The 113,525-nt window shown below is 71.3% G+C and carries 104 protein-coding genes and 2 pseudogenes (1 of these 106 only partly in view); 33 read left to right on the forward strand and 73 right to left on the reverse strand.

Annotated features, from left to right (window positions below; genetic code table 11):
- Window positions 1-180: 180 nt before the first annotated feature.
- The 9 genes from VGC13_RS01360 to VGC13_RS01400 form a co-directional block, all read right to left on the reverse strand.
- Entirely contained in the window at window positions 181-1,131 is a 951-nt protein-coding gene (locus VGC13_RS01360) for a class I SAM-dependent methyltransferase (RefSeq protein ID WP_331123392.1), read from the reverse strand.
- On the reverse strand, window positions 1,128-2,675 hold the full coding sequence (locus VGC13_RS01365) for a hypothetical protein (RefSeq protein ID WP_331123393.1): 1,548 nt from the start codon (window positions 2,673-2,675) through the stop codon (window positions 1,128-1,130). Before VGC13_RS01365 ends, VGC13_RS01360 begins: the two co-directional genes overlap by 4 nt.
- Window positions 2,672-3,565 carry a glycosyltransferase family 2 protein gene (locus tag VGC13_RS01370; RefSeq protein WP_331123394.1) on the reverse strand — a complete coding sequence of 298 codons (894 nt, stop codon included), beginning with the start codon at window positions 3,563-3,565 and terminating at the stop codon, window positions 2,672-2,674. The genes VGC13_RS01365 and VGC13_RS01370 overlap by 4 nt, the downstream gene beginning before the upstream one ends.
- Window positions 3,566-4,010: 445 nt before the next feature.
- The gene (locus tag VGC13_RS01375) at window positions 4,011-4,967 is read right to left on the reverse strand and encodes a class I SAM-dependent methyltransferase (protein WP_331123395.1); all 957 of its coding nucleotides are present in this window, start codon (window positions 4,965-4,967) and stop codon (window positions 4,011-4,013) included.
- On the reverse strand, window positions 4,964-6,109 hold the full coding sequence (locus VGC13_RS01380; RefSeq protein WP_331123396.1) for a glycosyltransferase family 4 protein: 1,146 nt from the start codon (window positions 6,107-6,109) through the stop codon (window positions 4,964-4,966). Before VGC13_RS01380 ends, VGC13_RS01375 begins: the two co-directional genes overlap by 4 nt.
- Window positions 6,106-7,497, reverse strand: a complete 1,392-nt coding sequence (locus VGC13_RS01385) for a hypothetical protein (RefSeq protein WP_331123397.1) — start codon at window positions 7,495-7,497, stop codon at window positions 6,106-6,108. Before VGC13_RS01385 ends, VGC13_RS01380 begins: the two co-directional genes overlap by 4 nt.
- On the reverse strand, window positions 7,494-8,414 hold the full coding sequence (locus VGC13_RS01390; protein ID WP_331123398.1) for an FkbM family methyltransferase: 921 nt from the start codon (window positions 8,412-8,414) through the stop codon (window positions 7,494-7,496). The genes VGC13_RS01385 and VGC13_RS01390 overlap by 4 nt, the downstream gene beginning before the upstream one ends.
- Window positions 8,407-9,078, reverse strand: coding sequence for a class I SAM-dependent methyltransferase (locus VGC13_RS01395; RefSeq protein ID WP_331123399.1), 672 nt, complete (start codon window positions 9,076-9,078; stop codon window positions 8,407-8,409). Before VGC13_RS01395 ends, VGC13_RS01390 begins: the two co-directional genes overlap by 8 nt.
- Window positions 9,075-10,199: a glycosyltransferase family 4 protein gene (locus VGC13_RS01400; RefSeq protein WP_331123400.1), complete on the reverse strand. Its 1,125-nt coding sequence runs from the start codon at window positions 10,197-10,199 to the stop codon at window positions 9,075-9,077. The genes VGC13_RS01395 and VGC13_RS01400 overlap by 4 nt, the downstream gene beginning before the upstream one ends.
- A 236-nt stretch (window positions 10,200-10,435) precedes the next feature.
- Here VGC13_RS01400 and VGC13_RS01405 point away from each other — a divergent pair, with 236 nt between their 5' ends.
- Complete coding sequence (locus tag VGC13_RS01405; protein WP_331123401.1) at window positions 10,436-10,756, forward strand: type II toxin-antitoxin system PrlF family antitoxin; 321 nt, start codon at window positions 10,436-10,438, stop codon at window positions 10,754-10,756.
- Window positions 10,757-10,886: 130 nt separating this feature from the next.
- Window positions 10,887-11,150, forward strand: a pseudogene (locus tag VGC13_RS33595) (helix-turn-helix domain-containing protein); the annotation flags it as partial.
- A gap of 83 nt (window positions 11,151-11,233) precedes the next feature.
- Here the strand turns inward: VGC13_RS33595 and VGC13_RS01410 are convergent.
- From VGC13_RS01410 to VGC13_RS01420, 3 genes are all read right to left on the reverse strand, one after another.
- Window positions 11,234-12,511 (reverse strand): glycosyltransferase family 4 protein, encoded by a 1,278-nt coding sequence (locus tag VGC13_RS01410; protein WP_331123402.1) that lies wholly within the window; start codon window positions 12,509-12,511, stop codon window positions 11,234-11,236.
- Window positions 12,512-12,534: 23 nt separating this feature from the next.
- Window positions 12,535-14,049: an MraY family glycosyltransferase gene (locus tag VGC13_RS01415; protein WP_331123403.1), complete on the reverse strand. Its 1,515-nt coding sequence runs from the start codon at window positions 14,047-14,049 to the stop codon at window positions 12,535-12,537.
- 1,298 nt (window positions 14,050-15,347) lie between these two features.
- Complete coding sequence (locus VGC13_RS01420) at window positions 15,348-16,277, reverse strand: ribose-phosphate pyrophosphokinase (protein ID WP_331123404.1); 930 nt, start codon at window positions 16,275-16,277, stop codon at window positions 15,348-15,350.
- Between the two features lie 371 nt (window positions 16,278-16,648).
- Between VGC13_RS01420 and VGC13_RS01425 the strand changes: the two genes are divergently transcribed.
- The 8 genes from VGC13_RS01425 (at window position 16,649) to VGC13_RS01460 (ending at window position 25,239) form a co-directional block, all read left to right on the forward strand.
- The gene (locus tag VGC13_RS01425) at window positions 16,649-17,932 is read left to right on the forward strand and encodes a lanthionine synthetase LanC family protein (protein ID WP_331123405.1); all 1,284 of its coding nucleotides are present in this window, start codon (window positions 16,649-16,651) and stop codon (window positions 17,930-17,932) included.
- 9 nt (window positions 17,933-17,941) lie between these two features.
- On the forward strand, window positions 17,942-18,967 hold the full coding sequence (locus VGC13_RS01430) for a lantibiotic dehydratase C-terminal domain-containing protein (protein ID WP_331123406.1): 1,026 nt from the start codon (window positions 17,942-17,944) through the stop codon (window positions 18,965-18,967).
- A complete protein-coding gene (locus VGC13_RS01435) occupies window positions 18,960-21,749 on the forward strand; it encodes a lantibiotic dehydratase (RefSeq protein WP_331123407.1) in 2,790 nt (929 codons plus the stop codon). The genes VGC13_RS01430 and VGC13_RS01435 overlap by 8 nt, the downstream gene beginning before the upstream one ends.
- Before the next feature lie 30 nt (window positions 21,750-21,779).
- A complete protein-coding gene (locus VGC13_RS01440; protein WP_331123408.1) occupies window positions 21,780-21,944 on the forward strand; it encodes a hypothetical protein in 165 nt (54 codons plus the stop codon).
- Between the two features lie 67 nt (window positions 21,945-22,011).
- Window positions 22,012-22,176, forward strand: coding sequence for a hypothetical protein (locus VGC13_RS01445; protein ID WP_331123409.1), 165 nt, complete (start codon window positions 22,012-22,014; stop codon window positions 22,174-22,176).
- A gap of 64 nt (window positions 22,177-22,240) precedes the next feature.
- Complete coding sequence (locus VGC13_RS01450; RefSeq protein WP_331123410.1) at window positions 22,241-22,924, forward strand: hypothetical protein; 684 nt, start codon at window positions 22,241-22,243, stop codon at window positions 22,922-22,924.
- Window positions 22,925-23,296: 372 nt separating this feature from the next.
- Window positions 23,297-24,196, forward strand: a complete 900-nt coding sequence (locus VGC13_RS01455) for a lantibiotic dehydratase C-terminal domain-containing protein (RefSeq protein ID WP_331123411.1) — start codon at window positions 23,297-23,299, stop codon at window positions 24,194-24,196.
- Window positions 24,193-25,239, forward strand: coding sequence for a lantibiotic dehydratase C-terminal domain-containing protein (locus VGC13_RS01460; RefSeq protein WP_331123412.1), 1,047 nt, complete (start codon window positions 24,193-24,195; stop codon window positions 25,237-25,239). The genes VGC13_RS01455 and VGC13_RS01460 overlap by 4 nt, the downstream gene beginning before the upstream one ends.
- Before the next feature lie 234 nt (window positions 25,240-25,473).
- Here VGC13_RS01460 and VGC13_RS01465 read toward each other — a convergent pair whose 3' ends face one another.
- The 3 genes from VGC13_RS01465 to VGC13_RS01475 all read right to left on the reverse strand — a co-directional run bounded on the left by VGC13_RS01465 (window position 25,474) and on the right by VGC13_RS01475 (window position 27,213).
- On the reverse strand, window positions 25,474-25,638 hold the full coding sequence (locus tag VGC13_RS01465; protein ID WP_331123413.1) for a hypothetical protein: 165 nt from the start codon (window positions 25,636-25,638) through the stop codon (window positions 25,474-25,476).
- Between the two features lies 1 nt (window position 25,639).
- Window positions 25,640-25,927, reverse strand: a complete 288-nt coding sequence (locus tag VGC13_RS01470; RefSeq protein WP_331123414.1) for a hypothetical protein — start codon at window positions 25,925-25,927, stop codon at window positions 25,640-25,642.
- 182 nt (window positions 25,928-26,109) lie between these two features.
- Window positions 26,110-27,213 carry a hypothetical protein gene (locus VGC13_RS01475; protein WP_331123415.1) on the reverse strand — a complete coding sequence of 368 codons (1,104 nt, stop codon included), beginning with the start codon at window positions 27,211-27,213 and terminating at the stop codon, window positions 26,110-26,112.
- 307 nt (window positions 27,214-27,520) lie between these two features.
- Between VGC13_RS01475 and VGC13_RS01480 the strand changes: the two genes are divergently transcribed.
- Window positions 27,521-28,663, forward strand: coding sequence for a sigma 54-interacting transcriptional regulator (locus tag VGC13_RS01480; RefSeq protein WP_331123416.1), 1,143 nt, complete (start codon window positions 27,521-27,523; stop codon window positions 28,661-28,663).
- Between the two features lie 224 nt (window positions 28,664-28,887).
- Here the strand turns inward: VGC13_RS01480 and VGC13_RS01485 are convergent, their stop codons facing one another.
- The 8 genes from VGC13_RS01485 to VGC13_RS01520 all read right to left on the reverse strand — a co-directional run bounded on the left by VGC13_RS01485 (window position 28,888) and on the right by VGC13_RS01520 (window position 42,227).
- Window positions 28,888-30,345 (reverse strand): radical SAM/SPASM domain-containing protein, encoded by a 1,458-nt coding sequence (locus VGC13_RS01485; RefSeq protein ID WP_331123417.1) that lies wholly within the window; start codon window positions 30,343-30,345, stop codon window positions 28,888-28,890.
- 205 nt (window positions 30,346-30,550) lie between these two features.
- Window positions 30,551-31,750 (reverse strand): DUF7005 family protein, encoded by a 1,200-nt coding sequence (locus tag VGC13_RS01490; protein WP_331123418.1) that lies wholly within the window; start codon window positions 31,748-31,750, stop codon window positions 30,551-30,553.
- 110 nt (window positions 31,751-31,860) lie between these two features.
- The gene (locus tag VGC13_RS01495; protein ID WP_331123419.1) at window positions 31,861-32,010 is read right to left on the reverse strand and encodes a hypothetical protein; all 150 of its coding nucleotides are present in this window, start codon (window positions 32,008-32,010) and stop codon (window positions 31,861-31,863) included.
- Between the two features lie 184 nt (window positions 32,011-32,194).
- A complete protein-coding gene (locus VGC13_RS01500; RefSeq protein WP_331123420.1) occupies window positions 32,195-33,391 on the reverse strand; it encodes an ABC transporter substrate-binding protein in 1,197 nt (398 codons plus the stop codon).
- A gap of 821 nt (window positions 33,392-34,212) precedes the next feature.
- Entirely contained in the window at window positions 34,213-37,128 is a 2,916-nt protein-coding gene (locus VGC13_RS01505; protein ID WP_331123421.1) for an NHLP bacteriocin export ABC transporter permease/ATPase subunit, read from the reverse strand.
- A 4-nt stretch (window positions 37,129-37,132) separates the two neighbouring features.
- Window positions 37,133-39,361 (reverse strand): NHLP family bacteriocin export ABC transporter peptidase/permease/ATPase subunit, encoded by a 2,229-nt coding sequence (locus tag VGC13_RS01510; protein ID WP_331123422.1) that lies wholly within the window; start codon window positions 39,359-39,361, stop codon window positions 37,133-37,135.
- Complete coding sequence (locus VGC13_RS01515) at window positions 39,358-40,686, reverse strand: NHLP bacteriocin system secretion protein (protein ID WP_331123423.1); 1,329 nt, start codon at window positions 40,684-40,686, stop codon at window positions 39,358-39,360. The genes VGC13_RS01510 and VGC13_RS01515 overlap by 4 nt, the downstream gene beginning before the upstream one ends.
- A gap of 2 nt (window positions 40,687-40,688) precedes the next feature.
- A complete protein-coding gene (locus VGC13_RS01520) occupies window positions 40,689-42,227 on the reverse strand; it encodes a TolC family protein (protein WP_331123424.1) in 1,539 nt (512 codons plus the stop codon).
- Window positions 42,228-42,636: 409 nt separating this feature from the next.
- On the opposite strand from VGC13_RS01520, the gene VGC13_RS01525 reads away from it, so the two are divergent.
- The 4 genes and pseudogenes from VGC13_RS01525 to VGC13_RS01540 form a co-directional block, all read left to right on the forward strand.
- A complete protein-coding gene (locus tag VGC13_RS01525) occupies window positions 42,637-43,425 on the forward strand; it encodes an FRG domain-containing protein (RefSeq protein WP_331123425.1) in 789 nt (262 codons plus the stop codon).
- Window positions 43,422-43,946 carry an AAA family ATPase gene (locus tag VGC13_RS01530; RefSeq protein ID WP_331123426.1) on the forward strand — a complete coding sequence of 175 codons (525 nt, stop codon included), beginning with the start codon at window positions 43,422-43,424 and terminating at the stop codon, window positions 43,944-43,946. The genes VGC13_RS01525 and VGC13_RS01530 overlap by 4 nt, the downstream gene beginning before the upstream one ends.
- A gap of 72 nt (window positions 43,947-44,018) precedes the next feature.
- Window positions 44,019-44,294, forward strand: coding sequence for a hypothetical protein (locus VGC13_RS01535; RefSeq protein WP_331123427.1), 276 nt, complete (start codon window positions 44,019-44,021; stop codon window positions 44,292-44,294).
- A 111-nt stretch (window positions 44,295-44,405) separates the two neighbouring features.
- Window positions 44,406-45,029: pseudogene (locus VGC13_RS01540) on the forward strand (nucleotidyl transferase AbiEii/AbiGii toxin family protein); the annotation flags it as partial.
- Window positions 45,030-45,112: 83 nt separating this feature from the next.
- Here the strand turns inward: VGC13_RS01540 and VGC13_RS01545 are convergent.
- Together VGC13_RS01545 and VGC13_RS01550 are read right to left on the reverse strand one after the other, a co-directional pair.
- Window positions 45,113-45,742 (reverse strand): YkvA family protein, encoded by a 630-nt coding sequence (locus tag VGC13_RS01545; protein WP_331123428.1) that lies wholly within the window; start codon window positions 45,740-45,742, stop codon window positions 45,113-45,115.
- A 21-nt stretch (window positions 45,743-45,763) separates the two neighbouring features.
- Entirely contained in the window at window positions 45,764-46,153 is a 390-nt protein-coding gene (locus tag VGC13_RS01550) for a DUF2281 domain-containing protein (protein ID WP_331123429.1), read from the reverse strand.
- A gap of 260 nt (window positions 46,154-46,413) precedes the next feature.
- On the opposite strand from VGC13_RS01550, the gene VGC13_RS01555 reads away from it, so the two are divergent.
- The 4 genes from VGC13_RS01555 (at window position 46,414) to VGC13_RS01570 (ending at window position 49,820) form a co-directional block, all read left to right on the forward strand.
- On the forward strand, window positions 46,414-47,151 hold the full coding sequence (locus tag VGC13_RS01555; RefSeq protein WP_331123430.1) for a phosphatase PAP2 family protein: 738 nt from the start codon (window positions 46,414-46,416) through the stop codon (window positions 47,149-47,151).
- 22 nt (window positions 47,152-47,173) lie between these two features.
- Window positions 47,174-47,629: a GNAT family N-acetyltransferase gene (locus VGC13_RS01560; protein WP_331123431.1), complete on the forward strand. Its 456-nt coding sequence runs from the start codon at window positions 47,174-47,176 to the stop codon at window positions 47,627-47,629.
- A 204-nt stretch (window positions 47,630-47,833) separates the two neighbouring features.
- Window positions 47,834-48,694 carry an acyltransferase gene (locus VGC13_RS01565; RefSeq protein WP_331123432.1) on the forward strand — a complete coding sequence of 287 codons (861 nt, stop codon included), beginning with the start codon at window positions 47,834-47,836 and terminating at the stop codon, window positions 48,692-48,694.
- Window positions 48,695-48,812: 118 nt separating this feature from the next.
- Entirely contained in the window at window positions 48,813-49,820 is a 1,008-nt protein-coding gene (locus VGC13_RS01570; RefSeq protein WP_331123433.1) for a DUF5919 domain-containing protein, read from the forward strand.
- Between the two features lie 381 nt (window positions 49,821-50,201).
- On the opposite strand, the gene clpB is transcribed toward VGC13_RS01570, so the two are convergent.
- Window positions 50,202-52,871 (reverse strand): ATP-dependent chaperone ClpB, encoded by a 2,670-nt coding sequence (gene clpB, locus VGC13_RS01575; protein ID WP_349264168.1) that lies wholly within the window; start codon window positions 52,869-52,871, stop codon window positions 50,202-50,204.
- Window positions 52,872-53,198: 327 nt separating this feature from the next.
- On the opposite strand from clpB, the gene VGC13_RS01580 reads away from it, so the two are divergent.
- The 5 genes from VGC13_RS01580 (at window position 53,199) to VGC13_RS01600 (ending at window position 54,634) form a co-directional block, all read left to right on the forward strand.
- On the forward strand, window positions 53,199-53,384 hold the full coding sequence (locus VGC13_RS01580) for a hypothetical protein (RefSeq protein WP_331123435.1): 186 nt from the start codon (window positions 53,199-53,201) through the stop codon (window positions 53,382-53,384).
- Complete coding sequence (locus tag VGC13_RS01585; RefSeq protein WP_331123436.1) at window positions 53,381-53,749, forward strand: hypothetical protein; 369 nt, start codon at window positions 53,381-53,383, stop codon at window positions 53,747-53,749. The genes VGC13_RS01580 and VGC13_RS01585 overlap by 4 nt, the downstream gene beginning before the upstream one ends.
- Window positions 53,746-54,000: a hypothetical protein gene (locus VGC13_RS01590; protein ID WP_331123437.1), complete on the forward strand. Its 255-nt coding sequence runs from the start codon at window positions 53,746-53,748 to the stop codon at window positions 53,998-54,000. Before VGC13_RS01585 ends, VGC13_RS01590 begins: the two co-directional genes overlap by 4 nt.
- Window positions 54,001-54,127: 127 nt before the next feature.
- A complete protein-coding gene (locus VGC13_RS01595; RefSeq protein WP_331123438.1) occupies window positions 54,128-54,361 on the forward strand; it encodes a hypothetical protein in 234 nt (77 codons plus the stop codon).
- 36 nt (window positions 54,362-54,397) lie between these two features.
- Window positions 54,398-54,634 (forward strand): hypothetical protein, encoded by a 237-nt coding sequence (locus VGC13_RS01600; RefSeq protein WP_331123439.1) that lies wholly within the window; start codon window positions 54,398-54,400, stop codon window positions 54,632-54,634.
- Between the two features lie 993 nt (window positions 54,635-55,627).
- On the opposite strand, the gene VGC13_RS01605 is transcribed toward VGC13_RS01600, so the two are convergent.
- From VGC13_RS01605 to VGC13_RS01625, 5 genes are all read right to left on the reverse strand, one after another.
- On the reverse strand, window positions 55,628-56,188 hold the full coding sequence (locus VGC13_RS01605; protein ID WP_331123440.1) for a hypothetical protein: 561 nt from the start codon (window positions 56,186-56,188) through the stop codon (window positions 55,628-55,630).
- Window positions 56,178-56,558 carry a hypothetical protein gene (locus VGC13_RS01610; protein WP_331123441.1) on the reverse strand — a complete coding sequence of 127 codons (381 nt, stop codon included), beginning with the start codon at window positions 56,556-56,558 and terminating at the stop codon, window positions 56,178-56,180. The genes VGC13_RS01605 and VGC13_RS01610 overlap by 11 nt, the downstream gene beginning before the upstream one ends.
- Window positions 56,559-56,880: 322 nt before the next feature.
- Complete coding sequence (locus VGC13_RS01615; RefSeq protein WP_331123442.1) at window positions 56,881-57,906, reverse strand: glycerophosphodiester phosphodiesterase; 1,026 nt, start codon at window positions 57,904-57,906, stop codon at window positions 56,881-56,883.
- A 25-nt stretch (window positions 57,907-57,931) separates the two neighbouring features.
- Entirely contained in the window at window positions 57,932-58,414 is a 483-nt protein-coding gene (locus tag VGC13_RS01620; RefSeq protein WP_331123443.1) for a DUF5990 family protein, read from the reverse strand.
- The gene (locus tag VGC13_RS01625; RefSeq protein ID WP_331123444.1) at window positions 58,393-59,811 is read right to left on the reverse strand and encodes an MATE family efflux transporter; all 1,419 of its coding nucleotides are present in this window, start codon (window positions 59,809-59,811) and stop codon (window positions 58,393-58,395) included. Before VGC13_RS01625 ends, VGC13_RS01620 begins: the two co-directional genes overlap by 22 nt.
- Window positions 59,812-60,710: 899 nt before the next feature.
- Here VGC13_RS01625 and VGC13_RS01630 point away from each other — a divergent pair.
- Both VGC13_RS01630 and thrS read left to right on the forward strand, forming a co-directional pair.
- A complete protein-coding gene (locus VGC13_RS01630) occupies window positions 60,711-61,883 on the forward strand; it encodes a threonine ammonia-lyase (RefSeq protein ID WP_331123445.1) in 1,173 nt (390 codons plus the stop codon).
- Between the two features lie 68 nt (window positions 61,884-61,951).
- Window positions 61,952-63,931, forward strand: coding sequence for a threonine--tRNA ligase (gene thrS, locus VGC13_RS01635; RefSeq protein WP_331123446.1), 1,980 nt, complete (start codon window positions 61,952-61,954; stop codon window positions 63,929-63,931).
- Between the two features lie 110 nt (window positions 63,932-64,041).
- Here the strand turns inward: thrS and VGC13_RS01640 are convergent, their stop codons facing one another.
- Window positions 64,042-66,573: a M14 family metallopeptidase gene (locus VGC13_RS01640; RefSeq protein WP_331123447.1), complete on the reverse strand. Its 2,532-nt coding sequence runs from the start codon at window positions 66,571-66,573 to the stop codon at window positions 64,042-64,044.
- A 202-nt stretch (window positions 66,574-66,775) separates the two neighbouring features.
- Between VGC13_RS01640 and VGC13_RS01645 the strand changes: the two genes are divergently transcribed.
- The 3 genes from VGC13_RS01645 to VGC13_RS01655 all read left to right on the forward strand — a co-directional run bounded on the left by VGC13_RS01645 (window position 66,776) and on the right by VGC13_RS01655 (window position 69,320).
- Window positions 66,776-67,252, forward strand: a complete 477-nt coding sequence (locus VGC13_RS01645; RefSeq protein ID WP_331123448.1) for a hypothetical protein — start codon at window positions 66,776-66,778, stop codon at window positions 67,250-67,252.
- A gap of 217 nt (window positions 67,253-67,469) precedes the next feature.
- Window positions 67,470-68,546, forward strand: coding sequence for an NAD(P)-dependent alcohol dehydrogenase (locus VGC13_RS01650; RefSeq protein ID WP_331123449.1), 1,077 nt, complete (start codon window positions 67,470-67,472; stop codon window positions 68,544-68,546).
- A gap of 45 nt (window positions 68,547-68,591) precedes the next feature.
- Window positions 68,592-69,320, forward strand: a complete 729-nt coding sequence (locus VGC13_RS01655) for an endonuclease NucS domain-containing protein (protein ID WP_331123450.1) — start codon at window positions 68,592-68,594, stop codon at window positions 69,318-69,320.
- A gap of 45 nt (window positions 69,321-69,365) precedes the next feature.
- Here VGC13_RS01655 and VGC13_RS01660 read toward each other — a convergent pair whose 3' ends face one another.
- Window positions 69,366-70,391, reverse strand: coding sequence for an alpha/beta fold hydrolase (locus VGC13_RS01660; protein WP_331123451.1), 1,026 nt, complete (start codon window positions 70,389-70,391; stop codon window positions 69,366-69,368).
- Window positions 70,392-70,506: 115 nt separating this feature from the next.
- Window positions 70,507-71,397 carry a DUF3667 domain-containing protein gene (locus VGC13_RS01665; protein WP_331123452.1) on the reverse strand — a complete coding sequence of 297 codons (891 nt, stop codon included), beginning with the start codon at window positions 71,395-71,397 and terminating at the stop codon, window positions 70,507-70,509.
- 252 nt (window positions 71,398-71,649) lie between these two features.
- Between VGC13_RS01665 and VGC13_RS33385 the strand changes: the two genes are divergently transcribed.
- Window positions 71,650-71,895, forward strand: coding sequence for a nucleotidyltransferase domain-containing protein (locus VGC13_RS33385; protein WP_349264166.1), 246 nt, complete (start codon window positions 71,650-71,652; stop codon window positions 71,893-71,895).
- A 40-nt stretch (window positions 71,896-71,935) separates the two neighbouring features.
- Here the strand turns inward: VGC13_RS33385 and VGC13_RS01670 are convergent, their stop codons facing one another.
- Together VGC13_RS01670 and VGC13_RS01675 are read right to left on the reverse strand one after the other, a co-directional pair.
- Window positions 71,936-72,355 carry a GNAT family N-acetyltransferase gene (locus VGC13_RS01670; protein WP_331123453.1) on the reverse strand — a complete coding sequence of 140 codons (420 nt, stop codon included), beginning with the start codon at window positions 72,353-72,355 and terminating at the stop codon, window positions 71,936-71,938.
- A 29-nt stretch (window positions 72,356-72,384) separates the two neighbouring features.
- Window positions 72,385-73,227 (reverse strand): GNAT family N-acetyltransferase, encoded by an 843-nt coding sequence (locus tag VGC13_RS01675; protein ID WP_331123454.1) that lies wholly within the window; start codon window positions 73,225-73,227, stop codon window positions 72,385-72,387.
- 113 nt (window positions 73,228-73,340) lie between these two features.
- Between VGC13_RS01675 and VGC13_RS01680 the strand changes: the two genes are divergently transcribed.
- Window positions 73,341-73,565: a hypothetical protein gene (locus VGC13_RS01680; RefSeq protein WP_331123455.1), complete on the forward strand. Its 225-nt coding sequence runs from the start codon at window positions 73,341-73,343 to the stop codon at window positions 73,563-73,565.
- A 211-nt stretch (window positions 73,566-73,776) separates the two neighbouring features.
- Here the strand turns inward: VGC13_RS01680 and VGC13_RS01685 are convergent, their stop codons facing one another.
- From VGC13_RS01685 to VGC13_RS01695, 3 genes are all read right to left on the reverse strand, one after another.
- A complete protein-coding gene (locus VGC13_RS01685) occupies window positions 73,777-74,253 on the reverse strand; it encodes a DUF6194 family protein (RefSeq protein WP_331123456.1) in 477 nt (158 codons plus the stop codon).
- Between the two features lie 558 nt (window positions 74,254-74,811).
- A complete protein-coding gene (locus VGC13_RS01690) occupies window positions 74,812-75,288 on the reverse strand; it encodes a hypothetical protein (protein WP_331123457.1) in 477 nt (158 codons plus the stop codon).
- 296 nt (window positions 75,289-75,584) lie between these two features.
- Window positions 75,585-75,800 carry a hypothetical protein gene (locus VGC13_RS01695; RefSeq protein ID WP_331123458.1) on the reverse strand — a complete coding sequence of 72 codons (216 nt, stop codon included), beginning with the start codon at window positions 75,798-75,800 and terminating at the stop codon, window positions 75,585-75,587.
- A gap of 127 nt (window positions 75,801-75,927) precedes the next feature.
- Here VGC13_RS01695 and VGC13_RS01700 point away from each other — a divergent pair, with 127 nt between their 5' ends.
- Entirely contained in the window at window positions 75,928-76,194 is a 267-nt protein-coding gene (locus VGC13_RS01700; RefSeq protein WP_331123459.1) for a helix-turn-helix transcriptional regulator, read from the forward strand.
- A 307-nt stretch (window positions 76,195-76,501) separates the two neighbouring features.
- Here the strand turns inward: VGC13_RS01700 and VGC13_RS01705 are convergent, their stop codons facing one another.
- From VGC13_RS01705 to VGC13_RS01865, 33 genes are all read right to left on the reverse strand, one after another.
- Window positions 76,502-77,278, reverse strand: a complete 777-nt coding sequence (locus VGC13_RS01705) for a hypothetical protein (protein ID WP_331123460.1) — start codon at window positions 77,276-77,278, stop codon at window positions 76,502-76,504.
- 365 nt (window positions 77,279-77,643) lie between these two features.
- Window positions 77,644-77,892, reverse strand: coding sequence for a hypothetical protein (locus VGC13_RS01710; protein ID WP_331123461.1), 249 nt, complete (start codon window positions 77,890-77,892; stop codon window positions 77,644-77,646).
- Window positions 77,893-78,490: 598 nt separating this feature from the next.
- Window positions 78,491-79,375 carry an NAD(+)/NADH kinase gene (locus VGC13_RS01715; protein WP_331123462.1) on the reverse strand — a complete coding sequence of 295 codons (885 nt, stop codon included), beginning with the start codon at window positions 79,373-79,375 and terminating at the stop codon, window positions 78,491-78,493.
- Window positions 79,375-81,339, reverse strand: a complete 1,965-nt coding sequence (gene dxs / locus VGC13_RS01720) for a 1-deoxy-D-xylulose-5-phosphate synthase (protein ID WP_414682974.1) — start codon at window positions 81,337-81,339, stop codon at window positions 79,375-79,377. Before dxs ends, VGC13_RS01715 begins: the two co-directional genes overlap by 1 nt.
- 571 nt (window positions 81,340-81,910) lie before the next feature.
- Complete coding sequence (locus VGC13_RS01725; RefSeq protein ID WP_331123464.1) at window positions 81,911-82,372, reverse strand: divergent PAP2 family protein; 462 nt, start codon at window positions 82,370-82,372, stop codon at window positions 81,911-81,913.
- On the reverse strand, window positions 82,369-83,310 hold the full coding sequence (locus tag VGC13_RS01730; RefSeq protein ID WP_331123465.1) for a farnesyl diphosphate synthase: 942 nt from the start codon (window positions 83,308-83,310) through the stop codon (window positions 82,369-82,371). Before VGC13_RS01730 ends, VGC13_RS01725 begins: the two co-directional genes overlap by 4 nt.
- Entirely contained in the window at window positions 83,307-83,561 is a 255-nt protein-coding gene (gene xseB / locus VGC13_RS01735) for an exodeoxyribonuclease VII small subunit (protein ID WP_331123466.1), read from the reverse strand. The genes VGC13_RS01730 and xseB overlap by 4 nt, the downstream gene beginning before the upstream one ends.
- A 120-nt stretch (window positions 83,562-83,681) precedes the next feature.
- The gene (locus VGC13_RS01740; protein ID WP_331123467.1) at window positions 83,682-84,065 is read right to left on the reverse strand and encodes an endonuclease domain-containing protein; all 384 of its coding nucleotides are present in this window, start codon (window positions 84,063-84,065) and stop codon (window positions 83,682-83,684) included.
- A gap of 303 nt (window positions 84,066-84,368) precedes the next feature.
- Window positions 84,369-85,826: an exodeoxyribonuclease VII large subunit gene (xseA, locus tag VGC13_RS01745; RefSeq protein WP_331123468.1), complete on the reverse strand. Its 1,458-nt coding sequence runs from the start codon at window positions 85,824-85,826 to the stop codon at window positions 84,369-84,371.
- Window positions 85,823-86,734, reverse strand: a complete 912-nt coding sequence (locus VGC13_RS01750) for a bifunctional 5,10-methylenetetrahydrofolate dehydrogenase/5,10-methenyltetrahydrofolate cyclohydrolase (RefSeq protein WP_331123469.1) — start codon at window positions 86,732-86,734, stop codon at window positions 85,823-85,825. The genes xseA and VGC13_RS01750 overlap by 4 nt, the downstream gene beginning before the upstream one ends.
- Before the next feature lie 3 nt (window positions 86,735-86,737).
- A complete protein-coding gene (locus tag VGC13_RS01755) occupies window positions 86,738-87,550 on the reverse strand; it encodes a TIGR00282 family metallophosphoesterase (RefSeq protein WP_331123470.1) in 813 nt (270 codons plus the stop codon).
- 447 nt (window positions 87,551-87,997) lie between these two features.
- Complete coding sequence (rny, locus tag VGC13_RS01760; RefSeq protein ID WP_331123471.1) at window positions 87,998-89,572, reverse strand: ribonuclease Y; 1,575 nt, start codon at window positions 89,570-89,572, stop codon at window positions 87,998-88,000.
- Window positions 89,573-89,788: 216 nt separating this feature from the next.
- On the reverse strand, window positions 89,789-90,148 hold the full coding sequence (locus VGC13_RS01765; RefSeq protein ID WP_331123472.1) for a four helix bundle protein: 360 nt from the start codon (window positions 90,146-90,148) through the stop codon (window positions 89,789-89,791).
- Between the two features lie 45 nt (window positions 90,149-90,193).
- Complete coding sequence (locus tag VGC13_RS01770) at window positions 90,194-90,502, reverse strand: cell division protein ZapA (RefSeq protein WP_331123473.1); 309 nt, start codon at window positions 90,500-90,502, stop codon at window positions 90,194-90,196.
- Window positions 90,499-90,837, reverse strand: coding sequence for a hypothetical protein (locus tag VGC13_RS01775; RefSeq protein ID WP_331123474.1), 339 nt, complete (start codon window positions 90,835-90,837; stop codon window positions 90,499-90,501). The genes VGC13_RS01770 and VGC13_RS01775 overlap by 4 nt, the downstream gene beginning before the upstream one ends.
- Window positions 90,818-93,178 (reverse strand): phenylalanine--tRNA ligase subunit beta, encoded by a 2,361-nt coding sequence (gene pheT / locus VGC13_RS01780; protein ID WP_331123475.1) that lies wholly within the window; start codon window positions 93,176-93,178, stop codon window positions 90,818-90,820. The genes VGC13_RS01775 and pheT overlap by 20 nt, the downstream gene beginning before the upstream one ends.
- A 201-nt stretch (window positions 93,179-93,379) precedes the next feature.
- A complete protein-coding gene (gene pheS / locus VGC13_RS01785; RefSeq protein ID WP_414682975.1) occupies window positions 93,380-94,390 on the reverse strand; it encodes a phenylalanine--tRNA ligase subunit alpha in 1,011 nt (336 codons plus the stop codon).
- A gap of 224 nt (window positions 94,391-94,614) precedes the next feature.
- Window positions 94,615-94,974 (reverse strand): 50S ribosomal protein L20, encoded by a 360-nt coding sequence (gene rplT, locus VGC13_RS01790; RefSeq protein WP_331123477.1) that lies wholly within the window; start codon window positions 94,972-94,974, stop codon window positions 94,615-94,617.
- 42 nt (window positions 94,975-95,016) lie between these two features.
- Entirely contained in the window at window positions 95,017-95,211 is a 195-nt protein-coding gene (rpmI, locus tag VGC13_RS01795; RefSeq protein WP_170037397.1) for a 50S ribosomal protein L35, read from the reverse strand.
- Window positions 95,212-95,215: 4 nt separating this feature from the next.
- Entirely contained in the window at window positions 95,216-95,779 is a 564-nt protein-coding gene (gene infC / locus VGC13_RS01800; RefSeq protein ID WP_349264167.1) for a translation initiation factor IF-3, read from the reverse strand.
- A gap of 475 nt (window positions 95,780-96,254) precedes the next feature.
- Complete coding sequence (locus VGC13_RS01805; RefSeq protein ID WP_331123479.1) at window positions 96,255-96,449, reverse strand: hypothetical protein; 195 nt, start codon at window positions 96,447-96,449, stop codon at window positions 96,255-96,257.
- Between the two features lie 329 nt (window positions 96,450-96,778).
- A complete protein-coding gene (locus VGC13_RS01810) occupies window positions 96,779-97,468 on the reverse strand; it encodes a tetratricopeptide repeat protein (protein ID WP_331123480.1) in 690 nt (229 codons plus the stop codon).
- Entirely contained in the window at window positions 97,465-98,496 is a 1,032-nt protein-coding gene (locus VGC13_RS01815) for a vWA domain-containing protein (protein ID WP_331123481.1), read from the reverse strand. The genes VGC13_RS01810 and VGC13_RS01815 overlap by 4 nt, the downstream gene beginning before the upstream one ends.
- Window positions 98,493-99,479: a VWA domain-containing protein gene (locus VGC13_RS01820; RefSeq protein WP_331123482.1), complete on the reverse strand. Its 987-nt coding sequence runs from the start codon at window positions 99,477-99,479 to the stop codon at window positions 98,493-98,495. Before VGC13_RS01820 ends, VGC13_RS01815 begins: the two co-directional genes overlap by 4 nt.
- Window positions 99,476-100,375 (reverse strand): DUF4381 family protein, encoded by a 900-nt coding sequence (locus VGC13_RS01825; protein ID WP_331123483.1) that lies wholly within the window; start codon window positions 100,373-100,375, stop codon window positions 99,476-99,478. The genes VGC13_RS01820 and VGC13_RS01825 overlap by 4 nt, the downstream gene beginning before the upstream one ends.
- A 983-nt stretch (window positions 100,376-101,358) precedes the next feature.
- Window positions 101,359-102,234: a DUF58 domain-containing protein gene (locus VGC13_RS01830; RefSeq protein ID WP_331123618.1), complete on the reverse strand. Its 876-nt coding sequence runs from the start codon at window positions 102,232-102,234 to the stop codon at window positions 101,359-101,361.
- 164 nt (window positions 102,235-102,398) lie between these two features.
- A complete protein-coding gene (locus tag VGC13_RS01835) occupies window positions 102,399-103,388 on the reverse strand; it encodes an AAA family ATPase (RefSeq protein WP_331123484.1) in 990 nt (329 codons plus the stop codon).
- A 633-nt stretch (window positions 103,389-104,021) separates the two neighbouring features.
- Window positions 104,022-105,548, reverse strand: coding sequence for a HEAT repeat domain-containing protein (locus VGC13_RS01840; RefSeq protein WP_331123485.1), 1,527 nt, complete (start codon window positions 105,546-105,548; stop codon window positions 104,022-104,024).
- 15 nt (window positions 105,549-105,563) lie between these two features.
- Window positions 105,564-107,225 carry a hypothetical protein gene (locus VGC13_RS01845; RefSeq protein WP_331123486.1) on the reverse strand — a complete coding sequence of 554 codons (1,662 nt, stop codon included), beginning with the start codon at window positions 107,223-107,225 and terminating at the stop codon, window positions 105,564-105,566.
- Window positions 107,226-108,035: 810 nt separating this feature from the next.
- A complete protein-coding gene (locus VGC13_RS01850) occupies window positions 108,036-108,632 on the reverse strand; it encodes a hypothetical protein (protein ID WP_331123487.1) in 597 nt (198 codons plus the stop codon).
- Window positions 108,629-108,979, reverse strand: a complete 351-nt coding sequence (locus VGC13_RS01855; protein ID WP_331123488.1) for a hypothetical protein — start codon at window positions 108,977-108,979, stop codon at window positions 108,629-108,631. Before VGC13_RS01855 ends, VGC13_RS01850 begins: the two co-directional genes overlap by 4 nt.
- A gap of 315 nt (window positions 108,980-109,294) precedes the next feature.
- On the reverse strand, window positions 109,295-111,121 hold the full coding sequence (locus VGC13_RS01860) for an ABC transporter ATP-binding protein (RefSeq protein WP_331123489.1): 1,827 nt from the start codon (window positions 111,119-111,121) through the stop codon (window positions 109,295-109,297).
- Entirely contained in the window at window positions 111,118-112,350 is a 1,233-nt protein-coding gene (locus VGC13_RS01865) for a nucleotidyltransferase family protein (RefSeq protein ID WP_331123490.1), read from the reverse strand. Before VGC13_RS01865 ends, VGC13_RS01860 begins: the two co-directional genes overlap by 4 nt.
- Before the next feature lie 199 nt (window positions 112,351-112,549).
- Between VGC13_RS01865 and VGC13_RS01870 the strand changes: the two genes are divergently transcribed.
- Window positions 112,550-112,693: a hypothetical protein gene (locus VGC13_RS01870; protein WP_331123491.1), complete on the forward strand. Its 144-nt coding sequence runs from the start codon at window positions 112,550-112,552 to the stop codon at window positions 112,691-112,693.
- A 52-nt stretch (window positions 112,694-112,745) separates the two neighbouring features.
- Here the strand turns inward: VGC13_RS01870 and VGC13_RS01875 are convergent, their stop codons facing one another.
- Window positions 112,746-113,525: the 3' portion of a 50S ribosomal protein L11 methyltransferase gene (locus tag VGC13_RS01875; protein WP_331123492.1), read on the reverse strand. It continues 369 nt past the right edge of the window; the window shows 780 of its 1,149 coding nt (coding positions 370-1,149); its start codon lies off the right edge, out of view; the stop codon is at window positions 112,746-112,748.

A 113,525-nucleotide genomic window follows, 5' to 3' on the forward strand; every position in this document is an offset into this window, starting at 1 on the left:
ACACTGCTTCGTCCGTCTGCACCCAACCCGCAACGTGGCAGGCACGTGCCCCTGCCCCGGAGCCGCCAGTCCGCGAAGGCGGCCTTCGTGTGGTTGTTGCAGCGAATTCATTCGCCCTTGCGGCCGCGGTGCGATGCCGGTCCAGCCATCCCGGATGATTCTGATGGACCATCATCGCCATCATCCCCCCTCTCGCCGGGCGGTGACGAGCAGGCGGATGCCGGTCATTCGATGACGCACGCGCGCGGCGAGCAGGCGCGCGAGCCAGGCGGCGGTGGCCACCCGGCGGCGGACGGGGCGCGCGTACCATCCACCGAACTTCCCGTCCACGCCCACCAGGTGCGCCGCGGCGCCGACGGGGTGGAACGGCTCGTACTCGGAAATCTCCATGCGCCAGCCGTGGCGACCCAGGAAGATGCGGAGCGCGTCGGGGTTCCAGCGGAGCACGTGCTGCGGCGGATAGTCCCAGAAGTCGCCGCGGCCGATGCGGTCGGCGTGGTGCACGCGGCGGGTGTAGCGCAGGTCCGCCGGGCAGCCCACCAGCAGCCGCGCCCCCGGCGCCACGATGCCGCCCAGCGCCTGGAAGACGGCGTCGGGCGCCTCCAGGTGCTCGATCACCTGGAACATCGCCACGGCGCCGAAGGGCTCCGCGCCGGCCACCTGCGCCACCTGCCGCACGTCGGCCACGTGCGCGTCCAGCCCGCGCGCGCGCGCCGCCCCGACCGCCGCGACCGAGAAGTCGATCCCCGTGGCGCGGTGGCCCAGCGCGGCGGCGCGCTCCAGGAACTTGCCGTCCGCGCAGCCGATCTCCAGCAGCCGCAGCGGCCGGTCGACGGACAGCAGCTCCAGCGCGCGCAGGTGGTCCCATGCCAGGCCGTACGCCTCGGGCGGGTAGTTGGCGGCGCTCCACGAGCGGGGCGGATCGGCCGCCTCGACCCCGCAGCGCGCGCAGCGCAGAAAGGCGACGGCATCCACGCCCAGGTCCGCGCGGACGCGCGCCAGCACGTCGGCGGCGTCGTACCCCGCCCACGCGTCCTGCCGCGCCCACGCCGCGGCGATGCGCTCCACGGGCATGGTCTCCACCGCTTCCAGCGCCAGCGAGGCGCAGGCGGGACAGGAAGGGGCGCTCACGGCAGCGGCACCCCGGCGCCGCCCTGCTCCGGCACCAGCCGCAGCCGCGCCAGCACCGGCCGCAGGCGTTCGGGAAGGGGAAGGCCCTCGTACAGCGGCCGCATCCACCACAGGTACAGCACGCCCAGCACCGGCGCCGCCGCCAGCGGCGGCCAGACGGACGCGCGCCATCCCACGATCCCCACGGCAAGCCCCAGAACGAGAAGAAGGAGGGCGCGCGCGGACCACGGCCCCAGCGCGCCGCGCCACAGCTGCGCCTGCGTAAGCCCCGTCACCCGCCGCAGGTAGAACACGCCGGCGGGATACGCCACCAGCGCCGTGCCGATGACCCCCGCCGCCGCGATCCCCGGCAGCCCGAAAGCGCGCCCCAGCAGCAGCGCGGCGCCCACGTGCACCACGCCCTGCGCCACCGTGGCAAAGCCGATCTGCACCCGCGCGCCCAGCGTAGCCGCCGTGCTGAAGAGCGCGTGGCCCAGCGACAGCGCCACCGCCCCCGCGGCCACCAGCGCGTTGGCCGTCAGCCCCGCGAACCTGTCGGGCCCCACCCACAGCGAGACGAAGCTGGGGTTGAAGGCCAGCACCGCGCACGCCACCGCCCCGGCGCCGATCAGCGTAAGCCGCAGGATGGCGACGGCGATCTCCCGCGCCCGCTCCTCCTTTCCCTCCCCGCGCAGCTGCGCCAGCCCCACCAGCCCCGCGTCGGGCGTCTGCCAGCTCATCTGCGTCAGCACGTCCGCAAGGCGCGCGGTCAGGGCGTACGCCACGGCCGCCTCGGGCCCGGCGATGGCCAGGATGATCAGGTTGGTGGTGGCCGAGGTCATCCGCCACCCCAGCCCGGCCACCCACGCGCCCAGCCCCTGCGCCGTCACGCTGCGCAGCAGCCGCGCGGAGGGCCAGCGCCACCCGCGCACCAGGTCCGGCGCCGTCCGCCGCACGCGCGCCACGCAGGCCGCCGCCACGATGAGCGTGGGGATGGTGGCCGCGGCGGCCAGCGCGTACAGCCCCTGCCCCGCCGCCAGCAGCCCCAGGATCAGGGCCACGTTCATCACCGCCTGCGCCACCCCCAGCCGCCCGGCGAAGCCGGTGTCCTGCAGGCCCAGGATCACCGCGTGAAACACGCGCACCGGGTACGCCAGCGCCAGCCCCGCCACCATCAGCATCAGCGGCCCGATCACCTGGCGGTGCTGCGCCAGGGAGACGCCGGTGAGCTCCGGCGCCACCGCCAGCAGCCCCAGCGCCAGCACGGCGAACGCCACCGCCGCCAGCGACGCCGCCACCATCCCGGCGGCCACCAGCATCCGCATCCCCTCACGGTCGCCGCGCCCGTCCGCCTCGGCGACGAGCCAGGGGAGCACGCCCAGCACCCCCAAGTCCGCCATCGCCGAATACGCCACCAGCTCGCCGAACCCCAGCCACACGCCGTACGCCGCGCTCCCCACGTTCTTCAGGATGAAGGGGACCACCAGGATGCCGGAGGCCAGCGCCAGCCCGAACTGCAGGTAGCCGAAGCCCGCGGCGACCCCCGCGCGGCGGGTGCGGCTCACGCGCCGTCCCGGCGTCCGGCCGCGAAGCGCGCCACCTGCCGCGCCGCCGCCAGCCACCCCGCGGCGGACGTCTTCCGCAGCCACGACTTCCGCGTGCGTCCGTCCTCCGCGCGGATGGTGTCCGTCCACCGCTGGTAGAACAGCCCGCCGTTGCGCAGGCCGATCTCCATCCGCCGCGCGGACGGCGTGCGCGCGTAGGTGGTGCTGAGCTGGTGCAGGTAGGCGCCGTCGCGCTCGTAGCCGTGGGTGGCCACCTTCCACCCCGCCTGCCGGATGCGGTAGGCCAGGTCCGACTCGTCCCACTCCGTGGGCCGGAACGCCTCGTCCAGCGGCCCCACGCGGTCGATGCACGACCTGCGCACCACCCACGGGCGCATCACGCCGTCCACCTCGTACAGCCGCACCCAGTTGAGCGGCGCGGGGCCCACGGTGCTCTCCATCCGCCGCCAGTCCACCGTGTCTTCCCAGGTGCGGACGGGCTCTTCGACGGGGTGGTAGTACAGGCCGCGGCTCAGGCTGAGCAGGCCGATGTCGGCATAGGCGCGAAAGGTGGCCAGCAGCTCGGGGACGAACCAGCGGGCCCGCAGGAACATGTCGTCGTGCCAGCTGAGCACCAGCGCGCCGCGCGCTTCGCGAAAGCCGCGGTTGGTGCACACCAGCTCGTGCGCGTCGTCCTCGTGCACGGCGCGCAGGGGCGGGCCGTCCCACCCGCGGGCGGTGAGGTCGGCGAGGTACTCCGCCGTGCCGTCGGTGCAGCCGTCCTCGACGACGATCAGCTCCACCGGCTGGTCCGCGGCGAACCTGCGCCACGAGTCCAGCGCCTGCCGCAGCACCGGCAGGTTGTCGTGCGTGGCGATGATGACGGACAGCTCGATCCCGGCTGCGCTCAAGGAACCCCTCCCCAGGTGTGGATCTTCAACGGATGCCTCGGCGCGAGGGGCGGGCGCCCCCTCCGGGCTCGCACCACTCGCCCACCTCCCCCAAAACTGCTGGGGGAGGTTGATGTGGGGCCGGGACAGTCGCTCGACGAATGGCCCCGCGAACTGCGTCGTCCGGGCCCCTCTCCCGGTCTCCCCCCACGAACTCCATGAGCGGGAGGAAAATTCAGTCCTGGCCCCGAAAGCCTGTCGTGCGCATCACCCCTCTCCGCGAGGAACGAGCGGGGAGGGGCCGGGGGAGGGGCACCCCTGCGGACGCCAGTTCCATCCTTTTCGCCGAGCCGCCTTCCCAGCCCCACCCCCAACCTCCCCCAGCAGTTTTGGGGGAGGTGGGCGAGTCTTGCGAGCCCGGTGGGGGCGCCGGCGGGCGCAGCACGGCTCCGTGCCGCCGAGCCGGTTATCCCGCCGGCCGCCGCGCGTACGCCTGGAGGTTCATCGCCAGCGGCGAGCGCGCGCCGCCGGGGAGCGCGCGGGCGGCGGCGGCGGTGCCCCGGAGGAAGGCGATGCGCGCGGCGCGGCGCGGGCCGGCGCCGCCGTCCGGGATCTCGGGCGCGGCGGCGTGCACGGCGACGTCCGCGAAGCCGGCACGCTCCAGCGCGGTCCGCAGGGCGCGCGCGGTGAAGTGCGACACGTGCACCAGGTTGTCCGCCACGGTGGGCCGGTAGCCGCGGAACAGGCGGCCGCGGATGCGCTCCTTGAGCAGCTGGGCAGGGCCGTGCGGCACCTTGACCGCGATCCATCCGCCCGGCTCCAGCACGCCCAGCACCCCGCGCAGCGCGCCCACGGGCTCGGGGATGTGCTCCAGCACGTCGATCAGCGTCACCGCGCCGTAGCGGCGCCCCTCGGCCTGCAGGTCGCGCAGGTCGGCGCGGTGCACGGGAAGGCCGGTGGCGCGGGCGGCGTAGGCGGAGGTGCGCGGGTTCAGCTCCACGCCCTCCGCCTCCCACCCCGCCTGCGCGGCCAGGTGGATGAGCTTGCCCACGTGCGCGCCCAGGTCCAGCAGCGTCCGCCGCTCCGCCGGCACGCGGGCGGCCAGGCCGCGCAGCACCTGGCGAAAGATGAGGTCCTTGGTGGGCGAGCGGAACTCCGACTCCATCCACCCGGCGGACCAGCGCTGGTCGTACATCCGCCCGAAGTAGTCCGGCAGCGCCGGCAGCCCCGCCGGCTGCGCGAACCCGCACGCGGGGCAGCGCACGAGGTCGATGGATGCGCCGGTGTAGCGAGACAGCTCCGGGTCCTGCTCCGCGTAGGCGCTGAACTCGAAGATGGCGCGCGTCACCGGCGCCAGCCCGCCCGCGCCGCAGATCCAGCACGCGCCCGTGGGCACGAAGCCGGCGTGCGCTCCCTCCGTCACGCCCCCTCCTCGCGGAGGATGATCGCCCTCATCTCGGCCGCCATGTCGTCCCAGGTACGCGCCCGCAGCGCGTCCGAAAGCGCCAGCGCGGCCGTGCGATGCGCCTCCATCGATCCCCTCCACGTGCGCAGCCGCTCCGCCAGATCCACCGCATCGTCCGGATCGGGGATCAGCAGGTTCCGCAAGGGGCCGCGGATGCGCTCCGCCACGCCGGCGCGCTCGCTGACGAGAGCCGGAAGCCCGCAGCAGACCGCCTCCTGCACGGCGAGCCCGTACGCCTCGTAGCGGGTGGGGGCGGCGAGCGCGTCGGACGCCCACAGCACCTGCCGCACGTCCGATCGAAAGCCCAGGAAGGCGATGCGATCCCCCAGCCCCGCCTCCGCCGCGCGGCGGCGCCACGCCTCCAGCTCCCCGCCCGCGCCCGCCACCACCAGCCGCGCGTCCCACGCCGGTTCCGCGCAGAGCCGCGCCCACGCCGCGAACAGCGTGTCGAACCCCTTGCGCCGGTCCCCCAGCGCGCCGACGAAGCAGACGGCGGGGCGCGCGTCGTTCCACCCCAGCGCCCGCCGCGCCTCCACCCGCTCCGCCGCGGACGGGGGGCGAAAGCGCTCCGCGTCCGCGCCGTAGTAGACAAAGTGGGCAGACTTCGGATCCGCGCCCAGCAGATCGGTCGCGTGGCGGTTGGTCACGCCGGAGTTGGAGATGACGACGCGCGCCCGCCGCGCCACCGCCCGCTCGTCGCGCAGCGCCTTGCGGCGCGCGGCGATGGCCATCATCCGCCGCACCGGCTGCCCCCGGACCTCCGGCGCGTAGGCGGCGTGGACGTAGTGCAGCCAGGCCACGTTTCCCGCGCGGCAGTTGCCCCCGTTGGCCACCACCACCGGGTCGCGCCCCGCCAGCATCCTCGCGACGCCCCGGCCCCAGCGGTCCAGCAGGGGAAATCCCAGCGTGTGCGACCCCAGCGGGCGCGGAACGGCGTGCACGTGGACGCCCGGCAGCGCCGCCAGGTCGTCCGCCACGCGGTGCGCCACCAAGTGCGTCTCGGTCCCCCGCCGGGCCAGCCAGGAGGCCAGCGCGTGGTTGGCCGCGTCCATCCCCCCGGTGCGCACGAAGTCGCCGGCCACGATCACCCAGGGCCTCACGGGGGCGCGGGACGCGGGGCCGCCGCCAGCCGTGCGTGCCGGGCCGCGGCGAAGAGGGTGGCGTTCAGCAGCCAGAACTCCATCCCCGACTGGGAGAGGAAGATGGGATACGAAAAGGTGAGCGCCGTGGCACCCACGCTGTACGCCAGCACGATGGCGGCCCAGAACGGCAGGTCGTGCGCCTGGGGCGACGGCGGCCGCGCCCGGGCGATGCGCCACGCGGCCAGCAGGGTGACGCCCAGCGCCAGCAGGTACGTCAGCAGCAGCGGCGCGCCGCCGTCCACGATCCACCCCGCCCACTGGATCTCCACCCACACGTTCTTGGTGGGCGCGCCCCCGCCAAAGTAGGTGGCCGTCATCCCCCAGTGCCCCAGCCCCTCGCCGAACGGGGCGTTGGGAAGGGTCTTGAAGAGGGCGTCTTCCAGGAAGCGGCCGCGGTTGTCGTAGTACACCTGCCCGGGGCGGTTGCGGATCAGCGTTCCCATCCGCCGCGACACGTCGGCGCCCGCCATGTCGCGCGCGGCGAAGTAGCCGGCCAGCACCATCACCGCCAGCCCCGTCACCAGCGTGGAAAGCCGCCGCACGTCGCGCCGCCACACCAGGATGCCCGCTACGGCGATCAGGCTGATCCCCGTCATCACCACCAGCGCGCGCACCTGCGACAGGTACAGGCAGGCCACGCCCAGCCCGATGCTGGCCAGCGACGCCGTCATGGCGAACGGCGTGCGCCGCGTGAGAAAGAAGCCCACCCCCAGCAGCACCGCGTACAGCCCGCTGATGGCCGCGCCCCCGGGCACGTCCGTCAGCCCCATGGGGCGAAAGACGCGCTGGCCGGTGGCGGTGGTGATCTTGAGCGACTCGATGTAGCCCTTGCCCTTGCTCTCGACGATGGCCGAGACGGGCGGCTGAAAGGTGCCGGGACGGTACACCTGCATCACTCCCAGCCCGGCGCTGAGCGTGTGGAAGCCCCACAGGATGAGCACCGCGCGCCGCAGCATCCGCAGGTCGATGCTGGAAAGCCGCGGCACCCAGAACAGCGGGCCCAGCACGGCCGCGTACAGCCCCACCTGCGCCGCGCCCGCCGTGACCCCGCGCGTCTCGGGGTGAAAGACGCAGATGCCCAGCACCGCCAGCGCCAGCACCGCCGGCCCCGCCGCCGGGTGGGCGGAGCCGCGCCCGCGCAGCGCCAGCAGCAGCGCCAGGCTGGCCCCGAACGCCGCCATGCGCACCACCACCCGCGCCCCGCCAATGCTGCCGCTGATGAGCGCCAGCTGGCAGACGAGCTGAAAGACGATGAACGCGGGCACCCACGGAAACCCGCGGCGCGGGCGGGCCGGCGGGCGGCCGTACGGCGCCGCGTAGGGAAGCGGATGCGCGGCGGTGTTCACGCCGGCTCCATCCCGGGAAGCGTCCACAGCACGTGCGGCCAGGCGCCCTGCAGCACGTCCGCGCCCAGCGGGCGCAGTGCGGGGGCGGCGTGCGCGCCGTAGTACGCGCGCCGCGCCGCCTCCGCGCTCTCCTCCACCAGCCAGCCCCGGTATCCCGCCGTGCGCATCTGCTCCGCCATCTCGCCGAACTGCGCCTGTGCGTCGGCCCACTCCCACGGGTGCAGCTCCACCATGACGCGGCGGTAGCGTCCGGCCCGCAGGCCGTCGCCCATCCCCCGCAGCACCCGCGGCTCCGCGCCCTCCACGTCCACCTTCACCAGGTCCACGGCCTGCACCCCGGCCTCGTCCAGCACCGCGTCCAGCCGGGCGCAGCGCACGGGGAACGCCGGGGCGCCCTCCGCCGAGCCGTGCGCGATGGTCGACACGCCCCAGTTGCCCCCCTCGAAGCCGGCCAGCATGGCCGTGCCCGGCGCGTCCGCCGCCGCCACCTCCATCACCTGGACGTGGGGGAGCGCGTTCATCGCCACGTTGCCGCGAAGCACCGCCGCGATCTCCGGGTGCGGCTCCAGCGCCACCACCCGCCCCGCCGGGCCCACCCGCGCCGCGGCGAGCAGCGTAAAGAAGCCGATGTTGGCGCCCACGTCCACGAACGTACCCCCCGCGGGAAGCACGGCGCGGACCAGCGCGGCCTCCAGCGGCGCGTAGCCGCCGGTCAGGCACATCTCCCGCGCGATCATGTCGCGCAGGTCGCAGCGGTACGCCAGGTGTCCCGCCTGGGGCCCCAGCCGGTCGGCGAAGGGGGGCGGCGCCGTGGCGGCCAGCAGGTTGAAGGCGCGAAAGCGGCCCGCCGGCAGGCGGCGGATGGCCGCGCGCGCGGCGCGGAACCACGCGGGCGCGGGGCGCAGGGCGTCATCCATGCGGCTTGCGTCCCATCAGCAGCAGGTTGTCGGAAAGGGCGCGCGGAAAGGCGCGGGAGAGCGCCGCCGGCCAGTGCGACCCGGTGGAGGGCACCCGCCCGCGCCCACTGTACTCCACCGCCACCTCCACCAGCCCGCACTCCGCCGCCATCCGCCGCAGGTCCACCTCCAGCAGCGCGGTCAGGTGCGCGGGATACGACGAGTCGGTGAACGCCGCGTGCTCGCCGCGCAGCACGAAGCGCGTCTTGCTGAGCAGGCTGTGCTGGTTGGGCGTGGTGACGACGATCCACCCCCCCGGCCGGGCCAGCCGCGTCAGCATCCGCACGAAGGCGCGCGGGTTCTCCAGGTGCTCGATGGTCTCCACCCCCGCCGCCACGTCCGCCACCCCGTCCGGCAGCGGCGCGTCGCCGCGGTCCAGGTCCAGCGCGATGAACTCGCCCTCCGCGGGAAAGCCGTCGTAGCGAACCACGTCCACGCCCACGTAGCGACCGAAGTGGGCGCGCACGAACGGCCACAGCAGGCCCGATCCGCACCCCACGTCCACCAGGGTGCCGCCGCCGGGATGGCGCGCGCGCACGGCCCGCTCCACCATGCGGTAGATGGGGTCGCCGCTGCTGCCCAGGCTGCGGCGGGCGCGCTCTTCCGTCGATGCGGGATCGGTCATCCGGGGGTGGACCGGGTCACGGTGGCCAGCACGTCGCGCAGCCGCGCGGCCTGCTGATGGGGGTCGCACAGGGCGCGGGCGTGCGCCGGGCCCGCCGCGCCCAGCCGCTCGCGCAGCAGCGGGCGCGCGATCAGCCGCCGCAGCGCGTCCGCCAGCGCGACCGGCGCCTCGGGCGATACCAGGATTCCGCACGCCGGGTCCACGATCTCCCGCGCCCCGCCAATGGCCGTCGCCACGACGGGGAGGCCGGCGTGCATCCCCTCCACGAACGCGATGCCGAAGGGCTCCGGGCCCAGGTTGGGCTGGCAGAGCACGTCGGCGGCCGCCATCAGCGCCGGCACGTCGTCGCGCTGGCCCAGGAAGCGGATGCGATGCGCCACGCCCCGCTGCTGTGCCAGCGCGTACATCTCGGCCAGGTGCGCCTCCTCGTGCGCCCGCTGCGCCCCCCCCGCAATCCAGCAGGTCCATCCGCCCACGTCGCGGATCCCGGCGAGCCCTTCGATCAGCAGGCGGTGCCCCTTCCAGGGCTCCATGCGGCTGGCCTGCAGGATCACCACGTCCTCCGCCGGCGTTTCCAGCTTCGTCCGCAGCACGGTCCGGTCCACCGCGCCCGGCTCCGTCCGCGGAACGGGGGGATACACCACCTCCGCCGGCACCTCCGCCCACAGCCGGCGCAGCGTTCCCTGCGCGAACCGGCTGGTGCAGATGGCCAGGTCCGGCCGCGCCCGCTTTGCCGCGCGGTCCGCCCACGTCCGTCCCGTCACCGCGTCGTGCAGCCAGAAGACCAGCGGGATCCCGGCCTTGCGCGCCACGTCTCCGAACAATCCGTGCGCCCAAGACGAATGGCAGATCACCACGTCCGGCGGCGCTTCGGCCAGCACCTCCGCCAGCCGGCGCCGCGCCCGCGCCACCGTCCACGGCCTGCTGACGCGCACCGGCCCCAGCAGGTCCAGCGGCGCGCGCGAGGCGCGAACCTCCTCGGCCAGCCGCCCTTCGAAGCACAGCGCGAACCGCTGCTTGAGCCCCGGCGCCTGGCCCTGGAGCGCGGCGAAGGTGGCCAGCATCCGCTCCACCCCGCCGTACAGGTTGCCGGGGTACACGTGCAGCGCGCGAAGGGTCATCCGGAGACCTGGTCGCGGACGAGCGTGTGACGGGTGATGCGGTCCGTGAGAAGGAGGATGGTCAACGAAGGAGACGCGGGCGAAACGGATGAGGGCGCAGGACAGCGAAGAATACCATCCCGCGCTCACGGAAGCGAGCCACGACAGGGGCGGCGCCGCAGATCAGCCGTTGACGGTGCCAATGCATTCTGCATTATCATACGGCCCGCTTCTCTCATCCCGCCCCGGAGGCGTTCGTGCGCCGCAGCCGCGTTGACCGCAGATCCCGAACGACGCTTCCGAGCCGGGTGCGCAAAGCACCTGGCATTCGGCCCGGGGAAGACGACCTGGGGTGGGAAATCCGCGGTACCCATGTGATCGCTCGCCGCGCGACGGAAAGCGAAGCGGAGCAGGATCCGGCCCTGCTTCCCTTCCTGCGGCTGCTGGAGCACGACGTCGCCGCGCACCCGGACCGGCTCCGCACCATGCCCGAGGACCTGCGTCAGCGCCTCCTCACCGTAACCGGCGGGCTCGACGTGGACCTCGATGAGACGATCGAAGGGGCCGTCGCGCTCTGAGCGCCGCAGTCCGCCGTTGCACGAGAAGAGCAGTATCCAGGGCGAACTGGCGGATGGCACCCGCGAATCCCCTCCACGTCCACGGAACCCGGCCAGCGGATCGGAACGGCGACGACGATGAAATCAAGCGATGAAGAAAGAAATCGAAACCGTGCGAGCGGTGGACGATGAGCTGTTCGAGATCCTCGGCATCCCCGACGCTCCCAACGAGCGGGCGCGGGTGGACCTCGCTTCCGCGATTACCCGCGAGATCCGCCGGCGGGGGCTGACGCAGCTCCGCGCGGCTGCGCTGCTCGGCATCAGCCAGCCCGACGTGTCCGCGATCATGAACGCGCGCATCGACGGATTCAGCCAGGAGCGGCTGGAGCGGCTGCTGAACGCCCTCGACATGGAAGTCGCATCCAGGCAGGTCCCCGCCCCGCCGGACAGGCCCGCGCAGGCATCACGGTACCGCTGGCCGAAGCGTTCCAGCCCGGCTCAGCGCGGCGCGACCAGCGTGCGGTACAGCGGCGCGACCTCGGCGGCGAGGCGGGCGCGGTCGAAGCGGCGGACGGCGGTCTCGCGGCCGGCGCGGCCCAGCCGGTCGCGCAGCACGGGGTCCTGCGCCAGCCGGCGGATGGCGTCCGCCAGCCCCTCCACGTCCCCCGGCGCCACGGCCAGCGCGTCGTGGCCGGGGGTCACGATCTCCCCCGCCCCGCCGGCCGCGCTGGCGACCACCGCGCGCCCGCACGCCATGGCCTCCGCGATCACCAGCCCGAACGGCTCCGGCTGGGTGCTGGCGTGCACCACCACGTCCAGCGCGCGCATCGCCGCCCCCGCGTCGTCCGCGAAGCCGGTAAAGCCCACGCGGTCCGCGATCCCCAGCTCCGCCGCCATCCGCCGCAGGTCGTCCTGGCGCACCTCGCTCCCCGCGGTGCGGTAGATGCCGCCGCCCACCACGTAGGCGCGCAGGGACAGCTCCCGCGGCAGCGCGGCGATGGCGCGCAGGAACACGCCGTGCCCCTTCCACCGCCCCATCGTGGCCACCAGCCCCACCCGCAGCGTCCCCGGCGGCGCCGCGGGGAGCCCCGCCATCGCGTCCAGCTCCGCCACCGGGCCGATGAGACGGAAGCGGTCCAGGTCCACCGCGTTGTACACCGTCCACACCGGCACCGTGGCACCCACCACCGGCGCCGCGTCCTCGGCCACCGCGCGCGAGACGGCGATCACCCCCGAGACGCCGCCGGCCGCGCGCCGCAGCAGCCCCGCCATGGCGCGGCGGGTGGAGACGAAGTCGTGCAGGTGCCACACCACCCGCGCCCCGGCCGGCACCGCCCGCGCGCCCAGCAGGTGCAGCTTGAGCCCGTTGGTGTGCACCACGTCCGGCCGCATCTCCGCCAGCAGCGCCCGCAGCCGCCCCAGGTAGCGCGCCGTCCCCGGCGCCGCGCGCAGCATCCCCGCCGCCAGCCGCAGCGCGCCGTCCCCGCCCGACGCGCCCGCGTCCCCCAGCGCCGCCAGCGCCGGCGGAAAGGCCAGCGTCCGCGCCTCCGCGCCCAGCGCCCGCACCGCGTCCAGCAGGGGCCCGTCCTCCGGCGCGACCACCGAGAGACGCCACCCCGGCTCCGCCGCGCGCAGCCCGGCCAGCAGGTCCAGCAGCGCGCGCTCCGCCCCGCCCAGCGCCCCCGACGCGCTCAGGTAGGCGACGGAAAGCGGCGGGCGCGCGGAACGCCCCGGCGCCTCGTCGGGCGCGCCGGGGCGCGGGAAGTGGGGGACCAAAGGTGGATCGGGCGGCGGGATGCTCACGCCGCCGCGGAGGCGCCGGACGGGGTGGCGACCCCGTGGGGCGCGGTATGGGGGTCGGTGTGCGCCCTCGGTTTGGCCGGAGGGCCGGCCATCCAGTCGCGCACCGCCGCCGCCAGCACGCGGGCCGTGCGGTCCGCCGTCAGCATCCCCAGGTCGTCGGGCGCGTCGGCCCACAGGCGCAGGATGCAGGGGTCCGTGGAATCCATCTCCACCGGCCAGTCCAGCTTCCACGCCCGCGCCGCCACCTCCGCCGGCAGCTGCGACCGCGAGCCCTCCGCGGACGACTCGCGGCACACCGTGGCGTACAGCAGCCCCAGGGCGCCGGCGTTGTCCTGCAGGATGGCCTGCAGGTGCACCAGCGACTCGGCGCGGGCCAGCACCTGGGCCACGTCGCGGGCGTGGATCTGGTCGCGGATGCTCTGCCGCACCCGGCGCATCCCCGACGTCACCACGGCGCCCGCCTCCACGAACTCGTGGTAGCCCAGGCGCTTGATGGCGAACAGCAGCAGCGCGATCGTGACGGCCGCGCCGCCCAGCGCCGTGGCGGTCACCGTGGCCGGCGGGCCGAACGCCAGCACCACGCCCAGCACCGCCAGCGCCGCCGCCAGCACGTACAGCAGCACCACGGCGCGCACGTGCGTAAGCCCCACGGCCATCAGCCGGTGGTGCAGGTGGTGCTCGTCGGCGCCAAAGACGGGCTTGCCGCGCAGCCAGCGGCGCAGGATGGAAAGCAGCGTGTCCAGCAGGGGAAGCGCCAGCACCAGCAGCGGCACGGCGGCCAGGACGGCCGTGGCGCTCTTGGTGGATCCATGGACGGAGAGCACGGCCACCATGAAGCCCACGAACTGGCTTCCCGAGTCGCCCAGAAAGATGCGCGCGGGGCGAAAGTTGTAGCGCAGAAAGCCCAGCAGCGCGCCGCCCAGCGCGGCGCAGACGATCGCGACCTCGGTGTTGCCCAGCATCCACGCGACCACGAAGGTGCTGCCCAGCGCCACCAGCCCGATCCCCGTGGCCAGGCCGTCCAGCCCGTCGATGAGGTTGAAGGCGTTCACCACGGCCACGATCCACAGCAGCGTGAGCGCCAGCGACAGCACTCCCACCTGCAGCGACACGCCGCCGAACGACACTTCCTCGATGCGGAATCCCACGCCGTACGCCACCACGGCGGCCAGGCACTGGGCCAGCAGCTTGGTGGTGGGCCGCAGGTCGTACAGGTCGTCCAGCAGCCCGGCGCCAAAGATGATCCATCCCGCCAGCAGCACACCCAGCAGGAACGCGTCCGGCGGCGTTCCCTCGGGGTGCATGCCGCCGGGGATCACCGTAGCGGCGGCCAGCGCGGCGGTGGTGGCCAGGCACACGGCCACGCCGCCCAGCCGCGGCACCCGCGGCGCGTCCGGGTCCGTCCCGGCGCGCACGTGGCCGTACACGCCCCGGCTGGTCACCACCCGCACCACGGCGGGCGTCACCAGCAGAGCGCATGCGATCGCGACCAAAAAGACGAAAACGATCACCTGGACAGGCCCAGAAGGAGGGGGGCAGGCGCAAAAGACGCTACGAGGAGTGCAAACCGCTTGCGCGGCAGTTATTTACAGTAGCCTCACGTGAAAGCTTGGTCAAGGCTGATGCAATTCCGCGTAGCACCTTGCGCCCGGTGTTTACGGCCTCGTTACGTCCCGGGATAAACCTGCGGCACCCCGATGTCCTTGTGGATGGGTAGGATGGGACGGAGAACCCCGTTTCCCGCGCCTCTTCGAACCGGTTTCTGCCCGTTCGCCTCTCCACCCCATTACGAAGCCTTTCCTCGCAGCAGAATCAGGCGTTTCTCCTCGCATCCTCCCACGCGTTTCCGGGATCGCTGACTCTACGGACGGCTTCCGTGGAGGTCGATCGGCCTCGTCCATCCGGAGCGCCCCGCAGACCGCCCACGGACCACCCGATCGCGTCTGTTGCCCCACTTTCGGGAAGCACGCCAGCCCCGCCGTGCACGCGGTCCGCCGGCGCTCTCTACGACGGGCGTCGGCGGCGAGGCTGGCTTCACCAGATACGCGCATCAGGTGTCGCGTGGATCTGCGCCCGGAGCGCACGGATGGATCAGGACTGCAGAAGGTGCGGATGGAAGGGTGATGCAGAGGCCTACGTCCTTCGATGCATATCCGGGGGGACCGGCGGATCAGGCGCTGCCAGCCCCTGGGGCAGGCCCTGTGCCGAGAATCCGCCCTCGGCTCTGCCAGCGAGATCCTTCAGTCGACGCCAAAGCACATCATACGAGCAGCTCGCGGAGCGGCGCCTCCCGGAAGGAAACCCTGCCCCACCCCGATCTGTCATTCCGACGGAGCGCCCACCCGGCACCCGGCGCGGCCCACCGAACCTGGTGCGCGACCGAGGAATCTACTGTCCGTTTCCTCGTGGCCTGCCGCCATGCCCCGGACTGGCCCTGTCTGGCTGTTTCGCCGCCGAGGTGATCGCGAGGGCTGCCGCGTCCGGCCCTCGCGCCAGCCGACAGCAGATTCGTCGGCCCTGCAACCCGCGGCGTGACGTCCGGTTACAGCGTGGCCGGGCCTCGGAATGACAGTTCCTGTTTCGGAGGTCGATGCGGTGAGGAGTTCAGCAACACTCTCGGAAGCGGCGGTTCTGCTCCATGCAGTTGAAGCCCCGCGCAGTTTGCGGGGCTTTCCGCGGTTGTTGCGGCGAGTTCACTCGCTCCCGCAGCCCTCCTCAAAAAATTTCTCATACACACCGCAGGGCTGCCTTCACCAGCACGCCGGCCGGCAGCACGGCACAACAGCCGGGCTCCCGGTGCCGGCTGGGCTCAGAACAGCTCCTGCAGCGAGCGGTCCTGCACCAGCTGCCGCAGCGCGTGCGCCAGCAGCGGTGCCACCGACACCACCCGCACGATCCCCCGCGGGTCCTCGCGCGGCGGAATGCTGTCCGTGACGAACAGCCGCTCCACGCCGGCATCCGCCAGGCGCTCCACCGCGTTGCGCAGCAGCAGCCCGTGCGTGGCGCTCACCGTGAACGCCGCCGCCCCCGCGTCCCGCAGCGCCGACACGCTCTCCACCAGCGTTCCCCCGGTAGAGATCATGTCGTCGATGATCAGGCAGGTGCGCCCCTCCACCTCGCCCACCAGGTGCGTCACCTGCGTGCGCGTGCCGCTCTCCCGCCGCTTGTGCAGAACCGCCAGCGGCAGGTCCAGCCGCGTCGCGTACTCCGTCGCCAGCTTTACCCGCCCCGCGTCCGGCGAGACCACCACCGCGTCCACCGGGAGCTCCGGGCGCATGGCCGCGCACAGCGTGGGGACCGCCGTCAGGGTGTCGAAGGGGCCGGGAAAAAAGCCCTCCACCTGGTCCGTGTGCAGGTCCAGCGTGACCACGTGGTCGATGCCGGCCGTGCGCATCAGCAGCGCCACCATGCTGGCGGTAATGGACTCGCGCCGGCCGTGGCGCTTGTCCGAGCGCGCGTAGCCGTAGTAGGGAAGCACCGCGTGAATGCGCCCCGCCGCCGCCCGCCGGCAGGCGTCCGCGAACACCAGCAGCTCCATCACGTTGTCGTTTACCGGCGGGCAGGTGGGCTGCAGCAGGTACACGTCCTTGCCGCGCACCGACTCCAGCACCTTTACGCTGGTCTCCCCGTCGGGAAAGCGCTCCACGCTGCACGAGCCCGGCACCGCCCCCAGCGCCTCCGTCACCGCCGCCGCCAGCGCCGGGTTTGCCGTCCCCGCGAACACGATGTACTCGGTCATGGAAGCACGAGAGTACGAATGAAACCGTCCGGGCTCTCCCACCCGCCCGGCTGTGGGCGGCAAAGATGCGGCGTCCGCGCCCCCGCGCGCAAACGGCCGGAGCGAGTCGCCGCTCCCCCGCACCCTCTCCCCGGCCTCGCGGCAGGCGAGCCCTATCCGATAGAGGCAGGGCGCCAGAATGATAGAGGAGTAGCGCGGAAAGTGAGTGTCTGTCCCGGGGTAAAACAGCTATGTGTCTTTACTGCATCAGGTTGCAACAAGCTTGGGATGGGGCATACCTGTTGCTAAATGTCGGGAAAAATATGTGCTACTCCGGCGACGGATCGACCGTCCTCCCGGTCCTGCCCTCGCTTTCCCTCTCTCCCCGCCTGGTGCTCACGAATTCCGGTTCCGGCGCTGCGCTGCTGGATCTGCCCGTCCCGGGCGGGGCTCCACCGGCCGATGACGACGCGGCGCTCTTTCTGGAGCGGGCGCGGTCCATCGCGGCGTACGTCCGCGGCCGGGCCGTGCGCACCCGCGGCGGCGCCGTGGTGTGGATGCAGGAGCCGGCCGCGCCCGGCGGCGCTCCGGCGCCGATGGACCCGTACCTCTTCGGCGGCAGCGGCGGCGTGGCACTTTTTCTCGCGGCGCTGGACCACGTGGAAGGGACGGACGCGCACCGGGAACTGGTGCTGGGTGCCCTGGCCGCTGGACGCCGCACCTACGCGGGGCTGGCGGCACAGCCGGGATCGGTCCCGCCCGCGCTCCCCGTCGGCGGCTTCGTGGGGATCGGCGCCTTCATCTACGTGCGGGTGCGCCTGGCGGAGTGGACCGGGGAGCCGGCGCTGCTGGACGAGGCGCACGAAGCCACGCGGCTGCTGACCCCCGCGCACGTCCGCGGCGACGCGCGGCTGGACGTGCTGCACGGCGCCGCCGGTGCCATCCTGGCTCTCCTTGCGCTGCACGCCGTCCGCCCCGGGCCCAACGCCGACGGGCGCACCCCGCTGCAGATCGCCGCCGAGTGCGGGGCGCACCTCCTGGAGCGGCGTGCCTCGTTCGGCGGGGCGCGCGCCTGGCCGGCGGGTGGCGGGTCGCCGCGGCCGGGCTTTGCGCATGGGCCGGCGGGCATTGGCTGCGCGCTGCTGCGCCTGCACGCACGCACCGGCGACCCGCGCCTGCGCGACGCGGCGCTGGAAGGCTTTGCGTACGAACGAGAGCTGTACGACCCCGTCCGGCGCGACTGGTGGCATGCGCGCTTCGGCCGGTTCCTCGAGACGCAGTCCTGGTGCACCGGCGCGCCCGGCATCGCGCTCACACGGCTGGAGGCGGCGGCGCTCGGCGGCGGCGCCGAGGTGCAGGCAGAGATGCGGACGGCCCTCGACGTCACCGCCGCACACCCCGACACGCCCGTAGACGACCTGTGCTGCGGCAACCTGGGCCGCGCGGACCTGCTGCTCTCCGCGGGCCTCTCCCTGGGCGAGCCGGCGCTCGTCCACACCGCCCGCGGCATCGTCCGCCGCGCCCTGAAGCGCGCCCCCCGCGACGACGGCTTCGGCTTTGTGGCCGAGACGCCCCCGCGCACCCTCTCGCTCTTTCGCGGCGTTTCCGGCATTGGATGTACGCTGCTGCGGCTGGCGCGCCCCGGCGCGCTCCCCTCCTGTCTCATGATGGAGTAGCTCGCCCCCATGTACGCACCCGATCCCATCCTCACCGCCAGCATCTTCTGCAACCGCCGCCTGGACACCGTGGTCCACCAGGCCGTCGCCCCGGCCCTGGCGCGCCTGCGGGCGGAGCACCCGGACGCGGACTGGGGCGTGTGGTGGGTGCGGTACGCCCTGAACGGCGACCACCTGAAGGTACGCGTGCACGGGCCGCCTGAGCGCGCGGACGACGCGCGGCGGGCGCTGGCGGAGGCGGCGGAGGCGCTGTTCGCCGCCCTTCCCCTCGCGGACCTGGACGAGGCGCGCTTCACCCGCGCGGGCAGCCCGCCCATCGACATCGACGACGAGGCCTCGGAAGATTACCCCGACCGCTCGCTGCTGTGGACCCGGTACCGCCGCAGCCACGTCTCCCTGGGACCCAAGGCCCTGCTGCGCGACGATGGCTACGTGTCGCGGATGACCGCCTGCCTGGCGGGCGGCGGCGCGCTGGTGCTGGAGTCCACCTCGCTCGACGCGGAGGGACGCATTCCCGGCGCGGGGCGCCAGCGGGCGGTACTGCGCGCGCTGTTCGCCGCCCTGTGCGCGGCGGGGTTCGGCGCCACGGAGCGCGCGGAGTACCTGGCCTACCACCGCGACTGGCTGGTGCGCTTCAACGCCGCGGACGAGGCGGGAGAGGCGCACGTCCGGGGCGGGTTCGACCGGCAGGTCACGCGGGTCGAGGCGACGGTGCAGCAGCTGGCCCGCACGGCGGCGGCGCAGTGGGGTTCGTCCCCCGCCCCCGCCGGCAACGGCACCGACGCCCGCTGGCGCCACGCCGTCGCGGAGCTGAGCGCCTGGAGCGAGGCGCTGCGCGCGGAGCCCAGCCTGGACCCGCACACGGAGCAGCGCGCCTTTCCCCTGGTATTCAAGGCACTCCACGGCGTCGCCAACCAGGCCGGCCTCGACATGATGAACGAGGCCTTCCTGTACCACCTTGTCGGGCGGGCGGTGGAAACGGCGGAACGGACGGCCGGCGAGGTGGCGCCGGCGCTGGCGGCGGCACATGCCTGAGCCGTCCCCCTGGTTCCGGGCGCGGGGGGGCGAGCCGCTGCTGGTGCGCATCGCCGGCCTTCCCCTGGACACGCTGGACGCCTTTGGCTCCAGGTTGTGCGCCGGCATCGCGGAGCGCGCCGCGCTGCAGGCGCGGCTGGACGCCGCTCGCGCGGAGCTGGCGGACCGGCTGCACGCGGCCGTCCCCGGCGCGGAGCCGGAGCTGCGCCGCTTTCTGCTGGCCGTGCGCCGCGACTGCCACAACGAACGCCCCCTGCACCCCCGCGCGGGGGACGGGCGCTGGCCCGCCCTGCGCGCCGCCGCCGGCGAGGCGGGGGACGCAGCCGTCGCGCTGGACGGCGAGGCGCGGGCGTGGGACGCGCGCTTCGAGGCCGACTACGCCGCCGAGCTGGAGCGCCAGCGCCTGGCCCTGCGCGCGCCGCTGGAAGACGCCGAGTTCGTCCGGGGGCTGGCGCTGGCCAGCCCCGACCTGCTGGACGCCGTCCGCGCCCTGCGCGCGCTACCCCCGGCCGCCTCGGGGCGCCGCGAGCACAAGGCCGAGCAGGCGCTGCTGCGCTACGTGACCCGTGCGGCCGGCAAGGTGTCGCCCTTCTCCACCTTCACGCAGATCGGCATCGGCACGCTGCGCCGCGGCGGACGCGGGATCCGGCTGCGCGGCGCGCCGTGGCGGCCCCGCTCGCTGGTGCGCGTCAAGCGCTTCCTGCTGCACCGCCTGTCGGACCTGCTCTGCCGCCACGCGGCCTTCCGCGACGGACTGCGCATGGCGCTGAACGACTCGCTGGCCGAGACGGAGCCCGGTCGCTTTCACTACCTGCGCCCCCACCGCTGGGTGCCCAGCCCGGAGACCGGCACGCTGCGCTACCAGCGCGACGCCCTGGGTGCCGTGTCGCTGCGCGGGGCGCTGGTGGAGCGCCTGGCCCGGCTCCTGTCCGGCGACGGCCTCACCTACGGCGCGCTGGTCGGCACCCTTGCCGCCGAGCGGCCGGAGGCGGACCCGGAGGCCGTTCGCGGGCAGGTGGACCGGCTGCTGGACGCCGGCGTGCTGCTGCTGCGCATGCCCTGGCCCGTCCACGAGGTGCACCTGGAAACGCGCATTCTCCGGCACCTGCGCACCCTGGCCCCCGACGCGGCCCTGGAGGCGGTGCGGGAGTGCCTGGAGCGGCTGGTGGCGCTGGAGGAAGGCTTCGCCGACGCCGCCGACCCCGCGTCCACCGTCCGCGAGCTTCACCGCGTGGTGGCCGCGCTGGGGCCGGCCTCGGCGGCCGCCGGCGGGCTGGACACCGCCGCCGTCCCCGCCCCCCGCCCCGGCGTCTCCAGCCTGTACGAGGACGTGTTCCTTCACGCGGGCGACGGGCGTCCCGCGCGGGACGGCATCGCCGACGTCCCGGCCGGGGCGGCCCGCGAGGCCGCGGCCAACGGCGAGCTGCTGGCGCGGCTCAGCGTGCTCTTCGAGCACCGGCACGACTTCCTGCACACGCTCGAGGACGTGGCGCGCGAACGCTGGCCCGGGCGCACGCAGGTGGGCGTGCTGGAGGTGTTCCAGGCCGTGCAGCCGCTGTGGAACGAGTACCTCAAGGTGCACCTGTCCCACTGGAAGGACTGGAACCGCGGCGTCACCACGTGGAACCCGCGGGGGCTCCCCGCCCTGGCGGCGCTGCACGAGGGCCGCGCGCGCGTCACGGCCGGGCTGGAGGGGCTGGGGCGGATGGAGGAGGGGGAGAACCGCATCGACCCGGCGGAGCTGCGGGCCCTGCTGTCGCTGGCACCACCCGAGTTCACGGACGCGCGCGGGTGGGGGGCCATGATGCTCCTGCAGCCCGCCGCCGCGGACGGCTCGCGCTGGATGCTCAACCGCCTGCGCGAGGGCACCGGCCGCTACGGCAGCCGCTTCACGGCCGCCATGGACGCCGAGTCCGCGCGGGCGTACACGGCGCACATGGCCGACCGAGGCACCTGGCGGCTGGAAAGCGGGCGGGTGCAGCTGCTGGACGTGTACTCCGTGCACGGCGACACGCTCAACGTGCACCACCCGCAGACGGCCGCCGTCTTCACCCTTCCCGGGGACGACGCCGACATCGCCCCCGCGCGGCGGGTGCGGCTGGGCGACCTGCGGGTGTCGTTCGGCGCGGCAGACGGCGTGCCCCGCCTTACGGGCCCGGGGGGCGTTCGCTACCTGGCCATCAACCTGGGGCTGGGCTTCGAGGCCTACCTCCCCACCCTCGCCAAGTTCCTCTGCGCCTTCGGGCCCAGCGAGCTCTCCACCGTCTATCCCCCGCGCCGGGTGCTGCCGGAAGGTCCGCTGACGGTCATCGCCCGCACCGTCCTGGGGAACATGGTGCTGCACCGGCGCGCCTGGAACATCCCGGTGGACCTGCTGCGCGGGCTGATGGACGCATCCGACGCGCACGCCTTCGCCGCCGTGAACCGCGCGCGCATGGACTGGGGGATCCCGGACCGCGTGTACATCGCCGACGTGCAGCCGCACCCCGTCCTGCAGCGCGTGCAGAAGCCCCAGTACCTGGATTTTACCTCGCCCCTGCTGCTTCCCGTGCTGCGCGATTCTGTGTCGAGGGCGCCCGACGAGACGCTGCGGGTTTCGGAGATGCTCCCCACCCCCGCGATGTGTCCCCGCGGCCCCGACGGGCGCCCGCGGGCCGTGGAGGTGCTGCTGGATACCCTCGCGCTGCGCCCGCCCCTGGCGGCGGCCGCGTCGCCCCGAGCGCGCGCCCTTTCCGGGCGCACCCTGCCCGCCCTTTCGGCCGGGCACCTCACCCCCCCCTGAGCCCGCGGGCTCGAAACCAGGAGAAACACCATGTCGCAGAACGAGAACCAGAACGACGATCTCGAGATCCAGAACGTCGAGATCGAGCCCCTCTCGGACGAGGCCCTCGAGGACGTGGCCGGCGGCCTGACCCGCTCCGACGAGTTCGCCGATTCGTGCGGGACGTGCTGCTCCTGCTCGCAGTGCTCCAACTGATCATCGCGAGCACGTCGCGCCTCACCTTCCCAGGAGCCTCCGGGCTCCGACACCAAGGAGAACCACCATGTCGCAGAACGAAAATCAGAACGACGACCTCGAGATCCAGAACGTCGAGATCGAGCCCCTCTCGGACGAAGCCCTCGAGGACGTGGCCGGCGGCCTGACCCGCTCCGACGAGTTCGTCGATTCGTGCGGGACGTGCTGCTCCTGCTCCCAGTGCTCCAACTGATCATCGACAGGGTGGGGCCGGACGCATCCGCGTTCGGCTCCACCTCCCCCGCAGGGCAACCCCGATGAAGAACGGAACGGAAAACTCGATGGGCTGGCTTCGCTACGTGGCCCTCAGTGGACCCGCCGGCCAGCGGTGGGTAGAGGACTTCGAGCAGGTGCGCCCGCTGGTGGAGATGTGCAGGAGCTCCGTGAAGAGGCTTCAGCGCGGCGGCACCCACGCGGAGAGCGCCGCCCTGCTGCAGCGCGCCCGCGAAGGGCTGGACGGGCTGAAGGGATCCGTGGACCCCTCGATCAGCTCGGCGGCGGACCGATCGTACTACGGCGCGCTAGGCTACCATTTCTACAGCCAGCGCGCCTTCGACGAGGCGGACGACAGCATGGGGCGGGCGCAGCTCGCCGTGGTGCAGACCGTGGACCGCCGCCGCTGGACCATGGGGCTGGCGTACGACTGCCTCGAGTTCGAGCTGCACCGCGCCCGCATTGCCCGCGACCGCTGCCGCTGGGACGACATGCGCGAGCACGCCGAAGCGACGGCCGCCATGCGCGCCGGCCGCCGCCCCTTCTGCGTTCTCAGCGACGGCGCGCAGGTGGGCCTGCTGGACCTGCGGCGCTTCTACGGCTCACTTCCGCTCACGGAAGAAGACCGCGAGCTGGTGGGGCGCCTCGTCGAGGAGCCGCCGCGGGAAGGGGAGCGCTTCGTCCGCGCCATGTTCCGGCTCTCCGGCTTCGTCATCGAATACGCCTGACGCCGAATCCGGAACAGGAGCCGCGTCCGGGATCATGCCGCGCACGATCGTGGTGGTGGCGGATGGTTTACATGATCGCGCAGCGGGTGGTTATGACGGCAGGTTCCGGTGCGCCGCGGAGATCCTCCGGCGATCGCATCCGTGCCCGAGAAAATCTCATGGCGCCTGGGGCATTGCACCTCTTCCCTTTCCCGAAGGCCCACGCTGTTCGCGCCGCGCCGGCCTGCGTGCCGTGCCGCCCGCTCACATCGAATCAGCCCCCGGACCACGAGAGCAGAGGAGCAGGGACGAGAAAACTCCGCTGACTACGTGTGACGCCCGTTCTTCTGCGGATTCCGTATCACGTCCTCGTTTGCCGCCGCACCCGGAACCATGCACACCTTCGCGCTGAACGTCTACTTCTGGGACGCTCCGGAGCAGAACCGCCTCCTGACGGAGTGCCTGGGCCCGGCGCTGCACGCGCTGCGCGGCGGCGGGGCCATCGAGCACTTCTGGTTCGACCGATTCGACACGCGGGGCCCGCACCTGGTGCTGCTGCTGGAGGCCGCCGCGGACCGTGAAGCCGAGGTGCGCGCCGGGCTGGGGACCGCGCTGGATGCGTACCTCGCAACCGCGCCCAGCACGCGCGTGCTCGACCCTGGGGAGCTGGAGCGGCGGCACGCCCAGTGCCGCGGCAAGCACCTGTGCTCGCTGGACCTGCTCCCCGGGGTAGAGCCGAACAACTCGTACCGCTGGGTGGACGTTCCCCATGACGCGCAGGTGCTGCGGTGCACGCCGGGGATGGACCCGCGCACCGTGGGCGCCCTGCTGACGGACCAAGCGCTCTGGTCGGTGGACCAGCTGCGCCGCGGCGGCACCACGGCCACTGCGGTGCGCTGGGCCGCCGGGCTCACCGCCGCAATGGAGCGTGCGGGGCTGGACGCGGCGGGATTCTGGCGCTTTTACGCGTCCACGCTGGTGGTGCGGCTCCGCGATCCCATCGCCGCCGGCGATCCCGCGGTCGTGGAGGGGCTTCCTCGCCTGATCGGGCCCGGGAACCTGGCCGTCTTCGACCCGCTATGGGATTCCGCGGGGGGCGCCGGGGCTGTCTGGCGGGGGATGGACGCGCTGGCGCGGTGCGTCGCCGCGGAGCCTTTCGAGTCCGAGCGCACCCTGTTCGTGCGCCGCTTCGCCCACATCGTTCTGGCGCAGCTGGACCAGTTCGTCCGCTTTCGCATCCCTCTTTCGCTCTACGCATGGCATCGCACCCTTCTCCAGCCGGCGGCGGCGTGAGCGCCGCGTCCAATGCGCCCGCCTGGCTGGGCGTTCACCTGCACTACGCAGGCGACCGCGACCGCGCCCTTGCGGAGTGGGTGCGTCCCGTGGCCGCCTCGCTACTGGCGGACGGCCTGGCGCACCGCTTCTTCTTCGTCCGCTACCTGCTGGGCGGGGCGCACCTGCGCCTGCGGGTGCAGGTGGACGCCGCGGATGCATCCGCGGCGTCGGCAAGGATGCACGGCGAGGCCGCCGCGTTCCTGGCCCGCACCCCCTCGCCCCAGCCGGAGGCGCCGGAGCGCATCCAGCGCCGCAACCGCGGCATCATCGCCAACGATCCCTCGCTGGACGAAGGCGACGACGTGGTGATCGAGGACAACACGGTGCACGACAGGCCCGTGCATTTCGAGGTGGAGCGGTACGGTGGAGAGGCGCTCTTCGGCCACTCGCTGGACCTGTTCTCCGTTTCGTCGGCGGAGACGCTGCGGGCGATGGAGGCGGATGCGGGCGGGCCGGCGGGACGGCGCACGGCGGGGCAGATGCGCCTGCTGCTGCGGCAGGCATGGGGCCACGTGGCGGACGCGGACGAGCTGCTGCACTTGGCGGACTACGCGGGCGTGATGTTCGGAACCCCGCTGGCGAAGGTGCTGCCGGTCGCGGACGCAGCGTTCGACCGGGGGCGCTCCGGCATCTGCGCGCTTGTACGGAACGAGCTCTCCGCGCTGGCGCGAGCCGGCGAGCGCCCGGTGCTGGCGGAGGCGGCCTGCGCCCTGCGCGCCGAGCTGGCCAGGCTGCCGGACGGCCGCAGGCGCGCGATCGGCGTGGCTCACATGCACATGACGGCCAACCGGCTGGGGCTGATGAACCCTGACGAAGTCTACCTGTGCCGCATGCTGCTGCGGGCCGTGGAGACGGTCGCGGCGGAGGATCCCTCCTTCTGGCGCGACGCCTGGGACGCCCACCACGAGTGGACGAACACCCCCGGCCCCTCCCTACGCGAGCAGACCTCAACGGTGCTCGCCGGCTTCGCCGGGCGGGGGGCGCTGGCGGGCGCCGCGTAGCGACGGTTCACGCCGAATCCGCGAAGCGACCTGTCGCACACAGAGGGAGCAGAGGAAGCGGAGTCGTTCCTCTGCTGCTCCCTCTGCGTGAACAAGTCTTTTGCCGAAGCTGGTGATCGCTCCGCCGTCCCGTCATATCAGAAGCCGGGTCCGCCTGCAGATCCCATAGAAACGAACGCCGGCGCGGCCCAGGAGGCCGCGCCGCCGTTCGTGCGATGGAAGTCCGGCGGCAGATCAATCCGCAGCGACGACGCGGCCGGGAACGTAGATGCGCTCCAGCCCGCCGACCACCTGCTCCAGGTCGTCCTCGTCCAGCTCCGGCCCTGCCGCGACCACCACCGACGGGGGGGCCGGGTCCGGCTCCGGGCGAAAGACGCGGATGCGGGCGAGCACGCTCATGCTACCACGCCCCGCAGACTTCCGTGTCGCTGCCGCCGGCCACCTGCTCCAGGTCGTCCTCGTCCAGCTCGCCGCGGCCGCCCACCTCCGGCAGCACGATCAGCGCGTCCAGCTCGCGCGGGCGCTCGATGAAACGGATGCGATAGTTGTGCGGCAGGATCACGCCGAACGCCATGCGGATGGCGGCGACGGGGTCGGACAGCAGGCGGGCGCGGAACTCACGGTCCGTCGCCGCGCGCTCCAGCACCTCCTTCAGGAGGTCGTCCGTCTTCTTTCCGTGAGCAGACATGGGGCCGGTCCTTGTTCGGGACAAATGATGAAGATCATTGGAAAGCCGTGCCCCCAACGGGCAACTCGGATGCCGTGACAAAGTACGCAGAACCCCCGCGTCGTTGCTCGGCTTTTTCCCTTGCGGGCCACCGCGCGTGGCGTCCCGTCTCTACCCGGTAGAACCGGGGCTCCATCGCGCGGTCACTCGCGCGCAAAGTGCGGCTGGTGAAAGGTGAGCAGGTACGCCTTCATCTGCGGCTCGCGGTCGGGCTCGTGGACCATCTTGATGCAGTTTACCCGGCGGGCCAGCAGGCTGGGCCACAACTCGTGGCGCAGGGTCAGCAGCTCGTAGCCGGGCCAGGCCAGCAGCGCGTCGCGCCGCTCCGGCCCGCACAGCCCCCGCGCCGCCAGCGCGTCCAGAAAGGCGTGCTCGGCCACCCGGCCGCGGATCTGCGTCCGCCGGTCCAGCGTGTACTCCACCCCCAGCCGCGGGAGCAGCGCGCCCTCCAGCACGTCCAGGTGCAGCATCCCCACCTCGGGCGCACCGGCGGCGGCCATGGCGGCCACGGCCTCCGTCGCCTCGCGCCCCTGGTCTTCGGGCCACCCCGCCTCGTTCAGCAGCCGCGGCACCGACGCGCCCGCCACCCGCGACAGGTACACGCGCACCGCCTGGCGCGGGCGCGCCAGCATCACTCCCGCGTAGGGCACCGCCGCGCCGGCCGGACGCCGGTCCAGCAACGCGCCCACGCGGGCGCGGGTGTCGCCCTCCATCGCCCCCGGGGCCAGCGGATCCAGCACGGTCGCCAGCAGCGACAGCACGGCCGCCGTCCCCATCGCCGCCGTGGCGTCGTCGTCCAGCGCGACGAAGACGGAGGGCGGCGGCAGGGCGGGGCCGCCGGGGTGCGGCGGCGCGTCCAGGTCCAGCTCCAGCCACAGGTGCCGTACCCGCGCCCACGCCGGGTCCGCGCCGTCCAGCCAGGCGCGGCACAGGTCCGCCACGGCCCGCCACGCGGGGCCGCAGGCCAGCAGCCGCGACGGGTCCACCCCGGGGTGCCGCCCCGCCAGGATCTCCGCGCCCTCGCGCTCCACCCGGAAGATGAGGTCCACCGGGTCCGGGCCGTCGCGCAGGCGGCATTCCAGGTACGCCGCGCGGGTGAGCGCCGCGGGAATGCGCCCCGCCACCGACAGCACCCGATCGCGCGCGGCCGCGGGCACCAGGGCGGCCGGCAGGTGCCGCGCGGCAAGGCCCAGCGTTCCCGCCAGCGGATAACGCCCCACGCCCCGCGGGGCCGCCGCCACGGTCACTCCGGCCTCCCGCAAAACGGGGGAACGCACGGTCCAGCAACACGGCACGAACTACGCGCGCCTGTAGCGTTGACAGTTGATGGGCGGGCGTATATCCTACCGTACGCTTCAGGACGCAAATCAATCAAGCTCGCGGTCTCCTCCCCAAGATCGTACCTGGTTCTCCACGTCCCGCTGACGTTTTCGCGGAACGGCGTCCGTTGTCCGGCGCCGCCGCCATCGCCCGTGTGGACCCGACAGCATAGCTTTTCCGCGCGCGTACCGGCGGAAAACAGCGCAGGCACCCCCAACTCCGAGGGCGGTTTCCATGATCCAGCGCTCCCCCAGCGGCACCGCGGACGAAACGGACCTTGCCCGGCGCGTGCGCCTGATGTCGCTGGAGCGATGGGGCGAGCGCCGCGAGGCCGTGATGGTGGGGCAGCACGAGTCCATCGTGGCCCTGCAGGACCGGGTGCAGCGCTTTGCGCAGGCGTCCGGCCCCGTGCTCATCACCGGCGAGACGGGGACGGGCAAGGAGATCTTCGCCCGGGCCATCTACCTGCTCAGCGCCCGCGCCAAAAAGCCGTTCGTCAGCGTGAACTGCGCCCAGTACACCGAAAGCCAGCTCGTCGCCAGCGAGCTGTTCGGCCACAAGCGCGGCAGCTTTACGGGGGCGTTCGAGGAACACCGCGGCGTGTTCAGCGAGGCGGACGGCGGCGTGGTGTTCCTGGACGAGGTGGGCGAGCTCACCCTTCCCGCGCAGGCCATGCTGCTGCGCGTGCTGAGCGAGGGCGAGCTGGTGCCCGTGGGAGACACGCGCGTGCGCACCGTGAACGTGCGGGTGATCGCCGCCACCAACCGCGACCTGCGGACGCTGGTGGCGCAGGGCCGCTTTCGCGAGGACCTGCTCTTTCGCCTGCGCTACATGCAGCTGCACGTGCCCCCCCTGCGCGACCGCGGCGGCGACTGGCGGCTCATGCTGGACTACTACGCGCGCCGCATGAACGCCGACACCGGGCAGGACCGCCGCTTTTCCGAGCGCGCGCTGGAGTGCCTGTCGGTGTACGCCTGGCCCGGCAACGTGCGCGAGCTGCGGGCGGTGGTGGAAACCAGCCATTCGCTCTGCGGGAGCGGCGGCGTCATCGAGCCGGACGCCTTTGAGGACCAGCTGGAGTGCGTGGCGCCCCGCCCCGCGGCCGCCGGTGCCCCCTCCGCCGCGGCTGCCCCCGGCGCCGCCGCGTCGCTGGTGGGACGGATGACGGGGGGCACGGGGACCTTCTGGGACCTGGTGTACGAGCCCTTCATGGACCGCGAGCTGAACCGCGGCGAGGTGCGCGCCGTGGTCGAAGAGGGGCTGCGGCGCAGCAACTGGAGCTACAAGCGTGCCCTGCAGGTGTTCGGCGTGGGCCAGGACGACTACCTGAAGTTCATGGACTTCCTGCGCCACCACCGCCTCAAGCCGGAGCGCTGATCCCGGGGCCGGACGAAGATCCGTCTCCCGCCGGCGGGACGGACCCGGGAGTCTCCGTCCATCCCGCGGGATTCGCGTGAGAGACCCGCGGCCTCCATCGACCGGGTGTCCCGCCTTCCGCCGAAGCGCGCGCCGAGCCATCGCCGCGCGCTTCGGCGTTTCGTCGCCGGAGCGCGCCGCGGCCGTGCCCGGCGCCCTCCCCTGCCCCGTCACCCGTCCCCGCATCATCCGCCCGCCGCCACGGGCTCGGCCGCGCGGCGGGGCTCCGCCTGGGCCAGGGTAAAGCGCATCTCGCGCTTGAGCTCGGAGCGCACCTCGCAGCAGCTGCGGGTGCCGCTCTGCACGCGGGTCAGGGGGCAGGCGGCGCCCTGGCAGCCGGGGAGCACGTAGCAGCTGCGGCACTGCGCGTCCGTCTCGAAGTGCGGGTTCACCCAGCGCGCCATCCGCTCGTCCGCCAGCTCCAGCCGCCCGTCGGGGTGCAGCCGGCCCACCACGTTCTCTTCCATGCCGTCCAGCGCCACGGTGCACTTCATCAGCTTGCCCGTGGCGCCCACGATGAAGTTGAAGGGCCGCGCGGCGTAGCACACCTGCGATCCCATGGCCGCCATCTCGCGGATGCCGCCCTCCACCCGCAGCCCCGCCGCCAGCCCCTGCCTGCGCAGCCCGTCCAGCGCCTGGCGCCGGGCGCCGGTGCCGCACACGTCCAGCGCGTCGTCGTTCTCTCCGCCCCAGCGGCCCACGGGGCGAAAACGCAGCACGAAGCGCGGGTCGCCGCCAAAGTCCTCGCTCAGCGCCTCCAGGAACGGCGCCAGGCGCAGCAGGTTGTCGTTGTCGAAGTTCACGCGGATGGCCACCTGGAACGCGGCGGTGCGCCGGGCCAGCGCGCGCAGGTTGTCCATGATGGTCTGCCAGGTGGGGCTGCCGTCGCGGCCCACGCGCTTGCAGTCGTGCTCCGCGGCCAGGCCGTCCACCGTGACCTGGTAGCTGTCGCACCCCCACTCCAGCAGCCGCGTGGCCCGCTCTTCGGTCAGCAGGTACGCGTTGGTGGTCATCTGGTGCGACAGGGCCAGCCCGTGCCGCCGGGCGGTGCGGGCGAAGAACGGCGCCAACTCCTCCACCGCCTCCCACCCGTACAGCGGCTCTCCGCCAAACCACGAGATCCCCAGCTGCGACAGGCGCGGCGCGCGCGCCTCCACCAGCCGCCGCACGCCCTCGCGCACGCCGGGCTCCATGGTGCCGTTGCGGAACTGCTCGTAGCAGTACACGCAGCGGAAGTTGCAGTCCTCGCTGGCCAGCAGGATCAGCTGCAGCACGTCCTGCCGCCAGTGCTGCCGGGCGAAGCGGTAGCGAAAGTGGTCCAGCTCGCCCGCCGTGTCACGCACGAGGTAGCCGCGGCGGCTCAGGTACTGGCTCACGCGGTCCAGCGGCTCCCGCAGGCCGGCAGGGGCCAGCGCGGCCAGCACCCGCTCGCGGTCGCGCGGCTTGAACACGCTTACCGCGCCGCTGAAGGTGTTCCACAGGATCAGCCGCCCGTCTTCGCCCACCGTCCGCGCATTGAAGCGCGAGGGCACCACACGGGCGCGTGGAGGGGTGCGCAGCTGCACCAGCGCCGGCGGCGTGCCCCCCGCCGCGCGCGGGGCACGGTCCAGGGGCGAAACGGACATCTCCGGAGTGGGGATCATCGCGGTTCGGCCGGCGGAAGGGAGAACGGAGCTGCGCACGACGCGGTGAGCGTGCGCCGGCGTGAAAGGCATGCGCGGTGCCAGCTGGCCTGGAGAGGTATCTCCATTGGCCACAGCGGTTTGGAGAGCGCGGCGCCAGAAGGGTGGGATCGGGGCCCTATCCGATGGACGCCGGTCCCTATCCAGCCGAGTCGGCCGGCGCGAATCAGACCGGGCTCCCCATGGGGGGCGGCGGCCCCAAGGATGGCAGCGCGCCCGCGGCGATCTCTTCCAGCGTCCGGGCCGCCAGCGCCAGCAGCACCCGCGCGCGGCCTTCCGGAGTGCGGCTGGACGGACTCAAACCGGCATCGTACCGCTCCACCTCGCGCGCGGCGGCGCGGACGATCCGCTGCAGCACGGCGAACGCGGCGTCGGAAAGAGGCGGTTCGCCGCGGTAGTTCCACAGCCGCCCGTCGGCCCGGCATCCGTCCTCCCCCTCGAGCCCGCAGAAGCGAAGGAACCAGCCGGCCCGATAGCGCCCCGCCGCGGCCACGATGCCGGCATAGTCGGCGATCAGCTCGTCCAGCAGGTTGTTGCGCATGGAGCCCAGGACGCGCCGGGTGAAGTAGTGCGCGCACTCGTGCTCCAGGCGGATGGTGATGGAGGCCCGGCTCCACTCGTCGGGCTGCAGCCCCATCGCCTCCGCGGGGACGCCGCTGTAGGGTCCGCCGCTGAGCAGGATGAAGCGGTCCTGGTACAGCTCCCTGCGCTGTTTGAGAACGGCGAAGGCGGCGCTCCAGTCGCGGGCGCCGTCCGCGTCCACCTCCCCCGCTTCCCACGCGCGGCGCAGCTCGGCCACGCGACCCCAATTGTTGTATCCGCCCACCATGGCTGCGCCCATGGAAGCGGGGATGGGCGCCGGCTCGTTCTTCCGGGTGAGCGCGCGCACCAGCGCCTCGAAGTCGGCGCGGCGGGAGGCCAGCAGCACGGGGACGGCGCCGGCGGGGGTGGGGTGGATGAACAGCCGCAGCCCCTCGCGATCCTCCAGCTCCAGCCCGCCCGTCCCCGGCGGCACGATGCCGCGCCCGGTGGCCGCCCGGTACGCCTCGTCGGCGCTGCGCCCCGCGCCGACCGGAAAGCGCAGCTGCACCAGGTGCTCGCGCAGCACCGGGAGCAGGCCGCGCGTCCACGCCTCCGCCGCGTAGCGCGTCCACGCGGCCACGAACGGCTCGTCCGGCAGCGGCAGCCGCACGTCCCCCGGCACGGCGAACACGCTGCGGTTGTACGCCAGCAGCTCGCCGCACTCCGCCGGCCCCGCGCCGAACGCGCGCAGCACCTCCGCGCGGCGCGCCTCACGCGCGTCCGCGGCGATGCCGTCAGGCGCCGGGGAGACGGCGCCGGCGGCCGGGAGAACGGTCAGCGGCATGGGAGCGTCGCATCGCCCCTGCGGCGGGGGCGGAAGGGGTGAAGGGCGGAAGGGGCGCCTCGGGCGGGGGTGCGCCCGGCGTGCGGGTGCCGCGCGGAGCGGGATCGCACCTACGCCTGGCAGCCGCAGTTGCCGTTGATGGTACAGCGCGAGTTGGTGTCGTCCAGCGGCAGGTCCAGCCCGCCGACCACGTCTTCCAGCTCGTCCACGTCCAGGTCGTCGAACTCACCCTCGTCAGGGCGAAGAAGGCCGTCGGCCATTGAGGTGTTCTCCCGGGGACAAGAAGGTCATCAAACGGGTGTGTCAGCGTCGGGCGGAGCACGCCACATGCCATTTTTGCGTGCACTCCGCAAGTCGATGCGCCGCAACCGAAAGGCGCATCCGGTGCGGTGCGGCGCACTCCTAGGCGATGGACCCCGTGCTCTATCCAGTGGCAGCCGGGCTCTATTCCACGCCGGCCGCGGGCCGCTCGTCCAGGTACTGGAAGCGTCCGTCGCGCACCACCACCTTGCGGATGGGCATTCCCACCAGGTTGCCTTCCTGGTCGAAGCTGAAGGCGCCGGTCACGCCGCGAAAGCCGGTCAGGCGGTGCATGGCGGCGGCCACCTTGTCGGGCTCGGTGGTCTGCGCCTCGCGCATGGCCTGGGCAAGCACGCGCACGGCGTCGTAGCCCAGCGCGGCGCCCACGTCGGGGCGGCCGCCGTAGCGCCGCTCGAACGCCTGGTTGAACTGGCGGACCTCGGCGTCGGGGGCGTCGGGGTGAAAGGCGCTGGCGATCACCGTTCCCTCCACCGCCGGCCCGCCCTTTTCCAGGAACACGGGGGTGGCCATGGCGTCGCTTCCCAGGACGGGAACGCGGATTCCCTGGCGGCGCAGCTCGGTCACCAGCAGGGCGGCCTGCTCGTCCTGTCCGGCGATGAAGACGGCGTCGAACTCCCAGCTGCTCCACGTGTTCACCGTCTGCTCGGCGGCCACGGGGTTGGCGGAGAGGTTGGGGTCGTACGACTCGCGGTTCACGACCTGGGTGCCGCGGCTGACGGCGTGCTCCTCGAAGGCGTTGGCCAGCTCGCGCCCGTACTCGTTGCGGGCGTAGTAGATGACCATGCGCTTGTAGCCGCGGTCCACGGCGTACTGCGCCATCTGCCGCCCCACCTCGGTGTCGTTGAAGGTGGTGCGGAACACGCGGCCGTAGCCCTTGCGGGTCAGCTCGGGCGAGGTGCTGGTGGCGGAGACCAGCAGCAGGCCGGACAGGTCGTAGATGGGCGCGGCGGAGACGGTGACGTACGACTGCAGGTGCCCGATGACGGCCACCACGTCAGGGTTGCGCCCCAGCTCCTGGGCGATGATGCGCCCGCGGTCGACGGACTCCTGGTCGTCCACGCGCAGCAGCTTGAGCGGGCGTCCCAGCACGCCGCCGGCGGCGTTCAGCTCTTCCACGGCCAGGTCCATCCCCTTGCCGTAGTGAATCTGCTCGCCGCGCAGCTCCCACGGCCACGCGGCGCCCACCACGATCTCGCCCTTGCCGGCGGAGCGTTTCGAGCGCTGCGCCGCCGGGTCGTCGGAGCCGCCGCACGCCGCCAGCGCGGAGGCCGCGAGGAGCAGCGCGAGCGTGGAACCACGAAGAAGTCTGCTGCCGTGCATCGGTGTGTCCCGGGTGCTTCGCGTCGCAGGAGGGCGCGGCCATCCACGAACCCTGCGGAAACGTGGCGGAAAGCCCGCCCTACGGTTTGTATCCGAATTTTTTGAAAAACACCTTTACCGCCTCCACCGCAACCGACTCGCATGCAGGCGCCGATCATCATCCACACCACCGCGATCCGTGGACCCGATCCGGCGGCCGAGTACCGAAATCCGGCAGGATCGCGGTGTGTTCCGGATCGACCGACGCCCGGGCATCCCGCCGCGCCGCGCGGAAGACGGCGGACGCCACCCCTGCCGCGCGTCCGTTGCCGCACCCTGCCACGCACGATCATCGGATCCCGACGCGAGAGCCAGATGCGCCTGCCGGCCTGATCCGGCGCGGCGGAAAGCAGATCCTTCGGTCGCGCGCAGGCTCTTGCGTCACTTCCGGTTACACGTGGTGCGCTCCCTCAGGAAGTCAGGTTCACGTGTGATTCTTAGGGGTGGGCCGCCCCCCTCCAATGGGCTTCCCTAAACCGACCCCCGATCTGTCATTCCGAGGGAGCGCCGCACGGCACCGTACGTGACCATGGAATCTGGTGCGCGACCGAGGAATCTACTTTCCGTTTCCTCGTGGGGTGTCGTGACGTCCCGGACCGGCCCTGTCTGGCGGTTTCGCCGCCGCGACGGTGGCGCGGGCTGCCGCGTCCGGCCTCACGCGAGCCGACGGTAGATTCCTCGGCCCTGCAACCTGCGGCGCATTCCTCTGATTGTTGTGTGGCCGGGCCTCGGAATGACAAACCTGCGGTTCACCGGGTTCAACTCCGCTTCATCCGGCTCCCTCAGGCCAGCTGGCGGCGGGCCATGGCGGCGAAGACGCCATCGAGCGCCATCAGCTCGTCGAAGCTTCCGCTCTCCACGATCTCGCCCGCGACCAGGACGTGGATGCGGTCGGCGTGGAGGATGGTGCTGAGCCGGTGCGCGATGACTACCCGGGTGGCCCGGAGACGATCGAGCGACTCGCTGACGATGGCCTGCGTGCGGTTGTCGAGCGCGCTGGTGGCCTCGTCCATCAGCAGGATGCGCGGCCGGCCCACGATGGCGCGGGCGATCATCAGCCGCTGCCGCTGCCCGCCGCTCAGCGTGCCGCCGCCGTCGCTCACCATGGTGTGCATTCCCATGGGCATCCTGCGGATGTCCTCGTCCAGCCCCGCCATGCGCGCCGCCTCCCACGCATCGTCCAGCGTGGCCGTGGACGAGCCGGCGATGTTGGTGAACAGGTCGCCCGACATCACCCGCCCGCTCTGCAGCACCACCCCCATCTGCCGCCGCACCGCCTCCACGTCCAGCCCCGCCAGGTCCTGCTCGTCGTAGGAAACCGACCCCAGCTCCGGCGTGTCGAACCCCAGCAGCAGCCGGAAGCAGGTGGACTTGCCCGAGCCCGAGGGCCCCACGAAGGCCACGAACTCGCCCGGGTTGATGCGGACCGAGACGTCGCGCAGCACCTGCGGCCCGTCGGCCTGGTAGCGAAAGGAGACGTGCTGCAGCTCGATGGCGCCGGAAAGCTCGCCGGGGTCGTCCTTGCCCGGCCGCACCTCGGGGGGGGTGTGCAGGATGGGCTTGACCTGCTCGTACAGCGGCACCGCGTTCAGCGCCTGCAGCACCGCCGTGCTGGTGGAAAGCACCGCGCCCAGGCACAGGCCGAACGCCGCCGTAAAGCCCAGGAACGCGCCCGTCCCCATGGCGTCCTCCGTCCCCAGCGTGGCGGCCGCCATCCGGAAGAGGAGGATGGAGCAGAAGACGGGATACGCCGCGTTGAACACCGCCAGGCGAATGCCCAGCGTGCGGTTGCGGTACTGCCGGTCGCGCTGCTCGCCAAAGGCGCGCGCCCAGAGCGAAAACGCCTGCGACTCGGCCCCCGCCAGCTTCAACTTGCTGATGCCGGTAAGGAACTGCAGCATCATCCCGCTGATCTTGCTGCGCGCCGTGAGGATGGACCGCTGGCTGCGCAGCTGCAGCAGGCCGATGGAGACGGAGGCCACCAGCGAGACCAGGATGAGCGCCGTTCCCACCGCGCCCATCCTGAAGTCGTAGTGAAAGAGCAAGAACAGGTTGCTCAGCGAGAACAGCCCCGCCAGCAGCCCCGTGACCACCGCGCCCGTCATCACCCGGCGGATCTCCTCGACGTTCATGGCGCGCATGGCCAGCTCGCCCGCCGAGTAGTCGCGAAAGAAGGGGAGCGGCAGCGCGATGAGCCGGTCCCACACCGCCGCCTGGATCCCCGCCGCCGTGCGCGACTCGATGCGCACGATGGCCAGCCCGCGCACCACCGTGAACAGCGCGCCGGCCACCGCCGCCGCCAGCAGGATCAGCGTCATCTGCACCAGCTGCCCGCGGTCGGCGCCGGGGATCACGTGCTCGAACAGCATTCCCGTGGCCAGCGGCAGGACGAGTCCGAGCGCCGCGCCCAGCAGCGCCGCGGTCAGCGCCGTCAGCACGTCGGCCCGGCAGCCGTGCAGGCCAAAGCGCAGCACGTCCAGCGGCCGCAGCGCCTCCGCCGGGAAGGGGCGGTAGACCATGTACGCCGTGGGCCCCACCCGCGCCGCCGACTGTTCGTCCAGGCGAACGCGCGAGCCGTCGGCGGGGTCGTACGCCTCGTAGCCGCCGCCGCGCACGGGAAGCAGCGCCAGCGGCACCGGGCTCGCGTCCCAGCGGCCCAGCAGGGCGCCGTTGTCCTCGCGCCACCACCCTTCGCGCAGCACCACCCGGCGCGCGCGCACCCGGCAGGCGCGGGCCAGCGCCTGCACCGGGTCCTTGACCTGCGCGCGGCTGGCGGGGGGCTCCACCCGCAGCCCCTGCGCCTGGGCCACCAGCCGGAACGCGGCGAAGAGCGTGTCCTCGTCCGCGCCCTCGGGTGGGCGCAGCCGCATCCCCATCCGCTGCTGCGTCGTCTCGAGCGTGCTGGCCAGGCGCGACAGCCCGCCCGCCATCCCCGCCGCCCGCGCCTTTTCGCGCGCCTGCAGCCGGTCCGCGTACGCCTGGCTCTCGGCCCGGGCGCGCTCCGCCGCCAGCTCCATGGCCACGTGGTGCAGCCGGGCCAGCGCGCGCCACACCCCCTCGACCCCCTCCGCCGCCAGCACCGCCGCCGTGTCCAGCAGCCGCACCCGCGCGGCGCCCACCGCTTCCGCCCACGCGCGGCGGGTAAGGGGCATCATCTCGCCCGGGCCCAGCGGCGCGGTGCGGCGGCCCAGCAGGCACAGCTCGCCCTCCACGGCGTCGATCCAGACCATCGCCTGGTCGGGACGCAGGTTGAAGCCGGCGGGAAGCCACACTTCCTCGCCCAGCGCGCCACCGGTGGCGCGGCGCACCGTGGCGCGCCCCACCAGCCCGTCCCACACCCGCTCCGCCCAGTGCTGCACCAGCGCGTCGAACTCCGCGCGCGTCCCCTCGTCCCGCGCCAGCGCCTCGAACTCCGCCACCCCGTACTCCGCCAGCATCGTCCCCGGCGCGCCCACGGCCAGCAGGGCGCGGCCCGAGGCGGGGTCCTCGCCCAGCCCGAAGACGGGGTCGCCCGCCTCCAGGCGGAAGAGGTGGCGGCGCGTGCCCGTGGGCTCGCCCGCCCCGTCCAGCCGCGTGCCGAACACGTCGATGCGCCCCTGCCGCACGATCCACACGCGCGCGGGGTCCAGCCGCAGGGGGCGGTTCCCGGCCGCGGGGCGCGGCGTGCCGTCCGGGAGCCCGGAGCAAAGGGTCGTCATCGCCTCACTCCGCCGCGATCAGGTCGCGGTACGGCCCGTCCGCCTCGCGCAGCTCGTCGTGCGTGCCCCGCTGCACGATCCTGCCGGCGTCCATCACCACGATCTCGTCGCAGTCGCGGATGGTGCTGAGCCGGTGCGCCACGATCAGGCAGGTGCAGCCGCGGCGGCGCAGGTTGTCGTCGATCTGCTGCTCCACGCTGGGGTCCAGCGCGCTGGTGGCCTCGTCCAGGATCATCACGCTGGGGCGGTTCACCAGCGCGCGGGCAATCTCCATCCGCTGCCGCTGCCCGCCGCTGAAGTTGCGCCCGCCCTCCTCGATGGCGCTGGCGTAGCCGCCGGGCCGCGCGCTGATGTCGTCGTGGATGCAGGCGTCTCGCGCCGCCTCCACCAGGTCCGGCTCGGGGACCGTGGGGTCCCACATGGTCAGGTTCTCGCGGACCGTTCCCTCGAACAGGAACACCTCCTGGTCCACCACGGCAAAGCTGCTGGTCATCACCGGCTTCGGCACGGCGGCGCGGGGGATGCCGTCCAGCAGCACCTCGCCCGCCCACGGCTCGTACAGCCCGCTCACCAGCCGCGCCACCGTGCTCTTGCCCGATCCCGACCCGCCCACCAGCGCCACCCGCATCCCCGGCTTCAGGTCCAGCGAAAAGTCCTGGATGAGCGCCGGCTCCAGCCGGCTGTAGCCAAACGAGACGCGCCGCAGCTCCAGGCCGCCGTCCAGCCGCCCCGGCGCCGGCGTGGCCACGACGGGGCGCGGCTCGCCGGCCGCCGGCGCGGGGGCCTCCATCCGCTCCGCCTTCGCGCGCAGGACGTCGTCCAGCCGGTTCATGTCGCCGCGCACCTCCTGCAGCGTGCTCCCCATGGCCACCAGGGAGTTCACCGGGTTCAGGAACGCCAGCATCAGCGCCTGGAAGGCGATCAGCATGCCCATGCTCAGCCGGCCGTCCATCACCCGCAGCCCGCCCACCCCCAGCAGCAGCGCCGTGCTCACCGCCAGCAGCAGCGGCGGCACGGCGGAAAGCAGGGTGGTCTGCAGCGCCAGCTGGTGCTGCGCGTTGGCCGCCTTGGCGTAGTAGCCGCTCCAGCGGGCAAAGAAGTCGGACTCGGACCCCGTGGCCTTGAGGTTCTCGATGTTCAGCAGCCCGCCCATGGCCGTGCCGATGGCCTTGCCGCGGTCCTGCAGCAGCCGCGCGCTCAGGTCCGCGCGCCGCCGCGACACCCAGCGCAGCGCCGCGATGTTCAGCCCCGCCGTCAGCACGACGACGGCCGCCAGCACGGGGTCGTAGCGGAACATCAGCGCCGCGTAGAAGACCACGACGATGGCCGCCAGCGTGCTGGTGGCCAGCTCGCCCGAGAGCAGCTGCGCCACGCGGTCGTTGATCCCCACGCGCGACGCGATCTCGCCCGGAAAGCGCTGGGTAAAGAACTGCAGCGGAAGGTGCAGGACGTGCCACAGGAAGCGCGCCGAGGTGCCGATGGCCAGCCGCGCCTCCAGCCGCAGCAGGTAGCGCTGCTGCAGAAAGGTGAGCGTGGCGATGACCAGCGCCGTCGCCGCCATGAACCAGGTCAGCGGCCGCACCCACTCCGCCATCCCCTTTACCAGCACGTCGTCCACGAAGACGCGGGAGAAGGTGGGCACCAGCAGCCCCGGGAGGACCAGGGCGAGGCCCGCCAGCACCACGTACACCACCGCGCCGTGCAGCCCCGCCAGCCGCCGCCCCAGCGCCGCCGCCAGGCTGTGCCCCTCGCCGCCGGGAACGAACTCCGGCGCGGGCTCGAAGGTGAGCGCCACCCCGGTGAACGACTGGTCGAACTCGTCCTCGGTGACCGCGCGCGGCCCGTGGGCGGGGTCGTTCAGAAAGGCCTTTCCCTTTCCGAACCCCTCCAGCACCACGAAGTGGTTGAAGTTCCAGTGGACGATCATGGGCACGGGGAGCGCGCGCAGGTCGCCCGGCTCCTTCTTGAACCCCTTCGCCACCAGCCCGTAGCCGCGCGCCGCCTTCACCACGTTGCTGGCCTTGCTGCCGTCGCGCGACACGCCGCAGGCCACGCGCACCTCTTCCAGCGGCACCCGCTTGCGGTGGTACGCCAGCACCATGGCCAGCGACGCCGCGCCGCACTCCACCGCCTCCATCTGCAGCACGGTGGGGACGCGCGCGCGCCGCGGCTTCGTGGGCGCCCCGCCCCCGCCGCGCAGGCGCCGGACGGCTGCCTTCGCCCGGGCGATCATGGGCGCGGCGCGGGAGCGCCGCCGTGGCGGCGCAGCTGGGGAACCACCATCAGGATGGGCCGGCGGCGCTCCACCACCACCCCGGCCGAGGCCAGGGTGCCGCTCTGGATGCGGATGGGAGGGCCCTCGGAGCTGGTCCAGCGGTAGGTGCTCAGGTTGTCGGGGTCCGGCAGCAGGTCCACGTGGATGGCGTACGGCGCGTCGTCGCCGCTCAGCGAGGTCACCAGCTGCTCGTTCTTCAGCACCTGCTGCATCGCCTGCGGGGTGACGGGAAAGTCCGAGACGTAGGTCACCGTCCCCAGCAGGTAGCCGAACTCCTCCTTCTTCACCGTGGACGGGGCGATCTGCACCTCCATCCCCGGGCGGATCTTCTTGCCGTGCACCGAGGGGATGTAGATGATGGCCTCCAGCGCCTTGACCGCCTTGCCGGTCAGGTCCACGCTCAGGATGGGGCGGCCGCGGTCCACCATGCTTCCCTGCTCCACGATCACCTCCAGCACCCGCCCCGTGTAGGGGCTGGTGACTTCGCTGGTGGTGCGCAGCTCGCTTTCCATCTGCGCCAGCTCGCGCTCGGCCTCGGTAAGCCGCGTCTGGCTTTCCTGCACGTTGCGCAGGGTCTGGTTCTGCACCTGCCCGGCCTCGGCCTGCAGCTGCGCCAGCTCGCTGCGGGCCTGGCGCACGCGCTCCTCGGCCCCGTCGCGCTCCTGCGTGGTGGCCAGCACCGCCTGCCGGGTCAGCAGCCCCTCCCGCGCCAGCCGCGCTTCGCTTTCCATCTTTTCGTTCAGCGTGCGCAGGGTGCGGGTGCCGGCCTCGATGCTGGCCAGCAGCTGCTCGCGCCGCTGGGCGCGGTGGGCCGCCTGCAGCTGTACGTCGGTCTGGCCGAACCGCACCTGCTGCGCGTGCCGCTGGCGCAGCTCGGCCACCTGGGCGCGCGCCTGCTGAATGCGCAGCACCAGGTCCTGCCGCTGGATGCGCGCCACCACCTGCCCCTCGCTCACCGCGTCGCCCACGCGCACGGCCACGTCGGTCACGCGGCCGTCGCCGGGCGCCTCCACCTCCAGCACGCCGCCGCTGCGGATCAGGATCCCCTTTCCGCCGATGCGCTCGGGAACGCTTCCCAGCACGCTCCAGACGAGCGCCGTGGCCAGCAGCGCGCCCACCCCCACCAGCATCAGCCACCCGCGCGGGGTGGTCACCTGCATCAGCTGGTCGAGCTGCTCGGGCGAGGACAGGCGCTCCAGGGCCACGGAGCGAAAGATCTCCTTCCTGGGCTCCACCGGCTTCGCGGCGGGTGCCTGCGGCGGGCTCTCGGTCTCGGCGGCCATGCTCAGTCCTCCCAGCGCGTCAGCGCGTCCGCGTCGGCCGCGCCCGCGGCCGACAGGGTGCCGGTGGTGTGGCGCAGCCGGGCCAGCGACACGGCGTAGCGGGCGCGGGCCTCGATCTCGGCCAGGGTGGCGGAGGTCAGCCCTTCCTCGGCGTCGATGATGTCGAAGATGGTGCTGGTGCCCAGCTGGTAGCGCCGCTGCTCGCTCTCGAGCGTAAGCGCGTGCAGCCGCGCCGCCTCGCCGAACTCGGCCAGCTCGGCGGCGGAGCTCCGCAGCGTCTCCAGGGCGGCGGCGGCGTCCAGCTCCACCTGCCGCCGCAGCTCGGCGTAGGCCAGCTCGGCCTGCCGCTCGGCCGCGGCGCCCTGCAGCGCCTGCCCGCCCGCCAGGCGGTTGCGCAGCGGCATGCCGTAGGTCAGCTCCAGCCGCGTGTGCATCCCCCCCAGCTCGCTGTAGAAGGGCGAGACCAGGCGACCCAGCTCGCCGCCGGCCTCCAGCCCCTGGTAGCCCAGCGTGACGCTCAGGTCCAGGCGCGGGCGCGTTTCGCCGCGGTAGCCGGCCAGCAGGTCGCGGGCGGCGTCGCGCTGGCGGCGCGCGGCCTCCAGGTCCGGCCGCAGCCGCAGCGCCTGCCGCACCAGCCCGCTGTCGGCGGCGATCCCCGCCGCGCCTGGACCCCGGGGGAACGCGGTGGCCGGCGGGGGAAGCCGCAGCACCTCCGCCGGGGCGATCCCCATCGCCCGCCCCAGCTCCTGCCGCGCGCCGATGAGCCCGCGCTCGCCGCTGATGCGGGCCGCGCGGCGCGAGGCCAGGTTGGCCTGCACCGGCAGCAGGTCCACCCGGGGCCGCGCGTCGGCGTCCACCAGCGTCTGCGTCTGCGCCACGATGCGGGCGGTGCGCTCCTCCGTCTGCCGCAGCACGTCCAGGCGCGCGTACGCGGCGGCGTAGCTCCAGTACGCCTCCACCGCCGCCAGCAGCGCCGCGCTGCGCCTGTAGTCCAGCGCCGAGGCGCTGGCGGAGTGCAGCATCACCGACGCGCGCTCCCCCGCCACGGCCAGCCCGCCGCCCCGCCCGCGCAGCAGCGGCAGGGTCACGCCCAGGCTGGCGACCGCCTGGTTGCGCGGGCCGATCCCCTGCCCCGCCGCGTCCAGCCGCGAAAAGGCGAGCGAGGGAGAGACGACGAGCCCCGAGCGGTACGGCTGGTCCACGCCCAGCCCGTACGTCAGCGTGCGGGTGGACGCGATCCCCGGCACGTCCTGCGCGCCGAACAGCGGGCTGCGCTCGTCCCGCGACGACACCGTGGCGGTGACCTGCGGATCGAACGCGCCGTGGGCCACGCGCACCCCGGCCGCCTGCCGCTCCACCTCCCACGCGGCCGACTGGATGTCGGCGTTGGCGGCCAGGGTGGTGCGCAGCACCTCGTCCAGCGTCAGCCCGTCCGGCCGCTGCGCGCCCGCGGGGACGGCCGCACCCGCGCAGGCGAGCGCCAGCACCGCGCCACGGAGGGCGGCGCTCGCGGACGGCACGGCGGAACGGCGGAAGCGCATCACGGGGGCACGCAAAAACACAGGCGTCAACGGAGAGGCGGCACGAGCGGGAGGTTCGTACGCCGGGGAAGTGCGCGGAAACCAGAGCGGCGATCCCCCGGTGGGTTCCTGGGAACCGGAACGCCCGGGACTCCACCGCGGACTCAGGGTTTGCCCAAACTCTCCGAGCAAGGGCCGGACCGGGTGGCCCCGGCTGGCGGAAGTCCTTTCGCCACAGGTTTTTGCGGAAAGGGAGCGACGACATCTGGCGGCGCGGAAGCGTCGCGTCCGCACGCGAGTAGATACGGGGCTCTATCCGCTGGAGTCCAGGCACCATCGTCCCGCTGAAGCGCCGCGCGTACGCTTGTTGCCGATGCCGGGGGGAGGGAGCGAAGGGCGCGCAAACCCTGAGAGGAGCGGATGCAAGGGGATGGACGAGATCAGGATCGAGACCTGGGACCAGCTCAACGAGCAGCTCTATTCCGACGCCTTCAACCCCAGCATCGGGCGCATCCGCTCGCCCTACGCCTTTCGCGGCGTGTCCGACGCGGCGTACCCGCTCACCACCAGCCTGTCGCGGCTGGGCGGCGCGTACGCGCAGATGGAGCAGCACCTGCTGCGCAACTTTCGCAAGTACGCGCGCCGCGGCGACGTGCCCACCGACTCGGTGTGGAACTGGCTGGCGGTGGCGCAGCACCACGGCCTCCCCACGCGGCTGCTGGACTGGACCTTTTCGCCGCAGGTGGCGCTGCACTTCGCCACGGCGCGGCTGCGCGAGTTCGAGCGCGACGCGGTGATCTGGGCGGTGGACTTCGTGCGCGCCCACGCCCTCCTTCCCGCGCCGCTGCGCGAGGAGATGGAGGCGGAGTGCGCCGACGTCTTTACGGTCGAGATGCTGACGCGCCGCGCGCAGACGCTGGAGGAGTTCGACGCGCTGGACGGCGAGCCGTTCGCCCTGTTCCTGGAGCCGCCGTCGCTGGACGACCGCATCGTGAACCAGTTCGCCCTGTTCGCGGTGATGTCGAGCCCCGAGGCGCACATGGAGGACTGGCTGGCCGCGCACCCCGAGCTGGTGCGCCGCATCGTGATCCCCGCCGGGCTCAAGTGGGAGGTGCGCGACAAGCTGGACCAGGCCAACGTCACCGAGCGGGTGCTGTTTCCCGGGCTGGACGGGCTGAGCGCGTGGCTCAAGCGATACTACAGCCCCCGCGGGCCATGACGCCCGTCGTGACGATCGGGGAGGATGCGGCGGAGGCGATGGAGGTTCCGCCCGGTGCGCTGGTGGTGCTGGTGGGCGCGTCCGGGTGCGGCAAGAGCACCTTCGCGCGCCGCCGCTTCACGCAGACGGAGATCGTCTCGTCCGACGAGTGCCGCCGGCTGGTCGCGGACGATGCGGGGAGCCAGCAGGCCAGCCGCGACGCCTTCGCCGTGTTCTACGCGCTGCTGCGCGGCCGGCTCAACCAGGGGCGCACGGCGGTGGCGGACGCCACGCACCTGACGCCGTGGAGCCGCGAGAAGCTGCGTCAGATCGCCGTGGCGCGCGGCCGGCCCCTCGTCGCGGTGGCCTTCGACGTGCCGCTGGAGCTGTGCCTGGCCCGCCAGCACCAGCGCGCGCGCCAGGTCCCGCCCGACGTGGTGGAGCGCGCGTACGCGCTGTTCCGCCAGGCCCTGCTGGAGCTTCCGGACGAAGGCTACGAGCGCGTCTACCTCGTCCGTCCGCATCCGGAGCCCGCGGCCTGACGGCAGGAGGATTGCCGATCTGCCTCAACGCGATCAACTTTCGCGCGAATCTCAGACGCAGAGCATCGATCCATGTCCACCGACGAGCAGACGATCTACCGCTACGGCGACTTTCCGGAGCTGTTCTGGGACCTGAAGCGGGACGCGCCGGTCGACGGCGGGAACCCGGCGATCATCGCGCGCCTGCTGATGCACGCGCGCCCGGAAACGCTGTGGAAGCTGGTTCCGGTGCCGGTGCTGCTGGAGAAGTTCGACCAGCTGGACCTGCCGGAGCACTCGCGGAAGTTCTGGTCGCTCGTCGTGCAGGAGCTTCGCCTGCGCCGCACGCGGAGAGAGCAACCTGCGTAGCGCCGACCCTCGCATCGTCACGCCGTTTCACATCCGCCTGATGCAGCTCGTCGCACGGGCGGATGCGGCGTACGGCGCCCCCAACCTGCGGCTGGACGGGGGACCGCGCTCGCCGCGTACTACCTTCACCATCGCCAGTCCGAAGACCTGGACTTCTTCTCGGACCCGGGGCTGAACGCACCGGCGTTCGGTGAGGCGGTCCGGGAGGTGGCCGCGCCCGAAGGGATTCACCTGGAATCCTACGGCGGGCAGAGCCTGGGGATGGTGACGTACACGGCACGGGGCGATGGCGAGCCGGAAAACGGCGTGAAGCTCCAGTTCGCGGTGCAGTCTCCTTTTCGTCTGGAGCCGCTGCAGGCGACTGCGGAGGGGATCCGTGTCAGCTCGCTGCGCGACATCTGCGCGGGAAAGCTCCACGCCGTGTGCGACCGGCTGGCGCACCGCGACTTCTACGATCTGTATGTAATCATCACGGGGGGCAGACCGGTCGGGGCGATGGAGGAAGGTGCCATCCGCACCCGGTTCGCCACTCTCCTGGCGGACCTGATCGAAACCGATCCTGGACTGACGCCGTTTTCGGTGGGCCAGTCGATCGCGCGTGGATTGGGCCGGCCGATCGTTTCGATGATCGAGCTCAACCTGCTGGTCCCGGTAACGGAACAGGATGTACAAACGCTGCTCGGGCACTGCATCGCCGAATGCGCAGCCCAGTCGGCCGGCACCGCTCCCCCGTGAATCCGCACGTGGTGAGCCGGCAAGCGAACGAGGCGCGTGCGGTGGATCGCACGCGCCTCGTCGCATCATGGGACCGGCTGGTTTCAGGCGCGGCCGCCCAGGATGGCGCGTACGGGGCCGGGGAGCAGCGAGCCGGCGCGGTCCAGCGCCGAAAGCGCCGACTCCAGCGAGCCGGGGTCGCCTTCCCAGTGGTCCAGCAGCACCTCCATCCCGGCGTTGTTCACCAGGCGGCTGAGCGCCAGCGCCAGCAGGTACACGTCCTCGATCTGCCCCACCACCGGCACCACCCAGTCCGGCACCAGGTCCACCGGGCTCACCAGGTAGACCAGCGTGGCGGCCACGATGGCCTTGTCGACCTTGCTGACCCGCGGGTCGCGCGCCAGCCGCGCCAGCAGCTTGACGTATTTGGGGATGTCGCGCACCATCCCCATCTTTCCCGAACCGCCGCCGCCCGACCTGCCTGCGCCGCGGGGGCGGCGCGCCGGCAGCGGCGCATCGTCCTCGTCGTCGTCCAGGATGCCGCGGCGCGCGCCCTGGCCGACCCGCCGCCGGCCGACCAGGTCCTCGTCGTCGTCCTCGTCCCGGAACGAGGGTGCGCCGCCGCGGCGCGGGCCCACCAGGTCGTCGTCGTCCCCGGCAGCGCGGCCGCGGAGGGGCGCGTCGCGGCCGGGAGCCGGCCGGCGGGGGGTCTGGTCGTCGTCGCTGTAGTGCACGGAACCCTTCCGTTGGGGTTGCTACGCCTGCGGAGGCCCGGAGCGCGGGTCGCCGCCGGGCTGCTGCACGCCGCCGGGGGGCAGCTGCGGGGTGCCGTTCCCGGCGTCGCGCGGCAGCACCACGTTCTCCACCTCGCGCAGCACGGTGCGTCCGGCCTCGGTAATGCCGCTTACCACGCGCCCGGCGGTGCCCACCACGCCCAGCGCGCCGCGGATGGTGCCCAGGGCCACGCCCTGTGCGCGCATCTTGTCTTCCAGCAGCTCGCCGAAGCGCTGCACCCCGCCGGGGCGCCGCACGTCGCGGTTGTACTTGGACGACAGGAACTCGATGTAGTCCAGCACCTGGTACTGCTGCGCCTCGGGCAGTGCCTCGAGGTGGCGGATGATGCGGTCGCGAAGAACGTCGTGCATCTGGGCCTCTCGGGTGAACCGGTGGGGAGTGGGCAACCGCCGTGCCGCCCCGGTCGTGTTTCGGGATGGATGTGCTCTGCCGATGGCTACGCATCCGCCACCCTTCCGGTTTCGCAAAGGGAATCTGCCGGGGCGCGGGGCGGTGCGAAAGTGCGGGAGTGCGGGAGTGCGGGAGTGCGGAGGATGGTGCACGTTGCCCGGGTGGGGGATCGGCGGATAGACTTGCGCCTCCACAATCCTCGTTCCGCTCGACACGCCGCATGCCGCTTTCCCGCTCCCGCCGATGCGCCGCGCTGGCGCTCGCCCTCGGCCTGGCCGCGCTGCCCGGGGTGGCGGATGCGCAGCCGATCGTCTCACGGCGGGAGGCGGCGGCGGGGGCGGCGGTGATGGGGGCCGCGCTGCTGGTGGACCGGGCGCTGGACCGCGCAGTGCCGGAGGGCGGCGGAACGCGGTGGGAAGGCGCGTCGGACGCGCTGAACTACGCCGGGCGGCCGCAGTACGCGCTGGTGCTGCTGGGCGGCACCTGGGCCGCGGGGCGGCTGGCGGAGCGCGGCGAGGTGGCCGACGCGGCGCTGCACGTGACCGCCGCGCTGGCCGCCGGCGGCGCGGTCAACGGCCTGCTGAAGTTCTCCGTGGGCCGCGAGCGCCCCGGCACCACGGCCGATCCCCTGCGCTTTCGCCCGCTGAACGGGCGCAACCAGTGGCAGTCGTTCCCCTCGGGGCACGCGGTGGTCGCGTTCTCCCTGGCGTCGGCGGTGGCGGAAGAAGCGCGGACGCCGTGGGTGACCGCCGCCGCCTACACCGGCGCCGCGCTGGTGGGCTGGAGCCGCGTGTACGACGACAAGCACTGGGCCAGCGACGTGGCCGGCGGCGCGCTGGTGGGCATCCTGGCCGGGCGCGGCACCGTCCGCCTGCTGCATCGGGGGGCGGATGATGCCGATCCGCCCGCCGTCGTGGTGGCCCCCGGCGTGATCGCCGTCCGCATCTCCGTGCGCTGATTCCCATCCACCCGGATCCCCGATGACCGACGGCATCCCCATCCGCCCCGCCACGCCGGACGACCTGCGCGAGGTCACCGGCCTTCTCGCGGCGCAGCTGGCCGAGCACGACATCCCCATCGAGCGCGCCGACCTGGAGTTCGCCGCGGACGCCATCCTGCGCGTGCCGGAGCGCGGCTTCGTGCTGCTGGCGGTGGAGGGGGGCGCGGCGGTGGGCGTGGCGTGCGTCTCGTATTCGTGGACGGTGGAGCGCGGCGGACGGGTGGCGTGGCTGGACGAGCTGTACGTGGCGCCTTCCCTGCGCGAGCACGGCATCGGCAACGCGCTGCTGGCCCGGGCGATCGCGGTGGCGGGCGCGGCGGGGTGCCGCACGGTGGAGCTGGAGGTGGAGACGTCGCACGCCCGCGCCGAGCACCTGTACCGCCGCCACGGCTTCGCCGACCTTCCCCGCCGCCGCTGGACGCGCACGCTGCCGTGACCCTGCCGGGCCGCTCGCGCGCCATCGCCGGCGCGAAGGCCGCCGGGTCCACGTGCGCTGGACGCCCGAAGCGCGACGGCGGGACCCGGGCGGAAGCCACTTCTAATCCGCCACTAATCGCGCGAAGTTTGCGAAAGCCGCCGTCCGCGCCTTATTTTCGCTGCTGGATGACGAGACGCGCACCCTGAGATCCGATCGATCCCCATGCCCATATATCCCCTGAAGAAGCTGGACCCGGCGGCCGAGGCCACGGCGCTGTACGACGAGTGGCTGGACGAGATCCGCCAGCAGCTGGAAGCCGGCGAAGACCGCTGGGAGCTGTGCCGCCGCACGCTGACCGGCCTGTTCCATCCGCACCACGCGGACGCGAATCCGCAAAACCTCTCGCTGGCCGCGCGGGCCGCGCTGGCGCAGATGGACGCGCGCAACGTGACGCTGGAGCCCGAGTACTACGCCGAGGTGGACGAGGCGAAGTTCTACGAGCGCAAGCCGCTGCTGTGGATGTGGCAGATGTTCGACCGCAGCCCGCTGGGCGGCAACGTGCACGTGGGCGTGCGGTTCCGGCGTACGCTGGCGCCGTTCATCTTTGCCCGCGTGGGGCGCAACTTCAAGGCGTTCCACTTCGTGGAGTTCAGCTACGGCTACAACATGGAGGTGGGCGACGACGTGGTGGTGCACCGCAACGTGCTGCTGGACGACCGCGGCGGCATCGTGCTGGGCAACGGCGTAAGCATCAGCGACTACGCCAACATCTACTCGCACACCCACTCCATCGTGGACCAGGCCGACGTCAGCAACCTCAAGACGGTCATCGGCGACGGCGTGCGCATTACCTATCACGCCACCGTGCTGGCCGGCACGCACGTGGGCGACAACTCCATGGTGGGCGCCATGGCGCTGGCCACCAAGGACGTGCGCCCGTATCACGTCAACGTGGGCATTCCCGCCAAGTCCGTGCGCGTAAAGCCCAACGCCCCCGCCGACTTCTACAAGCTCACCCTGCGCGAGGATGCCGGGCCCCAGGACGCGGCGCCCGCCGCCGGGACCGGCGCCGGCGAAGGCTGAATGCCCCGGGAGGACGGGCAGCCCCGCCGCGGGCTGCCCGTCAAGCTTGCTCTCCAATAAGTTTCTTTCCCGTCAATTCACGAACACGATCATGCGGCGAACCTTCAAGTGGCTTCCCATGATGAAGCCGTGGTACCTGCTGGCGGGGATGGCGCTCGCGGGGATCGCGGTGCTCGCGTGGGCCAACCCGGTCCGCAACCTTGAAGCGATCGCCGTCAACGTCGGAACCGGGCTGGTAGGCACGGCGCTGGCCTTCCTGCTGCTGAACTATTACCTGCCGCGCATCAGCAACGCGTACGGAAAGCGCACCGAAGGCATCACCTACTCCGCCATCGCGGCGAACATCGCCCGTTCCCGCTACCGCGTGCGCATCCTGAGCACGTTCGTCTACCCGCTCACCAGCCATTCCGACTACCGCGAGCTCCACGACGAGTTCGTGAACGCGCTGGCCACCGCCCTCCGCGCCAACGGCCGCCTGGAGGTGCGGATCCTGATCCTTGACCCCGCCTCGGATGCGGCGAAGCAGCGCAGCGAGGAGCGCGACGACGACGTGATCCGGCGCATCCGCGAGAACCTGCTGGCATTCCACCGGCTTCGCTCGGGCCAGGAGGTGTTCCGCAGGATCGACGTAAAGCTGTTCGACCGGCTTCCCCCGCTGTCGATGTTCGAGTGGGACGACCGCGCTTCGATGTCCTTCTACCCGCGCAACAAGGCCATCACCGAAACCTCCCGTTTCGATTTCTCGACCAGCACGCCCCTGGGCACGTTCATGGACGATACCTTCGATGACGTGTGGACCGACGAGAAGACGCGGGCGCTGGACGACTACATCTTTCTGCACCTGCGCTTCCGGCACTTCTCCACGGTGGACCACCGGGCGTATTACGTGGAAGTGGACGGCCGCACGTGGGTCCTGCTGAACCGCGAGCGCGACGCGACCGCCTGCGCCGTGGTGAGCGGGCACGCGCCCGGCCTGGAGATCTCGATGGTGCGCGACGAGCAGGTCGTCCCCTGCGCGTACGCGGTCCGCGACGACACGGCCCCGCTCCGGCACGCGGCCAAGCAGAAGTACGGAGCCTTCGACGCCGACCTCGTCGTCGAGATCGACCGGCCTGTCGCCTCATGACCGGACTGCGGCGGGTACTGCTGCGGAGGAAGTGCGTGAGGCCGACAGGATACGAGTGGTTGAGTGGACTCGCCTTCGCCCCTCATCCGCCGCACCAGGGAACCACCGCCGCACGAGCGGCGAAAGCCCCGTCTCGAACGTTCGAGACGGGGCTTTCTGCGACTCATCACGCGATTCACGGACGAGGCCCTCGTGACGTTCCAGCCGCGGCTTCTACCGCCCGGCACGAAGCCCGGGGCGCGCACCGCCCTCTCCCCTGCCCCACACCCGCCACTCCGCGAAGGCGGTCTTCGTGTGGTCGTTGCAGCGAATTCATTCGTCCTTCCAGGTGCGGAGGCCTGATCCAGGCCCCCGCACCTCTGCGATCCCCGTCCTTCCGGCTTACGCCGCCACGGCTTCCGCCGACGTCGACGCAGACGGCTTGGAAGCGTCCGCATCCTCCGACCCGGCGCCGCCCGACCGGAACACCAGCCCGGTGCCGGCCGGGTCCCGGTCCACGATCACCGTATCGCCGTCTTCGAACTCGCCCTCCAGCACGTGCAGCGCCAGCGGGTTCTGCACCAGGCGCTGGATGGCGCGCTTGAGCGGGCGGGCGCCGTACGCGGGGTCGTACCCCTCCTCCGCGATCACCGCCCTGGCCTCGTCCGTGACCACCAGCGCCAGCTTGCGGTCCGCCAGCAGCTTCTCCAGCCGCCGCAGCTGCAGGTCCACGATGGTCTTGAGCTCGGCCCGGCCCAGCGGCCGGAACACGACGGTCTCGTCCACGCGGTTCAGGAACTCGGGGCGAAAGTGCCGCCGCAGCTCGCCCAGCACCGCGTTCTCCACCTCCCGCGCCGTCGCGGGGTCCGCCAGCCGCGACGCCTGCTCCAGGATCATGGGGCTGCCGATGTTGCTGGTCATGATGATGACCGCGTTGCGGAAGTTCACCGCCCGCCCCTGGCTGTCCGTCACCCGTCCGTCGTCCAGGATCTGCAGCAGGATGTTGAACACGTCCGGGTGCGCCTTTTCGATCTCGTCGAACAGCACCACGCTGTACGGCCGCCGGCGCACCGCCTCCGTAAGCTGGCCGCCCTCCTCGTAGCCCACGTACCCCGGGGGCGCGCCGACCAGGCGGCTGACGGCGTGCTTCTCCATGTACTCGCTCATGTCGATGCGCACCATGGCCTCCTCGTCGTCGAAGAGGAACTCGGCCAGCGCGCGCGCCGTCTCCGTCTTCCCCACGCCGGTGGGGCCCAGGAAGATGAAGCTTCCGATGGGCCGGTTGGGGTCCTGCATCCCCGCGCGGCTGCGGCGCACCGCGTTGGCCACCGCCTCCGTGGCCTCGGGCTGGCCGATGACGCGCTCGTTGAGGTGCGTGTCCAGCTTTGCCAGGCGCTGCCGCTCGCTCTGCACCATGCGGCTTACCGGGATCCCCGTCCAGCGCGCCACCACCTCGGCGATGTCGTCCACGTCCACCTCTTCCTTGAGGAAGCGGGACGTTTTCTGCAGCTCCGCCAGGCGCGCCTCGTCGCCCTCGATCTCCTTCTGCAGCTGGGGGATGGTGCCGTACTGCAGCTCCGCGGCGCGGTTCAGGTCGCCCGTGCGGCTGGCGCGGTCCAGCTCCACCTTCAGCTCGTCCAGCCGCTCCTTCTTTTCGCGCATCAGCTGGATGGCGGCCTTTTCGGACTGCCACTGCGCCTTCATCCCCGACGAGCGCTCGCGCAGGTCCGCCAGCTCGCCCTCCAGCCGCCCCAACCGCTCGCGGCTCTCGGCGTCGCTCTCGCGCGAAAGGGCCTGCCGCTCGATCTGCAGCTGCGTGATGCGGCGCTCCACCTCGTCGATCTCCTGCGGCAGCGAGTCGATCTCGATGCGCAGCCGGCTGGCGGCCTCGTCGATCAGGTCGATGGCCTTGTCCGGCAGAAAGCGGTCGCCGATGTAGCGGTTGCTGAGCGTCGCCGCCGCCACGATGGCGGGGTCGGTCACGCGCACGCCGTGGTGCACCTCGTAGCGCTCCTTGAGCCCGCGCAGGATGGCGATGGTGTCCTCGACCGTGGGCTCGCCCACGAACACCGGCTGAAAGCGCCGCTCCAGCGCCGCGTCCTTTTCGATGTACTGGCGGTACTCGTCCAGCGTGGTCGCGCCGACGACGCGCAGCTCGCCGCGGGCCAGCGCCGGCTTCAGCATGTTGCCGGCATCCGGCGAGCCCTCCGTCTTCCCCGCGCCCACGATGGTGTGCAACTCGTCGATGAAGACGATGAACTTGCCCTCGGCGTCCGTGAGCTCCTTGAGCACGGCCTTCAGGCGCTCCTCGAACTCGCCGCGGTACTTGGCGCCGGCCAGCATGGAGCCGATGTCCAGCGACACCAGCGTCTTGTCGCGCAGCCCCTCGGGGACGTCGCCGTTGACGATGCGCTGCGCCAGCCCCTCGACGATGGCCGTCTTGCCCACGCCCGGCTCACCGATGAGCACCGGGTTGTTCTTGGTACGGCGCGAAAGCACCTGCATCAGCCGGCGGATCTCCTCGTCGCGGCCGATGACCGGGTCCAGCTTGCCGCGCCGGGCCCGCTCGGTAAGGTCGGTGCTGAAGCGCTGCAGCGCCTGGTACTTCTCTTCCGGGTTCTGGTCCGTCACGCGGTGGCTGCCGCGCACCTGCTCCAGCGACTGGGTAAGCGCCTCGCGGGTGGCGCCCTGCGCGCGCAGCAGGTCGCGGACGCTGAAGCCCTTCTCGGCCAGCCCCAGCAGCAGGTGCTCGGTGCTGATGTACTCGTCCTTCAGTTCGCGCGCCTCCTGCTCGGCGCGGTCCAGCACCTCGTTCAGCTCGCGGCTGATGGTGGCGTTGGCGCCGCCCGACTGCTTGGGCAGGCGCGCCCGCGCCGCCTCCACCTCCGTGCGTAGCCGGGTGACGTTCACCCCCACCTTCTGCAGCACGGGAACGACGATGCTCTCTTCCTGGTCCAGCAGGGCCAGCAGCAGGTGCAGGTCCTCGATCGTCGGATTCCCCGCGCGCCGGGCCTCGCCGGCCGCGGCCTGCACGGCCTCTGCCGATTTGACAGTAAGTCGCTCAAAGTTGATCATGGCTCTCCCGAGTCGTCTTCATTCCGTGTAGGTCCATTCGCCGGCAGCGGCGCCGCATCCTACAAACCCGCGACTTCCGCCGGGCGGTGCTGCGGAAGACAAAGACAAGTACCATGCCGCCCCCGGCCTGCCAGACCGTCATGCGTTTCACATGAAAGGCCGCGGCGGCATCCCACCCCGCCGGTAGCGGTTCCAACGCCCGCCTCTCGCCGAGACGCAGCGCCCGAAAGCATGCGCTCTTTATCGGAATAATTGCGCGAGATGCCCGCAATCACTATCCTGTGGAAGACGACGTGAACCTCCTCTCCCCACCTCCCCCTTCCCATGAAGATCCGAACGCTTCCCGCGGTGCTGTGGCTTGCCCTGTTCGGCGTTGCGCTCATCCCGGCGGTGCGGGAGATCGCGGCGCAGACGGTGGTGTGCTTCCGGAAGAAGTGCGTGGTCTACCCGGACGGGAGTGCGGTCTGCGAATACACGCCGGTGGATTGCAGCAAGGTGAACATCGAATGACGACGATCCGGCGAAACGTCACCGGCGTGATCCTGCTCTCCCTGGTGGCGAGCGGGCTCTCAGGGTGCGGCGACAGCTTGACCGGAAACGCAACCGCGCCACGGCTGGCGCCGTCGCCCCTGAAATGGGAGCTGACGCCGCTGCAGCAGCGGCTGCTGACGAGCCCGGTTTCACCCGAAGCCGCGGGGCGCCCCGCGACGCGTGCCGACCTGGAGGAGGTGCGGGGCTGGTTCGGGCCCGGCCAGCTGGAAGCGGTGCTCGCGGTGGTGAACCGCACCGCCCGTGCACGTGGGGCCGACACCCTGCCGCACTGCGTGCCCCTCTGCGCCCCCCGTTCTCCAGCGGCCGAGCGGAACGCTCCGTGACGCCGCCCCGGCGCCGGAGAAAACCGAAGCTCGTCCTGCTCCTCTTGGCGGTCACCACGGTGGCGGTGGGCGCCGCACGCGGCACACACGTGCTGAGCGCCCAGGAGATCCGCTGCTGGGACGTGGCCTGCGTCGTCAATCCCGATGGCACCCTGCGCTGTGTCGAGACACCCAAGCCCTGCCCCCAGGCCGCCGGAGAAGGGGCCCGACCGCTGGCGAAGCCGGAGTTCCGCCGCTCCGACGTGACATGAGAGGCCCCGCCGGCTCCCGGCAGGGCCTCATCATCTGCAGGCATTGCGTTTCGGCTCCACCCGTGGAATTGGGTACACGTTTTGCGCCGCTTCTCTCGGCACATCCCCATCAGACAAGGAGAACGGAATGTCGAGACGTCTCGGAAAGGTGCGGACGGCGGTGTTCACCGCCGGCGTGGGCGCGGCGCTGCTGTTCGGCGCCACGTCGGTGCGCGCGGAGGCGCGCGTCCCCGCCTGCAACGACCCGGGCGCGCAGGGCTCGTGCTCCACGAACGCCGGCTGCCAGAAGTCATGCCAGTTCAACTACGGCGCCAGCACCGGCACCTGCAGCAGCTACTGCTGCTACTGCATGTGGTTCTGAGTTCCCCAATCCTCCATCCTGCCGAGAAGAAACGCCATGCGCACCATGCTTCGCCGTACGCGGATGTCGATGATGGGCTTTGCCGTGCTGGGCGCGCTGGGATTCGGCGCGTCGTCAGCCGTGGCGGAGGTGCGGCCGGAGGCGGCGTGCGGGGATCCGTTCGCCAACGGATCGTGCACCACCACCAGCGCCTGCGCCAAGTACTGCAAGAGCAGCGTGGGCGCGGGCACCGGCCAGTGCAGCAGCGGCTGCTGCTACTGCATCTGGTTCTGAGCCTGAGAGGGTGTTGCCAAACCTCGCCCTGTGATTGACTTCCTGAGGGAGGCGCCGCTCTTCGATCCGCGGGTACAAAGAAGCCCTGGCGCCGGCTGAAGGACCTTGCAAGCAGAATCGTGGGGCTGGCTCCCATGCCCGGCAGCCAGCCCGCGCGAGGGGCACACGAGGTCCTTCGGTCGCGCGCAGGCGGTTATGCGGGTTCGAATTCCCCGTCAGCGCTCCCTCAGAGGGTGTTGCCAAACTTCCCGGCGTGATTGACTTCCTGAGGGAGGCGCCGCCGCGTAACTCGCTTGTACGCTGCACCTTCGCGCCGACCGAAGGACCTCGCCAGCAGAACGACGGGGCTGGTCCCGTGCCCTGATCTGACCCCTGCGCCACCGAAACGAGGTCCTTCGGTCGCGCGCAAATTGTAGTGTGACTTCTGGTTGGGCGTGATGCGCTCCCTCAGGAAGTCACCGCTTCTTGGGGACTCTGAGGGTTTGGCAACACCCTCTCAGGAAGTCACCGCTTCGCTGTGAGTTTGTTTGGAGACACCTGTGAGGGACACGAACGAGATCGGTATGATGCGCATGAACGTGGCCTTCAGCGGATCCGCAAAAAGGATGGGTCTCACACGGAGTCAACGGAGTTAGCGAGTTTTCTCGTGCCGTTTCCTCTGCTCTCCCGGCCCGAACCCTGATTTGTGCAAGTCGATGGCATGGCGCGCCGGCCGACGAGGCACGAGCCGGCGTGCGCTGTCGGGAACGGGCGAAAGTTGGGATGCGGCAGGGGGCCATGAGAAATTTTTGGAGGGATGCGGATCGCGGCATGCTTTCCTCCAGTGCACTGGAGCAAGGCGCCCGCACCACCTGATGCGCGATCTGGAGAACCATGCACCACCTCCACGATCGAGGTGGCGCCCGCTCCCTCGCGTGGCACTACCACGCAACGCAAGAGGCCCCGCCGGCTGCCCGGCGGGGCCTTGCTCCATCCACCCACCCGTGGCCGTGGTCAGCGGCCGGGTACGCCTGCCGTGCTGCTGAAGAGCGTATCCGCGGCACTGATGAACCGCGACAACTGCGGACCCGCCAGAAGAGCATCGAGGTCGCAGTCATCCAGTTCCCGAACGAAGGACTCGAGATCCCGGCCACTCCGCGCCAGCAGCATGTTCAGCGTCTGCGCAGGACTGAATCGTCCCAGTTCCAGTTCCAGGTCATGGACATGCGCGCCCAGGCGCCGGCGGAGCACGCCCGGCGCCTCGAAGAATACCACTTCCAGCTGCGGGACCAGGGCACATACGTCGAATGCCTCGTCCGGGGAGACGTGTCCCAGCGCCATCCGTGTCATGGCACACGCTTCGGCCACCCGATCGCCGTTCGTCGTCTCGGCATCCATGACCACGAACACCGGGCCGCCGTCGTGTACCAGGATGTTCCTGGCCAGTGACGTGAGCGAGAGTTGCCCGTCGCCGGTGAAAAACCGCGCGTTGATGGAGAGCGCCCGCTGGATCACGCGGTTCAAGAGCACCGCGTCCAGCAGCTCCTCCGCTACGACGGTGCAGCTATCGCACATCTTTCCGCAGCTCCCGCCAATGGGGTGAGTGATCCGTAAGACCGAACATGCAGAGCTCGTCGTACTTGCGCCGCAGTGCCTGCGCAAAGTCCCGCGCCTGAAGCGCATCCGCGATGTCCAGACCGGACCACAGCGTGATCCGGTGCGGAGCGGCGAAGTCGCACAGGATGACCGCCGGCCGCGTAAAGGTGCCGGAGACGAACACCCAGCCCATCGTCCACGGAGGACGGCGCATCAGCTGGTTGCGCATCTTGGCGATGGCCTGGATGTCCACCGCCTCGCGGTCCTTGCACTCGATCAGGAACGGCACGTCTCCAAGGAACACCATCCCGTCGATCTGCTCCAAGGGATGGCCGGCCAGCGGAACCACGTACGGATACTCCACCCGCAAGCCCGAAGCGCGAACCCTTTCACCACGAGGTACTCCAGCGCCCTGCCCGCGTCCCAGCCGGCGAGGCGGCCGCCCTGGAGGTCGTTCCACATCCCCGAAAGCTCGTCCCACGAAAGCCCGGCGATCCGCCTCCGGTATTCCAGCGCCTGCTCGGAGGGACGTGCCATTCTGGGACGCACCGTTCAGAGGGTGGAAAGCACCTTACAAATAAACGGAGAGTACAGGCACAAAGCTGGGCGAGACCCTGAGAAAAATCAAGGCCTCGTCTAAAAAAACGCCTGTGGCGCATCCGGAGCGCGCGTCAGGAGAGCGCCGCGCGCACCTTCAGTGCGATGTCGGGGAAATCCGCAAAAACGCCGTCCACGCCGGCGGCGAAGAAGGCGGCCAGCTCGCCCGGAGCGTCGCCGTGCGCGGCGGCGAAGGCGGCATCGGCGGGGTCGCCGGCGTGGAAGTCGGCGGGGAGAAACGAGTTCTCGCTGCGGAAGGTCCACGGGTGCACGGCCAGCCCGGCGGCGTGCGCGTCCGCCACCAGCGGCGACGGCGCCCGCAGCCGGCCGTCCTCGCCGCACGGGATCACCAGGTCCTTGTGCGGGCCGATGGCGTCGGCCCAGGTGGCGATCTCCGCAAGGCCGCCCGGCGTGGCCAGGTCCACGTAGCTGCGCGCGTCGCCGCGCAGGGCCAGGTCGCGCGGGCCGCCGGACGATTCCAGCAGCTGCACCAGCCGCACGCCCGTCCTCCCCCGCAGCATCCGCAGGTTCTCCGTCTCGAACGACTGGATGAACACCGGCGCGTCCCGGTCCGTCCACCCGGCCCGCTGCAGGGCGGCCAGCAGCGGCTCCTCCAGCCCCAGGCCGATGGACTGGAACCAGCCGGGGTGCTTGGTCTCGGGATAGATGCCGATGGCGCGGCCGCGGGTGGCGGACTCGCGCCGCGCCAGCTGGATGATCTCGTCCAGCGTGGGCACCTGCAGCCGGCCGTCGTACGCCCTGTTGGCGGGGCGCAGCTGGGGCAGCCGCTCGCGCGCGCGCAGCGTCTTGAGCTCCGCAAGCGTGAAGTCCTCCGTGTACCACCCCTCCACGTCCACGCCGCGCACGGCCTTCACGGTGCGGCGGTCCGCGAACTCCGGGCGGTCGGACACGTCCGTCGTCCAGCCGATCTCGTTCTCGTGCCGCGCCACCAGCACGCCGTCCCTGGTCGAGACCAGGTCCGGCTCGATGAAGTCGGCGCCCATCTCGATGGCCAGCCGGTACGACTCCAGCGTGTGCTCGGGCCGGTAGCCGCTGGCGCCCCGGTGCGCGATCACGATGGGACGGTTCTGGACGGGCATCCGGGTCTCGTTGGATGTGAATCGGTTACGCGGCGGCGTCCGCGCGATGGACGGCCCGCCAGCCGCCGTCCAGCAGGGCCACGCCCGCGGCGGCGGGACCGCCGTCGCGGCCGGTGCCCTCCAGCCGCGCCTCCAGGACGACGTCCGGATCCCCCAGCGCGCGCTCCACCAGCTCCCAGCCGATCCCGCCCAGCCGCACCTTGGCCCGGCGGCCCCACGGCGAACCCGCCTGCCCCGCGTACGTGCCGGAGTTCAGGTACAGGAACCGGTCGTCCGGGGGGCCGTGGGCGAACGGGCCCAGCAGGGTGGGCCCGCCGCCCGCGCGGCGCCCGCCGGCGCGCACCGCCGCCTCGAAGACCCGCGCTCCGTCCGCCGCGGAAACCGCGTCTACAAGGCCGTCGCGGCCACGCTGCATGCGGAACGCGACGCCCGGCGGCGGACGCAGCACCACCACCCGCAGCGTGATCTCGCCCTCCGCGCCGCCGCTCACACGCGCTTCGTCTTCCACGTGCCTCTCCGGAAGATGACGCCGCTCACCACCGCGAGCAACGAGAACGCGATGGTGATCGCCAGGAACGCGCCGACGGGGCCCATCGCCCGCGAGAGCAGGTACGCCGCCGGGATCTCGAAGGCCCAGAACACCGCCAGGTTGATCCAGGTGGGCGTCCAGGTGTCGCCCGCGCCGTTGAACGCCTGCGTAAGCACCATCCCGTACGCGTACAGCGGGAACCCCGCCGCCACCACCCGCAACGCCGCCGCCCCGTGGCGCACCACCTCGGGGTCCGTGCTGAAAAAGCGGATGATGGGCCCCGCCAGCACCACGAACACCAGCCCCACCACGCCCAGGAACACCAGGTTGTACGTGCACGCCTTCCACACCGCGCGCTCCGCCCGCTCCGGCTTTCCGGCCCCCAGCCCCTGCCCCACCATCGTCGCCGCGGCGTTGCTCAGGCCAAAGCTGGGAAGCAGGGCAAAGATCACCACCCGCATCCCCACCGTATAGCCGGCCAGCACCGGGCTGCCGAACGCCGCCACGATGCGCGCCATCCCGATCCAGCTGGCGGTGCCGATCAGCATCTGCAGCGTGGCCGTGCTGGAGAGCCGAAGGATGCGCCCCATCGCCGCCCAGTCCGGCCGCAGGTGCCGCCGCGCCACGGGAATGCGCCCGTCCGGCCGCGACAGCCGCCAGAGCGCGAACGCCGCCCCCGCCGAGCGGCCGATCGTGGTCGCCACCGCGGCGCCCGTCACCCCCAGCCGCGGGAACGGGCCCAGGCCAAAGATGAAGCACGGGCACAGGACGATGTTGATGAGGTTGGCCAGCCACAGCACGCGCATGGCGATGGCCGCGTCGCCCGCGCCGCGGAAGATGGCGTTCACCACGAACAGGATGATGATGGCCGCCTCGCCGCCCAGCATGACCCGGGCGTAGCCCGTGCCGGTGCGGATGACCTCGGGCGACGCGCCCATCAGCCCCAGCAGGTGCGGCGCCAGCAGCGAACCGGCGATCCCCAGCACGGCGGAGATGATGAGCGCCAGCAGGATGGCCTGCACCGCCGAGTGGGCGGCACCCTCCGCGTCCTTTTCGCCGATGCGGCGGGCCACCAGCGCCGTGGCGCCGATCCCCAGCCCCATGGCCAGCGCGTAGACGATGGCCAGCAGCGACTCGGTAAGCCCCACGGCCGCCACCGCGTCGGCGCCCAAGCGCGAGACGAAGAAGATGTCGACGATGGCGAACACGCTCTCCATCGCCATCTCCAGCACCATGGGGACGGAGAGAAGCAGGATGGAGCGGCCGATGGGCCCGTCGGTGTAGTCGTGGTGCGATCCGCGGAGCGCCTCGCGCACGGAGGTCCAGAAGCCGGGCGCGGGCCCGGTCCCCTCCGCGGGGGCGAGATGAGTAGACATGGAGCCGATATCCGGTGCTTTCCCCTCGCCCGCGCGGGCGTACGGCGCTCGCGCGGGAATGGGGAACGTGATCAGAACAGGGTGCCGGGAGGAAAACGCGCACGATCGGCGCGGTGCGTCCGTTCAGGACGTGGGTGGGAGGGCCTCCCGGAGGCTGCAGCCCTACCCGATCAGCAAACCGTCATCGACGCCGTGATCCTGCTGGGGAAAGAACGCGGGGCGGCGAGATCCCCTTCGCCGTGCCCGTAAGGAGCGACAAACATATCGGGAACGGATGAAGCATCAAGCGGCGCACGATGCCGGAGCTTCCCCCACCGCACGCCCGGCGCCGACGCGCCGGCGCAGATTCCGCTGACGGGTTCCTTTCCTGATGATCCACAACCCAATACGGATGATCAGCTTACAACGTCCCTGGAACGTGCGCGTCCCTGCTGTGCATTCCCCACGGGCCGTCTCATCCTCATCCCGGGTCCTGAAAAAGAATGATCGTACAGAGGAACAGAGTCAGACAGAGAACGCGAGCTGAAATATCATCGTGGTTCCTCTGTCTGACTCTGTTCCTCTGTACTCAACAAGGTGTTGTTTTCCCGGATTCGGTAACACGGAGGACAGGGAGACGGAGAAGACAAGAGGACCGGTTTCTCCTCGGTGCTCTCCATGCCCTCCGTATCAGCCGGCAGTAGAAGTTCGGGTGCACAACGAACCGCGGGATCCGGGATCAGACGGGCGGGGAAAGGGAAGAGGGAGAATCGGTAGCAGAGCGTCCGTCTGTACTTTCGTGTACTTGCCAAGCGCGTCACGGCCACTCCGTCGGAGCAATTTTTTGTGGTGCCGATGGTGTGCGATGCAGGGGAACCCCTCCCAGAGCCTTCGACCGGGTGAGGAAAATGGCAATCGAGATGCTCGACGAGATCAGGCAGGCGCGAACCGCGATGCAGAAGGACAGGCCACAGGAAGACGGCGGAACACGGCCGCCGATCCTGCACACCCCCTGCGTCCGGGCACCGTGGCTGGAGGCGCTGGTGCTGAAGGCATGGGAGCGCGAGGACAGGGGCGGGCTGGAGGTGCGGCTGAAGCTGGAGACGCAGCAGGAGACGGCGTCGTTCAAGCAGCGCGGCGCGTTCAACAAGCTCCGCTGCCTGAGAGAGGCCTACCCCGACTCCCCGATCCACGTGTTCACCGCCAGCGCGGGAAACCATGCGCAGGGGGTGGCGCGCCACGCCCGCGACTTCGACATCCAGGCGACCATCGTGATGCCGACCGGCACCCCCCGCGTAAAGGTGGAGAACACCAGGCGGCTGCTGGAGGGAACGACGGGAGAGGTGGTCCTTTTCGGCAACGACTACGATGCAGCCAGGAAGTGCGCTGACGAGCAATTCGCCCAGGCGGAGGACGCCGCTGAACGAATGAATCCCCGCCCCGCGGTGGCGATGGTCCATGCCTTCAACGACCGCGCGGTGATCGCCGGCCAGGGCACCGTGGGACTGGAGCTTCTGGAGGACTGGCCTGACGTGGACGTGGTGGTCGCGGGCGTGGGCGGCGGCGGGTTGATCTCGGGGATCGCCGCCGCCATCAAGCCACAGAACGCCTCGGTCGCCATCATTGGCGTGGAATCGGCATCGCAGCCCGCGGCCTACCTGGCGCGCAAGCGAGGAGGCGAAGAAGCGGTCGACATCGACGCATACGGCCTGCGCCGGCAGAGCATCGCCGACGGAATCGCCGTGGCCGAGGTTGGCAGCGAAACCCTTCCATTTCTGCGCGACAGCCGCTGCGTGGACGCCCTCCTGACGGTGCAGGAAGACGAGATCGCGCACGCCATCGCGATCGTGCTGCGCAAGGGAAAGCTCGTGATCGAGGGCGCCTGCGCCACCACGGTCGCCGCCCTGCTCAACCCGGCGAACCGCACCCTGTTCGAGGGAAAGCGCGTGGTGCTGGTGCTGAGCGGCGGCAACCTGGACCCCGTGCGGCTGGCGGAGATCATCCACTGGCACGAGTTCTCGCAGTTCGTTGCCGAAAACCGGATGGAGCCCGATGAGGCCTGGGAGAAAGCGCAAGCGCGCGCGACCGCCTGACCCCGCACGCAATCACACCACATCGGCCCTGGCCCTTGCCTGCCGGCGTCCCACCGTGAGGAACTGACATGAGCATGACGCACGAATCCATGGACCCCGTACGAGTGACGCTTCCCGACGGCTCGGTGCGCGAGGTGCCGCGCGGGGCCCCCGTGCGGGCGGTCGCGGAGGCCATCGGCGCGCGGCTGGCCCGGGCCGCGCTGGCCGCCCGGGTCGACGGCCGGGTGGTGGACCTTGCACGCCCGCTGGAGAGCGACGCCACCGTCGAGATCATCACCGAGACCAGCCCCGGCGCGCTGGAGCTGCTGCGCCACTCCGCCGCCCACGTGCTGGCCACCGCCGTCCGCCGGGTGCGCCCGGAGGCCGGGATCGGGTTCGGGCCGTCCATCGACAGCGGCTTCTACTACGACTTCCAGATCGACACGCCCTTTACCCCCGACGAGCTGGAGCGCATCGAAAAGGAGATGGACGCCGTCGCCCGCGCCGACGACCCCTTCGAGCGCCGCGTGGTGAGCCGCGACGAGGCGCGCGAGCTGTTCGCGGGCGACCCGCTCAAGCTCGAGCGCCTGGAGGAGCTGGGCCCGGACGAGACCATCACCGTCTACTGCAACGGGCCGTTCCTGGACCTGTGCCGCGGCCCGCACCTGCCCAGCACCGGGCGCCTGAAGCACTTCAAGCTGCTCAACACCGCGGGTGCGTACTGGCGCGGCGACGAAAAGCGGCAGATGCTGCAGCGCATCTACGGAACCGCGTTCTTCAGCCGCGAAGACCTGGAGCAGCACCTGCACCAGCTGGAAGAGGCGCGCAAGCGCGACCACCGGCGCCTTGGCAGGCAGCTGGACCTGTTCATGTTCCACCCGTACGCCCCGGGCGCCGCCTTCTGGACGCACAAGGGCACCCTGGTCTACCACCTGCTGGGCGAGTGGATGCGGGAAGTGCTGATGAGGAACGGCTACGACGCCGTCAAGACGCCGCTGCTGTTCAACAAGGGGCTGTGGGAGACGTCGGGGCACTGGGGCGTGTACCGCGAGAACATGTTCCTGGTGCTGGACAACGAGACCGGCGAGCACGACATGTCGCTCAAGCCCATGAACTGCCCCTCGCACCACCTGATGTACGCGGCCAGGAAGCGGTCGTACCGGGAGCTCCCCGTGCGCTACAGCACGCAGGACGTGCTGCACCGGAACGAGGTGTCGGGCGCGCTTTCAGGGCTTACGCGCGTTCGCCAGTTCGCCCAGGACGATGCGCACGTGTACCTGGCCGAGGCACAGATCGAGGACGAGGTGCGGCGCATGGTGGCGCTGATCGACTACTTCTACGGCACGCTGGGGCTGGAGTACACGGCCAGGTTCGCCACCCGCCCGGAAGAGCGCCTGGGCGACGACGCCATGTGGGACCGCGCCGAGGGCGGGCTGCGTGCGGCCCTGGAGGCCACAGGGCTGGCGTACGAGATGAAGCCGGGCGACGGCGCCTTCTACGGGCCCAAGATCGACTTCGACGTTTCCGACTCCATCGGGCGCAAGTGGCAGCTGGGCACCATCCAGCTGGACTACGCCGCCCCGGAGCGCTTCGAGCTCGCCTTTACCGGCGACGACAACCAGGAGCATCGCCCGGTGGTCATCCACCGTGCCTTCTTCGGCTCGTTCGAGCGCTTCATCGCCATTCTGATCGAGCACTTCGCGGGCGCGTTTCCCGTGTGGCTGGCGCCGGTGCAGGTGGTGGCGATCCCCATCAGCGCCGAGCAGGCGGAAAGCGCGCACGCGTTCGCCGCCGCCCTGCGCGAGCAGGGGATCCGCGTGGACGTGGACGACCGCAACGAAACCCTCAACTACCGCGTGCGCGAGGCCGAGATGCAGAAGGTGCCCTACATGGCGGTGATCGGCGGCCGCGAGGCGGCGGGGGGCACCGCGGCCGTCCGCGTGCGCGGCGCGGGCCGCAAGCAGGAGGTGGTCGCCCGCGACGAGCTGGCCGCCCGCATCGTGGAGCAGGTGCGCACCCGCACCCTGCGGGTGGGATTCGGGGACGCGGAGGAGGAGAGCGCCTCGTAGGCCCGATCGACCCAGCGTCGTGGCCGGATGACGCGCTGCGCCGGACAAGCCCGAGCCCCGCCGGAACGCGTCCGGCGGGGCTCGGGTCCATCATCGGCGGGGCGCGCGGATCACGGCCCCAGCAGAATCGCGTTGACGTACAGCGGCTCGGTGGCCTGCCAGAACAGGCGGAAGAGCGGGTCGTCGGCGAACAGCACCACGCTGCCGCCGCCCATCCGCCGGGTGACCAGCCACGAGCCCTGCTCCAGCCGCCGCAGGTTCTCGGGGCTGATGACGCCGGAGATGCGCGTCAGCCGCTCGGGGAAGTACGCCACCGTCTCCAGCCCCGCCGCCGGCTCGAAGACCGTGGTCCCCGCGTGCAGCGCGTACGTCTCGCCCGGGCGGTCGTCCATCCCCGCGCCGTACGACAGCGGGTGCGCGGGGTCCAGCCGCAGGGGGAGGATGGCACCGGGCACCTCCTGCCGCCACTCGCGCCGCTGGCGCTCTTCGCGCCCGGCCAGGTAGCGGGCGCGCTCGTTGGCGGCGCTGTCGGCCGGGGCGCCGCCCTCGCGAACCTTGACCTCCGCCATCCCCGCCACCGCCTCGGCCCCGCCGGCCACCGCGATCAGCCGGCCGCCGTTCTGGATCCACGTCTTGAGCGCCTCGTCCGCCCCGCGTAGCGCCCGCGGCGAGGCGTCGGGGACCACGATCACGTCGTACTCCGACAGGTCCATCTGCGCCAGGTCCGACGCCAGCACCGCGTCGAACGGCATCCCCAGCTCCTGCTCCAGGAAGTACCAGTGCGCCCCGAACGAGGTGGCCGACACGCCCTCGCCCGCCACCACGGCCACGCGCGGCAGCTCCACCCGGGCCACGTTCTCGCTTCCCAGGTCGATGCCGCTCTCCGCCATCCCCGTGGCCACGGGGCGCACGATGCCGCCCAGCCCGGCGGCCGTGACCCGCGCCTGCACCGTGTCGTTGCCGCGCGCGGGGATGAACCACGTTCCCGCCGGCCAGCTCTGCCCGCCAAAGGTGGCGGGCCGGTTCAGCACGCGGGCGCGTCCGCCGGCGGCCAGAAAGCGCACCATGGGCCCGGTGCCGGCGCCGGGGGCCACCAGGTAGCCCACCCCCGGCGCGGGGGCGGCCGCCCGGGCCGGCTCCCCGGCGGGCGCGGCCACCGGCGTCCATCCGCCGCCCACGCCGGCCGGGGCGCGGTACGCCGCCACACCGTACGCGTAGGGGAGCGACCAGGCGCTCACGTCGTACGAGTACTCGGCCTTGAGCTCCGTCTCCGGCTGCAGCAGGGTGATGGCCAGGCGCCCCAGCGGCTGCCGCGCGCGCACCCGGTACGTCCCCGCGGGGAACGCCGAGCCCGGCTGCCAGCCGGGGTACGCCGTGGCCCGCGCGGTGAAGCTGGAGGTGGCGCGCTCCACCTCGATCCCCTGCTGCCGCAGGTGCGCCACCAGCGCCTCCACGCGCGTGCGGTCGTCGCCGGGAACCAGCAGAAAGTCCTGCTCGCCCGCGCCCACCGTGCGCTGGCCGGCGGCGTAGTCCAGCAGCAGCCGGCTCTTCCCCGAGGCGGCCGTGCGCAGCGTGGCCTGGCCGCTGGTGCGGTGGTGCTGCGCGCGGTCGTGCAGGGTCAGCGTGTCGCCGCTCTCCTGCTGGATGGCGATCCCCGCCGCGCTGTGGCCGGCCTGCTCGTACGTCATCCCCACGGCGCCCGTCAGGCTGGGCCAGCTGTCGCCGTAGCCGGGGTAGAACAGGTCGAACGCCTCGCCGCTGTAGTAGTCCCAGCCAAACTGGTCGAACGCCCGCGCGTTCCCCTGGCCAAAGCGCTTCCCCCACTCCAGGATGTGCGCCGGGTAGATGGGGTTGATGGGCGCCGCCGCGGGAAAGAAGAAGTAGCTGCTGTTGTAGAACATCTCGTGGAAGTCCACGTGCACCTGTGGGTTCCACTGCCACCAGGTGGCCAGCCGCGCGCGCGTCTCGGGCTGGGTGCCCCAGCTCCAGTCGCGGTTCAGGTCGAACAGGTAGTGGTTGAAGCGCCCGCCCGGCCACGGCTCGCGGTGCTCGCGCGCCTGCGGGTTCACGTTGGGCTCGGCGCCCACCACCGAGTTGAACCAGCCCACGTAGCGGTCGCGGCCGTCGGGGTTGGTGGCGGGGTCGATGATGACCACCAGCGAGTCCAGCACGCCGGCCACTTCCGGGGCGTTGCGCGCCAGGTCCCAGGCGGTGTAGAGCGCGGCCTCGCTGGACGAGCTCTCGTTGCCGTGCACGCCGTAGCTGAAGTAGACCACCGCCGGGTTGCCGGCCGCGATCTGCCGCGCGCGCTCGGCCGAGGTCTCGGGGCGCGTGAGCTCGGCGTTGGCGGACAGGATCTGCGGCAGCCGCTGCAGGTTCTGCGGCGAGGCGATGACCAGCTGGATGAGCTCGCGCCCCTCCGGCGTACGGCCGTAGGCGCGGTAGTCCACCAGCGGCGACGCCTCGGCCAGGGCGCGGGCGTACTGCTGCACGCCCGCGTACGGGGTAAAGCGCTCGCCCAGCCCGTAGCCCAGGACGTCGGCGGGCGAAGGGGGCGCCTGCTGCGCGGCCAGCGCGGGCGCCGCCAGCAGAACGGCCAGTGCGGCGGGCAGGGCCCGCGCGCGGATCGTGGGACGTGCCATTCCGGTACTCTGCAGGGGTGGATGGAAACCGAGTGCGTAGCTTATCCGGCGGCGGCGGACGGCGCAACGCGGCTTGACAGGGCGGCGCCGCTCCGGTACGCTCCGGTCGCGGATTTCTCCGCCGCGCCCGGCGCATGGCCCCGGCCTGCGGCCGGCCGGTCTACCCCGTTGTCCCGCGGAAGTTTACGTGCAGGCACCTCCCGTGATCCATCGCCTTTTCCGGGTCCTTCCGGCCGCCCTCCTCCTCTCCGCGTGCGGGGGGGACGAGCAGCCGGCGGGCGTGATTTCGCGCGACAAGTTCATCGCCGCCAACGTGGCCGTGCGCACGCTGCCCGACGACGCCACCCCGGAGCGGCGGCAGGAGGCGCTGCGCAAGCACGGCGTCACCGACCGCCAGCTCAAGGCGTGGGTCACCGTGAACGCGCGCGATCCCGAGGTGCTGGCCAAGGCGTGGGAGCAGATCGCCTTCAAGCTCGACAGCCTGGGCGGCGTGCAGTCCACCCCCATCCCCGCCTCGCCCGTCCCCGGGTCCGCGGTGCCGCCGCCCGTCCGCCGCCCGCCACTCAAGGGCCGCCCCGACAGCGTGCGCCAGCTCCCCGTGCCGCCGCCGCCGGTGCAGGAGGTTCCCCCCGAGCCCGCGCCCCCCGGCCGCCGCCGCCCCATGCGGCAGGTCCAGTAGCCCGCGACGCCGATCCGCCGGGGAGCCCTCGCCCGGCGGCGCGGGAGGATCCGCGCGCTTCGCCGGGATCATCCCCCGCCCCCATCCCGCGCTGCCGGACCAGGACGTCCCCGTGGATGAGCAACGTCCGCATCGCCGGCTTTGATCCACCGCCGCTGGTCGCGCACGCGGGCTCCCCGGCAGGCGCCGGGAAGCCTTCCTGAACCCGCCCCGTCCCATGACTGACACGACGTCCGCCCCCGCCCCCGCGCTCCGCACCGAACCCGGGCCGCTCGCCGGCACCATGCAGGCCTTTACCACGCGGGGCGACGGGATCGCCGCGCTACGGCTGGAGGAGCGGCCCACACCTGCTCCCGGGCCGGGCGAGATCCTGGTCCGGATGACGGCCGCGTCTCTGAACTACCGCGACCTGCTGGTGATCAACGGCACCGCCGCGTGGAAGCCGGCCGAGCCGCGCATCCCCGTGTCGGACGGCGTGGGCGTGGTGGAGGCGGTGGGTGGTGGCGTGTCGCGCTTTTGCCCGGGCGACCGCGCGGCGGGGATCTTTCTGCCCCGCTGGCTGCAGGGCGAGCTTACGCCCGACAAGCACGTGCTGCCGCTGGGCGGCGCCGCGGCGGACGGCGTGCTGGCGGAGTACCGGGTGTTCCCGGAGCAGGCGGCCGTGCGCGTTCCGGGGCACCTGACGGAGATCGAGGCGGCGGCGCTTCCCGTGGCGGCGCTGACGGCCTGGCACGCCGTCCACCGCCGCAGCCGCGTGCAGGCGGGCGACACCGTGCTCATCCAGGGCACCGGCGGCGTTTCGCTGTTCGCCACGCAGTTCGTCCACGCGCTCGGCGGACGGCCCATCGTCATCTCCAGCAGCGACCACAAGCTGGAGCGGGCCCGCGCCCTGGGCGCCGCCGAAACCGTGAACTACCGCACGACGCCCGCGTGGGAAGACGCGGTGCTGGCGCTGACGGGCGGCCGCGGCGTGGACCACGTGGTGGAGGTGGTGGGCGGCGAGAACCTGAACCGCTCGCTGCGCGCCGTCCGGCTGAGCGGCACCATCAGCTTCATCGGCCTGATCGCGGGGCTCAGCGCACCCATCGACACCTGGCAGTTCGTCGCCAAGAACGTGCAGCTGCACGGCATCGAGACCGGCTCGCGCGAGATGTTCGAGGAGATGAACCGCTTCATCTCCACGCACCGCCTGCGCCCCGTCATCGACCGCACCTTCCCCTTCGCCGAGTTTCCGGAGGCGATGCGCTACCTTGAATCCGGCAAGCACTTCGGCAAGGTGGCCGTCGTGTTCTGAGCCAGGGATGGAAGTGCTCCAGGTACTTATACGTTGCAACAAGCCATGGCTGAGGAACAGACACAGGCGCTGTCATTGAGGGCGGCCTACGCATTCGGTGCGGCAAACGGGTTGCGGCGCGAAGTAGAAGAAATCCGCCAGATGGCCATCGAGTGGGATGTATCGTATACGTCGTCGCTCCGTCGCGGCTACGTCGTTGCGCTGCTCGAGAAGCACGACCTGTACGAACGCTTCAAGCAGGAGCACTGGTCCTTCGGAAACACTCCCCGGGGGGAGACGAGGCGTCGCCGCTATCTTCGCATCAAGGCGCAATACGAGGAGTTTCTTGCGGGAGGCCAACCTCCTGGACCTGGCCCTGAACCAGACCCCGAGCCGGACGAGTCACTGGAGTTCGCCCTGGAAGCGCACCTCCGGGACTTTCTCGCCCGCAACCTCGACCGTATCGAGCCCGGATTGAGGCTCTACGAGTCAGGGGAGCGAAGAGGGATCGAGTTCCCGGTCGAAGGAGGCCGCATCGATCTGCTGGCCATCGATCAGGCGGGGAAATACGTCGTCATCGAGCTCAAGCTGTCCCGGGGACGAAACAAGGCACTTGGTCAGCTTTTGTACTACATGGGGTGGATCGATCAGCACCTGGGCCAGGGTCCCTGCCGCGGCTATATCATCGCGAGCGAGATTACAGATGAACTGGCGATCGCCGTCTCTCGCGTTCCCGGTGTGAGCCTGGCAAAGTACCGGATGAGTTTCGCGATCGAGCCTGTAGCGCGCGCCTGAACGGCACCTGAACCTCCCGCGCCGCTCCGCCGCCGCGCGCCGCAATCAGCGGCTGGAGACGTGGGCGGTGATGCGGTCGATGATGCGCCCCCACAGCGGCGGCGCGAGTGCGTGGCCCATGCGGGGGATCACCTCCAGCTCCGCGCCGGGGACGTGCGCGGCGGTGCGCAGGCCGCCTTCCAGCGGCACCAGCGGGTCTTCCTCGCCGTGGATGACCAGCGTGGGCACCCGGAGCGCGCGCAGCCCCGCCGCGCGGCTGGGCGTGGCGAGGATGGCGGCCAGCTGCCGCGCCGTCCCCGCCGGGTTGCGGCCACGGCTGAGCGCCAGCTCGGCCTGCGCCCGCGTGCGCGCCAGGTCCACCGGCATCCGCGGGCCGTTCAGCACGCGCCACACGTCCACCGCGCGGCGCAGGGCCGTCTGCGGGGTGCGCGGCGCGGGGATGAACAGCGACGCCGACGCGCGCCAGTGCGGGTGCGGCAGGTCCGGCTCGCCGGTGTGCGACATGATGGAGGTGAGCGTGCGCACCCGCTCCGGCGCCTGGATGGCCATGGTCTGCGCGATCATCCCGCCCATGGATACGCCCACCACGTGCGCGGACTGTACGCCCAGCGCGTCCAGCAGTCCCAGCGCGTCGTCCGCCATGTCGGGGACGCGATAGGGCACGCGCACCGGCAGCCCGCGCCGCTGCGCCCGCAGCAGCGCAACGACGCTGGGCACCGGCTCGTGGTCCAGCCAGGTGGAGCGCCCGATGTCGCGGTTGTCGAAGCGGATCACCCACAGCCCCCGCGCCGCCAGCCGCGCGCAGAACTCCTCGTCCCACGCCACCATCTGCCCCGCCAGCCCCATCACCAGCAGCAGCGGCGGATGCGCCGGATCGCCGAACGTGTCGTACTCGATGCGCAGCCCGTTCGCCTGCACCGTGGCCGGCGGCGTGCGCGCCACCCGCGGCACCGGCGTCTCCAGCCGGTACGTCGCCACCGGCGCGGGCGTGTGCGACGCGAGAAAGCGGATCGTCGCGTCGCCGAACAGGTCGCGGATCATCGGGTACGGGTCGGGTCGGGGTGCAGCCATCATCCTTCGCGGCCCGACGAAAAACCGGGGCCACCCCATGGGCAGCCCCGAACCGATCGTGCGGTGTTGCGTCCGCATCCCCATGGGTTGCGGGGAGGGGGCAGGCCGGCGACCCTCACAGGTACAGCAGCGACAGCGCGGCGGTGCAGAAGGCGAGCAGCGTCGCGACCATCTGCGCCAGGTTCAGGCCGATCACCACCACGGCCGACCGGAGCCCGGCGCGCCAGCCCCGGTCCCCGTAAACACGCGTAATGGCGCGCCACAGGTACGCCCACGTCACCCCCACCACCAGCACGGTGATCGCCCGCTGCAGCACCTCGGGCAGCGGGTCCGCTGCCGGCTGCTGCACCCGTATGGTCAGTCCCAGGATGAAGTAGAACGCGGACGTGTGCGCGGCGAACACCAGGTGCTCCACGTACCCTCGCCTCCGCCGCACGAAGACCACCGCGAGCACCCCCGCCAGAACCACCGGGACGAGCACGGAAAGCCAGGAGAGATGGCTGAGCGCGGCGTCGTTCAGCCGTTCCAGCGTCTCCACGCGCGACAGCTTGAGCCGCCCGGCCAGTCCCTCGATGGCGCGGCCGATCCACGACCCGTCGAGGCGCCTCACCATGTCGGTGGTCGGCCTCCGGTCAAGCAGGCTGCTGGCCAGGAGGAGGACGGCAAAGGCGATCACGAGCAGCTTCAGCGGCCCCAGGTACGCACGGCGGCGTCCCGCGATCCATTCGGCCGTAAGCAAGCCGGGCCGCGTGAACAGCAGGCGCAGCGAGCGGTACGCGCGCGAGTCCAGGTCCGCCACCTCCGACGCCATGTCGCGCACAAATGCCCGCAGCGTCATCTCGTCCGCGCGCAGGCGCCGCTCGCCGCACCCATGACAGAAGTCACCCAGCAGCGCACGCCCGCACGCCGCACAGAGGTCCGCCCCCGCGGCGGGGGCGGGCGCCTGCGCCGTGTCCGTCGCGTCGGTGACGCCGCTGGCGTGGACGGCGGGTGTGGGCACGGACATCGGGAACCTGCGGGGGTGATAGATCGGGAGCGGCAGCGCCGGGGATCACACGCAATTTGCTGAACCCCTGGTCCGGCGTCCAGCGATTCGAAGGGGGAACCCTGTTGGGTGGCGGGTGGATTGACCACGATACTGAAGCGCCGCCATACTGGACGCGACGGACACCAGGAACATCGTCTATGCCAACCGAGCAGGATCTGCAGACCGCGCAGCAGATCAGGGACCGGGATTCTCGAAGCGGCGGGTGACGCCGTGGAGCGCATCGTGTTCTACGGCTCGCGTGTAACCGGCCGCGCCCGTCCCACCAGCGACTACGACATCCTCGTCGTCCTGCGCGATCCTGTGCCGAAGCGAGCCTGCAGCTGTCCGACCTGTTCAACACGTTCGAACGGCCCGTCGACGTACAGGTGTTCGGCGAGGTGGAGTACGAAGAATCATGGCCCGTCGCCGGCACGGTGGCGTACCCGGCGGATCACCACGGCGTCCGCCTCTACGTGAAGCCGGCGAGCACGAAGGTTCCTGAGCGCACGATTGGCGCTCAGGAACCTTTGCGAAGCTGAATCAGCCCCGCACGCGTCGGACGGAAGCCGCAGCGGCGATAGAAGCCGTCCAGGTGCGGTTCGTAGTCCACGTGCAGCCACTCCGCCCCGCTCTCGCCCGCCGCCGTCACAGCCCGCCGCACCAGATCCGTTCCCACGCCGCGCCGCTGGTAGCGCGGGTGAACCGTCGTATCCAGCAGAAACACGTGCGCGCCGCCGTCCCAGGCAAGGTTCACGAACCCGGCCAGCGCGCCATCCGCGAACCCGCCGATCCAGGCCAGGCTGCGCGCCAGCACCGGCGCAAACACTCGTGGCTGATGCGCGGGCCACGCGGCGCCGAACAACGCGTTCAGCTCGTCGTCGGAGAGCGGCGGACAGAGACGGAATTCGATGCCGTCCGGCAGCGAGGGAGTGGCCACAGGCTCGCGAGGCGTATGAGGCGGGAGCGTCACGCCGACGGGGGCCGCAGGTGCCACTTGATCCGCGTGTAGGCGACGCGGAAGCCCTGCCGCTCCGCGTTGCGCTGCGACGCGCTCCCCGGCGACGCGCCGATCATCACCAGGTCACACCCCTGCTCGGCCGCAAAGCGCAGGCGGGCTTCCAGCAGCGCGCGCTGCGCACCCTTGCGGCGCGCCGCGGGGATCGTGCTGGCGCCGGCCAGCAGCGCCGTGCCTTCCGACAGGCTCAGCCCCCCGGCGGCCACGGGCTGGCCCTCGAGCTCGGCAAGAAAGCAGAACGTGCCCTCGGCGCGTGCGCTGATCTTTCCCATCTCCAGGATGAACGGGACCAGATCGGCGGATTCGCTGCTCCAGCCCTGCGCCGCAACCTGCGCCCACAGCTCCGCTTCGTCCGCCCCGATGCGCCGCACCCGGAGCCCCTCACCCGCGGGAGCCGGCGGCAGCGCGCCCGCCACGGGACGGAACATCACGCTGGTGAACTCGATCGGCAGGTAGCCGCGCTCGTTCAGATGCGGCAGCAGGGCGGGCGCGGCGAGCGGGCTGATCTCGTGGTGCACCTCGGCGCCGCGCTCCTGGAAGAACGCTTCGAGCGCCTCGAACTCCGCCTCGCCGGCCTCGGCGAACAGCCCCACCCCGAACGTCTGCGTAAGCGGCGAGCCGACGCCGTCGAACATGGCGTACGCGCCCGCCACATCCGTCCACGTGGCGCCGCTCTCCGGCTGCAGCTGGGCGCGCCCCGTCACGAACGCCGCGTTGGCGGAGGCCTCGGTGCGCTCAAGCCGGCGCGCGAGCGACAGGTCGATGAGCGGGTAGGATGCTCGCGAGTCTGACATTCGAGGTTGGGCGGGCGGTCGATGGTGGTATTACGTTGATGTGACCCGGCAGCCCGAATATACTCAGGCGTGAACCCAGGCCGGAAGCCGCCCATGCTCGCAGGCGACCCGCAATGAGCGATACCAGCCCAGCCGCACAGGCCGTTCAGGACCAGATCCACCGCCGCATGTCGGGCGAGGAAAAGTTGAAGCTGGCCATGGAGATGAGCGACATGGTCCGAAACTTCGCGCTTGCCCGCCTGCGCACGGAACATCCCGACTGGACGGACTGGGAACTCAAACGTGAGCTACTGCGCTACGCGTTCGGTTCGGAACCCTGGCCGCTGCCCCTCCGTTGACAACCCAGGATCTTTTTAGCCGGGTACCGCGCTCGAGGCGGCGGGAATTCCGGTAAGGGCTCGTAAAAGAATAAGTGGAGCGTCTGTCCGCCTGATCGTGGCGGATTCACTCTGTTCACTAAGCCTAAACGACTCAGTTACTTTCTTACAAGCCCTAATGCTGACGGGCTCGTTCGCGAGTTCCTATCACGGCGCACCGCGAGCCTGAACGTCATCCGCTTCGTTCTTCATCATCAAGATCCATCGGCTCCGAAGCCTCTTTGCGCGTGGCGCGGGGCACGGCGCGATCGTACGCCTCGCGCAGCAGGCCGCGGACGACCCCGAACGTTTCCTCGCCCGGGCTCACCACGCACACCCACGACTGTGGGGCGTAGTGCGGGTGCGGAAGGATCTGGTCCCGCAGCGTGAAGTCGTGGCCGGTGTCGATGATGCCGGCGGGGCCCAGACGCGGCTTGTCGTCGCCGAACAGGGAGCGGTACGTCTCGCGGCTCACCCCGACGTTGAGCCGGTACGCGCCGTCACGGTCCAGGTCCGAGACTCGATCGTGCTCGTTGTCAGCCGTGGCGAGCGTGACGAACGGAAGCATCCGCTCGGAGCCGTAGAAGAAGAAGGTGTAGCTGTACGCCGTGGTGGTTTCCACGCCCGGAAACGCTTTGCAGATGTAGTCGGTGACCTCGGTGGCGTCCATGAGCGCTCGAGTGACGAGGATGCAGCCGATGACGGGAGCCGGACGTGCCCGGCGCGCGCCACGATGGCGCCCGGAGCAGGCCGCCGCAAGCCGCGCCACCCGCTCCGCAGCCTGGGTTCTCCTGGATGAAGTCCGGGCTCAGAGTGTGTTTAGAATCCTGCGCTCGCGCCCGTATGTCATTTCGAAGGAGGCGCTACACCGCACCATCGGCTCGCACGGAATCCTGCGCGCCGACTGAGAAATCTACTGTCTGCTGCTGGTGCCCCGTCGCACCGCTCCGGCACTGGCCCCGTCCGCCGTGTCGTAGCCGCAAGGTAAGCACGGGCTACCGCGTCTGCCCTCCAGCAAATCCGAAAGGGGATTCCTCGGCCCTGCAACCTCTGGTGTAAAAGCAGGCTACGGCGTGGCCGGGCCTCGGAATGACAGCGCTCGTAGATCTGCCTGGATGCGCAGCGTCGGATTCTTGAACACGCTCTCACGTGCACACCCAGCCGCAGCAGGGGAGCGTCTCCCACGCAGCGGAAGCCGTGCACCGCCCCCGCCTCGATTACCAGGGTGTCATCGAGCTGCCGCGCGGGGCTGGACGGCTGCGGCGAGCCGCGCCAGGTCCAGGTGCAGGGTCCGGTAGCCGGCACGCTCCACCGCCAGGACAGCCCCCTCGTCCACATCCACCAGCACGTTCAATTGTGCCGTGGCGATCTGAACCGGCACGGCGATCCCCCCGGCGCGTCGAAGGATCCGGACGGCGCCCACAGGCCCGCCCCGCTGCGGATCCGCGTCCAGGACACTGCCCGCCACGCGCAACCGCCCGTCTTCCGTGAGCGCGAGGTCCGTCAGCTCGATCCGGAACTCGCCCTGCGCAATACAGCCTCCTTCTTCGTCGAGCCCGTACGTGGGGGGTGTGGGATTGAGGATGACTCCGTGAAGCGGAACCTGGTTCAGGAATAGCGAAGGGCGAACGACGTGAGGAGCTCGCTGGAACGTGGCACATCCGATTTGTGCGAGAAGAAGCAGAAAGGCGGCGGCGAGGCGCATGGCGGTGCTCCGGTTCAAAAGCTCGGCGTGCTCGCGCGGCGTTCGCCCGGCACGTGAGGGAAAACGAACCGGCATGCCGAATGTGACAGCCCTGGCGCTGCCACGGAAGGCGGGTCTTTCCTCCATCGACGTAAGATACTCATCGTCATCACTGGTGACGCCGCAGTCGTGAGCGCCCTGTCCCGGACCGAGATCCTGAAGCGATTCGGCGAAACCCTGCGGGGCTCCTGGCCGTCCAAGGTCAGGATCAGCTGCTCGGTGAGCGGCAGCACCTGCCGTACGCCAGGGGCAACTGGCTATGCTGCGTCTCGACAGGCGTCCTTCGACCGTGCCCGTTCCGCAACCCACGCCGCTGCCTCGCGCAGATCTTCGCCGAACTCCAGGACCGCTTCCGCGACCAGCGGCTCCATGGGAAGCTGCTCATCCGAATCCAGCCGGGCGAGGCGAACGCTGGAAGCCGCGATCGCCTCGAACGCCCCAAAGCGGTCCGACAGCATCTCCAGCAGCCTCACAGGCGATCCATCCATCCTCATAGCTCCACCTCCTCGCGCAAATAAATACTCATAGTCATCAGTGTACGATACGTATAGTCCGTGGACATATCTTCGTCAAGAGCCTCATTTTGCACCCGACGCTACTTTGTTCACGATCAACAATCGCTCTGTCTTGCGCGCCCTCTCCCGAGCCGAGATCCTCAAGCGTTTTGGCGATGCTCTCCGCGGGCACCGTCAGCGCGCCGGCCTCTCGCAAGAGAAACTCGCGGCCAAGGCCGGCATCGATCGGACGTATGTGGGAGGGGCGGAGCGTGGGGAGCGCAACGTGGCGCTGGTGAACATCGTGCGCCTGGCGGAGGCGCTGGACATCAGCGCGGCTGAACTGCTGGACCCAATCGGCAAAGAAGGCTGATTTTCAGCTGACCCATACCTGGGGCTCAGCCGCCTGTGCGGGTGTCTACCCCTCGCGCTCCACCAGGTCGCCCCACTTGAGCTTGCGGCGGAAGGTCTGGAATAAGGTCTGGCCGGGGAGCGCACCAGAGACACGGGCTACCCCGCGCGGCGCGCGACCACCTTCTACCCGGGGATCAGGCGGTCGTGCTCCTGGCTGTTGATGGTCAGGATCAGTTCAGTTCCTCAATGGGCGCCAGCACCTCCACGGTCACCGTCTCGTCCGCAGGAAGATTCAGCGGGCGCATGCGCGAGTGTGTCCGTTCCATCTAGCCGCGCTCATAGAATAACAGGTAAACCTGCACCTTTCGATCAAGTGGTCGTGATGCCTCCTTGTACGCGAAGCCTTGCAGGATCGCTGAGGTTGCGGGTGTATTGCTGGGGCAGTTTGCAAGGTAGGGGTCGAGAAGGACCTCTTTCACATACCGCGCGCGTAAGTTGGGCAGATCTCTATTGGAGTACTTCGGGGGCTCCAGCAGGGGGATTCTCACCCGCGTGCGCCTGAAAGCAATGGGTGCAGCCGCGTCGAGTGGGGGCATTACCTCAACTGAGGTATAATTGTATGCCGAATCGAGTTTTTCCTGCCAGCCGTCCAACTCGCCATCCGCAAAGCCTCGAACGAGGACTTCGGCACGGACCGAGCGCAGAGTGAGCATCTGATTCACTGCATAGTAGAAGTCGATCAAGGTCCGTGCCCGGCCTTCGAGGTTGATTTCGAGAGAGGGACCAAGCGGTGATATTTTCACGGTGCCGCTTGCTTTGAGGTCGCCCAGCGCATCATCAAGAGGGCCAGAGTAATCAGAAATGCTGTCAATTAGCGCGCAGATCTCGCTCGTCGGCACTTCCTCCGGTGTTCCACCGAAGTCATCGAGCGTGTATCGCTGGGAATCAAACAAGTACGCGGCATTTGGGGATTCTTCCGGTCTACCCGAGAGCGTCAATACATACTGCATCAACGGCTGTGGGCCTGAATCGAAGATTAGATTTGCTGGTTGGACATCAACGTACTGGGTCCGCGACTGGATACGCTGAACTACCTTCTTCATCTGATCGTGGGGCGATCTCACGCATCCATTGACCGCTACCGCAATCGCACAGGTGAAGTAAATCGTGGCCGTCGTTCTCATAGTTCCGTAAGTCGGCAAGGCAGACTGGCCTAGGCACCAAGACTATAACACATAGTCAGGGTTACTAGGCCAGTACGCAAGAGCATTTGAGCCCAGCCGCTCCGCCTGATCGTCTTTATGCTCGGCTTCCAGTACGTGAGTTCGATTGGATTTGTCCTCGATAAGACTCACGCCAAGAGACGAGCTGGCTAACCGGACAGAAGGAGATGAGTGAGGCCAAGCCTTCGTGACTGGCTCCGAGACATGGTTCCCAATCTCACCAGCTCACAACCAAGCTCTGCTTCCTACGCCCCCTCGCGCTCCACCAGATCGCCCCACTTGAGCTTGCGGCGGAGGGTCTGGAAGAAGGACTGGCCGGGGAAGCGCACCAGGCGCACCGGTTGCTCCGCGCGGCGGGCGACGACGCGCTGGCCGGGGACCAGGCGCTCGTGCTCCTGGCCGTCGATGGCCAGGATCAACTCTTCAGTGGGCGACAGCACCTCCACCGTCACCGTCTCGTCGGCGGGAGCACCAGCGGGCGCACACCGGGTCAACGCGGCAACTGGTTACTGTACGGCACCGCATTGATTTGGTCTAGTCCGCGCCACATCTCGACTAATTGGCTGTCAACAGCAGGAACTCCTATCGCTCCCTTGGGAAGTCCTGCGTCATTGTTAGTTACTGAATGCGGCGAAGTATAGGGCTGAAAAGATGGATTGGGCTGCACAGGTGTTGGCGGGCTCACATCACTATAAGCGGGATCTTGACGGGGTGTAGACGACGCCTTCCCCTTCGGATTCTCATCATCGAGACCGACGATTCTCCGAGTTTCGGGCACTGTGATTGTAGCTATCACACTCAGTATTCCGACAAGCACGGCGGCTATCCCGATCCATTTTTCGGTCGTACGCTCTTTCTCGCCCATGATCTCATTCCCTCGCTTTCAACAAGCATGTTGGATACGAGATTCTCCAGTTGATATCCATAGAAGGCGCTCAGATAAGGAATGTCAATGATCCCTGGTTGGAGGTGGGGAGCGGAACATGGCGCTGATGAATATCGTGAGGTTGGCAGAAACGACCTCGTCAACAGCTACCTGTATTCACATCGCGCCGACGAGCTGTTCAAAGGCTGAAAGATAATGATCCTGAGTCAGGCCCCCTCGCGCTCCACCAGATCGCCCCACTTGAGCTTGCGGCGGAGGGTCTGGAAGAAGGACTGGCCGGGGAAGCGCACCAGGCGCACCGGCTGCTCGGCGCGGCGGGCGACGACGCGCTGGCCGGGGACCAGGCGCTCGTGCTCCTGGCCGTCGATGGTCAGGATCAGCTCCTCGGTGGGCGACAGCACCTCGATGGTCACCGTCTCGTCCGCGGGAAGCACCAGCGGGCGCACGCCCAGCGTGTGCGGGCAGATGGGTGTGGCGATGATGCAGTCCACCGTGGGCGAGACGATGGGGCCGCCGGCGCTGAGCGAATAGGCCGTGGAGCCGGTGGGCGTAGCCAGGATGATGCCGTCCGCGCTGTAGCTGCCCACCACGTCGCGCTGGGCGCGCATGCTCAGCCGAATGACGCGCGCGGCGCCCGTCTTGTGCAGCACCGCGTCGTTCAGCGCCCGGTGCACCTTGCCCGACCGGCCGTCCCCGTCTTCCGCGTACACCTCCAGCGCCATCCGCGCGTCGATCTCGAAGTCGCCGGCCAGCCAGTTCGCCAGCGCCTCCTCCACCTCGTCGCGCGGCGCGCTGGTCAGGAATCCCAGGTGCCCCAGGTTGATCCCCAGCACCGGCACCCCGTCCGCCGCCACCATCCGCGCGCCGCGCAGCAGCGTCCCGTCGCCGCCCAGCGTCACCAGCAGGTCCAGCCCGCGGCAGATGTCCGGCGTAAGCTCGTCCGCGCCGTCGCCCACGTGCCCGGCCAGGTCCGGCTCAAAGAACAGCGAGACCGCCTCCCGCCCGGCGAACGCCTGAAGGCGGGCGACGGTCTCGCCCAGGATTGCGTAGTTGCTGTGGCCGACGACGCCGACGCGGCGCGGTTCCGCCATCAGGCGGTCTCGGCCAGCTTTCGCAGCGGCTTGCCCAGCAGCTCGCGGGCCCGCGCGGCGATCCCCTCGGGCGTAAGCCCCAGCTCCTCCAGCAGCTCCGCGCGCTCGCCGTGCTCCACGAAGGCGTCCGGCAGCCCCATGGTGGCGCCGCGCACGCCGGGCCAGCGGTCCGCCACGTAGCGCCGCACGAACGCGCCAAAGCCGTTCACCTCCGTCCCCTCCTCCACCGTCAGCACGTAGCCGTGGCCGGGGAACAGCCGCTCCAGCGTGCGCTCATCCAGCGGCTTGATGAAGCGGCAGTCGACGACGGTCGCCGACACCCCCTCGCGCTGCAGCGCCTCGGCCGCGGCCACGGCCGGGATCACCATGGTCCCCGTGGCCAGAATGGCGACGTCCTTCCCCTGCCGCAGCGTCTCCCAGGTCCCGTGCGGGATCGGCGCCACGTCGGAGACGGGCTTCGGCAGCGCCGGCACCAGCTCACGGGGGATGCGGATGGAGAACGGGCCGCCCTCGTGCGACAGCGCCGTGCGCAGCAGGCCGATCAGCTGGTCCGCGTCGCGCGGGGCGGTGATGGTCATCCCCGGCACGGACAGCATGTAGCCGATGTCGATGCCGCCGTGGTGCGTGGGCCCGTCGTCGCCCGCGATGCCGGCGCGGTCCATTACGAACACCACCGGCAGGTCCTGCAGCGCCACGTCGTGCACGATGTTGTCGTACGCGCGCTGCAGGAACGTCGAATAGATGGCGACCACCGGCTTGACTCCCTGCGTCGCCAGGCCGGCGGAAAAGGTCACCGCGTGCCCCTCGGCGATCCCCACGTCGAAGAAGCGGGCGGGGTGCGCCTTTTCGAAGATGTCCATCCCCGTCCCCGTCGCCATGGCGGCGGTGATGGCGACCACCTTCTCGTCCTCCCGGGCCAGCTCCGTCAGCGCTTCGCCGAACACCTGCTGGTAGCGCGGCATCCCCCCGGCCGTGGTCTTCTTGAGCGGCGCGCCCGTCTCCCTGTCGAACAGCGCGGCCGCGTGCCACTTCACCTGGTCCGCCTCGGCCGGCGCGAAGCCCTTGCCCTTGGTGGTGAGGACGTGCACCAGGCGCGGCCCCTTCATCTGCTTTACCTGCTCGAAGGTGCGCACCAGGGCGTTGATGTCGTGCCCGTCCACCGGCCCGGCGTAGCGAAAGCCCAGCTGCTCGAACAGCATTCCAGGGACGAACATCCCCTTCATGGCGTCGTCGGCGCGCACGGCAAAGTGCTCCATCATCTCGCCGATGGTGCCCAGCCGGTTGGGCGCCGCGTGGATGAGGCGCTTGACCTCGTTGCGCAGCTTGTTGTAGAACGGCGAAGTACGGACGTCCGTCAGCTTTTTGTGGATGCCCAGGTAGCGGTGCAGCGCCCCCACGTTGGGGCTGATGGACATCTCATTGTCGTTCAGCACCACGATCAGGTCGCGGTCGGTGTGGCCGGCGTTGTTCAGCGCCTCGAACGGCAGCCCGCACGTCATGCTTCCGTCGCCGATGACGGCTACCACCTCGAAGTCCTCGCCCTTCAGGTCGCGCGCGGCCGCCACGCCCACGGCGGCGCTGATGCTGGTGCCCGCGTGCCCCGCGCCGAACACGTCGTACTCACTCTCATCGCGGCGCAGAAAGCCGCTCAGGCCGTTGCGCTTGCGGATGCTCTCCATCCGCTCGTTGCGCCCGGTAAGGATCTTGTGCGGATACGCCTGGTGGCCCACGTCCCAGATCACCTGGTCGCGCGGCGTGTCGAAGACGCGGTGCAGCGCCACGGTGAGTTCGACCGTGCCCAGGTTGCTGCCGAAGTGGGCGCCCTTGTGCTGCGACACCACGTCGATGATGCGCTCGCGCACGTCCACGCACAGCGCCGGCAGCTCCGCCTCGGGCAGCGCGCGCACGTCCTCGGGGGTCCTGACCGTATCCAGAAGCGACAAGGCTCGTCCTCGGTTCCACATCGTGTGCGGCGCGGGGCAGCATGGTCCGCGCCAACGTCCAATTTACCGCGCTGAGCCCCGCTCGTCCAATCATCCGCGCGGCAGATCCGTAACACCACCCCATCCAATCCGCTTTACAGTACAAAGCGCATGGGCGGATGTCAATCGTGCTCAGCAACAGAATGGCCTCACACGGAGTCAACGGAGTCAACGGAGTCAGCGGAGTTGTTCCGCGGCGACTCCGCCGACTCAGGAGTAAGGCCATTCGTTCTCGGATGGTGTTGGCGAAGCCCTCGCCCGTAATCCTCTCCTTCGCGCGGAGCGTGGGCGTCGCCCCAGGATCTGCAAGCTGAGCGACGGCATCTGTCGGTCACGCGGGGTTCCCGGGCGATGCCCGGGAGAGGGTTCCGCGCGAGGGGAGGGAGATTCTTCGGTCGCGCCAACAGGCCCCGGGGCTTTCCCGGCAGCTTGGGGCGGGCGCTCTCTCAGAATGACAGGTGTTTCCCCGGATTCGGTATCAGGCACCTCGGCATGCAGACAGATGCCGAGAGGCGGAGAGATCGGAACGTGGATGGCGCGGCGAAGAACCCGATCAGGGATACAGAAGAAAGGCGAGCACGGCGCCGTAGAGGGCGCCGACCAGCACCTCGAGCGGGGTGTGGCCCAGCAGCTCGGCAAGTCGCTCGGGGTCGATCTTGTGATGCGCGCGCAGTTCCTCGACCAGGCGGTTGAGCATGCGCGCCTGCTTTCCGGCGGCGCGCCGGATGCCGGTGGCGTCGTACATGGTGATGACGCTGAAGAACGCCGCCACCGCAAAGATCGGCGAGCTCCACCCCTGCCCGATCCCCACCCCCACCGACAGCGCCGTTACCGACGCCGAGTGCGCCGACGGCATCCCCCCCGTGCCGATGAGCCGGGTGAAGTCAGGCCGCCGCCGCCGGAAGATGGAGCGGATGAACTTGAAGCCCTGCGCCGTGAGCATCGCCAGAAAGGCGAGCGCCAGCGGCGGATTCCACGAAAGCAGCGGGGCGAACAGCTCGCGCAGCGCGTTCACCGCCCGCGCTCCAGCACGTAGGCCGCCAGCGCCTCCAGCTCAGCCGAGTGAATGCCGGCGGCGCGCAATGCGTCGACCGCGCGGCCCATCCGCTCCACGGCCATCTCCCGCGCCCGCTGCAGGCCGAAGAGCGAGGGATACGTCGCCTTGCCCGCGTCCACGTCCTTGCCCGCCGTTTTCCCCAACTCGTCGGCGGTGCGGGTGACGTCCAGCACGTCGTCCACGATCTGGAACGCCAGCCCCAGCTCGCGCCCGTACGCCGTCAGCGCCTCCAGCCGCGCCTCGTCCGCCCCCGCCGCCCGCGCGCCGATGCGCAGCGACGCCGCCAGCAGCGCACCCGTCTTCAGGCGGTGGATGCGCTCCAGGCCCTCCGCGTCCACGCGCGCGTCGGGCTGCTCTGCGCGCAGGTCCAGCCACTGGCCGCCCACCATCCCCAGCGCGCCGCCGGCCCCGCACAGCTCCGCCACCAGCCGGCCGCGCGCCGGCGCGTCCAGCCCCAGCTCGCGCGCGGCACCATCCAGCACACGCACGGCCGCGGGGATGAGCGCGGCGCCGGCCAGCAGTGCCGTGCCACACCCGTAGACGACGTGCACCGTGGGCCGTCCGCGGCGCAGGTCGTCGTCGTCCATGCAAGGCAGGTCGTCGTGCACCAGCGAGTAGGTGTGGACGATCTCCACCGCGCACGCCAGCCGGTACACCGCATCGGGCACGGGCCCCGGGCGCAGCACGCCGTACGCGGCGGCGCAGAGCGCGGGGCGCAGCCGCTTGCCCGGCGTGGCGAGCGCGTACAGCATGGCCTCGCGCAGCGTGTGCGACGCGCCCTGCGCCACCGCGGGCGCCAGGGTGTCGAGCGCGGCGTTCACCCGGTCGCGCTCGCGCGCCAGGAACGCGTCCACGTCGAACGACGCGGGCGAGCCGGTCAGGGCGGCAGCGGTCACGACGCCTCGGAAAAGTCTTCCAGGCGCGAGCCGCCGCCGCCGTCGTCCAGCAGCTGGCGGATGCGCTCGTCGGCGCCCTGCAGCACGCCCTCGGCAAAGCGCAGCAGGCGCACGCCCTCTTCGAACAGGGCCAGCGACTCGTCCAGCTCCAGCGACTCGCCCTCGATGCGCGCCACGATCTCGTTCAGGCGGTCGAGCGCGGCCTCGAAGGTCCAGCCGGCGTGCGGGTCGGCGTGTGTGGTGGTGGTCATATCAGCCAAACGTTCGAAAATCGAGTTTCGTGCGAGGAGGATGGTTTGGTGCGACCCGCGGGGCGCCCCCTCCGCTCGCTTAGGCTCGCACCTCCCCCAAAACTGCTGGGGGAGGTTGGGTTACGCATGCTCTCGAGCGCGCACCAGCTCAGCAGCAGCCGCTGCGATTGTTTGCACAACCGATGGCAGTTCGCGCATCACCTGCTCATTGCGAAAGCGGAGGAGACAGTAGCCGTATGCCTCCAGCACGCGCGTGCGCGCGGCATCCCGCTCGTGCTGTTCGTCGTGGACGTCGCCATCCACTTCCACCACCAGCTTGCAAGCGGGGCAGTAGAAATCGAGCACGAACCGCCCCACGGGATGCTGGCGCCGGAACTTCAGCCCGGCCACCTGGTTGCCGCGAAGCGCGCCCCACAGCTTCTCTTCCGCGACAGTGGGCGCCCGGCGCATGTCACGCGCCGCCTGCTCCACCACCGGCGTAGTACCGCGAATCGTTCTGCGCATCGAAATCCTCCGCGCAACGGATTGCAGTTCAACCTCCCCCGGCAGTTTCGGGGGAGGTGCGAGCCTAAGCGAGCGGAGGGGGCGCTCGCGGGTCGCGCAACTCTCGCCCCCATCACCACAGCTTCGCAGTTCAACCTCCCCCAGCAGTTTCGGGGGAGGTGCGAGCCTAAGCGAGCGGAGGGGGCGCCCGCGGGTCGCGCAACCCCTCGCCCAGTCACCACAGCTTCGCAGTTCAACCTCCCCCAGCAGTTTTGGGGGAGGTGCGAGCCTGAGCGAGCGGAGGGGGCGCCCGCGGGTCGCGAATCACTCCGCCCCGCTCACCTCCGCCCCCTCCACCCGCGCCTCCACCGTCCCATCCACCACCCGCAGCCGGAACGCCTCTCCGGGCGCGAAGTCGGCGGTGCGGCGCAGGACGCGGCCGGCGGGGTCCAGCGGCACGGCAAAGCCGCGGGCCAGCGTGGAAAGCGGCGAAAGCGCGTTCAGCTGGCCCGCCACGGCGGCGATCTGGTCGCGGCGGCGGCGGATGAGCTTTGCGTGCGCGTCGCGCAGGTCCAGGCGCGTGCCGAACAGCGTCTCGCGGCACGTGGCCACCGAGTCGCGCGTGCAGCGCGCCATCCGCTCGCGCAGCTCCGCCAGCTCCCGCCGCAGCGCTACCGCGTCCGGCACGGCCGCCTCCGCCGCCGCGGAGGGCGTGGGGGCGCGCAGGTCCGCCACCAGGTCCGCGATGGTAAAGTCCGTCTCGTGCCCCACGGCGCTGATCACGGGGACGGGCGACTCGGCAATGGCGCGGGCGACGATCTCTTCGTTGAACGCCCACAGGTCTTCGATGGATCCCCCGCCCCGCCCCACGATCAGCACGTCCGCGCACCCCGCCGCACCGATGCGCCGGATGGCCGCGGCGATCTCCGCCGCCGCGCCTTCGCCCTGTACCCGCGCGGCGCTCAGCACGATGCGCGTCCAGGGCGCGCGGCGGCGGATGACGGAGATCACGTCGCGCAGCGCGGCGCCGGCCGACGACGTCACGACGCCGACACACGCCGGGTGCGCCGGGATCGGCCGCTTGCGCATGGGCGAGGTCAGCCCCTCCGTCTCCAGCTTTACCCGCAGTCGGTCATAGGCCAGCTTGAACAGCCCCTCGCCCTTCGCCTCAACCTCGTTGACGACCAGCTGGAACTCGCCTCGGCCTTCGTAGATGGTCAGGCGCCCCAGGCAGCGCACCTCCATCCCCTCCGCCGGCTGCGTGGGGAGGCGTTTGGCCTCCTCGCGCCACATCACGCAGCGGATCTGCGAATCGCGGTCGCGCAGGCTGAAGTAGCAGTGCCCGCTACGCGCGCGGGTAAAGTTGCTGATCTCGCCCGACACCCAGAGCGCCGGGAACATCCCCTCGATCAGGTGCCGCGCCGCCGCGTTCAGCGTGGACGGCGTCCATCCCCCTTCCGGCGCACCCTTGGTGGACGGCACCTCCGCCTCGGCATCCAGCAGGCCGCCGGCTTCGTCCCCCATTCCCTCATCCATCCCCCGCCCCCCCAGCAACGCGGCAAGCGCGGACTTGGATCGTCCCGCCTTCTTGGACTTCGTGCTCCTGGCGCCCGCGCCCTTTGCCGGGCGGGTGGGCTTGGCCGGGACGAGCAGCTCCAATGGGTCGGGAAAGCCGGCGTCCGCCTGCTGCGCGGCCACGCGGCGCGCCACCTCGGCGTTCTGCGTCTCGTTCAGCGGCTCCGGCTGGGCGGCCGCGGCGGAGGAGAACAGGTCCCAGGTCATCGGACGGCGGCGGTCGCGCGGCGGTGCGACCGGTCGTGCGCCCGGCGCGCGGCGGTGATGGTGTTGCGCATCAGCATGGCGATGGTCATCGGCCCGACGCCGCCGGGGACGGGGGTGATGGCGGAGGCGATTTCGGACACCGCGTCGAAGTCCACGTCCCCCTTCAGCACGTACCCCTTGGGCGACGCGGGATCGTCCACGCGCGTCACCCCCACGTCGAACACCGCCGCGCCGGGCTTCACCATGTCGGCCGTGATCAGCCCCGGCTTGCCGACGGCGACGACGAGAATGTCCGCCATCCGCGTGTGCTGGGCGAGGTCGACGGTGTGGCGGTGGCAGAGGGTGACGGTGGCGTTGGGGCCCGGCGCCATCAGCAGGCTCGCCAGCGGCTTGCTGACGATCAGGCTGCGGCCCACGATCACCGCATGACGGCCGTGGGTGTCGATGCGCTCGCGCCGCATCAATTCCATGATCCCCTCGGGCGTGGCGGGGACGAAGCCGTTGGGATCGCCCACGAAGGCGCGGCCCACGTTCATGGGATGGAAGCCGTCCACGTCCTTGGCCGGGCTGACGCGCTCCAGGAAGGTTTTCGAATTCAGGTGCGGCGGAAGGGGCAGCTGCACCAGCAACCCGTGGATGGTGGGATCCGCGTTCAGCCCGTCGATGGTGCCGAACAGCTCGTCCGCCGTGGTCTCCGCCGGCAGCTGCACCAGGCGCGAATGCATCCCCGCCTCCTGGCACGCGCGCGCCTTGCTGCGCACGTACACCTCGCTGGCGGGGTCGTTGCCCACCAGCACCACGGCCAAGCCCGGCACGGTGCCCTCCGCGCGCAGCTGCGCCACCTGGGCCGCCACCTCGGCGCGGATGTCGCGCGCCACCGCCGTCCCGTCGATGATCCTTGCCGGCATCGTCTATTTTCGCTTGAACTCGCCCTGGAGCACCCGCTCGTAGGGAACGTCCACCCGCTCGATGGAGCGCGCAAGCCCGGTGGTCTCGTCGATGTCCACCACCGCGCCCTGCAGGTGAAGGTCGCCGTCCGCGGGCTGCATCCGCTCGCCGCGCGCCACCTTCAGCTGCCGCTCGATGCTGATGTCGGCCTTCATCCCGATGATGCCGTCCAGCCCGCCCGTAAGCCCCAGGTCGGTGATGCGGGCCGTCCCCCTGGGCTGCACCCACTCGTCCGCCGTCTGCACGTGCGTGTGCGTGCCGACGACGGCCGCCACGCGCCCGTCCAGGTAGCGCGCGAACGCCTGCTTTTCGCTGGTGGCTTCGGCGTGGAACTCCACCACGATCACGTCCGCCTGCCCCTTGAGCTCCGCCAGCATGGCGTCGACCGCGCGGAAGGGGTCGTCGATGGCGGCCATGAAGGTGCGGCCCTGCAGGTTGAGCACCGCCAGCCGCGTCTGCCCCACGGGGATGACGACGGAACCGTGTCCCGGGTTTCCGGGCGGGTAGTTGGCGGGGCGCAGCAGGCGCGGCTCCTTGTCCAGCAGCGGCAGGATCTCCTTTTTGTCCCACACGTGGTTGCCGGTGGTGATCACGTCCACCCCCGCCTCGAAGAACTCGGCCACGCCGTCCGGGATGATGCCGAACCCGCCCGCCGAGTTCTCACCGTTGGCCACCACGACGTCCGCGCGCACGTCGGCCTTGACGAGCCTCAGCAGCTGCTTCAGCGCCCGCCGCCCCGGCGACCCGATCACGTCCGCTACGAAGAGAATCCGCACGTAATGCTTTCGATTCTGATGAGCTGATTGAACTGCGCCGGCACGTATCGAACTGCGTCCGCGGGGTGCCCCTCCCCCGGCCCCTCCCCGTTCGTTCCTCACGGAGAGGGGAGAATTCGATCGCGTTACCTCAGCGACCGCTTTGGCCGTCATCCCCCAACCGTCTACGTGGCAGGCACTTGCCCCACCACCTGCCCTGATAGTCCGCGAAGGCGGACTTCGTGTGGTTGTTGCAGCGAATTCATTCGCCCTTGCGGCCCTTCCCACCTCTTCTCCAGAACGCCTTCCGCGCGCGGAGAATACACCCTCCGAACTCTCGGCGCGACCCCACACCGAACATAAACCGAAATAGCGTCACCTGTCCAGCGGACACAACCCGACACGAAGGGCCCGCGCTCCCTGCATCGGGAGGCGCGGGCCCAGCTTACGTCGTGCGAGGGAAGGGGATCAGCGCGCGAAGTCGACCGCGCGGGTTTCGCGGATCACCACCACCTTGATCTGCCCGGGATACTGCAGCTCGGCCTCGATGCGGCGGGCGGTGTCTTCGCTCAGCTGCGTCATCTGCTCGTCCGAGATGGCCTCGGGGGTCACCAGCACGCGCAGCTCGCGGCCGGCCTGGATGGCGAAGCAGCGCTCCACGCCCGGGAAGCTGGTGGCGATCTCCTCGAGCTTCTCGAGCCGCTTGACGTACGTCTCGAACATCTCGCGCCGCGCGCCCGGCCGCGACCCGCTGATGGCGTCGCCGGCCGTCACCAGGAACGACTCGGGATACAGGTGCGGCTCCTCGTCGTGGTGCGCCTTGATGGCGTTGAGCACCTGCGGCGGCTCGTTGTACTTCTTGCAGAGGTTGTAGCCCAGCTCCACGTGGGTGCCCTCGTGCTCGTGGGTCATTCCCTTGCCCACGTCGTGCAGGATTCCCATCCGCTTGGCCATGGTGGCGTCGAAGCCCATCTCGGCGGCCATGTTGCCGGCCAGGATGGCGACTTCCTTGGCGTGCAGCAGCTGGTTCTGCCCGTACGACGTGCGGAACTTCAGGCGCCCCAGCACCTTGACCACCTCCGGGTGCACGCCGTGGATCCCCAGCTCGTACAGGATCTCCTCGGCGGCCTCGCGCATGCCGTTCTCCACCTCCTTGCGCGCCTTGGCCACCACCTCCTCGATGCGCCCGGGGTGAATGCGCCCGTCCGACACCAGCTTTTCAAGGGCGATGCGCGCCGTCTCGCGCCGCACGGGATCGAAGCCGCTGAGCACCACCGCCTCGGGCGTGTCGTCGATGATGACGTCGATCCCCGTGAACTGCTCGAACGCGCGGATGTTGCGCCCCTCGCGGCCGATGATGCGCCCCTTCATCTCGTCCGACGGCAGCGCGACCACGGAGACCGTCGTCTCGGCCGTATGGTCGGCGGCGATGCGCTGGATGGCCAGCGAGATGATCTTCTTGGCCTCGCGCTCGCCGTCGCGCTTGGCTTCTTCCTTGATCTCGCGGATGCGCTGGGCGGCGGCGGCCTTGGCCTGCTCCTCCATGTCGTGCATCAGCTGCCGGCGCGCCTCGTCGGCGTTCAGCCCGGCCAGCGCCTCGAGCCGGTGCTGCACCTCGTTGATGCGGGCCTGCAGCTCGCCGCTCTGTGCCTCCACCTGCTTTTCGCGGTTCGCCAGCTGCTGGGCGCGGCGCTCCTGCGCCTCGCTCTTCTCGTCCAGCGCGTGCAGCTTGCGGTCCAGCGTCTCGGTGCGCTCCTGCGACCGGCGCTCCAGGCGGTCCACCTCGTCGCGGCGCTTGGCCTCTTCGCGCTCCCACTCCTCGCGGGCGCGGATGGCCTCTTCGCGCCCCTTGAGCACCTCGGCCTTGCGCAGGCTCTCGGCCTCCTGCCGTGCCGCGGCGCGAATGCGCTCCGCCTCGTCCTCGGCCGTGGCCTTGGCGGCGACCAGCCGGGCCTGGGTACGCGAATCGGTGACCGACTTGCCGCCAAAGAAGCCGGCGGCGCCCGCCACGACCGCCGCCAGCGCGATCAGCAGAATTTCCATCGTGTGTCTTTATTCTCAGCGCGGGCGTACCCGCGGCCGGTGCAAATGAAAACGGTGGCGGACCGATACACCTTCCTGCCACCGTTGATTGCTGAGCCCTGCTCAGTCAGCGCGACGTCATTGGGCCGCAACGGGAAAAGATACGCGGAGTTACGGGAACGTCGCAAGGGATAGGGAACAGGTTACAGGGGACAGGTTACAGCCTGCACCCGGTCCTCACGCTACCAGGCGCATCCGCAGTCGCGTAAGCATCTTGCTGACCTCGGTGACGAGGTGCAGTGACGCGGCGACCTGGTTTTCCGAAAGATAGTTCAGGCGCACGGCCAGCATCAGGAAGGTTTCCGTTTCCATCAGCGAGCCCTTCGCGATGGAAAGGAAGTGCGCGTACTCCTTTGCGGTCGATCGCGCATGCCCCTCCGCGATGTTCGCCGGGACTGACGCGGCGGCGCGGGTGATCTGCGACGTCAGCCGGTACCGTTCGTCTACGGGGAACCGGGACGAGAGCCCATACACCTGCACCGTCAGGTCCATGGCCTTCTGCCACACTACCAGCTCGCGATGCGACGTAATCCTCATCCCTCACCCCCCATCCCCGCAGGCTGTCCCCTGTCCCCTATTCCCTCATTCCACCGTCTGCGCGTCCTCCAGCATCGCGGCGATCTCAAGCGTCTTCGCCTCGATCTCGGCGCGCAGGCGCTCGACCTCCTGACGGGCGCGAAAGAGCTCGTCCGTAATCGACAGTGAGGCGAGGATGGCGGCGCGGAAGGGCTCCAGCGTGGGAAAGCTGGGGAGCGCGCGCAGGGTGTCGTCCACGTGCTGCGCAACGGCGCGCGTGTACTCCGGCGGCATGTCGGAGCGCAGCACGTGCCGCTCGCCGGCAATCTCGACCGTGACGGACTGCCGCACGGGCGGCGCCTTGCGGCGGCTCACGGGCGGTTCTCCAGCACGGACAGGCGCGCCAGCAGGCCGCTGACCCGCTGCCGCGCCTCGGCCGCGCGGCTGGTGAGCACGGCGTTCTCCGCGCGCAGGCGCCGCAGCTCGTCCCCCGCCTCGTCGGAGGGGAGGGGGCCCAGCGCGGTCAGCTTCTCCAGCTCCGTCCGCAGCCGCTGCACCTCGTGCTCCGCCTCCACCGCGCGCCGGCGCCACTCGCCCAGCGCGGACGCGGCGCCGCGCGCGGCCTGCTCCAGCCGCTCCCACCCCGGCGTCTCGGCCGGCGCGGGGGCGTCCGGCAGCGCCAGCGGTGGCTCAGCGGCGCCGGACGCCATGCCGCTCCTCCAGCGCGGAGAGCACGCGGCTCACCGCGCCGTCCACCTCCGCATCCGTCAGCGTGCGCTCGGGGGCGCGGAAGCGCAGGCGGAACGCCAGGCTGCGCGTCCCCTCCGGAATCCCCTTCCCCTCGTACAGGTCGAAGGGATACACCTCCTCCAGCAGCGCGCCCGCCGCCTCGCGGATGGTGGCGGACACGTCGGCCCCGCGCGTTCCCGTGGGCACCAGCAACGCCAGGTCGCGCTCGGAGCCGGGGTGCACGGGGAGCGGCTGGTAGCGCACCTCGCGGCGCGACGCCGCGGCGGCGGGAAGCCGCACCTCCACCACGAACACCGGACCGGCCCACGCCGGCGCATCCACCTCGCCCGAGGCGGCGACGCGGCCGTTCCCGATCTCTTTTCCATCGACCGAAACCGTGAACGCGCCGTCCGCCCCATCCACCGTGGCGCCGGGGTGCTCGGCCGCCAGCTCCTCCATCAGCCCCTTGAGGTCCCACGCGTCCCAGTCGGGCGCGGGGCCGGACCAGTGCGGCGGGCGGCTGGCGCCGGTGAACACCGCCGCCACGCGCCGCTCCTCGCCCGCCACGCGCCCCTCCGCCGCGGGAAAGAAGACGGCGCCCACCTCGAACAGCCGCACGTCGCGGACGCCGTGCGCCAGGTTGTGCTCCGCGCGGCGCAGAAGGCCGGGCACCAGGCTCGTCCGCAGGAACCCTTCCTCCGCGGAGAGCGGGTTCAGCAGCGGCACCGCGCCGGGCGACTCGGCCGCGAACGCCGCCGTCACCGACTCCAGGAAGCCCCAGCGCACCAGCAGGTCGCGCATCCGCCGCTCCACCGCGATGGACGGGTGCTCGGGGACGGAGGTGGGGCGGAACGGGCGCATGGCCTCGGGGAACGAGTCGTAGCCGCGCCGCCGCGCGATCTCCTCGATCACGTCGATCTCGCTGGTCACGTCCGGACGAAATCCGGGGACCAGCACCAGCATGGGCCGCGGCCGGGTGTTCACCTCGAAGCCGATGGGATCCAGCAGGTCGCGGATCTCCGCCGCGGAGACGGGAACGCCGAGCACCTTCTCCACCCGCTCCTCGCGCACGCCCACCTTCAGCCGCTCGAACGGGTGCGGGCACAGGTCCACCGCGCCCACCGCCTGCCCGCCGGCGACCGCCTGGATCAGCTCGATCACGCGGTGCAGGGCCGCGGGCTGCCCCTCGGGGTCCACGCTGCGCTCGAAGCGGTGCGACGCGTCCGTGTTCAGCCCCAGCCGCCGCGCCGTCCGGCGCACCGCGCGGGGATCGAACAGCGCCACCTCGATGAACAGGTCCGTGGTGGACTCGCTCACCTCGCTGTTCTGACCGCCCATCACCCCCGCCAGGGCCACCGCGCCCTCGCCGTCCGCGATCACCACGTCGGTGGGCTCCAGCACGCGCTCCACCCCGTCCAGCGTGGTCAGCCGCTCGCCCGCCTGCGCGCCGCGGACGACGACGCGCCCGCCGCGCAGCAGGGCCAGGTCGAAGGCGTGGATGGGCTGCCCCAGCTCGTGCAGCACGTAGTTGGTGGCATCGACCACGTTGTTGATGGGCCGCACGCCAATGGCCCGCAGCCGCGTCGCCAGCCACTCGGGCGAGGGGGCGATGGAGACGCCGCGCACCACGGCGCCCATGTAGCGCGTGCACCCCTGGTCGTCCTGGATCTCGACCTCCACGCCGGCCACATCGCGCTCGCGGCGGCCGGGGGTCACCGGGCAGGCGTGGCCGCGGCTGGCGGGAAAGCGCGGCAGCTCGATGCCGTCCTCGCCCCGCGGCGCCAGCTCGCGCGCCACGCCCAGGTGCGACAGCAGCTCGCCCCGATTGGGCGTCACGTCCACCACCAGGAGGTGGTCGTCCAGCCCCAGCGCCTGCCGGAAGTTGTCGCCGGGGTTGAAGTCGCCGCGCAGCGTCATCAGCCCCGAGTGGTCGCGCCCCAGCCCCAGCTCGCGCGCGGAGCACAGCATGCCCTCCGACGCCTCGCCGCGCAGCTTGGCCTTCTTGATCTCGAGCCCACCCGGCAGCGTCGCCCCGATGGGAGCAAAGGGATACAGCCCCCCCGCCTCCACGTTGGGCGCGCCGCAAACGACCTGCACGCGCTCGCCGCCGCCGGCGTCGACGGTGCACAGGCGCAGGCGGTCGGCGTTGGGGTGCTGGCGCACCTCGTCGACGCGCGCGATGACCACGTCGCCGATCTGCGCGCCCAGGTCCACGACTTCGTCCACCGGCGCGCCCAGCGTGGCGAGGCGCTCCGCGATCTGGTGCGGCGTGCCCTGCAGGCCGGGCGCGATGGACTGGAGCCAGCGATAGGAGATGTTCATGGACGGCCAGGGACCAGGGAATAGGGAACAGGAAATAGGGAATAGCGGGCGATGGTTTCGGTGCGTCCGCGGGCTCCCTGCCCGGTTCCCGGTGTTTGTCGTTGCTTCGGCCTCTCAGGGATCAGGGGATCGGGGAGGAGGATCGGGACGCCGCGCAGTTGCCGTTGCAGGCTATTCCCTATTCCCTATTCCCTGCCTTCCTCAAACGAACTGCCGCAAAAACCGCATGTCGCTCTCGTACAGCAGCCGGATGTCCGGCAGCCCGTAGCGCTGCATGGCGATGCGCGCGGGGCCCATGCCGAAGGCGTAGCCGGTGTACTTCTCGGGATCGTACCCCACGTTGGTGAACACGCTGGGGTGCACCATGCCGCTCCCCATGATCTCCATCCACCCCGTGTGCTTGCAGGCGCTGCACCCCGCGCCCCGGCAGATGCGGCACGACACGTCCACCTCGGCCGACGGCTCGGTGAAGGGGAAGAACGAGGGCCGGAAGCGCGTCTTTGCGTCCGCGCCGAAGAAGCGGCGCACGAACTCGCTGATGGTGGCCTTGAAGTCGGCGAAGGTGATTCCTTCGTCCACCGCCAGCCCCTCCACCTGCGCGAAGGCGGGCGCGTGGCTGGCGTCGAACGGGTCGCGGCGGTACGCCATCCCCGGCACCACCACGCGCACCGGCGGCGCATGGTTCTCCATCACGTGCGCCTGCACCGGCGACGTGTGGGTGCGCAGCACCACTCCGTCCGACAGGTAGAAGGTGTCGTGCATGTCGGCGGCGGGGTGGTCCAGCGGCGTGTTGAGCTTGCTGAAGTTGTACTCGACGGTCTCCACCTCGGGCCCGGCCACGCGGCTGAACCCCAGGTCGCGAAAGATGTCGCAGATCTCGTCGATCACCAGCGTCACGGGATGCACCCCGCCCTCCCAGCGGCGCCGGCCGGGGAGCGACAGGTCGATGCGCGGCCCCGCGTCCGCCGCGGACGCGAACGACGCCGCCCGCTCGTCGAGCAGCGCGCCGAGCGCTTCCTTGACCCGGTTGGCCTCCGCGCCCACCACCGGCTTTTCCTCGGCGCCCAGCTCGCCCAGGCGGCGCAGGATGCCGGTCAGGCGGCCCTTGCGGCCCAGGTACTCGGTGCGCAGCGCCTCCAGCGCGCCCGCGTCGCCGCCGGCGCGGGCGGCCTCCAGCCCCTCGCGCTCCAGGTCGCGGAGCTGTGCCAGCAGTTCTTCGGTTACGGTCGTCATCGTCTGTCTCTGCGTGGCGCCTGCGTGCCTTGTCCGAAACTTAGCCGCCGGTGCCCGTTTGGCTACCCCGAGCGCCAGGGACCGGCGAATGCCGTTGCAGGCTATTCCCTATTCCCTGTTCCCTATTCCCTGCAGTACAAACGAAAGCGGCGCCGAGGGAGAACCCCGGCGCCGCTTGCGCAAGCCGAACCCGTGTGCCGCGCTCAGGCGGCCAGGCTCTGCTTGGCGGCGCTGGCCAGCTGCGTAAACGCGTTGGGATCGCGGATGGCGAGGTCCGCGAGCACCTTGCGGTCGATCTCGATCCCGGCCTTGTTCAGGCCGTCCATCAGCCGCGAGTACGAAAGCTCGTTCTGGCGGGCAGCCGCGTTGATGCGGATGATCCACAGGCGGCGGAACTCGCGCTTGCGGTTCTTGCGGTCGCGGTACGCGTACTTCCGTGCGCGCTCCACGGCCTCCTTGGCCGTCTTGTACAGGTTCTTGCGACGGCCAAAGTAGCCCTTGGCGGCCTTCAGGATCTGGTTCTTGCGCTTGAGTCGCGCAACGTTGGTGCTTACACGCGGCATGTCATCCCTCCCGTTTCTACGAGGTCGTAAGGTTCAGCGAAATCAGGAGGCGAGCAGGCGCTTTACGCGCTTCTCGTCGGCGTGCGCCAGCATGGTGGTGCCGCGCAGGTTCCGCTTACGCTTGGGCGACTTCTTGGTTAGGATGTGGCTGTGATACGCGCTGCCGCGCTTCACACGGCCCTTGGCCGTGACCTTGAAGCGCTTGGCGGCACCGCGGTGGCTCTTCATCTTGGGCATTGAACTACCTTTCGTCCGCCGCGCCCGCGGGTGCGGCGGTGGGTTGGCTGGTCTGCTGTGGCTGCGGCGCCTTTACCAGGGGGGCAAGCACCATCACCATGCTGCGGCCTTCAAGCATGGGATGCGCCTCCACCTTGGAAACGTCCTGCAGCTCCTGGAACACCCGGTCCAGCACCTTGCGACCGTACTCCGGATGGGCCATCTGGCGCCCCCGGAACATCATGGTGAGCTTTACCTTGTTCCCCTCTTCGAGGAACCGCTTGGCGTGGCGCACCTTGAAGTCGAAGTCGTGCTCCTCGATCCCCGGGCGCATCTTCACTTCCTTCAGCTGCACGTGGTGCTGCTTCTTGCGCGCCTCGCGCGCCTGACGCTGCTCCTCGTACTTGAACTTGCCGTAGTCCATGATGCGGCAGACCGGCGGACGTGCCAGCGGCGCGACCTCTACGAGGTCAAGCCCCTGCTCTTCCGCGATCTCCATCGCCCGTTCGATCGGCAGAATTCCGAGCTGCTCACCGTCCGTGCTGATCACACGGACGGGGCTGATCCGGATCTGCCGGTTCACACGCATCTTCTCGTTGATACGCCGCTCTCCGGTTTGTCGGGTTGGTGCCGGCCAAAAAAAGGACGGACCTGAAGCATTCGTTCAGGTCCGTCCATGCGCTGCACGAACGGACCCGTCCCGGGGGGACGGCCGCTCGCGCCTCGCGCGGACCTGGCAGCATCGCACGCCCAGGGCGCACGAGCCGTACAGGTGAGGGACCTGCCGGTCCCCACTTTCCAGCAATTCGGCGCGATAATGTAGCGAAAGAGAGTGCGTCCTGTCAACAGGACAGCCCCGGCAGGGAAAACGGGGCCCTCCCCGCTCGTTCCTCACGGAGAGGAGAGAATTCGATCGCGGCCCTTTGGTCACCGCCGCACCCCCGGATGTCATTCCGAGGGAGGCGCCGCGCCGCAACTTGCTTTCACGCAGTCCCCCGGCGCCGACCGAGGAATCTACTCTCCGTCTGCTCGCAACCGCGGAAGCGCACCGCACCCGCCCTGACTCATCGTGCAGCGCGCATCCTGGGTAGCCGGCGCGCAACAATCCCCATCTGGATCACGATCCCCGCCCCCCACAGCACGGCCCCGGACCGCGAGAGCAACTCCTGCGGGTTCACCGCCAGGATCGCCCCCAACCAGATCAACACCCATGAGGCAAGGACAAGCCGCTTTGCTCGATGGTCTGTGCGCTCGCTCATCTTCCCCCCTCCGTCTGGAGTTGTGATGCCAATGCAGGCAAATATAGCGGAGTCTCCGACGCGACTGTAGCCGCGGCACCGGAACGCGAGGCAGATCACGAGGACTCCGACGGTAGATTCCTCAGTCGCGCGCAGGCGGCGGTGGCACGGACGATTTCTCGCGGCGCTCCTTCGGAATGACAGCTTGGTGCGCGAGCGAATCCTGACGGCGCTCCTTCGGAATGACAGCGTGGTGCACGGCCGCGAGCAGGTGAAGCCCCGCGCGGTTTGCGGGGCTTTCCGCCGTTGTTGCGGCGAGTTTACTCGCTCCCGCATCCCTCGGACGCAGCCTACCAGTCGCGCACGCCGTGGATTCGGGTCTGGTCCTGCTTGAGCTGCTGGCGCTGGATGCGCTGCTCGCGCGCCTCCGCGCCGGCCAGGATGCGCTCCGCCTGCTCCGGCGTCATCGGCCGCCCGGCACCCTCGCCGCCGGTACCCTGCCGGGGCTGCGGGCTGGCGGGGGACGGATCGTTCTCGCCCCCACCGCCGCTGGGGTTCTCGTTCTTCTCATCGTCCCCGCCACCGCCGCCGGATTCGTTGCGCAGCAGGCGGTTGGCCAGCTCCAGGTTCCACTTGGCGTCCGCGTCGTCCGGGTTCTGCAGCAGCGCGCGGCGGTAGTGGCTGATGGCGCGCGTCAGCCGCTCACGGCGCTGCTCCCGCGGCACGCTGCCGGCCGCCACGGACTGCAGGTCCGCGCCGCCGGCGTTGTACGCGCCGCGGAAGCGCGTGTCCGCCGACGCACGGGCGCGGGCGGCAGCCTCCAGGTGCGGACGTGCCTCGTCGTGGCGGCCCAGCCGCAGCAGCGTGGTGCCCAGGTTGTAGCGTACGGCGGCGGACGAGTCGCCCTCCGCCAGCGCGCGGGCGTATCCCCGCGCCGCCGCCGCGTAGTCGCCGCGGCGGTACGCGCGCTCCGCGTCCGCCAGCACCCCGCCGCCGATCAGCGCCGCGGCGGCGGCAACGATCATCATCCCGCGCATCATCCCCCGCTCCTCCTGCGCCCGCGTTCGGCCACCGCGTCGAGCGCGACGAGGGCGAGCGCCAGTCCAAGGAACCACTCGTAGCGGTTGTCCGGCGCGGACGAGCTCCGTCCGCGCGCGGCGCGCCCGCCCTGCGCGGCCACGCGTGCAAGCTCCGCCACGCCGCGCGCGTCCGGCATCAACCGGTGCGTTCCGCCCGTCTGCCGCGCGATGGTGCGCAGCGTCGCCTCGTCCAGCCGCGAGACGGCGACGGATCCGTCCGGCTCGCGCTTGAAGCCGCGCAGCCGGCCGGTCTCGGGATCCACGTCCGGGACCTGGCCGCCCGCCGCCGTCCCGATCCCCACCGTGTGGACGGGAACGCCCAGGCGCCGCGCGTGCCCTATGGACGCGGCCACCAGCTCCCGCGGCTCCAGTGCTTCGCCATCGCTCACCAGCACGATGGAGCCGCCGGTGGGCCCCTCGTCCGGCCCGCCGAGCAGCGCCAGCGCCTGGCGCAGGGCGGAATCCAGCGAGCTGCCGCCCTGGTTCACGATCTCGGGCGAGAGCGCATCCAGGTACAGGTGGATCGCGGACCCGTCGGAGGTCAGCGGCGAGAGCGCGTGCCCGCTACCGCCGAACGCGATCAATCCCACCCGCGACCCCGCCAGCCGGTCCACCAGCGCCCGGGCCAGCACGCGCTCCCGGGCCAGCCGCGACGGCGCCACGTCCTCCACCAGCATGGAGTTGGATGCATCCAGCACCAGCACCACGTCGCCCCGCCCGCGCTCGCCGCCGCCGTCCGCATCCCCCCAGCTGGGCCCCGCGGCGGCGACGCCCAGCAGCGCGCCGGCGGGAAGGAGCAGCGCCGCGCGGCGGACGGGAAAGGCGCGCAGGTCCGTTCCCGCCAGCCGCCGCACCAGCGCGGGGTCGCCCAGCGCCTCGGCCACCTGGCGGCGGCGGCGCCACCACAGCAGCAGCGCGGCCAGCAGCAGCGCGGGAAAGAGCGCGATCAGGTGCAGGAGGAAGGGATCGCTCCACGCGGGCAGGGTCACGGCACCCTCCCCCAGCGGGTGGCGCGGAACAGCCACTCCAGGATCAGCACGGCCGCGCCAAAAAGCAGAAAGGGCAGGTACCACTCCGTGTAGCGCACGTAGCGCCGCGCGCGGACGGGCGTGCGCTCCAGCCGGTCGATCTCCGTCCAGATGCGGCGGAGCGCGTCCGTGTCCCTCGCGCGGAAGTAGCGGCCGCCGGAGACGGTGGCGATCTCGGAAAGCAGCTTCTCGTCCACCACCGTGCGCGCCAGGCCGTAGCGCACACCCACGCGGGTGAGCGCCACGGGAATGCGCGCCACCGTGTCCGCCCCCATCGCGATGGTGTACACGCGGATCCCTAGCACCGCGGCGGCGCGGGCGGCCTGGCGCGGATCCACGTCGCCGCGGTTGTTGGCGCCGTCGCTCATCAGCACCACCACCTTGGAACGCTCCTCGGCGCGGCGCAGGCGGGCGGCGGCGGCGGCCAGCCCGTCGCCGATGGCCGTCCCCTCGCCCAGCCCGCCGGACTGCAGCCCGCCCACTGCCTCCGTCAGCACCGCGTAGTCGCGGGTCAGCGGCACGCGCGTCATCGCCTCCGCCGCGAACGCGACCAGGCCGATGCGGTCGTTCTCGCGCCCCTGGATGAAGCGCGCGACGGTCTGCTTGGCGGCGCCCAGCCGGTTCCGCGGGCGCAGGTCTTCCGCCAGCATGGACTGCGACACGTCCACCGCCAGCACGATGGCGATCCCCTCCGATTCCTCTTCCACCACGCGCGCGCCCGTCCGCGGCCCCGCCAGCGCCAGCGCCAGCAGCCCGAAGCTGAGCGCGCGCAGCACGTCCGGCACCGCGCCCATCCACCGTCCCCGCCCCCGCGCCGCCTCCGCCGCCGCCCCGGCGCGCGCGAACGCCACCGCCTCCGGCCGCGCGCGCCGCAGCCACCACGCCCACAGCGGAATCAGCAGCAGAAGCAGCAGCGCCCACGGGTTCTGGAATCCCCCCGTCATCGCCCCGCCCCCGCGTCCGCCAGCGCCGGCGCGTCATCCGCCTGCTCCGCGCGGAAGGTCTGCACCCAGCGGCGCGCCGCCTCCCAATCGTGCAGCGCGCGCTCGGGCGTGGGATGGCGGCGGGCGAACTTCGCCAGGTCCGCGTGCATCAGCGCGCCCGCGACGCTCTCCACGTCCTCCTCGCGCGCGCCGGTGCGCCGCAGGTGATGGAGAAGCTCCTGCGTGGTCAGGTCCGTCCCCAGCGCCGGGTCCGCCGCCGCCGCGAACTCGCGCAGGATCATGCTCATCCCCGCGCTGAACGCCTCCACGTCGCGTTCGATCGGGGACGCCGCGCGCAGCCGGTCCAGCTCCGCCAGCGCGTGCCCCCGCGGATCGGCCGGTGCGGCCGCGCGCGGACTCCGGCGGCGGCGCATCATCCACCAGACGAGGAGCGCGATGAGGAGCACCGCCGCCGCGATCCACGCCCACGTCCAGGCGCGCTGGGGGATGGGGAGGATGTCCTTGGGTGGACGCGGCTGCGTGGAATCCGCCGGGAGCACGGCGTGCGTGGCCGGCAGCGGAATCCCGATGGGGAGCGCCTGCACGCCGCCGCCGGGGAGGGTGACGCGGACCTCCGCGCGCGCGGCACTCGGCGGATCCGCCGTCCACAGCACCATCGTGGCGACGGCGCGGTGCAGCCCGGTGGAATCCGGCGGATAGGTGCGGATGGAATCCACCGTCTGGTAGGCGCCGTCCGCCGCGGGCGGCACCACCAGCTGCACCCGCGCCCCCGCCGGCGCGCGCACGAACACCGCCGCGCGAAACCGGTCGCCCACCGTGATCGCCGAATCCGGCTCCACGTGGATCGAGGCGACCGCGATGGTGTCGGCGGAGAGGACGCGTGGTTGCGCGGCCAAGCCGGGCGCCACGAAGGACAGGGCCAGCAGGGCGATGAATCCGATGATGCCGCGCGAGGAGCACGCCCCCTCCGCTCGCTTAGGCTCGCACCTCCCCCAAAACCCCTGGGGGAGGTTGGGATGCCGATGAATCGGGGCTCTACGAACGGGATCGAGCTGCGCCAGAGAGGGCCCCCTCCCCCCGGCCCCCTCCCCCCCTACGCGGGAGAGGGGGAGAATTCGATCGCACTCCGGCGGGCTGACCACCTTGGCCGCTTTCTCCCAACCCGCAACGTGGCAGGCACTTGCCGTTACCCCAGCGTCGCCAGTCCGCGAAGGCGGCCTTCGTGTGGTTGTTGCAGCGAATTCATTCGCCCGTGCCGGCCCGCACCCCAGCATCGGGGCTGCCGCGGGGCTGCAGGCTCGGCGAACAGGATCGAACTGCGCCCGAGAGGGCCCCCTCCCCCCGACCCCCTCCCCCGCTGCGCCGGAGAGGGGGAGAATTCGATCGCACTCCGGCGGGCTGACCACCTTGGCCGCTTTCACCCAACCCGCAACGTGGCAGGCACTTGCCGCTACCCCAGCGTCGCCAGTCCGCGAAGGCGGCTTTCGTGTGGTTGTTGCAGCGAATTCATTCGCCCGTGCCGGCCCGCACCCCAGCATCGGGGCTGCCGCGGGGCTGCAGGCTCGACGAACGGGATCGAACTGGCGTCCGAGGGGGCCCCCTCCCCCCGGCCCCCTCCCCCGCTGCGCGGGAGAGGGGGAGAATTCGATCGCGCTCCGGCAGGTTTCTTCAGTCGGGCCACTCTGCTCCGACATGGGTCGAAGCGCGTCACCTCTCCCCCAGGTTTTTTGGGGGGAGAGGCCGGGAGAGGGGGCGCCTTGCGGGCGCCAGCGCAATGCGTTTCGCAGCACCGCCGAAGTTCTCCCCTCTCCGCGAGGAACGAGCGGGGAGGGGCCGGGGGAGGGGCCCCCCGCGGACGCAGCGTCGTGCCTGTCGAGGCTCATCGACGCAGCCGGCGCTCGCGGCGGCGAAAGAAGGAGATGACGGCGGTGGAGACGGGGCGGTCCGTGCGCAGCTCGATCTCCTCCATCCCCAGCCGGCGAAAGACGCGCGCAAGCTCCACCCGCTCCCGCTTCGCCGCCTTCGCGAAGCGCTCGAACGCCGCGTCCGTATCCACGTACTCCGCGCGCCCCGTCTCCGGGTCCATCATCCGCAGCACCCCCACCTCGGGCACCTCCGCGTCCGCCGGGTCCGCCAGCACCACGGGGATCACGTCGTGCCGCACGGCGATAAAGCCCAGCGCGCGCTCGAACCGCGCCCGCGCCTCGTCCTCCATCTGGAAGTCGCTGACGAGAAAGACGATGGAGCGCGACCGCAGCACCCGCCGCGCGTGCTCCAGCGCCGCCGCCAGGTCCGTCCCCCGCTCCGCCGGCTGAAAGACGAGCAGGTCGCGCAGGATGCGCAGCGCGTGGCGCCGCCCCTTCTGCGGCGGGACGAACGATTCCACGCGGTCCGTGAACACCAGCAGCCCCACGCGGTCGTTGTTGCGCACCGCCGACATCGCCAGCGTGGCGGCCACCTCGGGCACCATCTCGCTCTTGAAGCGCCCGCGCGTGCCCCACCGCTGCGACGCCGACAGGTCCACCGCCAGCAGCACCGTGAGCTCGCGCTCCTCCACGTACTTCTTGACGAACGTCTGCCCCGTGCGCGCGGACACGTTCCAGTCGATGGTGCGCACGTCGTCGCCGGGGACGTACTCGCGCACCTCCACGAACTCGATCCCCTGCCCCTTGAACACCGAGTGGTACTCGCCGGTGAACTGCGACGCCACCAGCCCGCGCGTGCGCAGGTCGATGCGCCGCACCTGGCGCATCACGTCCGCCAACCCGGGCGGCGGGGCTGGCTCTTTCACAATTTCAGCAGGAGTGGCATTCCCCACTCTGACGTACCGCCAGACCAGAAACGCAGCCACGAGTATCCCTGCCGCGACGATGACAGCCAGCGCTACAGCCGCAAGAACGTCTAGATCCCGCAGCCAGTTCACGGAACGCGGACGGCCTTGAGGATGCGGCGCACCACGTCGTCGGGCGTGACCTCCTCCGCCTCGGCCTCGTAGCTGGTGTTGATGCGGTGGCGCAGCACGTCGGGGGCGATGGCCTTTACGTCCGCGGGCTCCACGTAGCCGCGCCCGCGCAGGTAGGCGTGGGCCCGCGCGCACGCCGCCAGCGCCAGCGTGGCCCGCGGCGACGCGCCGTACTCGATGAGCGGCGCCAGCTCCGCCACTCCGTACTTTTTCGGCTCGCGCGTGGCGTGGACGAGATCGAGGATGTAGTCGGCGATGCGGTCGTCCAGGTACAGCCCGTTGATGGCCGCGCGCGCCTGCAGGATGTCCGCCGGCGTGGCCACGGGCGATACGGGGATGTCGGCGCCGCCCCCCATCCGCCGCAGGATCTCCTTTTCCTCTTCGCGGGTGGGGTATCCCACGCGCACCTTGAGCATGAAGCGGTCTACCTGCGCCTCCGGCAGCGGATAGGTGCCCACCTGCTCGATGGGGTTCTGCGTGGCCAGCACCAGGAACGGCTGGGGGAGCGGATACGTCTCGCCGCCGATGGTGACCTGGCGCTCCTGCATGGCCTCCAGCAGCGCGGCCTGCACCTTGGCGGGCGCGCGGTTCACCTCGTCGGCCAGCACGATGTGGGCAAAGATGGGCCCCCGGTGCGGGACGAACTCGCCCGTGCGCTGGTTGTAGATCGTGGTTCCCACCACGTCGGCGGGAAGCAGGTCGGGGGTGAACTGGATGCGCTGAAAGCTCGCGTCGATGGTGTCGGCCAGGGTGCGCACGGCCAGCGTCTTGGCGAGCCCGGGCAGCCCCTCCATCAGCACGTGCCCGCCGGTCAGCAGCCCGATGAGCAGCCGGTCGACCATGTAGTCCTGCCCCACCACGCGGCGGTGCACCTCCGCCGCGATGCGCTGCAGAAAGTCCGCGCGCGGGGGCGCGTCCGGCGGTGCGTAGGGCGAGGGCTGGGTCATCGGGTACGATTTCGGTGGATCGGTGTTGATGTGAGTCAAGCGTGTTTCGGACGGTTCAGCGCGGGCGCCCCCTCCGGGCTCGCATTACTCGCCCACCTCCCCCAAAACTGCTGGGGGAGGTTGGGGTGGCCGATGGAGCCGCGGATCGGCGACGGAAATCGAACTGCGTCGGAGAGGGGCCCCCTCTCCCGGCCTCTCCCCCAAACTGCGGGGGAGAGGTGACGCGCTCCGACAGGACGGTGCGTCTGTGGCTCGAACCCTCGGCAACGCCACGGCCGCGCGCGACAAACCCTGTCGAAGCGGGATCGAATTCTCCCCCTCTCCCGCGACAGCGGGGGAGGGGGCCGGGGGGAGGGGCCCTGTCGGGCGCCAGTTCGATGCTCTTCGCCGATCCCAATCCCGTCGGCCAACTCAACCTCCCCCGAAGTTGGGGGAGGTGCGAGCCTAAGCGAGCGGAGGGGGCGCCCCGCCGACGCAGTCCGATGTCCGATCCCCGTCGTCGCCCGTCCTCCGACGAGCCCCTACCCTGCTTCCGTAGCAGGTGATCCGCATCAAACGAACCGCCGCGCCCTCTGGACGAAGGCGCGGCGGCGGGAGTCGCCAGAAGAATGCCGCGGCGGCGCGGCGGGCGGGTCAATCCGCGGAGAGCACCTTGAACACGGCCTCGCGCACGTCGCCGTTGCGGTCGCGCAGCAGGCGCTGCAGCACCGCGCGCGCCGCCTCGCCGCCGATCTCGCCCAGCGCGCGCACGGCCTCTACGCGGATGGCCGTGGGGATGCGCGAAAAAAAGCCGCCGCCCGACGCGCGCTCCGCCAGCAGCGGCACCGCGCGCGGATCGCCCACCCGCCCCAGCGCGCGGACGATCTCCACCACCGCCTCGCCGTCCGTCTCCTGCGGCAGCCGGTTCAGCAGCGGCCCGACCGCGACGGTGAGCTTGGTGAGCCCCAGCCCCAGCGCCGCGGCCCCGCGCAGGCTGGGGTCCCTGTCGTTCAATCCCTTCGCCAGCAGCGGCACCGCCTCTTCGCCGCCGATCTTGGCCAGCGCCAGGATGGTCTCGCGGCGGACGCGGGCGTCGGCGTGCTCGATGGTGCGGCGAAAGTGCTCCACCGCGTCCGCGCTGCGGATCTCGCCCAGGATCCCCACCATGTTGCGCACCACGAACCAGCGCTCGTCGCCGATCATGTCCTCCAGAAGCGCCACGCCCACGTGGTCCAGCGCCACCAGCGCGTCGCGGTAGGCGCGCCGGGCAGAGACGTCGGTGGCCGCCACCAGCTCGCGCACCAGCGGCGTCACCGTGTCGGCGCCCACGTGCAGCAGGGTGGAGCGCAGCCCCGTCCGCTCCTCCTCCGTCCGCGCCTTGCCCAGCCGCTGCACCAGCTCCTCGATCACGGCGCGGGTGCTCACGCGGTGGATGGCCAGCATTACCATCGACCGCGTCACCGGGTCCCGGCCGCGCATCTCCTCGGCGTCGCGGCGAAGGTCCTGCACCAGCGCGATGCCGCGGTCCGTCATCCCGTGGGTAAGAAAGTACTGGGCAAGAAACTCCAGCCGGTTCACCACCGTCAGGCGGCCGCCGTCGCTTCCCTCGCGCATCAGCCGGCGCAGCTCTTCGGTATCCTCGCTCTCCACGCGGACGGCGGAATCGCGCACCTGCTCGTACATGTCGTGCGCGCTCCACAGCTGGATCCCGGCGTCCTGCAGGCCGCTTACCTGGAAGCCCGCATCCACCGCCGCGTACGCCGCCCCGGCGTGCACCCACACCCCGTCGATGGACACGCGCGACGCGCCGGCCGCCTCGAGCGCCGCGCCCAGCCCGCCGGCGGCGCGCACCACCCGGGCCGGCAGGGTGACGGCGGAGAGAAAGCGGCCCAGCGACTCGCTTCCCACGTCGTGGCGCAGGATGATGCTTCCCACGTTGTGCTCCGCCAGCCGCGCCGACAGCCGGTCCACGTGCGCCGAGCGGGGCGCCAGCGCGCCGCCCACCAGCACGCCCCCGGGAGTCAGGCGGATCTGGAAGTATTCGCCGGTGGAAAGCAGCGCCTGCGACAGGTTTCCCACCGCCTGGGTGTGGGTGGGATGCGTAAGGGGGTAGAACTCGCTGAGGGCGAATGCCTTCGCGAGGTCCACCAGCAGGCGTCCGGGAGCGGTGGGTGCGGCCATGGTGTGCGTCTGGTCTCAGCGCTTGATGCGCTCTCCCCGGTCTTCGTAGCGAAAGATCCACGCGGCCAGCGCGCCGGGCCGGATGACGCGCTCGTGGTGCCACGGCTGCATGTCCCACCCCGAGCCGCCCTCCGCGCCCGGCTGCGAATCGATCTCGCGCAGGATGGCGGCGATGCGGTCGCGCCAGACGGCCCAGTTCTCCGCGCGCAGGTCCACCCATCCCTTGCGCGCGGTCTGGTTCACCGGCTCGCCCGGCGCCGGCTCGATCTCCACCTTGCGGCCCCGCAGCACCCGCTCGCCATCCGGCAGCAGCACCGCCAGCTTGGCGGTCAGCATGCGCGTCCGCAGGTCCCCGTCCGCGGAGACGAGCGAATCCGCCTGCTGGCAGAAGTTGCCGGGCTCCAGCGTGGCGGCGGCGTCCAGCCGGCCTCCGCACAGGCGGCGCAGGATCTCGGCCTCGTACAGCAGCTTGGTGAGCCGCGGCGGGCCCAGCATCTCGAAGGCCACGGCGCGCCCGCCCCCATCCGCCTCCATCTGCTCCATCCGCCGCAGCGCCGTCTCGCGCAGAACGCCGGCACGGTACGTGGGGCCGCTGGTGGACGCGTCCAGCGCCGCCACCACGTCGTGCCCGGTGGGAAAGCCCTGGATCTCGCGCACGGCGTCCACCGCGATCTCTTCGGGGGTGATGAACTCCATCAGCCCCAGCGCGGTCAGCGCCTCGAACTCGTCGGGCGAGAACTGGCCGTTCTCCCCCGCGTCCAGGTGTACGCCGGTCAGCGGCTCGCCGGTTTCGCGCCACAGCGAGCCGCGCCCGAACTCCGCCCCCGCCGCGAATGCGTCCGCCACCGGCGCGGGAGTGACAGAATCCACACGTTCGATGGGCACGCCGCGATGCTGGACGGTACCTCCGCGGATGGTCTTCCACGAGATGGCGGCGGTGGGCTTGATCTCCTTCACCGCCGGGGCGCCCGGGGTGCGCGCCATCAGGTACAGCAGCAGCGTCTGCGCGCCGGCAACGGACGACTTGGCCAGCAGCTGGCGCGACGGACGGTCCTCGGAGTGGGTGAAGGGGATGTTGAGCCCCATCCCCCCGGTTCCCGCCGTGCCCACCTTGAGGAACACCTTCGTCCCCACGGTCATCATGGCGTTCATCGCCACCCAGGTGTGGTGGATGAGGGGCGGCAGCCCCAGCGTCATCAGGTGCTTTTCGATGGTGTCCTGGTCCACCGGCCCGTTGCGCGCCGCCTCGCGCAGTCCGGACACGCTCTTGAAGACGTTCTGGTAGGCGAACGCCGTGGCCGTGTTCACGCAGTCGACGACGATGTCGGGACGATGGCGCAGGATCATCTCGCCCAGCGTGTCCCGCTCCACCGCCTCGGCCCCCAGCGGGCCGAAGAGCGCGTCCAGCATGAGCCCGCGCGCCTGCGGGTCGTCCAGCACGGTGTCGCGGCCGGCGTGCTTGAGGGCGGCCGGCGTGAACAGGTTGCCCCACTCCGAGTCCAGCGTCGTGTCACCCGCCAGCGGACGCAGCACCTCCAGCCCCTCCCGCACCTCGTCCTCGGTGAGCGCGGCGATGACGAGCCGTGCCGGACGCAGCCGCAGCACCTCGCGCGCGATGGCCAGCCCCACCAGCCCGGAGCCGCCCAGGATCATGACCCGCGAGCCCTGAATGTCCATGTGATTGAGTGCGCGTGTGTCGTGGGGTGATATGAAGCGTGGAGGGTCCGCCCCTGGAGCGAATGATGCCCGTTGCGATTCTAATCCGGTAACGTGCGGTCCGCTGAGCGAATGAATTCGCCGCTGGAACATCGCAAAGTCCGCCTGCGCGGACTCGGCGTCCCGGGCACCTGCGCGTCCGCAGCCGGAGGAGCACACCGGAAATTCGCCCGCGCGACGAACCAGGCGCGCGACCGAGGAATCTACCGCCCGATTCCCTGCCCCCACCTGTCATCCTGAGAGAGGCGCCGCCCCGAACGGCCCGAGAACGCGCCGCATCCCGTGCGCCGACCGAAGGATCTTTGTCCGAAGCGCCTCGATGTGTGCCCTGCGCCGCGGGTCCGTCAGGACCCTTTCCCTGCCCCAGCCGCGGATTCACCCAGTCTCTGAGCGAACTTGCGTCCCCTCCGGGAGAGGGCGAACGCCCTCTCTCAGAGTGTATTTGAGAATCCCTGCGCTCGCGCCCGGATGTCATTTCGAAGGAGGCGCCACACCGCACCATCGGCTCGCCCGAAATCCTGCGCGCCGACTGAGAAATCTACTGTCTGCTGCTGGTGCCCCGCCGCACCGCTCCGGCACTGGCCCTGTCCGCCCGTGTCGTAGCCGCGAAGCAGGCACGGGGCTACCGCGTCTGCCCTCCAGCAATCCGAAGGTGGATTCCTCGGCCCTGCAACCTCTGGTGTGAAAGCAGGCTACGGCGTGGCCGGGCCTCGGAATGACAGCGCTGGTAGATCTGCCTGGATGCGCAGCGTCGGATTCTTGAACACGCACTCAGACGCTCGCGGCCATCTCGACGAGCGTCTCCCGGCGCTCCTTTCCCTCGGCGCTGTCGAGGTCCTCGGCGGCGGCGATGATCGCACCCTTCACCATGTCGGTCTTGGAGCGCACGCCGGCGTTGCGCGCCGTGTCCCAGGCCCGGGTGAGCACCGGCTTCTGGACCTTGACCGAAAGCCGCTCGTCCGCGGCTCCCCGCGCCAGCTCGCCGGACGCCAGCTCGCGAATGTGCCGCGCCAGCGCATCGCTCTCCCCCAGCGCATGAAGATAGTAGCGCAGGATGACGTTGCGGAACTCGCTGTCGTTGCGCCCGTAGTGGCTTGCCACCACGGCGAGCACGTCCTCGAGGTGCTTGGGGATCCGCGCCTCCAGCGGGGCCTCGGCCGCCTTGCGGGCCTCGTTCAGCCGGGGCGAGGACTGGTACGGAACGGCGACGATCCGGTCGCACACCGAGCACACCGCCACCAGCACGTCGGGCACGTCCACCCGCGGCTTTTCAAGCGGGTAGGTACGGTACTCGAACCGGGTTTCCACCACGCCGCAGTCCTCGCAGATGGCGCGAGAACGATCACCGGCCCGCCAGAACTTCTTCATGCTTCAGTACCCGTAGTCTTGTGGACGCTGATGAAGATCGCGGGCTCCAGGTCCAGCGTTCCGTCCAGAAAGTAGACCTTGATGTACCACCGGGTGCCCCCGTGCGCAGGCTTGAACGTGTGCACGGGGATCGAGGCCTCGCGGTGGTGCGCGCTCTGGCTGTACTGGTCCGGCGATCCCCGGCACCTGTGCAGCAGCGCAACCACTTCTTCGGGAGAGACCTCGCCCGTGTCGAGCAGGTTCTTGCCCTCGCGGACGGCCCGGTCCTCGAAGAGGATGTACGCCGGGCCGGCCTGCAGCGCGGCGATGGTCCTGGATCTGGCGACCTTGAACCCGAGCTTGTGCATCGCAATGTACGAAAGTTCGCGTACACGGTCAACCCCCCACGGTGCTCCGTCGCGGGGGCGGGATGCGCACAGAGTAAACAGGGTTCAGCGGGTTCGGCAAGTCCGGCGTGCAAGGCGCAACCGGCGTCGGTACAACGAGATGCGCCAGCCGGGAATCTCGCGGCTGGCGCATTCGGGGCGGTGGGCGAGCGGCGTGGCGCCGCATCATCCCCATGCTATGCGTGCCCGCGTCTGGAGAATGCGCCGGACGTCTCGAGGGGGCGCGTGGGCACGGAGGTGGCGCATTGCGATCGGTGCGGGGCGGGTGGCGGCGGATCAGCCGGCCACGGCTCCATCCGCCTCTTCCGCATCCCCCTCGCCGGCCTGGGTGGCCCACAGCCGGCGAAAGCGGCCGGCGGGGCGGGCGACCAGCTCGGCCCAGGGGCCCGACTCCACCAGCCGACCCGCCTCGAGCACGTGCACCACGTCCGCGTCGCGCACGCTGGGCAGGCGGTGCGTGATCATCAAGATGGTCATGCTGCCGTGCAGGGCGCGGATGGCGTCGCGGATGCGGCGTTCGTTCTCGCCGTCCAGCGCGCTGGTGGCCTCGTCCAGGATCAGCAGGGCGGGGCGGCGCAGCAGGGCGCGGGCCAGGGCCAGCCGCTGGCGCTCGCCGCCGGACAGCCGCACGCCGCGGTCGCCGATCTCCGTGGCCAGCCCCAGCGGCAGCGCGGCCACGAAGCCGTCCGCCGCCGCCAGCCGCAGCGCGTCCCACACCTGCGCCTCGGTGGCGCCGGGGCGCGCCCACAGCAGGTTGGCCAGCACCGTGTCGTTGAACAGCAGCGTGTCCTGGGCCACGTACCCGATCCCCGCCCGCCACGCACGCAGCCAGCTTTCGTCCAGCGTGCGCCCGTCCACCCGGATGCGCCCCTCGCGCGGCGACACCAGCCCCATCACCAGGTCCGCCAGCGTGGTCTTTCCCGCGCCCGAGGGGCCCACGATGGCCGTGGTGCGCCGCGCCTGGATCTCCATCGTCAGCCCGTCCACCGCCGTGGCGCGCTCCGCGTCGTACGCGAACGAAACCCCTTCGAAGCGGATGGAACGCGCCAGCTCCATCCGCTCCGCCTCGGTGCCCGACAGGGCCTCGCGCTCCGCCTCGAGCGCGGTGATGCGCGCGTCCAGGCTTTCCCAGGCGGGGAGGTCGTGCGACAGGTACTGGTAGACGGTCTGCAGGCTGGCCAGCCGCGGCACCAGGCGGTAGAAGAGGAAGACGAGCAGCAGCACCGTGCCGCCGGTGACGTGCAGCACCCGCAGCGCCACCCAGGTGACGATGGCCAGCAGGACCACCGTGCCGATCATGAACACGGCGCGGGCGTCGGCGTACGCGCGCCACGTGCGCAGGTGAATGGTGCCCGAGTGCTCGGCCGCGTCGGCGAAGATGCGGGCGTTGCGCTCTTCGGCGCCGTAGCTCTTGACCACCTTGAGCGCGCCCAGGTGCTCGGTTGCGGCGCTCAACACCTCGGCACGTGCCTCGCTGAGCCCCTTGCCGGTGCGGCGCGCGGCCGCGCGGTAGCGCCGCTGCGTCACCAGCAGCACCGCGCCGCACCCCACCGCCACCGCCGTGAGCACGGGCGACACGCGCAGCGCCAGCGCCAGGTACACCAGCGAGATCAGCGCGCCCACCAGCAGCGAGAGCAGGTAGCTGGCGGCGGTCCCCACCCGGTCCGACTCGCCCGTGAGCGCGCTGAGCAGGTCCGAGCCGCGGGCGCGCGCCAGCGGCAGCCAGCGGGCGCGGGTGATGGCGCGGTACAGGCGGATGCGCGCCTCCAGGGTGGCCTCCAGCGCCATCACGTTGGAAACCAGCGTCTGCGCCCGCTGCAGCATCGCCACGGCGATCACCACCGCCACGAACATCGCCAGCACCGGCCCCAGCGACGGCTGCACGCCCACGGAGCGAAAGGCGCGCTCCACCGCGCGCGGCAGCGCCCCGGCCGCGCCCGCCAGCCCGCCCACGTCCGCCAGCGCCAGCAGCTGCGTCAGCAGCAGCACGCCCCCCGCCTCGCCCGCGGTCACCGCCAGCGAGAGCCCCACCGCCAGGGCGATTCGGCGCGGCATCATCCGCGTCATCGCCCGCGCGAAGCGGAATGCGGCCGGCGCCGTCACCCGCCCCTCCGCAGCCCGTAGCGCACGCCCAGCCGCAGCGGCCGCAGCGCGCGGTACAGCGGCGACAGCGCGTCCGGCAGCCTCGCCCACGCCCAGTCTTCCGGCGAGGGGGTGAACAGCCAGCGCGCGGCGAAGCGGGCGCGATCCGCCGCGCCTTCGCGCAGCCGGTAGTTGAAGCGCAGGTTGGCGGCGGTTTCGTTGAGTGCGTGAGTGCGGGAGTGCGTGAGTGCGGGAGTGGCCGAATCCGTCGAATCCCCCGCATCCGCGGAGCGATGCGGATCGGCGGCGAACCAGAGGGCGCGTGCCTCCGCGGCCAGGGCGGGAAGGACGGGATCGGCGGATGCGGCGCGGTCCGCGGCCGGCGAAAGCGGCAGGGCCAGCGCGTCGCGCATCAGCACCAGCGCCAGCAGCACCGTCCGCCGCGCGCCGACCTCCGCCGCCCGGACCAGGAGGGCGTCCAGGTCCAGCGCCGCGCGCACGGCGAGCGCGGCGGCGGCGGCCAGCCACTCCAGCCGCGCCCAGCGGTGCTTGGCGCCGTGCACGCAGAGGGCGAGAAACAGGTCGTCGTCCGCCGGCGCAAGGACGCCGCCGCCGCCGATGGGGACGGGGCGGGCGCGCGCGATCAATCGCTCCGTCGCGAGCGGGACGCCGAAGCGCAGGGACGACACGTGGCAGTGCAGCTCCACCAGGACCGCGGTGCGGGGGTGATGATACGGATAGTCGCCGTCCGTCCGGCGAAAGGCGGCGTCCTGCGCGGGGGTAAGGCGATGGGCGGACTGGTACCCCGCCGCCGACAGCACCCGCGCGGCGGCGGGGACGTCGTCCGGCGCCACCAGCAGGTCCAGGTCCGAGTACGTCCGCAGCGCCAGGTGCCCGTAGGCGCGCATCGCCAGCGCGGGGCCCTTGTAGGCGAGCGCGCGGACGCCGGCGCCCTGCAGCGCCGCCACCAGCCGCCGCAGCTCCGCCGCCAGCGCCAGCGCCTGCCGTCCGTTCTCCGCGAAAACGATGCGGAGGCGAGACCGGACGGTCTCCGGCACGTCCGCGCGGCCGGCCAGGGCGCGGTGGGCCAGCGGCAGCATGCGGTTGGCCTCCGCCAGCGCCAGCAGCGCGTCCCACTCCACCCCGCGGGCAATGGCCTCGCCGAGCGCCGCATCCACCGACGCGTCCGGCAGCGGGCGGGCGCAGAGCAGGAGGACGATGTGCGCGGCGGGAATCCCGGCGTCCGTCATCCGCACCGGCTGGACGGGAGAGCGGGGGAGGGGGATGCGGAACCCGTTTTCCGGCAGATGCTTGCGATTGCCGCGGCGCGGATCGCGCGGGGCTTGCGCATTCTGGACGATTGGTGCACAGTTGTTCACGCGGCGACCGCCGCCGGGGCAGATCCGCGCCCGGCCGGCGCGCCGCCTGTTTCACCGCGGCGAAAAGACAATGGAACGCACCGACAGCACGCGCCGTCCGTACGCCCCGCCCCGGCTGGCCGTCTATGGCAGCCTCGAGGAGCTTACGCTGACGCAGACGGAATCCAAGAACAAGAACGACGCCACCCAGGGCAATACCAACCTCAAGACGTGATCCGCCGCGTCTGAGGCCGGCGCGCCCTCCCGGGGGCGTCGGGACATCCCCGTCACTGCGCGTACGCCTGGCTCAGCTGGCCGGCGCGTGAAAGCGCCTCTTCCCAGACGCGGAACCGCTCGGGAAAGCGGCGCTGCAGCGCGTTCGCGATCTCCTCCAGCGTGGCGCCGCCGTCCATCATCCCCAGCACCAGCTGGTCCACGCGGCCCTGCTCTCCCAGCACGGGCCTGAAGTCGTGCGCCCGCTTGCGAAGGTCCGCCGTGGTGGCCGGCTGCGCCAGGAAGGTGGACTGGCGGAAGCGCGCCTTTTCTCCGTCGGGCCCCTCCACGCGCGTGTTCCACACCCACACGTACTCGTCGTGGATCAGGCGGGCCTGCAGCTCCACCTCAACCACGTCGCCCTCCGCCAGCGGCACGGGGGCCAGCCAGGGAAAGAACGCGGTCCCGTAGATGGTCTTTTCTCCGTCCGGCCCCGTGGTGAAGCCCGCCCCCTCCGCCAGCTCCGCGTCGAACCAGACGGCGAACCCGTGCGCGGTCGCCGCGCGCTCCGCCGTCCACCGCAGCGTGCCGCGGACGTGGGGATTTCGCTCCGTGCGGTAGTCCAGCACGGCCCACACCCGCGGCGGCGCCAGCAGGTCGTCCGCGCCGAAGTGCGTCTTGTTCCACTCGTTCAGCGCGGCGCGGCGGGCCGCGTCCAGCGCAAACCCGCGGCCGTGGTCGTCCCACGGCCCTACGATGGCCTGGTAGTCCTTTTCCGCCTGCACCGGGGCCGCGAAGAGGGTGTCCATGCGGGGGATGAGCACGCCGCCGGGCGCCAGCAGCCGGTCGCGCGC

Origin of the sequence: Longimicrobium sp. (assembly GCF_036399255.1) — a bacterium.
Lineage (GTDB): Bacteria > Gemmatimonadota > Gemmatimonadetes > Longimicrobiales > Longimicrobiaceae > Longimicrobium.

What these genes read in the sequence shown, in the direction of transcription:
- thrS (WP_331123446.1), top strand. Translation starts at nt 61,952, where the DNA reads ATGAGCATGACGCACGAATCCATGGACCCCGTACGAGTGACGCTTCCC.
- VGC13_RS01485 (WP_331123417.1), bottom strand. Translation starts at nt 30,345, where the DNA reads ATGATCCCCACTCCGGAGATGTCCGTTTCGCCCCTGGACCGTGCCCCG.
- VGC13_RS01520 (WP_331123424.1), bottom strand. Translation starts at nt 42,227, where the DNA reads ATGCGCTTCCGCCGTTCCGCCGTGCCGTCCGCGAGCGCCGCCCTCCGT.
- VGC13_RS01685 (WP_331123456.1), bottom strand. Translation starts at nt 74,253, where the DNA reads ATGGACGCCACCGAGGTCACCGACTACATCTGCAAAGCGTTTCCGGGC.
- VGC13_RS01625 (WP_331123444.1), bottom strand. Translation starts at nt 59,811, where the DNA reads ATGTCTACTCATCTCGCCCCCGCGGAGGGGACCGGGCCCGCGCCCGGC.
- VGC13_RS01775 (WP_331123474.1), bottom strand. Translation starts at nt 90,837, where the DNA reads ATGGCGTCCGGCGCCGCTGAGCCACCGCTGGCGCTGCCGGACGCCCCC.
- VGC13_RS01820 (WP_331123482.1), bottom strand. Translation starts at nt 99,479, where the DNA reads ATGACGGGGGGATTCCAGAACCCGTGGGCGCTGCTGCTTCTGCTGCTG.
- rny (WP_331123471.1), bottom strand. Translation starts at nt 89,572, where the DNA reads ATGGAAATTCTGCTGATCGCGCTGGCGGCGGTCGTGGCGGGCGCCGCC.
- VGC13_RS01615 (WP_331123442.1), bottom strand. Translation starts at nt 57,906, where the DNA reads ATGCCCGTCCAGAACCGTCCCATCGTGATCGCGCACCGGGGCGCCAGC.
- VGC13_RS01555 (WP_331123430.1), top strand. Translation starts at nt 46,414, where the DNA reads ATGCCGCTTTCCCGCTCCCGCCGATGCGCCGCGCTGGCGCTCGCCCTC.
- VGC13_RS01390 (WP_331123398.1), bottom strand. Translation starts at nt 8,414, where the DNA reads ATGGATGACGCCCTGCGCCCCGCGCCCGCGTGGTTCCGCGCCGCGCGC.
- VGC13_RS01655 (WP_331123450.1), top strand. Translation starts at nt 68,592, where the DNA reads ATGGCTGAGGAACAGACACAGGCGCTGTCATTGAGGGCGGCCTACGCA.
- VGC13_RS01705 (WP_331123460.1), bottom strand. Translation starts at nt 77,278, where the DNA reads ATGAAGAAGGTAGTTCAGCGTATCCAGTCGCGGACCCAGTACGTTGAT.
- VGC13_RS01650 (WP_331123449.1), top strand. Translation starts at nt 67,470, where the DNA reads ATGACTGACACGACGTCCGCCCCCGCCCCCGCGCTCCGCACCGAACCC.
- VGC13_RS01855 (WP_331123488.1), bottom strand. Translation starts at nt 108,979, where the DNA reads ATGCACAAGCTCGGGTTCAAGGTCGCCAGATCCAGGACCATCGCCGCG.
- VGC13_RS01805 (WP_331123479.1), bottom strand. Translation starts at nt 96,449, where the DNA reads ATGAGCGAGCGCACAGACCATCGAGCAAAGCGGCTTGTCCTTGCCTCA.
- rplT (WP_331123477.1), bottom strand. Translation starts at nt 94,974, where the DNA reads ATGCCGCGTGTAAGCACCAACGTTGCGCGACTCAAGCGCAAGAACCAG.
- VGC13_RS01640 (WP_331123447.1), bottom strand. Translation starts at nt 66,573, where the DNA reads ATGGCACGTCCCACGATCCGCGCGCGGGCCCTGCCCGCCGCACTGGCC.
- VGC13_RS01465 (WP_331123413.1), bottom strand. Translation starts at nt 25,638, where the DNA reads ATGAGCGTGCTCGCCCGCATCCGCGTCTTTCGCCCGGAGCCGGACCCG.
- VGC13_RS01580 (WP_331123435.1), top strand. Translation starts at nt 53,199, where the DNA reads ATGAAGATCCGAACGCTTCCCGCGGTGCTGTGGCTTGCCCTGTTCGGC.
- VGC13_RS01810 (WP_331123480.1), bottom strand. Translation starts at nt 97,468, where the DNA reads ATGATGCGCGGGATGATGATCGTTGCCGCCGCCGCGGCGCTGATCGGC.
- VGC13_RS01535 (WP_331123427.1), top strand. Translation starts at nt 44,019, where the DNA reads ATGTCCACCGACGAGCAGACGATCTACCGCTACGGCGACTTTCCGGAG.
- VGC13_RS01680 (WP_331123455.1), top strand. Translation starts at nt 73,341, where the DNA reads ATGAGCGATACCAGCCCAGCCGCACAGGCCGTTCAGGACCAGATCCAC.
- VGC13_RS01500 (WP_331123420.1), bottom strand. Translation starts at nt 33,391, where the DNA reads ATGCACGGCAGCAGACTTCTTCGTGGTTCCACGCTCGCGCTGCTCCTC.
- VGC13_RS01765 (WP_331123472.1), bottom strand. Translation starts at nt 90,148, where the DNA reads ATGAGGATTACGTCGCATCGCGAGCTGGTAGTGTGGCAGAAGGCCATG.
- VGC13_RS01525 (WP_331123425.1), top strand. Translation starts at nt 42,637, where the DNA reads ATGGACGAGATCAGGATCGAGACCTGGGACCAGCTCAACGAGCAGCTC.
- VGC13_RS01605 (WP_331123440.1), bottom strand. Translation starts at nt 56,188, where the DNA reads ATGTGCGATAGCTGCACCGTCGTAGCGGAGGAGCTGCTGGACGCGGTG.
- VGC13_RS01630 (WP_331123445.1), top strand. Translation starts at nt 60,711, where the DNA reads ATGCTCGACGAGATCAGGCAGGCGCGAACCGCGATGCAGAAGGACAGG.
- VGC13_RS01550 (WP_331123429.1), bottom strand. Translation starts at nt 46,153, where the DNA reads ATGCACGACGTTCTTCGCGACCGCATCATCCGCCACCTCGAGGCACTG.
- VGC13_RS01510 (WP_331123422.1), bottom strand. Translation starts at nt 39,361, where the DNA reads ATGATCGCCCGGGCGAAGGCAGCCGTCCGGCGCCTGCGCGGCGGGGGC.
- VGC13_RS01400 (WP_331123400.1), bottom strand. Translation starts at nt 10,199, where the DNA reads ATGACCCTTCGCGCGCTGCACGTGTACCCCGGCAACCTGTACGGCGGG.
- VGC13_RS01675 (WP_331123454.1), bottom strand. Translation starts at nt 73,227, where the DNA reads ATGTCAGACTCGCGAGCATCCTACCCGCTCATCGACCTGTCGCTCGCG.
- pheT (WP_331123475.1), bottom strand. Translation starts at nt 93,178, where the DNA reads ATGAACATCTCCTATCGCTGGCTCCAGTCCATCGCGCCCGGCCTGCAG.
- VGC13_RS01565 (WP_331123432.1), top strand. Translation starts at nt 47,834, where the DNA reads ATGCCCATATATCCCCTGAAGAAGCTGGACCCGGCGGCCGAGGCCACG.
- VGC13_RS01455 (WP_331123411.1), top strand. Translation starts at nt 23,297, where the DNA reads ATGCACACCTTCGCGCTGAACGTCTACTTCTGGGACGCTCCGGAGCAG.
- VGC13_RS01665 (WP_331123452.1), bottom strand. Translation starts at nt 71,397, where the DNA reads ATGTCCGTGCCCACACCCGCCGTCCACGCCAGCGGCGTCACCGACGCG.
- VGC13_RS01435 (WP_331123407.1), top strand. Translation starts at nt 18,960, where the DNA reads ATGCCTGAGCCGTCCCCCTGGTTCCGGGCGCGGGGGGGCGAGCCGCTG.
- VGC13_RS01740 (WP_331123467.1), bottom strand. Translation starts at nt 84,065, where the DNA reads ATGCGCAGAACGATTCGCGGTACTACGCCGGTGGTGGAGCAGGCGGCG.
- VGC13_RS01445 (WP_331123409.1), top strand. Translation starts at nt 22,012, where the DNA reads ATGTCGCAGAACGAAAATCAGAACGACGACCTCGAGATCCAGAACGTC.
- VGC13_RS01420 (WP_331123404.1), bottom strand. Translation starts at nt 16,277, where the DNA reads ATGACCGAGTACATCGTGTTCGCGGGGACGGCAAACCCGGCGCTGGCG.
- VGC13_RS01715 (WP_331123462.1), bottom strand. Translation starts at nt 79,375, where the DNA reads ATGGCGGAACCGCGCCGCGTCGGCGTCGTCGGCCACAGCAACTACGCA.
- VGC13_RS01515 (WP_331123423.1), bottom strand. Translation starts at nt 40,686, where the DNA reads ATGGCCGCCGAGACCGAGAGCCCGCCGCAGGCACCCGCCGCGAAGCCG.
- VGC13_RS01450 (WP_331123410.1), top strand. Translation starts at nt 22,241, where the DNA reads ATGAAGAACGGAACGGAAAACTCGATGGGCTGGCTTCGCTACGTGGCC.
- VGC13_RS01835 (WP_331123484.1), bottom strand. Translation starts at nt 103,388, where the DNA reads ATGACCCAGCCCTCGCCCTACGCACCGCCGGACGCGCCCCCGCGCGCG.
- VGC13_RS01850 (WP_331123487.1), bottom strand. Translation starts at nt 108,632, where the DNA reads ATGAAGAAGTTCTGGCGGGCCGGTGATCGTTCTCGCGCCATCTGCGAG.
- VGC13_RS01840 (WP_331123485.1), bottom strand. Translation starts at nt 105,548, where the DNA reads ATGGCCGCACCCACCGCTCCCGGACGCCTGCTGGTGGACCTCGCGAAG.
- VGC13_RS01660 (WP_331123451.1), bottom strand. Translation starts at nt 70,391, where the DNA reads ATGGCTGCACCCCGACCCGACCCGTACCCGATGATCCGCGACCTGTTC.
- infC (WP_349264167.1), bottom strand. Translation starts at nt 95,779, where the DNA reads ATGCGTGTGAACCGGCAGATCCGGATCAGCCCCGTCCGTGTGATCAGC.
- VGC13_RS01600 (WP_331123439.1), top strand. Translation starts at nt 54,398, where the DNA reads ATGCGCACCATGCTTCGCCGTACGCGGATGTCGATGATGGGCTTTGCC.
- VGC13_RS01430 (WP_331123406.1), top strand. Translation starts at nt 17,942, where the DNA reads ATGTACGCACCCGATCCCATCCTCACCGCCAGCATCTTCTGCAACCGC.
- xseB (WP_331123466.1), bottom strand. Translation starts at nt 83,561, where the DNA reads ATGACCACCACCACACACGCCGACCCGCACGCCGGCTGGACCTTCGAG.
- VGC13_RS01870 (WP_331123491.1), top strand. Translation starts at nt 112,550, where the DNA reads ATGGAACGCACCGACAGCACGCGCCGTCCGTACGCCCCGCCCCGGCTG.
- VGC13_RS01490 (WP_331123418.1), bottom strand. Translation starts at nt 31,750, where the DNA reads ATGCCGCTGACCGTTCTCCCGGCCGCCGGCGCCGTCTCCCCGGCGCCT.
- VGC13_RS01750 (WP_331123469.1), bottom strand. Translation starts at nt 86,734, where the DNA reads ATGCCGGCAAGGATCATCGACGGGACGGCGGTGGCGCGCGACATCCGC.
- VGC13_RS01395 (WP_331123399.1), bottom strand. Translation starts at nt 9,078, where the DNA reads ATGACCGATCCCGCATCGACGGAAGAGCGCGCCCGCCGCAGCCTGGGC.
- VGC13_RS01530 (WP_331123426.1), top strand. Translation starts at nt 43,422, where the DNA reads ATGACGCCCGTCGTGACGATCGGGGAGGATGCGGCGGAGGCGATGGAG.
- VGC13_RS01505 (WP_331123421.1), bottom strand. Translation starts at nt 37,128, where the DNA reads ATGACGACCCTTTGCTCCGGGCTCCCGGACGGCACGCCGCGCCCCGCG.
- dxs (WP_414682974.1), bottom strand. Translation starts at nt 81,339, where the DNA reads ATGTGGAACCGAGGACGAGCCTTGTCGCTTCTGGATACGGTCAGGACC.
- xseA (WP_331123468.1), bottom strand. Translation starts at nt 85,826, where the DNA reads ATGACCTGGGACCTGTTCTCCTCCGCCGCGGCCGCCCAGCCGGAGCCG.
- VGC13_RS01440 (WP_331123408.1), top strand. Translation starts at nt 21,780, where the DNA reads ATGTCGCAGAACGAGAACCAGAACGACGATCTCGAGATCCAGAACGTC.
- VGC13_RS01470 (WP_331123414.1), bottom strand. Translation starts at nt 25,927, where the DNA reads ATGTCTGCTCACGGAAAGAAGACGGACGACCTCCTGAAGGAGGTGCTG.
- VGC13_RS01495 (WP_331123419.1), bottom strand. Translation starts at nt 32,010, where the DNA reads ATGGCCGACGGCCTTCTTCGCCCTGACGAGGGTGAGTTCGACGACCTG.
- VGC13_RS01595 (WP_331123438.1), top strand. Translation starts at nt 54,128, where the DNA reads ATGTCGAGACGTCTCGGAAAGGTGCGGACGGCGGTGTTCACCGCCGGC.
- VGC13_RS01690 (WP_331123457.1), bottom strand. Translation starts at nt 75,288, where the DNA reads ATGCGCCTCGCCGCCGCCTTTCTGCTTCTTCTCGCACAAATCGGATGT.
- VGC13_RS01480 (WP_331123416.1), top strand. Translation starts at nt 27,521, where the DNA reads ATGATCCAGCGCTCCCCCAGCGGCACCGCGGACGAAACGGACCTTGCC.
- VGC13_RS01560 (WP_331123431.1), top strand. Translation starts at nt 47,174, where the DNA reads ATGACCGACGGCATCCCCATCCGCCCCGCCACGCCGGACGACCTGCGC.
- VGC13_RS01845 (WP_331123486.1), bottom strand. Translation starts at nt 107,225, where the DNA reads ATGGACATTCAGGGCTCGCGGGTCATGATCCTGGGCGGCTCCGGGCTG.
- VGC13_RS01570 (WP_331123433.1), top strand. Translation starts at nt 48,813, where the DNA reads ATGATGAAGCCGTGGTACCTGCTGGCGGGGATGGCGCTCGCGGGGATC.
- rpmI (WP_170037397.1), bottom strand. Translation starts at nt 95,211, where the DNA reads ATGCCCAAGATGAAGAGCCACCGCGGTGCCGCCAAGCGCTTCAAGGTC.
- VGC13_RS01865 (WP_331123490.1), bottom strand. Translation starts at nt 112,350, where the DNA reads ATGACGGACGCCGGGATTCCCGCCGCGCACATCGTCCTCCTGCTCTGC.
- VGC13_RS01585 (WP_331123436.1), top strand. Translation starts at nt 53,381, where the DNA reads ATGACGACGATCCGGCGAAACGTCACCGGCGTGATCCTGCTCTCCCTG.